The organism is Arcticibacterium sp. SM2516, from assembly GCF_057914865.1.
This window is the reverse complement of sequence record NZ_CP195290.1, coordinates 3,978,352-4,093,694: the sequence shown is the minus strand read 5'-3', so window position 1 is coordinate 4,093,694 and position 115,343 is coordinate 3,978,352. Positions and strand designations below refer to the sequence as shown.

Annotated in this window: 81 protein-coding genes, 2 tRNA genes and 3 rRNA genes (2 of these 86 only partly in view); 45 read left to right on the top strand and 41 right to left on the bottom strand. The window is 39.1% G+C overall.

Annotated elements, in window-relative coordinates:
* The 4 genes in view from ACSBFT_RS16855 to ACSBFT_RS16840 are tightly spaced (at most 59 nt apart) and all read right to left on the bottom strand, a layout consistent with a single transcriptional unit that may run on beyond the window.
* On the bottom strand, positions 1 to 1,197 hold the start of the coding sequence (locus tag ACSBFT_RS16855) for a VCBS repeat-containing protein (RefSeq protein WP_489601614.1). It extends 2,121 nt beyond the left edge of the window; only the first 1,197 of its 3,318 coding nucleotides appear in the window; it begins with the start codon at positions 1,195 to 1,197; its stop codon lies beyond the left edge, outside the window.
* A gap of 4 nt (positions 1,198 to 1,201) precedes the next feature.
* Positions 1,202 to 1,759: a hypothetical protein gene (locus ACSBFT_RS16850; RefSeq protein WP_489601612.1), complete on the bottom strand. Its 558-nt coding sequence runs from the start codon at positions 1,757 to 1,759 to the stop codon at positions 1,202 to 1,204.
* A 59-nt stretch (positions 1,760 to 1,818) separates the two neighbouring features.
* A complete protein-coding gene (locus tag ACSBFT_RS16845) occupies positions 1,819 to 3,336 on the bottom strand; it encodes a RagB/SusD family nutrient uptake outer membrane protein (RefSeq protein WP_489601611.1) in 1,518 nt (505 codons plus the stop codon).
* Positions 3,337 to 3,355: 19 nt separating this feature from the next.
* Entirely contained in the window at positions 3,356 to 6,370 is a 3,015-nt protein-coding gene (locus ACSBFT_RS16840; protein WP_489601609.1) for a SusC/RagA family TonB-linked outer membrane protein, read from the bottom strand.
* A gap of 559 nt (positions 6,371 to 6,929) precedes the next feature.
* Between ACSBFT_RS16840 and ACSBFT_RS16835 the strand changes: the two genes are divergently transcribed.
* Together ACSBFT_RS16835 and ACSBFT_RS16830 are read left to right on the top strand one after the other, a co-directional pair.
* Complete coding sequence (locus tag ACSBFT_RS16835; protein WP_489601607.1) at positions 6,930 to 9,899, top strand: FAD-binding and (Fe-S)-binding domain-containing protein; 2,970 nt, start codon at positions 6,930 to 6,932, stop codon at positions 9,897 to 9,899.
* Between the two features lie 217 nt (positions 9,900 to 10,116).
* The gene (locus ACSBFT_RS16830) at positions 10,117 to 10,644 is read left to right on the top strand and encodes an RDD family protein (RefSeq protein ID WP_489601606.1); all 528 of its coding nucleotides are present in this window, start codon (positions 10,117 to 10,119) and stop codon (positions 10,642 to 10,644) included.
* 65 nt (positions 10,645 to 10,709) lie between these two features.
* Here the strand turns inward: ACSBFT_RS16830 and ACSBFT_RS16825 are convergent, their stop codons facing one another.
* The 3 genes from ACSBFT_RS16825 to ACSBFT_RS16815 form a co-directional block, all read right to left on the bottom strand.
* Positions 10,710 to 11,018 (bottom strand): type II toxin-antitoxin system RelE/ParE family toxin, encoded by a 309-nt coding sequence (locus ACSBFT_RS16825; RefSeq protein WP_489601604.1) that lies wholly within the window; start codon positions 11,016 to 11,018, stop codon positions 10,710 to 10,712.
* A complete protein-coding gene (locus tag ACSBFT_RS16820; RefSeq protein ID WP_489601603.1) occupies positions 11,008 to 11,295 on the bottom strand; it encodes a ribbon-helix-helix domain-containing protein in 288 nt (95 codons plus the stop codon). The genes ACSBFT_RS16825 and ACSBFT_RS16820 overlap by 11 nt, the downstream gene beginning before the upstream one ends.
* A 103-nt stretch (positions 11,296 to 11,398) precedes the next feature.
* Positions 11,399 to 11,806: a hypothetical protein gene (locus tag ACSBFT_RS16815; RefSeq protein ID WP_489601601.1), complete on the bottom strand. Its 408-nt coding sequence runs from the start codon at positions 11,804 to 11,806 to the stop codon at positions 11,399 to 11,401.
* A gap of 175 nt (positions 11,807 to 11,981) precedes the next feature.
* Between ACSBFT_RS16815 and ACSBFT_RS16810 the strand changes: the two genes are divergently transcribed.
* Positions 11,982 to 13,448 (top strand): leucyl aminopeptidase family protein, encoded by a 1,467-nt coding sequence (locus tag ACSBFT_RS16810; RefSeq protein ID WP_489601600.1) that lies wholly within the window; start codon positions 11,982 to 11,984, stop codon positions 13,446 to 13,448.
* Here ACSBFT_RS16810 and ACSBFT_RS16805 read toward each other — a convergent pair.
* Entirely contained in the window at positions 13,441 to 15,651 is a 2,211-nt protein-coding gene (locus ACSBFT_RS16805; protein WP_489601598.1) for a T9SS type A sorting domain-containing protein, read from the bottom strand. The two genes, ACSBFT_RS16810 and ACSBFT_RS16805, sit on opposite strands and share 8 nt — an antisense overlap.
* A gap of 51 nt (positions 15,652 to 15,702) precedes the next feature.
* A complete protein-coding gene (locus ACSBFT_RS16800; RefSeq protein ID WP_489601597.1) occupies positions 15,703 to 16,191 on the bottom strand; it encodes a methylated-DNA--[protein]-cysteine S-methyltransferase in 489 nt (162 codons plus the stop codon).
* Between the two features lie 74 nt (positions 16,192 to 16,265).
* Between ACSBFT_RS16800 and ACSBFT_RS16795 the strand changes: the two genes are divergently transcribed.
* On the top strand, positions 16,266 to 17,555 hold the full coding sequence (locus ACSBFT_RS16795; RefSeq protein WP_489601595.1) for a UDP-N-acetylmuramoyl-tripeptide--D-alanyl-D-alanine ligase: 1,290 nt from the start codon (positions 16,266 to 16,268) through the stop codon (positions 17,553 to 17,555).
* Here ACSBFT_RS16795 and ACSBFT_RS16790 read toward each other — a convergent pair.
* Positions 17,548 to 19,776: a T9SS type B sorting domain-containing protein gene (locus tag ACSBFT_RS16790; protein WP_489601594.1), complete on the bottom strand. Its 2,229-nt coding sequence runs from the start codon at positions 19,774 to 19,776 to the stop codon at positions 17,548 to 17,550. The two genes, ACSBFT_RS16795 and ACSBFT_RS16790, sit on opposite strands and share 8 nt — an antisense overlap.
* 247 nt (positions 19,777 to 20,023) lie before the next feature.
* Here ACSBFT_RS16790 and ahcY point away from each other — a divergent pair, with 247 nt between their 5' ends.
* Positions 20,024 to 21,340 carry an adenosylhomocysteinase gene (ahcY, locus tag ACSBFT_RS16785; protein ID WP_463048013.1) on the top strand — a complete coding sequence of 439 codons (1,317 nt, stop codon included), beginning with the start codon at positions 20,024 to 20,026 and terminating at the stop codon, positions 21,338 to 21,340.
* A gap of 93 nt (positions 21,341 to 21,433) precedes the next feature.
* Here the strand turns inward: ahcY and kbl are convergent, their stop codons facing one another.
* Positions 21,434 to 22,618: a glycine C-acetyltransferase gene (kbl, locus tag ACSBFT_RS16780; RefSeq protein ID WP_489601592.1), complete on the bottom strand. Its 1,185-nt coding sequence runs from the start codon at positions 22,616 to 22,618 to the stop codon at positions 21,434 to 21,436.
* 3 nt (positions 22,619 to 22,621) lie between these two features.
* Entirely contained in the window at positions 22,622 to 23,572 is a 951-nt protein-coding gene (locus ACSBFT_RS16775) for an NAD-dependent epimerase/dehydratase family protein (protein ID WP_489601590.1), read from the bottom strand.
* A 181-nt stretch (positions 23,573 to 23,753) separates the two neighbouring features.
* Here ACSBFT_RS16775 and ACSBFT_RS16770 point away from each other — a divergent pair, with 181 nt between their 5' ends.
* Both ACSBFT_RS16770 and ACSBFT_RS16765 read left to right on the top strand, forming a co-directional pair.
* Positions 23,754 to 24,215 (top strand): Lrp/AsnC family transcriptional regulator, encoded by a 462-nt coding sequence (locus ACSBFT_RS16770; RefSeq protein ID WP_463045627.1) that lies wholly within the window; start codon positions 23,754 to 23,756, stop codon positions 24,213 to 24,215.
* Positions 24,216 to 24,445: 230 nt separating this feature from the next.
* Positions 24,446 to 25,675 carry an endo-1,4-beta-xylanase gene (locus ACSBFT_RS16765; protein WP_489601588.1) on the top strand — a complete coding sequence of 410 codons (1,230 nt, stop codon included), beginning with the start codon at positions 24,446 to 24,448 and terminating at the stop codon, positions 25,673 to 25,675.
* 340 nt (positions 25,676 to 26,015) lie between these two features.
* On the opposite strand, the gene ACSBFT_RS16760 is transcribed toward ACSBFT_RS16765, so the two are convergent.
* Entirely contained in the window at positions 26,016 to 27,596 is a 1,581-nt protein-coding gene (locus ACSBFT_RS16760) for an acyl-CoA carboxylase subunit beta (protein ID WP_489601586.1), read from the bottom strand.
* A 152-nt stretch (positions 27,597 to 27,748) separates the two neighbouring features.
* Here ACSBFT_RS16760 and ACSBFT_RS16755 point away from each other — a divergent pair, with 152 nt between their 5' ends.
* The 4 genes from ACSBFT_RS16755 to ACSBFT_RS16740 are packed head-to-tail and all read left to right on the top strand — an operon-like array spanning position 27,749 to position 31,157.
* Positions 27,749 to 28,894 (top strand): acyl-CoA dehydrogenase family protein, encoded by a 1,146-nt coding sequence (locus ACSBFT_RS16755; protein ID WP_489601585.1) that lies wholly within the window; start codon positions 27,749 to 27,751, stop codon positions 28,892 to 28,894.
* Between the two features lies 1 nt (position 28,895).
* Positions 28,896 to 29,741, top strand: coding sequence for a beta/alpha barrel domain-containing protein (locus ACSBFT_RS16750; protein ID WP_489601583.1), 846 nt, complete (start codon positions 28,896 to 28,898; stop codon positions 29,739 to 29,741).
* On the top strand, positions 29,734 to 30,492 hold the full coding sequence (locus ACSBFT_RS16745) for an enoyl-CoA hydratase/isomerase family protein (protein WP_489601581.1): 759 nt from the start codon (positions 29,734 to 29,736) through the stop codon (positions 30,490 to 30,492). Before ACSBFT_RS16750 ends, ACSBFT_RS16745 begins: the two co-directional genes overlap by 8 nt.
* A gap of 41 nt (positions 30,493 to 30,533) precedes the next feature.
* Positions 30,534 to 31,157 (top strand): GNAT family N-acetyltransferase, encoded by a 624-nt coding sequence (locus ACSBFT_RS16740; protein WP_489601579.1) that lies wholly within the window; start codon positions 30,534 to 30,536, stop codon positions 31,155 to 31,157.
* On the opposite strand, the gene bshC is transcribed toward ACSBFT_RS16740, so the two are convergent.
* Entirely contained in the window at positions 31,150 to 32,673 is a 1,524-nt protein-coding gene (bshC, locus tag ACSBFT_RS16735) for a bacillithiol biosynthesis cysteine-adding enzyme BshC (protein ID WP_489601578.1), read from the bottom strand. The two genes, ACSBFT_RS16740 and bshC, sit on opposite strands and share 8 nt — an antisense overlap.
* Before the next feature lie 133 nt (positions 32,674 to 32,806).
* Here bshC and mnmC2 point away from each other — a divergent pair, with 133 nt between their 5' ends.
* The 3 genes from mnmC2 to ACSBFT_RS16720 all read left to right on the top strand — a co-directional run bounded on the left by mnmC2 (position 32,807) and on the right by ACSBFT_RS16720 (position 34,948).
* Positions 32,807 to 33,433, top strand: coding sequence for a tRNA (5-methylaminomethyl-2-thiouridine)(34)-methyltransferase MnmC2 (gene mnmC2, locus ACSBFT_RS16730; protein WP_489601576.1), 627 nt, complete (start codon positions 32,807 to 32,809; stop codon positions 33,431 to 33,433).
* A 58-nt stretch (positions 33,434 to 33,491) separates the two neighbouring features.
* Positions 33,492 to 34,286, top strand: a complete 795-nt coding sequence (locus ACSBFT_RS16725) for a (Fe-S)-binding protein (protein WP_489601575.1) — start codon at positions 33,492 to 33,494, stop codon at positions 34,284 to 34,286.
* Between the two features lie 164 nt (positions 34,287 to 34,450).
* Entirely contained in the window at positions 34,451 to 34,948 is a 498-nt protein-coding gene (locus tag ACSBFT_RS16720; RefSeq protein WP_489601573.1) for a hypothetical protein, read from the top strand.
* Positions 34,949 to 34,999: 51 nt separating this feature from the next.
* On the opposite strand, the gene prfB is transcribed toward ACSBFT_RS16720, so the two are convergent.
* The 4 genes from prfB to ACSBFT_RS16700 form a co-directional block, all read right to left on the bottom strand.
* A protein-coding gene (gene prfB / locus ACSBFT_RS16715) for a peptide chain release factor 2 (protein WP_463045616.1) occupies positions 35,000 to 36,077 on the bottom strand; the annotation gives its coding sequence in 2 pieces (ribosomal slippage) (positions 35,000 to 36,025 and positions 36,027 to 36,077; 1,077 coding nt in all).
* Positions 36,078 to 36,199: 122 nt separating this feature from the next.
* Complete coding sequence (gene atpG, locus ACSBFT_RS16710) at positions 36,200 to 37,081, bottom strand: ATP synthase F1 subunit gamma (RefSeq protein ID WP_463045615.1); 882 nt, start codon at positions 37,079 to 37,081, stop codon at positions 36,200 to 36,202.
* Positions 37,082 to 37,134: 53 nt separating this feature from the next.
* Positions 37,135 to 38,712, bottom strand: a complete 1,578-nt coding sequence (gene atpA / locus ACSBFT_RS16705; RefSeq protein ID WP_489601571.1) for a F0F1 ATP synthase subunit alpha — start codon at positions 38,710 to 38,712, stop codon at positions 37,135 to 37,137.
* 238 nt (positions 38,713 to 38,950) lie between these two features.
* Positions 38,951 to 39,934: an NAD-dependent epimerase/dehydratase family protein gene (locus ACSBFT_RS16700; RefSeq protein ID WP_489601570.1), complete on the bottom strand. Its 984-nt coding sequence runs from the start codon at positions 39,932 to 39,934 to the stop codon at positions 38,951 to 38,953.
* Positions 39,935 to 40,456: 522 nt separating this feature from the next.
* Here ACSBFT_RS16700 and ACSBFT_RS16695 point away from each other — a divergent pair.
* From ACSBFT_RS16695 to ACSBFT_RS16665, 7 genes are all read left to right on the top strand, one after another.
* Positions 40,457 to 41,974: ribosomal RNA gene (locus tag ACSBFT_RS16695) — 16S ribosomal RNA — on the top strand.
* Between the two features lie 213 nt (positions 41,975 to 42,187).
* Positions 42,188 to 42,261 (top strand) — tRNA-Ile (locus ACSBFT_RS16690).
* 38 nt (positions 42,262 to 42,299) lie between these two features.
* Positions 42,300 to 42,373: transfer RNA gene (locus ACSBFT_RS16685), tRNA-Ala, on the top strand.
* A 162-nt stretch (positions 42,374 to 42,535) separates the two neighbouring features.
* Positions 42,536 to 45,361 (top strand): 23S ribosomal RNA (locus ACSBFT_RS16680).
* A gap of 184 nt (positions 45,362 to 45,545) precedes the next feature.
* Positions 45,546 to 45,657: ribosomal RNA gene (rrf, locus tag ACSBFT_RS16675) — 5S ribosomal RNA — on the top strand.
* The 16S, 23S and 5S rRNA genes sit together here with 2 tRNA genes alongside, the layout of an rRNA operon.
* A 196-nt stretch (positions 45,658 to 45,853) precedes the next feature.
* Positions 45,854 to 46,213: an ISAon1 family transposase N-terminal region protein gene (locus tag ACSBFT_RS16670; protein WP_489601145.1), complete on the top strand. Its 360-nt coding sequence runs from the start codon at positions 45,854 to 45,856 to the stop codon at positions 46,211 to 46,213.
* Between the two features lie 28 nt (positions 46,214 to 46,241).
* The gene (locus ACSBFT_RS16665) at positions 46,242 to 47,177 is read left to right on the top strand and encodes an ISAon1 family transposase (RefSeq protein ID WP_489601568.1); all 936 of its coding nucleotides are present in this window, start codon (positions 46,242 to 46,244) and stop codon (positions 47,175 to 47,177) included.
* 575 nt (positions 47,178 to 47,752) lie between these two features.
* On the opposite strand, the gene ACSBFT_RS16660 is transcribed toward ACSBFT_RS16665, so the two are convergent.
* Entirely contained in the window at positions 47,753 to 48,988 is a 1,236-nt protein-coding gene (locus ACSBFT_RS16660; RefSeq protein ID WP_489601567.1) for a M16 family metallopeptidase, read from the bottom strand.
* Between the two features lie 68 nt (positions 48,989 to 49,056).
* Between ACSBFT_RS16660 and ACSBFT_RS16655 the strand changes: the two genes are divergently transcribed.
* The 6 genes from ACSBFT_RS16655 to ACSBFT_RS16630 are packed head-to-tail and all read left to right on the top strand — an operon-like array spanning position 49,057 to position 52,416.
* Positions 49,057 to 49,899, top strand: coding sequence for a hypothetical protein (locus ACSBFT_RS16655; RefSeq protein ID WP_489601565.1), 843 nt, complete (start codon positions 49,057 to 49,059; stop codon positions 49,897 to 49,899).
* A 47-nt stretch (positions 49,900 to 49,946) separates the two neighbouring features.
* Entirely contained in the window at positions 49,947 to 50,189 is a 243-nt protein-coding gene (locus ACSBFT_RS16650; RefSeq protein WP_463047820.1) for a hypothetical protein, read from the top strand.
* Positions 50,176 to 50,556: a rhodanese-like domain-containing protein gene (locus ACSBFT_RS16645; RefSeq protein ID WP_463047821.1), complete on the top strand. Its 381-nt coding sequence runs from the start codon at positions 50,176 to 50,178 to the stop codon at positions 50,554 to 50,556. The genes ACSBFT_RS16650 and ACSBFT_RS16645 overlap by 14 nt, the downstream gene beginning before the upstream one ends.
* A gap of 2 nt (positions 50,557 to 50,558) precedes the next feature.
* A complete protein-coding gene (locus ACSBFT_RS16640) occupies positions 50,559 to 50,774 on the top strand; it encodes a hypothetical protein (RefSeq protein ID WP_463047822.1) in 216 nt (71 codons plus the stop codon).
* 3 nt (positions 50,775 to 50,777) lie between these two features.
* Positions 50,778 to 52,019, top strand: a complete 1,242-nt coding sequence (locus ACSBFT_RS16635; RefSeq protein WP_489601563.1) for a sulfite oxidase — start codon at positions 50,778 to 50,780, stop codon at positions 52,017 to 52,019.
* Positions 52,020 to 52,023: 4 nt separating this feature from the next.
* Positions 52,024 to 52,416, top strand: coding sequence for a hypothetical protein (locus ACSBFT_RS16630; RefSeq protein ID WP_489601562.1), 393 nt, complete (start codon positions 52,024 to 52,026; stop codon positions 52,414 to 52,416).
* 94 nt (positions 52,417 to 52,510) lie between these two features.
* On the opposite strand, the gene ACSBFT_RS16625 is transcribed toward ACSBFT_RS16630, so the two are convergent.
* The 3 genes from ACSBFT_RS16625 to ACSBFT_RS16615 are packed head-to-tail and all read right to left on the bottom strand — an operon-like array spanning position 52,511 to position 55,706.
* On the bottom strand, positions 52,511 to 53,299 hold the full coding sequence (locus tag ACSBFT_RS16625; protein WP_463047825.1) for an L-fucose dehydrogenase: 789 nt from the start codon (positions 53,297 to 53,299) through the stop codon (positions 52,511 to 52,513).
* Between the two features lie 3 nt (positions 53,300 to 53,302).
* Positions 53,303 to 54,862 carry an aldehyde dehydrogenase (NADP(+)) gene (locus tag ACSBFT_RS16620; protein WP_489601560.1) on the bottom strand — a complete coding sequence of 520 codons (1,560 nt, stop codon included), beginning with the start codon at positions 54,860 to 54,862 and terminating at the stop codon, positions 53,303 to 53,305.
* A 1-nt stretch (position 54,863) separates the two neighbouring features.
* Complete coding sequence (locus tag ACSBFT_RS16615) at positions 54,864 to 55,706, bottom strand: fumarylacetoacetate hydrolase family protein (protein WP_489601558.1); 843 nt, start codon at positions 55,704 to 55,706, stop codon at positions 54,864 to 54,866.
* A gap of 99 nt (positions 55,707 to 55,805) precedes the next feature.
* On the opposite strand from ACSBFT_RS16615, the gene idi reads away from it, so the two are divergent.
* The gene (idi, locus tag ACSBFT_RS16610) at positions 55,806 to 56,300 is read left to right on the top strand and encodes an isopentenyl-diphosphate Delta-isomerase (protein WP_489601557.1); all 495 of its coding nucleotides are present in this window, start codon (positions 55,806 to 55,808) and stop codon (positions 56,298 to 56,300) included.
* Between the two features lie 70 nt (positions 56,301 to 56,370).
* On the opposite strand, the gene ACSBFT_RS16605 is transcribed toward idi, so the two are convergent.
* From ACSBFT_RS16605 to ACSBFT_RS16595, 3 genes are read right to left on the bottom strand one after another with little or no spacing between them, the layout of a single operon-like run.
* Entirely contained in the window at positions 56,371 to 57,123 is a 753-nt protein-coding gene (locus ACSBFT_RS16605; RefSeq protein ID WP_489601555.1) for a succinate dehydrogenase/fumarate reductase iron-sulfur subunit, read from the bottom strand.
* A gap of 8 nt (positions 57,124 to 57,131) precedes the next feature.
* Positions 57,132 to 59,141 carry a fumarate reductase/succinate dehydrogenase flavoprotein subunit gene (locus ACSBFT_RS16600; RefSeq protein WP_463048904.1) on the bottom strand — a complete coding sequence of 670 codons (2,010 nt, stop codon included), beginning with the start codon at positions 59,139 to 59,141 and terminating at the stop codon, positions 57,132 to 57,134.
* Positions 59,142 to 59,160: 19 nt separating this feature from the next.
* Positions 59,161 to 59,940 carry a succinate dehydrogenase cytochrome b subunit gene (locus tag ACSBFT_RS16595; protein ID WP_463048905.1) on the bottom strand — a complete coding sequence of 260 codons (780 nt, stop codon included), beginning with the start codon at positions 59,938 to 59,940 and terminating at the stop codon, positions 59,161 to 59,163.
* A 287-nt stretch (positions 59,941 to 60,227) separates the two neighbouring features.
* Here ACSBFT_RS16595 and ACSBFT_RS16590 point away from each other — a divergent pair, with 287 nt between their 5' ends.
* Positions 60,228 to 63,089, top strand: coding sequence for a T9SS type B sorting domain-containing protein (locus ACSBFT_RS16590; RefSeq protein WP_489601553.1), 2,862 nt, complete (start codon positions 60,228 to 60,230; stop codon positions 63,087 to 63,089).
* 83 nt (positions 63,090 to 63,172) lie between these two features.
* On the opposite strand, the gene ACSBFT_RS16585 is transcribed toward ACSBFT_RS16590, so the two are convergent.
* The 3 genes from ACSBFT_RS16585 to ACSBFT_RS16575 are packed head-to-tail and all read right to left on the bottom strand — an operon-like array spanning position 63,173 to position 67,303.
* Positions 63,173 to 64,351 carry an acetyl-CoA C-acyltransferase gene (locus tag ACSBFT_RS16585; protein WP_489601552.1) on the bottom strand — a complete coding sequence of 393 codons (1,179 nt, stop codon included), beginning with the start codon at positions 64,349 to 64,351 and terminating at the stop codon, positions 63,173 to 63,175.
* A gap of 34 nt (positions 64,352 to 64,385) precedes the next feature.
* Positions 64,386 to 66,794 (bottom strand): 3-hydroxyacyl-CoA dehydrogenase/enoyl-CoA hydratase family protein, encoded by a 2,409-nt coding sequence (locus ACSBFT_RS16580; RefSeq protein ID WP_489601550.1) that lies wholly within the window; start codon positions 66,792 to 66,794, stop codon positions 64,386 to 64,388.
* A gap of 20 nt (positions 66,795 to 66,814) precedes the next feature.
* On the bottom strand, positions 66,815 to 67,303 hold the full coding sequence (locus ACSBFT_RS16575) for a DUF4442 domain-containing protein (protein WP_489601549.1): 489 nt from the start codon (positions 67,301 to 67,303) through the stop codon (positions 66,815 to 66,817).
* 184 nt (positions 67,304 to 67,487) lie between these two features.
* Between ACSBFT_RS16575 and ACSBFT_RS16570 the strand changes: the two genes are divergently transcribed.
* Positions 67,488 to 67,868, top strand: a complete 381-nt coding sequence (locus ACSBFT_RS16570; protein ID WP_463048910.1) for a MerC domain-containing protein — start codon at positions 67,488 to 67,490, stop codon at positions 67,866 to 67,868.
* Here the strand turns inward: ACSBFT_RS16570 and ACSBFT_RS16565 are convergent.
* On the bottom strand, positions 67,865 to 68,689 hold the full coding sequence (locus ACSBFT_RS16565; RefSeq protein WP_489601547.1) for a Rossmann-fold NAD(P)-binding domain-containing protein: 825 nt from the start codon (positions 68,687 to 68,689) through the stop codon (positions 67,865 to 67,867). The genes ACSBFT_RS16570 and ACSBFT_RS16565 overlap by 4 nt on opposite strands.
* A gap of 42 nt (positions 68,690 to 68,731) precedes the next feature.
* Here ACSBFT_RS16565 and ACSBFT_RS16560 point away from each other — a divergent pair, with 42 nt between their 5' ends.
* Together ACSBFT_RS16560 and udk are read left to right on the top strand one after the other, a co-directional pair.
* Positions 68,732 to 69,757: an isoaspartyl peptidase/L-asparaginase family protein gene (locus ACSBFT_RS16560; RefSeq protein ID WP_489601546.1), complete on the top strand. Its 1,026-nt coding sequence runs from the start codon at positions 68,732 to 68,734 to the stop codon at positions 69,755 to 69,757.
* Positions 69,758 to 69,884: 127 nt separating this feature from the next.
* Positions 69,885 to 70,532: a uridine kinase gene (gene udk, locus ACSBFT_RS16555; protein ID WP_489601545.1), complete on the top strand. Its 648-nt coding sequence runs from the start codon at positions 69,885 to 69,887 to the stop codon at positions 70,530 to 70,532.
* A 5-nt stretch (positions 70,533 to 70,537) separates the two neighbouring features.
* Here udk and ACSBFT_RS16550 read toward each other — a convergent pair whose 3' ends face one another.
* Both ACSBFT_RS16550 and pyk read right to left on the bottom strand, forming a co-directional pair.
* Positions 70,538 to 72,091, bottom strand: a complete 1,554-nt coding sequence (locus ACSBFT_RS16550) for a M81 family metallopeptidase (protein WP_489601543.1) — start codon at positions 72,089 to 72,091, stop codon at positions 70,538 to 70,540.
* A 166-nt stretch (positions 72,092 to 72,257) separates the two neighbouring features.
* Positions 72,258 to 73,715, bottom strand: coding sequence for a pyruvate kinase (gene pyk / locus ACSBFT_RS16545; RefSeq protein WP_489601542.1), 1,458 nt, complete (start codon positions 73,713 to 73,715; stop codon positions 72,258 to 72,260).
* Positions 73,716 to 73,926: 211 nt separating this feature from the next.
* On the opposite strand from pyk, the gene ACSBFT_RS16540 reads away from it, so the two are divergent.
* Together ACSBFT_RS16540 and ACSBFT_RS16535 are read left to right on the top strand one after the other, a co-directional pair.
* Complete coding sequence (locus ACSBFT_RS16540; protein WP_489601541.1) at positions 73,927 to 75,084, top strand: 2-isopropylmalate synthase; 1,158 nt, start codon at positions 73,927 to 73,929, stop codon at positions 75,082 to 75,084.
* Positions 75,085 to 75,695: 611 nt separating this feature from the next.
* On the top strand, positions 75,696 to 93,902 hold the full coding sequence (locus ACSBFT_RS16535) for a DUF7507 domain-containing protein (protein WP_489601540.1): 18,207 nt from the start codon (positions 75,696 to 75,698) through the stop codon (positions 93,900 to 93,902).
* A 5-nt stretch (positions 93,903 to 93,907) separates the two neighbouring features.
* On the opposite strand, the gene ACSBFT_RS16530 is transcribed toward ACSBFT_RS16535, so the two are convergent.
* Positions 93,908 to 94,741: a penicillin-binding transpeptidase domain-containing protein gene (locus tag ACSBFT_RS16530; RefSeq protein WP_489601538.1), complete on the bottom strand. Its 834-nt coding sequence runs from the start codon at positions 94,739 to 94,741 to the stop codon at positions 93,908 to 93,910.
* A 149-nt stretch (positions 94,742 to 94,890) separates the two neighbouring features.
* Between ACSBFT_RS16530 and ACSBFT_RS16525 the strand changes: the two genes are divergently transcribed.
* Positions 94,891 to 95,748, top strand: coding sequence for a ThuA domain-containing protein (locus ACSBFT_RS16525; protein ID WP_489601537.1), 858 nt, complete (start codon positions 94,891 to 94,893; stop codon positions 95,746 to 95,748).
* Here the strand turns inward: ACSBFT_RS16525 and ACSBFT_RS16520 are convergent, their stop codons facing one another.
* Both ACSBFT_RS16520 and ACSBFT_RS16515 read right to left on the bottom strand, forming a co-directional pair.
* A complete protein-coding gene (locus ACSBFT_RS16520) occupies positions 95,749 to 96,864 on the bottom strand; it encodes a DUF4440 domain-containing protein (protein WP_489601535.1) in 1,116 nt (371 codons plus the stop codon).
* 257 nt (positions 96,865 to 97,121) lie between these two features.
* On the bottom strand, positions 97,122 to 97,343 hold the full coding sequence (locus ACSBFT_RS16515; RefSeq protein WP_096193716.1) for a DUF2795 domain-containing protein: 222 nt from the start codon (positions 97,341 to 97,343) through the stop codon (positions 97,122 to 97,124).
* A 151-nt stretch (positions 97,344 to 97,494) separates the two neighbouring features.
* On the opposite strand from ACSBFT_RS16515, the gene ACSBFT_RS16510 reads away from it, so the two are divergent.
* Positions 97,495 to 98,235, top strand: a complete 741-nt coding sequence (locus ACSBFT_RS16510) for a copper homeostasis protein CutC (RefSeq protein WP_489601533.1) — start codon at positions 97,495 to 97,497, stop codon at positions 98,233 to 98,235.
* Between the two features lie 6 nt (positions 98,236 to 98,241).
* On the opposite strand, the gene porT is transcribed toward ACSBFT_RS16510, so the two are convergent.
* Genes porT through ACSBFT_RS16495 form a run of 3 tightly spaced genes read right to left on the bottom strand, consistent with a single transcriptional unit; the run spans position 98,242 to position 100,786 of the window.
* Positions 98,242 to 99,009: a type IX secretion/gliding motility protein PorT/SprT gene (gene porT, locus ACSBFT_RS16505; protein ID WP_463048918.1), complete on the bottom strand. Its 768-nt coding sequence runs from the start codon at positions 99,007 to 99,009 to the stop codon at positions 98,242 to 98,244.
* Between the two features lie 10 nt (positions 99,010 to 99,019).
* Positions 99,020 to 99,745 (bottom strand): bifunctional demethylmenaquinone methyltransferase/2-methoxy-6-polyprenyl-1,4-benzoquinol methylase UbiE, encoded by a 726-nt coding sequence (ubiE, locus tag ACSBFT_RS16500; protein WP_489601532.1) that lies wholly within the window; start codon positions 99,743 to 99,745, stop codon positions 99,020 to 99,022.
* Positions 99,746 to 100,786, bottom strand: a complete 1,041-nt coding sequence (locus tag ACSBFT_RS16495) for a quinone-dependent dihydroorotate dehydrogenase (protein WP_489601531.1) — start codon at positions 100,784 to 100,786, stop codon at positions 99,746 to 99,748.
* A 322-nt stretch (positions 100,787 to 101,108) separates the two neighbouring features.
* Between ACSBFT_RS16495 and ACSBFT_RS16490 the strand changes: the two genes are divergently transcribed.
* The 6 genes from ACSBFT_RS16490 (at position 101,109) to ACSBFT_RS16465 (ending at position 109,939) form a co-directional block, all read left to right on the top strand.
* The gene (locus tag ACSBFT_RS16490) at positions 101,109 to 101,750 is read left to right on the top strand and encodes a TetR/AcrR family transcriptional regulator (protein ID WP_489601530.1); all 642 of its coding nucleotides are present in this window, start codon (positions 101,109 to 101,111) and stop codon (positions 101,748 to 101,750) included.
* Between the two features lie 5 nt (positions 101,751 to 101,755).
* Positions 101,756 to 103,087, top strand: a complete 1,332-nt coding sequence (locus ACSBFT_RS16485) for a TolC family protein (RefSeq protein WP_489601529.1) — start codon at positions 101,756 to 101,758, stop codon at positions 103,085 to 103,087.
* Positions 103,088 to 103,108: 21 nt separating this feature from the next.
* A complete protein-coding gene (locus ACSBFT_RS16480) occupies positions 103,109 to 104,245 on the top strand; it encodes an efflux RND transporter periplasmic adaptor subunit (protein ID WP_489601527.1) in 1,137 nt (378 codons plus the stop codon).
* 100 nt (positions 104,246 to 104,345) lie between these two features.
* Positions 104,346 to 107,756, top strand: a complete 3,411-nt coding sequence (locus ACSBFT_RS16475; protein WP_489604846.1) for an efflux RND transporter permease subunit — start codon at positions 104,346 to 104,348, stop codon at positions 107,754 to 107,756.
* Positions 107,757 to 107,871: 115 nt separating this feature from the next.
* Positions 107,872 to 109,368, top strand: coding sequence for a glycerol kinase GlpK (glpK, locus tag ACSBFT_RS16470; RefSeq protein ID WP_489601526.1), 1,497 nt, complete (start codon positions 107,872 to 107,874; stop codon positions 109,366 to 109,368).
* 289 nt (positions 109,369 to 109,657) lie between these two features.
* Positions 109,658 to 109,939: a hypothetical protein gene (locus ACSBFT_RS16465; RefSeq protein ID WP_489601524.1), complete on the top strand. Its 282-nt coding sequence runs from the start codon at positions 109,658 to 109,660 to the stop codon at positions 109,937 to 109,939.
* 361 nt (positions 109,940 to 110,300) lie between these two features.
* Here the strand turns inward: ACSBFT_RS16465 and ACSBFT_RS16460 are convergent, their stop codons facing one another.
* The 4 genes from ACSBFT_RS16460 to ACSBFT_RS16445 form a co-directional block, all read right to left on the bottom strand.
* A complete protein-coding gene (locus tag ACSBFT_RS16460; RefSeq protein ID WP_489601523.1) occupies positions 110,301 to 110,666 on the bottom strand; it encodes an SMI1/KNR4 family protein in 366 nt (121 codons plus the stop codon).
* A gap of 226 nt (positions 110,667 to 110,892) precedes the next feature.
* The gene (locus tag ACSBFT_RS16455) at positions 110,893 to 111,303 is read right to left on the bottom strand and encodes a type II toxin-antitoxin system VapC family toxin (RefSeq protein WP_489601521.1); all 411 of its coding nucleotides are present in this window, start codon (positions 111,301 to 111,303) and stop codon (positions 110,893 to 110,895) included.
* A gap of 21 nt (positions 111,304 to 111,324) precedes the next feature.
* Positions 111,325 to 111,576 (bottom strand): DUF6364 family protein, encoded by a 252-nt coding sequence (locus tag ACSBFT_RS16450; RefSeq protein ID WP_489601519.1) that lies wholly within the window; start codon positions 111,574 to 111,576, stop codon positions 111,325 to 111,327.
* 413 nt (positions 111,577 to 111,989) lie between these two features.
* Complete coding sequence (locus tag ACSBFT_RS16445) at positions 111,990 to 113,048, bottom strand: PA0069 family radical SAM protein (RefSeq protein WP_489601518.1); 1,059 nt, start codon at positions 113,046 to 113,048, stop codon at positions 111,990 to 111,992.
* A gap of 102 nt (positions 113,049 to 113,150) precedes the next feature.
* Here ACSBFT_RS16445 and ACSBFT_RS16440 point away from each other — a divergent pair, with 102 nt between their 5' ends.
* The 3 genes from ACSBFT_RS16440 to nuoL all read left to right on the top strand — a co-directional run.
* Positions 113,151 to 113,975, top strand: a complete 825-nt coding sequence (locus ACSBFT_RS16440; protein WP_489604845.1) for an exonuclease domain-containing protein — start codon at positions 113,151 to 113,153, stop codon at positions 113,973 to 113,975.
* A 110-nt stretch (positions 113,976 to 114,085) separates the two neighbouring features.
* On the top strand, positions 114,086 to 114,427 hold the full coding sequence (gene nuoK / locus ACSBFT_RS16435; RefSeq protein ID WP_463047223.1) for an NADH-quinone oxidoreductase subunit NuoK: 342 nt from the start codon (positions 114,086 to 114,088) through the stop codon (positions 114,425 to 114,427).
* A gap of 22 nt (positions 114,428 to 114,449) precedes the next feature.
* Positions 114,450 to 115,343: the beginning of an NADH-quinone oxidoreductase subunit L gene (gene nuoL, locus ACSBFT_RS16430; RefSeq protein WP_489601516.1), read on the top strand. The gene runs 1,059 nt beyond the window's last position; only the first 894 of its 1,953 coding nucleotides appear in the window; the start codon lies at positions 114,450 to 114,452; its stop codon lies beyond the right edge, outside the window.

Sequence of the window (115,343 nt, the reverse complement as noted above, 5' to 3'; positions counted from 1 at the left end):
ATCTGCATCAAATATAAGAGCTCCCCAGCTCCAATCACTTGCTTCTAAATTGGTATAATTGGCTATTTCGGAAAACGCCCCCTTTCCATTATTTAGTTGCAGCGTGTTTTGCATGTACTGATGGTAGAAGCCTCTTTGTAACCTAAGGCTATAGGTATAGTGAGAATCAAAGGCTGTTGTGGTTTTTAACCTTTGCTCTTCTTTTGGCAGCATGTCTGTTACAAAAATTTCGGGATAACCATCATTGTTTATGTCTGCCATGTCGGCACCCATTGAAGCAAAAGAAGTATGTCCCATTCTGTTTTCAATGTCCTCTTTAAAGGTACCATTTTTCTGGTTTATGTAGAGGTAGTCTTTTTCGTAAAAATCATTAGAAACATAGATATCCGGGTATTGATCGTTATTTATATCGCCAACGGTTACGCCTAAGCCAAATCCAATGAGGCTACCAAAAATCCCAGCTTCTTCGCTCACATCAACAAACGAAGGTATTAAGACTTGCTCATCATTAAAATGACTGTCGTTTCGTAGCAGTTTATCTCCTCCTCCTTTTAAAAAGTCTTTCACGGGCCAGTTTTCTGCACGGAGGTCTCTGTTGTTGGCATTATTTAGCGTATTAACGGGTATGAAACTGTTGTTTAAGAGATAGACATCAAGATCGCCATCGAGGTCATAATCAAAAAATGCAGCATGGGTAGTATAACCAGAATCGGCAAGTCCAAATTCGGAAGCTTTTTCGGTAAAAGTGAGGTCACCATTATTGATGAAAAGGGCATTTTCCTGACCTACTGTTTTTTGGTAACCAGCGTTACAAACATAAATATCTAAAAGGCCATCAGCGTTTATATCTACCATGACCACGCCGGTGCTCCATTGTTTTTCTAAACTCGTCCCTGAGCTCTCTGTGATATCTTGAAATTGAAAATTACCTTGATTAATGTATAATTTATTACTGCCCTGATTTGCTGTAAAATAGATATCAGCTAGACCGTCGTTGTTAATATCACCAATGGCCACACCTCCACCATTGTAGAAGTTGCGATAGTTGAATATATTTTGGTCTTCTGTGTTTATTACATGATTAATAAATGAAATCCCTATCTCATCATTGTTCTTAAGTTCAAATAACGTGTTTTGTTTCTCACTTTTACAGGAGGATAATGCAAGCAGAATGAGGATCGTGGAAAGTGCTTTCAATTTTTTATAAGTCGCTAATGTCTAGATCATTTAGATCTATACGGGGTTGATTGAAGTATATTTTACCTTCAAAGGGTATTTCATTTTGAGGTATTCTAGCGTCTTGTGGCCGAACGAAATAGCCATCTAATTTTAAAATGGCTCTTTCTGTATTAAGCAGCAGCCATTCAAAATTTCCGCGAGACAATATATAACCTTTAAAACTACTACTGTCTCTTTTACCAATAAGCATGTTCCCATAATTGGGATACTCCGCACCGTTATTCGGACTTACATTGAATGTTTTCTTTTCACTTTTAAGCCAATTATTTTTAGCCATTTGTAATTGAATATTTCCACCAAACTGGTCAATAATATTGATATCGCTAAAACCGGTACCTAGATTGATATTCCCCTGAAACTTACTTTCGTGGGAGTAGAATAACTCATCTTTAATCTTGATTGTCACATGAGCTTCTTTAGGTTTTAGTTCTTTATATATCTGATCGGTTACTTGTGCTTCATTTGATGCACAAGAATATAGAATAACCATTGAAGAGAAGAAAATGATAAGCCTTTTCATATAAAAAAAAGGAAGGCTCGATTGCTCGAGCATTCCTTTTAAAATTAGTTAATTCTTAATTAGTATCCTTCGTTTTGCGTCAAGTTTGTATTTGAAGCAATGGCGATGGATGGAATTGGATACAGAACAGTATAAGATTCAATATTCGTCACCGCTTGATATTGTCTATTGAACTTACCAAAACGAATTTCGTCTGTTCTGGCAATTGCCTCCCAATATAGTTCACGACCTCTTTCACCAAACATTGTATCTGCAGTTAAAGAAGATAGCTTAGATGCCTTACGTATGGTTCTTAGGTCATTTATCATTTTTAATGCTGCTGCATTGTCACCGCTTCTCATTAGGGCTTCTGCTTTCATGAGATATACATCAGAATAGCGAAGCAATATATACACACCCTTGTCTGTTGGATGGTATTTAATAACACGTATACCTTTTTCGGTGGCGGCACCAGCTAAAGGAACATCTCTAGAGAATTTAAGAGGTTTAAGAGAACGAGAATCAACTATTTCAGTACCATCTTCTCTGTACTGCTGACCAATCAAAAATCCTTTGTTTAATCCACCGTATCCTTTGTTAGAACCCACGTCTTTAAATTTTCTAAGATCACCATCTTCGAATGTGTCATAGAAATCTGCTAAGGTTGTGAAACCATTCCATGGACCATCACGCTCAGCAGGAAAACCCCCTTGATCATAATGCATGGTCATCATCCAGCGATTTCTTGGAACCCCGTTTGCTTCGGTTGTAAAAATTCTTTCTGGAGACGCTTGGTCTGTGAAAGGATTAAAGAATTCTGAATCTAAGCTAAACCCAGCTGCTGTAACGGCATCTGCATGGGTAATCACCTTCGCCATATCTGCATTGTCAAAGGTGTATGGGCCTGCAGCGTTTGCAGACTTGTACACGGCCTTATTCAAATATAGTCTGGCTAATAAAGCATGAGCAGCAGGCTGCGTCATTTTAGAATTTATGGTAGCAGGAGCACTAGGTTGTAAAGCAGGAAGAGCTTCTTCTAAATTGCCAACTATGAAATCAAATGCTTCAGAGCGTGACATTACATTTGGAAGATCATCAATTCCTTGGTCTACAGTTCTTCTTGGAACTTGACCCCATAGGTCCATAATTTGAGACATGAAGAATGATCTTAATGCTTTTGCCTGAGCAGCTTGGCTTGGAGATGGGTTAGAGGCCAAAATTTGCTCACAAGTGTAAGACCGTCCGTTAAGTTCATTCCATGAGTTCAAAATTTGTGGATGCGTAGCATCCCATGTATGACTGTGTAGCGTACGCCATACACCATTATCTCCCCAGTCCACACCTCTAGTAGGAGGGATCATCTCTGCAGATGTATGTTGGTTTAGAGAGTAAGTGTTTCCTTGGTCGGTATAGGAAGATAGACCGTTGTATATACCCTCTAAAAGAGCTCCAGCATCTCCTGCTACAAAACTACCACCTGAACTCTCAACTACCAGAGAATCCTTTTCTTCTACCATTAGATCCGTACATGACGAAACTAGTGCCGAAACCACAAAACACGAGAGTGCTAAAGTGGATATTCTTTTTAAGTTTTTCATTGATTAAAGATTTTTTAAATTAAAATGAAATATTAGCACCCAAAGTCCATGTTCTAGCTCTTGGATATGCTGTATAGTCAATACCGAAACTAGGAATACCGTTAATCTGCTTGTTGGTATTAACCTCAGGATCTTGACCTGAATAATTTGTAAATAATGCTAAGTTTTGTCCAGTAAGGAAAAATCTAAGGCTACTTATAGCACTGTTTTTACCCGTATTTACGGTATAACCTAAATTAACATTGGCAAGACGTACGAAGTCTCCTTTCTCTAAGAATCGGGTAGATACGTCAGGAGCATTTAATGGCCCTTCTTCACTATTTACTACATCCTTAGTTACGTTACGACCATTGGCAAAAGATCCTTTAGTAAAGAACGCGTTTGCGGTGTTACTATAAATATAGTTTCCGAACACACCGTTGAAAAACGCACTTAGGCTAAAGTTTTTATACTTGAAGTTAGTGGTCAAACCACCCGTTACGGTCGGGTTTGGGCTAGCTCCATCTAAAAACTGTTGGAAGTCACCATTAGGGTAAAGCGAATTTCCTTCTACATCATAGCCTCCAAACTCTCTTAAGAAGTATGCAAATAATGGCTGCCCACTAGCAATACGCTGAGCAAATGCTCCTGTTAGACCTTGACCATTAATAGCACCAGTGTCATAAACACCTAATAAGTTTTCTACCACGTTTTTGTTAAATGCAGCATTTGCATTGATTTCGAATTCGAAATCGTTAGCATCAACAACGATAGCGTTTAAGGCAATTTCTAGACCTTTGTTGATTACGTCTGCATCAAGGTTACGCCACACGAATGGTGATGGAGCAGGCTGTGCAGAGAATACTTGGAATAAAAGGTCATTGGTGTTTTTGTAGTAATAATCTAGGGAACCAGAAAGTCTACCTGCCGCAAAACCGAAGTCAAGTCCAGCATTGAATTGTTTCGTTGATTCCCATTTCAAACCTGGGTTTGCGAAAGCAACAGTACTGAAGGCACCGTTATTAATAGAACTACTATTATTTATTCCTGCACTACCATAACGTCTTCTTTCCTGATAAAGGTTGTGAGGTAATTCCTGATTACCCGTGATACCATATCCTAATCTAAGACCTAAATCGGAGAATACATTTTTAGGAACAAAATCCTCTTCAATTAAACGCCATTTACCCGCAAAAGATGGGAAAACACCATACTTGTTACCAGAACCAAATTTGGTAGAACCATCAGCACGTACCGTAGCAGTTATCAAGTATTTGCTTTTGAAACCCAAGTTAACTCTACCAAAATAAGATTGAAGTTCATCAACATTGGAATTTGAACCGTTAATGATACTACCGAATCCTTTTGAATTATCAGCTGAGGAAACGTTGTTTACCATTAAATCTAAATCATCAACTCTAAAGTTGGTTGCGTTCGAGTTTTTGGAGAAATACTCAAAACGTTGATAGGAATAACCCGCTAAACCATTGAAAGTAAAGTCTCCCATTTCTTTATCATAAGTAAAGTAGTTTTCCCATAAAGAATTGTTGGTTTCAATGTCTGTAAAGTAAACTTGACCAACATTTTCAATTTGAGCCGCTTTTAATAAGGGAGAGAAAGCCGCTTTTCTAGAAGAAAGAGAACGGTCAAATCCAACAACTGTTTTGAACTTTAAACCATCCATAATTTGGACTTCAGCATTTAAGTTTCCTAATGCTCTAATAGTATTGGTTTTGTCATTACTATAAGCAATAATTGCTGCTGGATTAGGCTCTACTGTTGAAACCTGTTTAAATGTTCCATCAGGGTTTCTAACATTATTTGTCGGATTTGATTTTAACATTGCCGCCAATAAGTCACCTGAGAAACCAGAGTCGGTTGTTACTGGAACACCAGAATCTACGGTATTGGCTATGTTTAGCTGAGTACCAATGTTTAACCTGTCGTTAATGACTTTCTTGTTTCCGTTAAAAGACGCAGAGTAACGCTTTATGCCAGAATTATTGATGATACCGTCTTGGTCTAACAGCCCTGCAGAAAAACGATAAGAGTCTCCGTTAGATCCGCCGCCGAAAGAAAGATTATGCTGTGTCGTGATGGCAGTACGAAGTACTTCGTCCTGCCAGTCAGTGCTACCACCATTATCTGGTCCACCAGCTGCAACAAATTCATCTGCACTTAATAAGTCGAATTTCTTTGTGATTTTACTCGTTCCCACAGATACGGAATAATCCATAGTACCTTTTCCTTGCGTTCCTTTTTTAGTCGTGATTAACACAACACCGTTTGCTCCACGAGAACCATAAATGGCAGTTGCAGATGCATCCTTAAGGATATCAATACTTGCAATGTCGTTTGGGTTAAGAAAGTTTAACGGGTTACGAGCCGAAGAGCTACCTAATCCACCAGCACTTCCACTACCTGTAATATCACCACCACTAAGAGGAACACCATCAACTACGAATAATGGGCCGTTACCAGCTCTTACAGAAGATGTACCACGAATTCTAACGTTAATTCCACCACCTGGCTCACCACTACTTTGAGTGATGGCTACACCAGCTACGCGGCCTTGCATTAATTGCTCAGAAGATGTAATGATACCTTTGTTGAAATCCTTTTCTCCAATAGCGGCAACTGCACCTGTGGCATCTTTCTTTTTCACGGTACCGTATCCTACGACCACCACTTCATCAAGAAGCTTTTGATCATTGGCTAATGTTACGTTGATTTTTGAGCGACCTTGAATGGATATTTCTTGGCTTAGCATTCCTACGAAACTGAAAACTAAAGTGCCTTGAGAGGGTACATTGCTAATGCTGTATGTTCCACTGATATCTGTAGAGGCACCTGTAGTAGTACCTTTTACTTGTACACTTACACCCGGCATTCCTTCACCTGTTTCGTCAATTACTTTTCCAGAAACAGTGATGTTTTGAGAAAAAGCAGAGAATGAAATCATGAAAAGACTAAAAGCTGTTACCACCATTGTGGACATTAACTTTTTGCCCTTTTGGAGCTGGCTCAAGCTTGATTGGTAGAGCTGGTTCATCATAAGTTAAATTAAGTTTAAAATGTGTTATAGATTGAGACAAGTCAACATCGACTAAGGTTAATTAATGCGTTGAATTGCTTAACAAACCTACAAAAAGAACTGCTCAGGCGGTAAAATTAGCCTTGTTAAAATCATATTATTTCTGTAAAAAGTCTTTGCAAACGGTTGCAATTTTCCGCAAACGATTGCGAAAATTGAATATTTTCAAGTATTTTCTTTAGAATTTTGAGAATTGGCATTTACCAATGATGTAGAATAGTGGGCGGTTTTTAAAAAAAACGAAAAGGGATTGCCGAAATCAGGGGAGCATCTTCCTTTAGAATAGAAAGGATTACTTATTTCCAATTATGATGGAATTATTTCTTACATTCTAACTCCAAGGATTTATCTTCGGAAAAAGTGAAAGATAAAAGTGAAGTCGCTCAAGATGGACCGTGGTCTAGTTGAGTTTAAATAGGCAAAGAATTTAAAATAAATCTTTAGGTATTGCCATAGATTATTTAGTGTCTAGTTTTTTAGCAATACATTTGCTTTAGGAAATATAACGGACACTTATTACATGGACTTCAGCCCAATCACGGATAACTTCAAAGGCGAATTTTTAGACGATAACATTACCAAGACTTTATATGCTACAGACGCCTCTGCATATAGAGAAGTTCCACTGGCAGTTGCCTTCCCTAAAGACGAAGAGGATATCAAAATTTTGATAAAATTCGCCAATAAAAAGAAAGTAACACTCATTCCTAGAACGGCTGGAACGTCATTGGCGGGTCAGGTTGTGGGTAAAGGTATAGTGGTTGATGTTTCTAGAACTTTCACTAAAATCCTTGAAGTTAATAAAGAAGAATCTTGGGTGAGGCTACAGCCAGGTGTGGTTAGGGATGAATTAAACGTTCATTTAAAAGACTTTGAATTATATTTTGGCCCAGAAACCAGTACCGCAAACAGAGCCATGATTGGCGGTATGGTGGGTAATAATTCTTGCGGATCTAACTCTATTATCTATGGTAGCACTAGAGATCATCTACTTTCTGTAAAGGGCTTTTTAAGCGATGGCTCTTTTGTAGAGTTTAAAAAATTAAGCGTAGAGGAGTTTGAGGCGATAATTGAAAGTAAAAGGGTAATTCCTACGGCAAAGCAATCACTTGAAGACAAAATCTATCTTCAAGCTTTTGAAATGCTGTCTAATCAGGAGATTGCACAGGAAATAAGAGAGCAGTTTCCTAAAAGAAGTATATCTAGAAGAAATACAGGCTATGCCATTGATGAGCTTTTAGAAACGAATGTTTTCACGCCTTCTTCAAATAATGATTTCAATTTTTGTAAGCTAATATCAGGTTCAGAAGGGACATTGATTTTTATCACCGAGATAAAAATTCATGTCAATGATCTGCCACCCAAACATAAAGGAGTAGTCGCTGGACATTTTAAGACCATTGACGATTCTTTAAGAGCCAATTTAATAGCACTAAAATATAACCCATCTGCCGTGGAGCTTATGGATAATTATATTTTAGAATGTACCAAGGCCAATAAAGAGCAAATGGCCAATCGATTTTTTGTGGAGGGAGACCCTGCGGCACTATTATGTATTGAGCTTTTTGGTCAAACGATTGAAATTGTAAAGGAAAAGGCGGCACAAATGGAAGCAGAAATGAGAGCCGCTGGATATGGTTATCATTTTCCTGTTTTGTTTGGAGATGATATTTCCAAAGTGTGGACATTAAGAAAAGCAGGGCTTGGTTTATTGTCAAATTTACCTGGCGATGAAAAGGCAGTTCCGGTCATTGAAGATACGGCGGTAGATGTAAATGATTTGCCAGAATATATAGCTGAGTTTGATGCTTTGATGGCCTCTAAGGGATTCAATATGGTGCATTATGCTCATGCCGGAAGTGGTGAGCTTCATTTGCGACCTATTCTTAATTTGAAAACACAAAAGGGAAAAGAGCAATTCAGAGAAATAGCTCAGGACATTTCAGATTTAGTTAAGAAATATAAAGGCTCTCTTTCTGGCGAGCATGGTGACGGTAGACTGAGAGCAGAATTTATTCCTCAACAAATAGGGGAGAAGAACTATCAGCTGCTTCGCAAAGTCAAATATACCTGGGATCCAAAGGGCGTTTTCAATGCCAATAAAATAGTGGATTCGCCCGCTATGAACGAGATGCTTCGTTATGAGGCAGGACAAATTACACCGAAATTTGAAACCATTTTCAGGTTTAAAGACCAAGATATTTTACAGCATGCAGAGCAATGTAACGGTTCTGGGGACTGCCGGAAAACTGAAATAAGCGGAGGCACCATGTGCCCGAGTTACATGGCTACTAAAAATGAGAAAGATACCACAAGAGCTAGAGCAAATATCCTTCGGGAAGCATTGACCAGAGAAGACGGAAAAGTTTCTTTTGATGCCATTGCTGGAAACGGAGAAGACAGGTTTGATAGCAAAGAAGTAAAAGAAGTACTAGACTTATGTTTGCTGTGCAAAGGATGTAAATCTGAATGTCCAAGTAATGTGGATATGGCGAAACTCAAAATGGAGTTTATGTACCATTATCAGAAGAAAAATGGGGTGCCTGTAAGGTCAAAAATGATAGCCAATTTTGCTAAAATGAGCAAGTTGGGTGCTCTCATGCCAAGTGCCTATAACTTCTTTTTTAAGAATGAGCCTATCAGAAGGTTAGCCAATAGGGTTGTCGGTTTTCACCCAGACCGTACTATGCCGCTACTTCATGAAACAACCTTGAAAAAATGGTATGATAAAAATGCTTCGCAATTTCAAAGTGGTGACAAAGGCAAAGTTTACCTATTCTGTGATGAGTTCTCCAATTATAATGATGTGACTATTGGTCAAACAGCGATTAAGCTTTTGTCAAAATTGGGTTACGCTGTTATAATTCCTGACCATGTGGACTCTGGAAGACCATACCTTTCAAAAGGAATGCTAGACGAAGGAAAAGAAAGAGCAAACCTAAACGTGGAAATGCTGCACGAGCTTATTTCTGAAGAGACGCCTTTAATAGGGATAGAGCCATCTTGTATTTTGGCCTTTAGAGATGATTACCCTGAATTAGTGAATATAGATCTTGCTGAAAAAGCGGAGAAGTTAGCGAAGAATGCTCTTATGATAGACGAGTTTATTGCCAGAGAAATCGATAAAAAGAAATTGGATAAGTCCATATTTACAGACGAAGAAAGGCTTATAAAATTGCACGGCCATTGCCAGCAGAAGGCGGTGAGTTCTATGGTACCGACAAAGAAAATGTTGTCGTTGCCGCCAAACTATTCTGTTCAGTTGATTCCATCTGGATGCTGTGGTATGTCCGGTTCTTTCGGATACGAAAAAGAGCATTATGATATCTCTATGAAAATAGGGGAGTTGGTGTTGTTTCCAACGGTACGTCAGCAGCCAGAAGAAGTAATCATAGCCGCACCAGGAACCAGCTGCCGTCACCAAATTCATGATGGAACAGGTAGGAAGGCTTTGCATCCTGTGGAGGTACTTTGGGGGGCTTTGAGGTGAGAGGTTATATAAAGCATAATATTAATGGAACATGTGAATTTTGAGTCAAATAGTATATTACCCGAACCTGTTGCTATATGGTATAAGCAGTTGTTGTCGAGAGTTATAGATCTTATGTTATCGGTTGGGTTAATAATCCTGCTTGTACAGGTATTTGTCAGTTCGGAGGTCGAGAAGTGGTCGAGTACTCTTGCTGTGGGGCTTGCATATCAAGTATGTGGGTTCACTGATTTTTTTTACTTTTTTTGACGGAGATAAAAGCAATGATTCCAGTGTTTATAATGGTATTTTAGGGTTCTTGATATTGTCATTGTTTGTTTCGATAATAGATTTTTTTACAAATGGAAGAAGTTTAGGGAACTACATATTTGGGCTTAAGGTAACCCAGCTAAAAAAAACATCTCGTCTTAGTTTTTTTGTCTCCTTCTTTAGAAACCGTCTTAGAATTATCCCTTTATCCCTTTTCTCGTATTTAGGAGCTAGACCTCGTGGGTTTCATAATTTAATTTGCCAAACTAAAGTGGTAGACCTCACATATTATGAAGAAGGACAGAGCTCATTTTTTGGGAAAGAGATAAGCTCATTTTTTAGACATTTGATATTTTTAACCAAGAGGTTCTTTAGTCGTTCAAAAATCACAAACAGTGATTTAAAGAAACTGAATGAAATATTTGATTTAAAAGAAAAAGGGGCATTGAGTCAAGAGGAATATGAAAAGTTTAAAGATGAAATCTTGAAGAAATAGAGGCTAACTTTTTTGGTATTTGAATCTACGGGGTAAAACTAAGATCAATATATCGTCAGTTTAAATTAGAGGGTAAATTGAAATCGAAAATCCATTCTATTATGAAGCACTCTTACTAAATAAATAATGGAGTCCTCTATTCTATAAATGAAAATATGTTCGCCAATTGGCCAAGCTAAATATTCGTTTGGGATATCTGGTCTGCCATGACCAATTGTTGGATTTGAACTAATCAACATTAATGCTTCATTAAGAAGGGATTGATACTTTATCAATTGGTTTTCTCCAAAGGTTTCAACGGTATATTGTTGGATATCAGTTAAATCATCGTAGGCATCTTGGGATATATTTAAAACATAAATGTTATCTGACATCCCCTTTTACCTTTTTGCCAGAAAGTGAATTCTGTCTTGCTTTGTCAGAAATCTCTTTCATAAGGTTTTCGGAAAATTGAATTACGTTACCGCTTTTTATAGAAGCTTCGCCTTTCGCTATTGCAGCATAGATAGAGGCTATTCTTAGTTTTTCGTCCTCCATCATTTGTTTGCGTATTGCGTCTTCAGCTGCCGCAGTTATGGAACGGTACAATCCAGAATCTACCTGTTTTTTGAGGTATAATTCATAAGGTTCACTTAAATCTATTCTTGCCATTTGTTTGAATTTGTGTTCTAAATATAACGAATTACTGCAGTAACACTACAGTTGGCGGTGCTTTTTCTGTTAGAACAACTCTTTGTTATTGATTTCAAACCACTTACTCTTTCCTATACTCAAGCACCTTAAAGTTAGTTACCTCCCACTTTGAGCCTTCCTTTTTGCATTGAATTATTCCGCTCATGAAGTAGTTTATTTCTGTGTTATAGTCTTCTAAATCGAAGTCGATTTTTGCTTCCCAATAGGTTTCATCTTGCTTTTCATCTACGATTCTCATCTCAAGAAATTCAGAAAGGTCTACGAATGTCCATTTAGTCTGCTCTTCATCTCTTGGCGTGTAATACACGGTTTTGTCAAGTAAACCTTTTTTGATTTCACTTTCAGAAGGTTTATCATTTTCTATAGCGTTTTCCTGAATTGACTCTTCTTCTTTTCCCTCATTGTTTTGGCAAGCTGAAAAGCCGATTAGTATAGCTAGAGCACAAAGAGAAAGTATTTTTTTAAGCATTGGAGTTGGTTCGTTTAGATTCGAATATAATTAATAAAAAGCAGGGGATTATTATTTGTTTTTCCTGCAATCTGAAACTTTAACTTTCAGATTGCAAGATTTCAATAGGTAAAACCTGCAAATTGAAAGTCAAAACTGTCTAAATTTGGAATCCAATTCCAGAAAAAGACAAAAAATGAAAATAAAGACCATCACTCAACTCGAATCTGCCAATACGATAATCATCCCATTTATTAAAGATGATAAATTGGAGGAGCAATTAATCAAGAGAGCGAAACTCATTGGTTATGAAATGGAGGAGCTTGGAAATAGCTTTTCGGCAGGTACTAAAGAAACCTTGATAGTGTCTACGCCACGCAAAAAATACAGTAAAGTTATTTTCTTCGGTCTTGGGAAAAACCCAACAAGTAAAGAGGTTATCAATGCATTCAGGTCGTTGTTTAAAAACAATAAGAAGAAACTTAGTGGCGAAATTGTCGTTGACTTAAAAGGAAATGCGGAACTAGCCGAGTTGATTGCTAATGGAATTAGCCTTGCTTCTTATGAAATAGGCATGTTGAAAACACGTGAAAAGGAAGAGACCAATGTTTTCAATAACGGAACAAAGTTCAGCTTTTGGGTAACAGCAAACCAAGAAGAGAAAATCAGTAAGCGTATCGCTCGAGGTTTGGCGACGGCCGAAACCCAGATGAATATCATGGGACTGGTGGATGCCCCATCAAACTATAAAACACCGCAAATGATGGCGGACTATATAGAGAAGTCGGGTAAGAAAAACGGCTTCAAAGTGACCGTTTACGACGAAAAAGCCTGTGAAAAAATGGGATTCCATGCCTTATTAGCCGTAGGAAGAGGAAGTGCAGACAGGCCAGCCAAAATGGTGGTGATGGAGTATAAGTCTTCTAAAGATGCAAAGAAAGTAGGTTTGGTTGGAAAAGGTGTCACTTTTGATACCGGTGGCGTTTCTTTAAAACCAGGAAACGGCATGGAGGACATGAAAATGGACATGGGTGGTTCTGCTGCGGTTATTGGTGCGGTGGAGTTAGCTGCTAAATTAAAACTGGATGTTAACCTCGTAGGTATAGTAGCCATCACAGAAAACTGTGTGGATGCTTTAGCTATCAAACCGGGTGATGTCATTAATTCTTATGCAGGAAAAACCATAGAAATAATCAATACAGATGCTGAAGGAAGGTTAATATTAGCAGATGCTGTTCATTATATGGCTACGGAATTTGAGCCAGAAGTAATGATAGATTTGGCTACGCTTACCGGAAGCTGTATCAGAACTTTAGGTCATGTGGCATCTGGTTTAATGACTAATAACGATAAACTGGCGGCACAATTAGAAAAAGCGGCTGAGGCTACAGGGGAAAAAGTATGGCGACTACCGCTTTGGGATGATTTCAAGTCCGAATTAGATTCTGATGTAGCGGATATCAAAAACTTGGGTGGTCCATATGCAGGAGCCACAACGGCAGGTAAGTTTATTGAATATTTTACCAATCAACATCCAAATTGGGCACATTTAGACATTGCTGGTACAGCATTTCATAAAGGAGAATTCTCAAAAGGTGGCTCGGCAACAGCTTATGGTGTGCGATTATTAACCGAGTTTATGGAGAAGTATCCAGCTAGTTAATCACGAATTTTCTAGTAGCTACATGGTCGGAGAACTTAAAGCGAACATGATAGATTCCAGAGGAATAGCCTTCTAGTTTGATTCTTGTTCTTGGACTAACTGATTGCATTAGTACTCCGTTTGAGTTTATAATATCCAAACCATTTAACTGTAAATTCTGAGGTGTTTTTATATCCAGATAATTATGGGCAGGGTTTGGATATATTCTTATGGAGAATTTTTCGTTTTCTGTGGCTAAGACATTATTGGGATCGTAGACTATTACGTTGGCAGATACCGTGTCGGAGAGGCAATAGCCAAAAGATCCGAAATAGTGATGGTCACCGTATGATTCCCAAAAAACAGCATCTATTCGAGCGAAATCTTTTGCACATTTAATGGAATAAGTTGTGTCATTTGTGGGCGTTTCGAATTTGAAATTGTTTGGATATGGAAATGGTCCAGGATAACCTCCAGAAAAATACGAATTTTCGCAGCTTCCAGAAATTTTCACAGTGTCGCCAATAAAGATCACTTCTGGGTTGGTAGTGATACTTGGCTGCATTATTTCATTATTATCAGCATAGCTAAAGAATACCTCATCGCTCATTAAGGCACAGTTACCTTGTTTAACCTCTACCTTATAAGTTGAGTTTGGCACCAAATCTATAAAATAGCTTGTGGTGTCTTTTCCATAACTGCTGGTTATTTTAAATTGGCTAGAATCAACAATGCCATCTTTATACCAAATAAAATCTATATCTAAACCATGATATGATTGTATAAGTGAGCTAGAGCCAAGAGTACTATACCATGAGATTGCTGGAAGATTACCTTCCATCTTGGCAACGGCTTGGTGATAACCCGTCGACTCCTCCGCCGAGCAAAGTGTTTCAGGGACAGAATTGATGGCTTGATATCTACATCGTGCATCATCATTTTCAAACTGGGCGAGCACATCATATAAGTCATGATCCAAAAGCATAGAAAAAGAGTCATCAGCATTTATGAAAATAGACGCTTTGTTTCTGTCCACAAATTTCTTATCCCAAATCACATCACCTTGAGCGTTGAGTTTTATTAAACCAGATGGGCTATTCAATAATAGGTCTCCTGAATTGAATTTTGAAAGACTTGGAGTAAATGGATTATTTGAATACAAAATGGCGTCTTCAGAATAGATTTGCTCTCCTTGGGAGTTTAGAAGCTTAAATTTTTTATCATTATTTAAAGGCGTGGAAGAAGAATAAGATAAAAGAAAAATATCATGATGGAGTTCAATGGAAGGTTTGTTAAAACCAGACTCTTGAGGAATGAGGAAGTTATATTCCTCCGAATTGTTTTCATCGTATTTGCCTATGGAGCTTTCAGAGACCAGGAAGTAACCATTGCTGCTCCAAAAAGCTTGAGTTGGGGCACCTCCTAAATCTATTAGCTCAAGAGAATTGGTATTAAGTAGCCATGAGTTCGCCTCAGGGTTTAATCCCAAAATCATTTCTTCTTTTTGAATCCAAGAACTTGCTTGCAATGAAACCTCCTTTAATTCAAGTTCGTTTGAAATAATCCTTATTGAGTTGTTTTTTACAGCAATTAAATTGCTTTCAGTTGCAAATACTTGACTGGTTCGTCCGGATAAATCGAAGCTTTGTAAAAATTCAAAGTTAGTAGTGTATACGCTAACCACAGTTTTATCAATTTCGCGGTCATTTGTGACCGTGAAAATCTTATCACCGACTATTTTGGCATCAAGAAGACCAATGGTATTAAGCTTTACTTTACTTTTTAGTTGAAGGTTTTCATCTAAAACTAGGCAGCTATCAGTTTCACTTATGGCATCAAAAAGAAATAGGAAATCGTTTTTCGTTTTCAGAAAAACAGATTTGGTATAATTTCCAAGCCGAGGCCTTCTGAATAAATATCCTTGCTTGTGCGTTTTGTCATTAACCGAAATGAAGCTTGAATACATAAAAACGTCCCGAGAACCAGAATTAGGGTCAGTTTCAATTCGGAAATCATTTTTTAATAGCACCTTATCTGTCTCATCATTTTTTAGAACAGTGTAAGTGGCTCTAAGGGTATAATTTAACTGTCTAGACCAGCGGCCTAAATAGTCTAATTTGGTAATAGTTGGCGGTTCCATTTGAGGAACTGAGTCATTTTGTGCTACAGAATCCAACACAAGACAAGTAATAAAAAAGGAAAGTAAAAGGAATTTAAATTTCATAATTGTGGAGCTTTTTAAGCGGTAGCAAAAATAGGTGTGGAATTCAGAATTTCAAAACAATTCCAAAACGCCATTTGCCAATCTGTTCTCATGGTCAAGAAGCCATTTCTTTCTATGTAGACCACCGGCGTAGCCAGTCAGGCTTCCATTTTTTCCAATTACTCGATGGCAGGGTATAATGATGGAGATTGGGTTTTTACCATTTGCTGATGCTGCAGCCCTAATGACTTTTGGGTCGCCAAGCTTATTGGCCATATCTAAATAGGAAGCATTTTTGCCAAAAGAAATATTTGTCAATTCTTTCCAGACGCGTTTTTGGAAGTCGGTGCCTTGTGGGTCTAGTTTTAAATTAAATTCTAAAAGAGAACCTTCAAAATAGGTTCTTAACTGTTTGGCTAATTCTTTCGCTATTTCTGGTAAGTCGGTATCGGTGTTTTCAGGATGCTCCACAAACGTTACTGCCAATACAGCATCTTCACTGGTTTTTAGTTCCAAGGATCCGATAGGGCTTTCAAAATACGAAGTGAAGGTTTTGGACATTTATTAAAAGTATTGAATCTTCAAATTAGAAAAATTAAGCGAACTTTGGGGCAAAGATTAGCAGCAATCATTTTATGAGCATAGAAGAAATATATCAGCGATTTAAAAACTCCAACAAGGTTTGTACAGACACTCGGAAAATTGAGCAGTACGACCTCTTTTTTGCTCTAAAAGGAGATAATTTTAATGGTAACGAATATGCTGAAAGGGCCATTGCCGCTGGTGCCAATTATGCTATAATTGATGAAGAGGCCTATAACACTTCCGACCAATGTATTTTGGTGGATGATGTATTGGCGACTTTGCAATTGTTAGCAAATCATCATAGAAAAACGTTTGACATTCCTGTAATAGGTTTGACGGGTTCTAATGGCAAAACCACCAATAAGGAATTGCTAAAAGCAGCTCTCTCTTCTAAATATAAGGTTCATGCCACTTTGGGTAACTTGAACAATCATATTGGTGTGCCACTAACCTTACTTTCTCTGCCCGCGGATACCGAGATTGCCATTATAGAAATGGGGGCAAATCACCAGAAGGAAATTGGAGCACTATCTAAGATAGCGGAACCGAGCCATGGTTTAATTACCAATATTGGTTTGGCACATTTAGAAGGTTTTGGCGGAATAGCAGGTGTGAGGAAAGGTAAAGGGGAGCTTCTTGACTACTTGAAAGAATCAAACGGTTATGCTTTTATAAACGAAAACGACCCTACACTGTGTAGTATGGTGAAAGAAAGAGCCATGACGCAGGTTATCTATCATGGCAAAACGAATCATTTGCTAGAAATGAAGTCGGAAAGCCCTGTGGTTTCTTGGTCTTGTGCTGAAACAGAAAAAACATACGAGGCTAAAATCTCTGGAAAATACAATTTTCATAACATTCAAGCAGCTTATGCTATTGCAAGGTTTTTCAACGTCGAAGCTGATGTTGCTTGCCAAGCATTAGCAGATTACGCACCAGACAATAACCGCTCTCAGATGATGGAAAAGGGCAGTAATGTTGTTTATTTAGATGCCTATAATGCTAATCCATCTAGTATGGAAGCCTCTTTAAGGAACTTTATGAACTTAGAAACAGCTAATGGGAAGGTGGTTTTCTTAGGTGATATGTTTGAATTAGGAGAGTACTCGCAGGAAGAACATGAGGCATTAGGAAAATTAGTGGCCGAAGGAAATTTTGAAACGGTTGTGCTTTTTGGAGAGCATATGAAGTTTGCTTTAAAGCATTTACCTATGGCATTTTATTTCACAGATAAGTTTTCTATACATAATTGGGTGAACGATAAGAAATTTGAAAATAAAGCCATCTTGATTAAAGGTAGTAGGGGAGTGAAGCTGGAAACGCTCCTTGACTTTATCTAATTAGGCTAATTCTACCATTTTTGTTTTTGAGTATAGTTCCGCCCTCACTATCAAATCTGGCGTTTATGAAATATTGGTAAACCCCAATGGGTGCAGGAGCTTTTTGATATTGGCCATCCCATAAAATTAACTTTGTGCCTTGGAAGGTTTGATTTTTTTCGGTCACCATCACTCGGCCTCTTCTGTCTATTATTTGATAATCAAAACTAAATAGACCGTTGGCAAAGAGTTCTAAGTTTTCATTTATGCCATCGCCATTGGGTGTGAATGCCGTTGGTATAAAAACCCTAAAACAGCCATCTAGTACCTGAATGGTGTCTGAGGAAGAGCAGGCTCCCTCACCAATTTGAGCAATGTACGTTCCGTAAGACTTTGCCTCCAGCGTTGTTGTGTTTGCTATCAGTGTATTATTGAAAAACCAATTTATACTTGATTTTGGTTGCTCTTTAAGTGGAAGGCCTACAATATATCCATCTTCTAAACAAGGGCTTAGACTTTCGTTGACAAAGGAAATGGTCTCTTTTTCCGTAATGTTTAAGTCAATTTTTGCGGCAACTCCTTCACAGCCAGAAGTTGTTTCCGTGACATAAAAGGATTTGACTCCTGTCACATTAGCATTTATGCTCGGACTAAATAGCGGTTCTGTACTGATAACATTTGAAAGTGACAATTCATCATACCATTTAAGATTTTTCCCCTTTGCTTCTAAAGGGCTAATTTCTGCACCTTGGCAGTACGTAAATACAGCGTCGTTAGCGGGTGGAGGTACTTCTATTTCAATTTTTATAGCTTTACTGTCGCTCCAAACTACTTGACAGTCAGCCGTAATTTGTACCTCATAATTTCCTGTTTGTGTAATTTTTATTGATTCGGAGTTTGCTCCATCAATGCCTGTACCGTCTTTCGTCCACTGATAAATAAAAATAGTATTGGCAGCGTTACTTACTTCAACTTTCAAGGTTGGGTTACAAGCTAGACTGTCGGACTGAAAAATCAATTTACCATTTGGTACCTTAAAACTTGGAGATACGGTATATGGCAGCTGGGCCTTTCCGGTTTTTCCGTTCAAACTAAAGTTTCTATAAGTAAAATTGGAGCCCGTCCCTTCATTGTTTGGGTTGTTAATAACGGATAAGAATTTGTCGTCTATATGTGCCAAATAAATCTTACCATTGGGACCAAGCTTAAGGTTCCCAAAAGACCCAGGGCCCACTAAAAACTCTCCCAAACCTTGTTGACTTTGACCTGTAAAAGATTTTTCGGCAAGGACCTTTTTATAGGCAGGAGCATAGGATGTTCTGAACTGGAGTAATTCATAATCGTTTACGAACCCATTAACAGCACTTCTCTGATTGACATAGAGGGAAGCATAAATGAAAGCTCCATTAGGAGAGAAAGCCGCTCCTTTTATTTTTTTCAAAGAATTATAGGTGGTTATACTTCTTATAACTTTTCCGGTCAAATTATCAAAACTGAAAATTTCTATAAAACCATCTTCTGGATTAGCGGGTTTTGTTATGGCTATTTTTTTGCCATCTTCAGAAGCTATTATTTCTTGCTGAAGTCCCAATGAGGAGCCAGCAAAGGGAATTCCTAGTTTACTTTCTATAGGTTCATCTGTTTGAATACCATCCTTTGAAATCAAATAGGTGAAAAAAGTGTTGCCTTCTCCACTGTGTAGTATCAGCCAATAGTCAATATTATTGCAATGTTTCACAGTGGTTAAACCATATGAAGATTGATCTAGAAGTAATTTGGTTTCGCCAATCTTTTGGCCTTCTCCTGCATTTGCCTTTAAGTCAATGAGCGAATAGAAAATGGGAAAGACTACGGTGCCGGGATTATTATTACCGGTGAAGTCATCGACCGAGAAAACATAAAATTCTTCCTCCCTTTCTGGAATGGGTACGATTAGGCCTGGGTAAGAGGGGTCAAAAGCCCGTACCAAGTTTTCAGCTCCAGGTATCACGTTGCCGTTGGCATTCCATACACGACTTCCGTTTGAATACAAGCGTAGATTTCCTTCTGCATCCGCATAGGTCATACTTGCCTTTTCGGTGTTCATGTTATTTAAAGTAGAGTTGCCCGGGTTTTCTGTCATAGGAAAATTCATACTGACGGAGCTTCCAAAAAGCCAATGGTTCGCATGCATGTCTTCCCGCTGAGCATGGGCAAAACCACAGCAAAATATGCAAACTAAAATGGAAGCAATTACTTTCAATTGGAGCTTTGTAAGGTTTGTTTACTGTAAATCTAAGCTTTCAAAACAGATGCACCTGTATACCTGAAGGGCTTTATGCATCCTATATATACGACAAAGCAGGCATTTTAGCTGGAAAGTACCCTTGTGCAAAATAGAGAATTATAACATAAAAGTTTGATTTTATAGGTAATAAAACGTAAATTTGCCATCGTTTTAGAGAATTTGTTTAGTGATTACTAATTTTTGTAGATAAAATAACTTTTATATGTCTGTAGCATCAAAAACTTATGTTCCTTACAAGGTCAAAGACATTTCTTTGGCAGATTGGGGTAGAAAAGAAATCACATTAGCCGAAGCAGAAATGCCAGGTCTAATGGAAATTAGAAAAGAATATGGTCCTTCTAAGCCTTTAGCGGGTTCTAGAATAGCTGGATGTCTTCACATGACTATCCAAACTGCCGTTTTGATTGAGACGCTTGTAGAATTAGGAGCAGATGTTACTTGGTCTTCTTGTAATATATTCTCTACGCAAGATCACGCTGCTGCTGCAATAGCCGCTGCGGGTATTCCTGTGTATGCTTGGAAAGGCATGAATGAGGAAGAGTTTAACTGGTGTATTGAGCAAACCATTTTCTTTGGTGAAGAACAAAAACCATTGAATTTGATTCTTGATGATGGTGGAGATTTGACTAACATGGTATTGGACGAATTCCCAGAATTAGCGGCAGGTATCAAAGGTTTATCTGAAGAAACCACTACAGGAGTTCACAGATTGATTGAAAGAGAAAGAAAAGGTACTTTGGTAATGCCAGCTATCAATGTTAACGATTCTGTTACGAAGTCTAAATTTGACAACAAATATGGCTGTAGAGAATCTTTAGTAGATGCTATCAGAAGAGCAACGGACCTAATGTTAGCAGGTAAAGTGGCTGTAGTAGCAGGTTTTGGTGATGTAGGAAAAGGTTCTGCTGAGTCTTTAAGAAATGCTGGATGTAGAGTATTGGTTACAGAAGTTGACCCAATATGTGCACTTCAAGCTGCTATGGAAGGCTTTGAAGTAGTTACTATGGAAGAGGCCGTTACGCGTGCTTCTATCTTTGTGACGGCTACTGGTAACTATAATATTATCCAGCCTAAGCATTTTGAAGCAATGAAAGACAAGTCCATTGTTTGTAACATTGGTCATTTCGACAATGAGATTGACATGGCCTGGTTGAATAAAACACACGGAAATACTAAAGTGGAAATTAAACCACAAGTAGACCTTTATAATGTTAACGGAAACGATATCATTATTTTGGCAGAAGGACGTTTAGTGAATCTTGGATGTGCCACAGGACACCCATCATTTGTAATGTCTTGTTCTTTTTCTAACCAAGTGTTGGCTCAATTAGAGCTTTGGAATAATACAGATGCTTATGAAAACAAAGTATATGTATTGCCTAAGCATTTAGATGAGAAAGTTGCGGCGTTCCATTTAGCTCACGTAGGTGCAAATCTTACGAAGTTATCTGCAGAGCAAGCTGAATATATCGGAGTAACAGTAGATGGCCCATTTAAGCCTGATGCTTATAGGTATTAATATTCGTCAATTTTTGACATTTAAAAACGCTAGCCTAAAATTTAGGCTAGCGTTTTTTTTATGCTATTAAAGCTTGCTTATTCTCAAACGGTCTCAAATAATACCAAATTCCTTCCCCACTTTTGTAAAAGCAGCTATGGCCCGTTCCAAATGCTCTATTTCATGAGCCGCAGAAATTTGTACTCTTATCCTCGCTTTGCCTTTAGGCACTACAGGGAAAAAGAAACCAATAACGTAAATACCTTCTTCTAATAATTTTGCAGCAAAAGTTTGAGCTAGTTTTGCGTCATAAAGCATTATCGGGATAATAGGATGCTCGCCAGGAAGCAAATCGAATCCTGCTTTTGTCATTTCATTTCTAAAAAACAGTGCATTAGATTCTAAATTATCTCTAAGTGCAGTAGAAGATTGTAACATATCTAATACTTTAATGCTTGCTCCTACAATACTCGGAGCCAGCGTATTAGAAAAAAGGTAAGGCCTTGATTTTTGCCTTAGAAGTTCTACGATTTCTTTTCGTGCTGCCGTAAAGCCACCCGAAGCTCCGCCTAGAGCCTTTCCATAAGTGCCTGTGATAATATCAACTCGACCCATCACATTTTTTAATTCGATAGTTCCGCGTCCTGTTTTTCCTACAAAGCCGGTGGCATGACATTCATCCACCATGACCATGGCTCCATATTGATCCGCTAGATCACAGATTTTATCAAGCTGTGCAATGGAACCAGCCATTGAGAAGACACCGTCGGTAACAATTAACACTTTCTTACAATGACTAGAAGCTTTTAGTTGTGCCTCTAGGTCTTCCATGTTATTATTTTTATACCGATATCTTTCGGCCTTGCATAATCTTACGCCATCAATGATAGAGGCATGATTTAGTTCATCTGAAATAATGGCATCTTCTGATCCTAGTAAAGGCTCAAAAACACCACCATTTGCATCAAATGCAGCGGCATAAAGTATACAGTCTTCTGTTCCCAGAAAATCTGCGGTCTTTTGTTCAAGTTCTTTATGAATATCTTGAGTTCCACAAATAAAACGTACGGATGACATACCAAATCCATGTGTATTGGTGGCTTCTATGGCTGCATTAATGACTTCAGGATTAGATGAAAGACCTAAATAATTGTTCGCACAGAAATTAAGTACGTTCTGATTCCCCGTGGTAATGTTGGCCGACTGGGGAGTACTAATTATTCGTTCGGTTTTGTATAAACCATCTTCTTTTATTTGCTCAATTTCTTCGGCGTAGAATTTTTTGTATTTATTAAACATCTATCAAATGGGTTTTAATTTTTGACTTAATTTGGATATCATTGTTTCGGTCAATGATTGTAAAGTGTAAGAGGGCTTCCAGCCCCAATCCTTCCTTGCTTCTTTATCATTTATCTCTCTAGGCCAAGATTCGGCAATTTTTTGCCTAAAATCAGGTTCAAAAACAATCTTAAAATCGGGAATGTGCTTCATTATTTCTTTAGACAGGTCCTTTGGACTGAAACTAAGCCCCGCCAGATTATATGAAGTTCGGATATTTATTTGAGATTTTGGAACACTCATGAGTTGCAAAGTTGCCTTAATGGCGTCTTCCATAAAGATCATAGGAAGCCGAGTGTCTGACTCTAAAAAGCAATGATAAGTTCCTGTGCTTACTGCTTTGTGAAAGATATCTATGGCATAATCTGTAGTGCCACCTCCTGGCATAGACTGGTAACCTACCACGCCAGGATATCGCAAAGACCTTACATCTAGTCCATAACGTTTAAAATAATACTGACACCAATTTTCGCCAGCGGCTTTGCTCATACCATAAACTGTGGTAGGATTTAGATAGCTATCCTGAGAAGTGAATTCCTTATTAACTGCAGGACCAAAAACAGCAATAGAACTTGGATAAAACACTCGGTCCAAATGGTGTACTCTGGCTACTTCAAGTACGTTTAGCAGTGCTTTCATATTAACATCCCATGTATGAAGAGGGTTATTCTCTCCATTGGCAGATAATATAGCTGCTAAATGATAAATCTGAGTAATTCTATGATTAACGATAACCTGCTGAAGCTGTTCATAGTTGGTCGCATCCAAAATCTCAAACGTTCCTTGATGTTGAGCTTTGTTTACGAGATCTGAGCTGATGATATTTGCCACGCCAAATTTTTGTTGTAAGGCTTCAGTCATCACTGTTCCTAATTGGCCATTGGCACCGACTAACAAAATTTTGGTTTTCTTCATACTGTGTTTGCCAATAGGGTTATTGACTCCGTTCTAATTACTTACAAAAGTACTATATGAAGGTATATCATGACAAATATGTTAATATATCCATTTAATTAGCTGCTATATTTGTAATAGACAGTAGTAATTACTTTTGTACAGTGGAAAATAATTAATTAGCAATAAAATTTGTGCTTAAATGGATCAGCTAGACGAAACGGATAAGATAATTCTTCGAACTTTACAGACGGATGCAAAAAAGACAGCAAAGGAAATAGCAGCTTCTTTAAAGCTTACTACCTCTCCTGTATATGACAGGATAAGAAGATTGGAAAGGCTCGGTTTTATTAAAAAATATGTCGCTATTCTTGATAAAACACTCATTAATAGATCTGTTACGTCTATTTGTCAGGTTTCTATGAGATACCATAATGAAACCTTTATAGAGCATTTTGAGCAAGAGATAAAAAAGTTGCCGGAGGTACAGCGATGTTATCACTTGGCAGGTCAGGTTGACTTTGTCTTAGAAATTCATGTGAAAAGTCTAGAGGAATACCATGATTTTGTGAAATATAAGTTGTCAAAAATCGAGAACATTGGGTCTCTTAATAGCACTTTCGTTCTGAAAGAAATAAAACAGAGTTCAGCGTTTTATATCTAGCATTGATAATTTGAGCATATTCTTCAACTACTCTTTTTAGTGGTATGTGTTAGAGGTACTTTTTGAGATATTCTTTCATTAGGTTTTGGAATAATACAGATGCTTTTAAAAATCGATTTTAAAACCTCTCTTTACAGATATTAAATAAGGAGGAAGAGGTTTTTTAGTAAGTAAGTGTAGGTTAAATTTGTAGTTGAGTTCTCTTAATATAAAGTTCAACCCATCATAAAATGAAATTCAAACTAATTGTTTTATCACTTTTCGCCTTTACAAGTCAATCCTTCGGTCAATATTCAGGAATTGAAAAAGACATAAATGCAAACCGTAAAGGCCAATTAATCATCAAAGCAAAACCAGGGGCAAAGGTTACAGTTGAGCAACTAAGCCATGAATTTTGGTTTGGAGGAGCTATTAGCAACGGTCTTGCTGGAAATAATTGGTCTTCTGAAGACAAAAAGGAATATAAAGAAAAATTTCTAATGAATTTCAATTCTGCTGTTACAGAAAATGCTGTGAAATGGGGGAGTATGGAGCGTGAGAAAGGCAAGGTAAACTATGAGACAGTAGATGGTATCTTAGAATGGGCGGATGAAAATGAGATTAGAATTCGCGGTCATAATATTTTTTGGGGCATAGAAAAGTTTGTGCAGCCTTGGCTCAAAGAAATGGATGATAAGGAGCTTGAAGCTACTTTGAAAAATAGAGCTTATGATGTAGCGGAAAGATATAAGGGTCGTTTTGTGGAATATGACCTAAACAATGAAATGGTGCATGGAAACTTCTATGAAGACAGATTAGGAGATGGCATCACCAAGAAAATGGCAGATTGGTTTCATGAAAAAGACCCTGATGCGAAGTTATGGTTAAACGATTATGATATTTTGACTGGAAAACGATTAGATGATTACATGGCACAAATCAGAAAGTTTTTGAGTCAAGGAGTACCAATAGCTGGAATAGGTGTTCAAGGGCATTTACATGCAGAAACTTTTGACAGAGCTGAATTGAAAAGGTCATTAGATTCATTGGCAATTTTTGGTTTGCCAATTAAGATTACGGAGTTTAATGTGCCAGGGCAACGCTCTAAATGGGTGGATAACAAAACGGATAAAATGACTCCAGAGCAAGAATTAGTAAAAGCACAAGAGCTGGTAGATTATTATAAAATCTGTTTTGCTCAGCCATTGGTTACAGGAATCTTACAATGGGGTTTCTGGGAAGGTTCAAACTGGATCCCAGCATCTTCTATATACCGAAAAGATTGGTCGCCAACACCTGCAGCGGATGCTTATCAAAACTTAATTTTTAAACAATGGTGGACTAAAACCTCTGGAGTGATGGCTAGCGATGGTCAATCTAAGATTCCTGCGTTTTATGGGAAATATAAGATTATGGTAGATGGGGTAGAAAAGGAAGTGACTTTGCGTAAAGGACAGGGTAGTATAGAATTGAAATTTTAGCATAAGAATCATTGAAATAAAACCGCTAGGGGCAGTCTGTCGCTTGGATAAAAGTTTTGTAAGATAGAATCTGACTTAACTTATTCAATCGAAGCATATTCAGAGTTAAATGAATAATTTATTTTAGTAAGCATTTGTAAGAATCAAGATATGTAATAAGCTGCAACTGTAGCGATAGATGAGTTTAGAGGGGTTTGACCCCTCTAAACAAGTAACTTAAATGGGCTTTTGTATGTTTTGACTCAGTTAGGAAACCATCATGAGCTTGATTTACTTGAACATAAGTGACTTAAGGATTTCTTTAAATCTAATTCACAATAAATTTAGTTGACGCTTTTTTTTAAGTCTGTATTAGTCCCAACTTATAATCTTCTTTTATAGGAGCATGATTGGCGGCATCAATTCCTATTGAAATAATTTTTCTAGTTTCTAGTGGATCTATAACGCCATCTGTCCAAAGGCGGGCGGCGGCATAGTATGGGCTTAATTGTTCTTCGTAATTTCTTTTGATGCTTTCCATATCGCGTCCCTCCTTATTTTTGTTAGCCTGTTCTATTTGAAACAAAGTTTCTGTGGCAGCAGCACCACTCATAACAGCCATTTGAGAACCAGGCCAAGAATATATTAGTCGAGGATCATAGGCTTTTCCACACATGGCATAATTTCCTGCACCATAGCTGTTTCCCACTATAAATGTGAATTTAGGCACCACCGAATTTGACATAGCCGTGACTAGTTTAGCTCCATCTTTAATAATGCCACCATGCTCGCTACGACTCCCAACCATAAAACCCGTAACATCTTGTAAAAATACAAGTGGGATACGTTGCTGGTTGCAGTTCATAATAAAACGAGCTGCTTTATCCGCCGAATCGCTATAGATCACGCCACCTATTTGCATTTCTTTTGCATTTCCAGGTTTATTGGCTTTGACAATCATTCGCTGATTTGCCACTATTCCTACAGACCAACCGTCAATTCTAGCCCAACCACAAAGAATAGATTTGCCGTATTCTTCTTTATATTGTTCAAAATCAGAATTGTCCACTAACCGCTCAATAACCTCAAGCATGTCGTATGGTTTAGTTTTGGTTGTGGGTAAAATGGTATAGATCTCCTTTTCGTCTTTTTGGGGTTTCACTGGTTCTTTTCTATTGAAACCAGCCTTTTCATAATGACCCATTTTATCCATAACTCTTTTAATGGCATCCAGACAGGCACTGTCATCATCGTACATATTATCTGTTACGCCAGAAATGGCGGATTGCGTAAAAGCTCCTCCTAAAGTTTCAGAATCTACTTCTTCGCCAATGGATGATTTCACCAAATAGGGCCCTGCTAAAAAAACAGATCCTGTTCCTTTGACTATTAGGGTGTAATCAGACATAATAGGGAGATAGGCTCCTCCAGCCACACAACTACCCATAATGGCAGAAATTTGAGGAACACCCATCGCCGATAGCTTGGCGTTATTTCTAAAAACTCTTCCAAAATGCTCTTTATCAGCAAAAATATCTGATTGCAATGGAAGGTAAATGCCTGCCGAGTCTACAAGGTAAATAATGGGTAATCGGTTTTCCATTGCAATTTCCTGTGCCCTGATGCACTTTTTGCCAGTAATAGGAAACCAAGCCCCAGCTTTTACGGTGGCATCATTACTTAAAATTACACATAGCCTACCTGAAACATAGCCCATCACACAAACGACGCCTCCATTAGGACAGCCGCCTTCTTCTTGATACATCCCGTCGCCTGCAAAAATTCCGATTTCTATATAGTCCTTATCCTTGTCTAATAGATGCTCTATTCTTTCAAAAGCGGTCATTTTACCTTTGGCTTTATGCTTCGCAATTTTTTTCAAGCCACCACCCAGTCTTATACTCGCATTTTTCTCTTTTAATTCATCCAGTAAAGAGGCCATTGTTATCATAGTTATTTCAATTTAGGCTGTTTAGTAAGTATTTACGTTTATTAGAATGAAGGCGATCCCTCATCTGGAATAAAATGAAGGTATTGATAATGAGGGAATAAATGTCTACATTTTAAACATCAACAAACACTACAATTTAAGCTATGAATATTTTAGAGACAAGTATGTCAGACTTTAACATGATAAAGGAAAGTGCTGTGGATTTTGCAAGACGTGAAATAGACCCTCACAAAATGAGATGGGACGAAGCTCAGGAGTTTCCAATAGAAGTTTTTAAGAAAATGGGTGCTTTGGGCTTTATGGGGATTTTAGTACCTGAAAGTTACGGCGGATCTGGTTTAGGTTATCAGGAATATATCACCATCATAGATGAGATATCTCAGGTCTGTGGAGGTATTGGTCTTTCTTTGGCAGCTCATAATTCTTTATGTACGAATCATATTTTGAGTTTCGCTAACGAAGAACAAAAATTACGTTACCTGCCAAAGTTAGCTTCTGGCGAATGGATAGGGGCTTGGGGTCTAACAGAAACTGGCTCGGGCTCGGATGCTGGCGGGATGGAAACCACCGCGGTAAAACAAGGAGATTATTATATCATAAATGGTTCGAAAAACTTTATCACACATGCTATTTCTGGCGATGTAACGGTGCTAATGTTAAAAACGGGTAATGCAGGAAGTAGCCATGACATGAGTGCATTTATCATAGAAAAAGGAACACCTGGTTTTACTTCTGGCAAAAAAGAGGATAAACTCGGTATGCGTGCTTCTGAAACCGCTGGTTTATTTTTGGAAAATTGTAAGGTACATAAATCACAAATGATAGGAGAGGAAGGAGAAGGCTTTATTCAAGCTCTTAAGCTTTTGGAGGGAGGCCGCATATCTATTGGAGCACTATCTTTAGGCATTGCGAAAGGGGCATTCAAAAGTGCTTTGGCTTATACTCAAGAGCGAAAACAGTTTAATAAACGCATTTCCGATTTTCAAGCGGTAAGGTTTGATTTGGCTGAAATGGCTACTGAAATTGAAGCATCGGAGCTGTTGATTAGAAATGCGGCAAAGCTTAAAATGGAGGGGAAAAACACTTCAAAAAAATCTGCTATGGCTAAACTTTATGCCTCAGAAACTGCGGTAAAGGTTTGCACCAAAGCCTTGCAGCTTTTTGGAGGTTATGGTTATTCCAAAGAATATCCGGTCGAAAAGTACTATAGAGATGCCATGCTATGTACCATAGGTGAGGGGACGTCTAATATTCAAAAAATAGTCATTGCTAAAGAGTTGTTAGGTTAAAATGAAAAGCGAAATACAAATAACAGATTGTCCGAGAGATGCTATTCAGGGTATTAAACGCATGATTCCCGCCGAAGTCAAAGCGGAATATATCCAAGAAGCCCTAGATTCTGGGCTTTTTCATTCGGTAGACTTTGGGAGTTTTGTTTCGCATAAAGCGGTGCCACAAATGGCAGATACCGAGGAAGTGCTTAAAAGGCTTCAAAAGCCTAATGGTAAAACGCAATTGCTAGCGATTATTGCAAACGAACGCGGTGCTGAACAGGCATCTCAATTTGAAAAGATAGATATATTAGGTTTTCCTTTTTCGGTATCGGAAGAATTTCAGCTTCGCAACACAGGTGCAAGCAGAGAGGAGGCTGTGCAAAGAATCTCTGCCATTCAGGAGATTGCCAAAAAAGGGGGACAGAAAGTAAGAGTGTATATGTCAATGGCTTTTGGTAATCCTTATAAAGAAATTTGGAATGTGGAAGAGGTTGTTTTTTGGGCAAACCAATTGACAAAGCTGGGCATTGATTCCATGGCACTATCGGATACTGTAGGTGTGGCAGAAGTAGAGTCTATAAGCGAATTATACCTACAACTAAATTCTAAATTCCCTAAAACGGAATGGTCGGCTCATTTTCATGCAGCCCCTGGTAAGTGGAAAGAGAAGGTTTTCGCAGCACATAAAGCAGGATGCGAGCATTTTGATGGAGCCTTTTTAGGGTATGGGGGCTGTCCGATGGCCAAAGACGAATTGGTGGGCAATATCCCTACAGAAGAATTACTTCTATGGAAGGGGGAAGAGTATGATAAGATTGCTAAATTGAAAACAGCTTTTCAAAAAATGATCGCTCATGCCTGATTACTTTCAAAACACAGATGATTATAAAATTGTAGGCTACACTCACCTTCTGGTTAAAAAGAAAGGTACAAGGCTCTTTGTTACGCTAAATAGACCCGAAAAAAGGAATGCTTTTACGCCCTTGCTGATTAATGAATTGGCTTATGTCATGCAAGGAGTTAACCATGATGAAAATATAAATTCGGTTATTATTAAAGCAAATGGTCCTGTTTTCTGTGCGGGAATGGATTTGAAAATCTTCCATGGCGATAGCCAAGAATTAATACCAGAAAAATTTCAAGCCAATGGACTCACTTTGGCCATGGCTCTTAGACAACTTAACAAACCTTTGCTTGGGGTGGTAGAAGGGCCGGTAATTGCGGGTGGTTTTTTAATCATCAATGAATGTACAATGGTTATAGCAGCGGAAAATGTTTGGTTTCGTCTGCCGGAAATAGAAATTGGTCTTTTCCCATTTCAAGTAATGGAAAGACTTTCTGAAATTGTGGGAGAAAGAACAGCGTTGGAATGGGCTTTGACTGGGCAAAAGATTTCTGCTCAAGAGGCTCTAAGGACGGGATTGGTCAACAGAATTTTTAAGGAGAGAGATGCACAAACTACAATGGATGGGTTGCTTGGGTTAATAGATAAAGCCAATATAAACTTATTATATTCGGCAGTAAGCACGCTGAAAAAAATAAAATCTACCAAAGAAGAAGATAAATCAAAGTTATTGAAATCTGTTTTGGAGCAATTTTCAAAAAAGAAATGAGGGAATTTATACCTAATAGTTAAATCAGGGTGAACAAAAGAATGCATCAGGTAATCATAACAAAAGCTAAATCTGACGAAGAATTAAATGGAATACTGGCACTTCAATCGGCCAACTTACGTAAAAATCTGAGCCATGAGGAAATGCAAACACAGGGTTTTGTGACCTTGGAGTATGATTTCGACTTCTTAAAAATCATGCCAGCAGGTCACCATCACATCATAGCTAAAGATGGACATAAGGTTGTCGGTTATGTTTTATTGATGGATAGGTCTACCAATCATTTAATGAAAGAGGGAGCTGGCATTTTTCCGATTTTTCATGAAATTATGCATAAAGGATATCGATTAGGTGACGCCAATTACGTTTCCGTTGGTCAAGTTTGTGTTGATAAAGACTATGCAGGGCAGGGTTTAATGCGTAGGCTTTATAATTATTATAGAGATGCCTACCGTGGTGTCTACGATTTAGCCATGACAGATGTTTCTAGCCGGAACGCTCGATCTTTAAATGCTCACTTAAAAACAGGCTTTGAGATAGTCAAAACCTTCGACGAACCGGATGCGGGCGAGCCATGGGAGATAATAATTTGGGACTGGCGGGACGAAAAACTAAAAAATAGCTCCCTCTCTTCCGGAGATGGCGTGGGGGGTGAGGTCAGATAGCAATCACATTAAACTGATAATCCAGCGGGTCAAAACTCGCTATTAATTTTCCTATGAGGTCGTTTCCTTCTTCGTAGAAGTTCAGCATGTTGTCCTTCCTTTCCTGTAAGCCACCCGCTGGGCAGAGATGCTCTCTTAATTTCTCAATTTTAGAAAGTGCTTCGCTATAATTTCTTTTCTCGGCTCTAAGTAACTTTTTCTCAAGTCTTTCTAGTAAGTCGACACTCTTGGTCTCAAAAGCTTCAGTGGTCCTGGCAAGGGTAATATCAATTTTGTTTGCCTTTTGTAGTATTTCCGAATATAGGTTTTGCAGACTTTCTAACTCATTTTTCAGGTCTAGTTCCTTTTCGGAGACACTTTTTACGTACTGAGCTTTAAGCGTATCGGTAGCTTTGAAGATATCTTCTAAGGCAAAATTAAGTTTTACTAGGGTATCATTACTTTTTTGATCCAGTAGTAGTCCAAAGTTTCTTGGAATTAAAGCAGGGAATGCTTCTTTGTAAAATTCAAAGACAGGCATTAATTGTAACCAATATGGAACTTCAGAAGGACCTCCGATATAAGCAAGGTTCGGCAGAATCCATTCTTCATATAACGGGCGGAGCACTACATTAGGGCTCAATTTTTCAGGCTCATTCGCTATTAGAAATAGCATCTGTTCTTCCGTAAAATTGATTTCAGTATTCAATACCTCATAACCAGCATCTGTTTTGACTATTCTTTCTCTTAAACCATCTTCTAAATAAAAGAAATTAATTTCTCTTGGGCTTATTTGAGTTTTATAACCAAGTGCTTCAATGTCAGCAGTTCTCTCATTCACTAGTTCAAAGGCAGAGTGATAAAGAATGTCATCCTTCATGACAGAAGCAAACTCAGATTTTAACACGCGTGAGTCTGCGTCCAAAGTGATTAAATCATATTCCCCGAATAGATGATGCATGTATTGACGTACCGCATCGCCTAAATTTGGACTGTTTTGATAAGCTTCTTTGAAGAATGCTGCACCTTTTCCTAATTGACCGGCAAGTTCAGGAAGACCATCGGTGGTCATTCTACCCACCGCACCCGTTTGTGAGGTTGTCCATTTTCTTTTTTCTCCAAAGGCTCTGCAAACCTGAATTTCTTCTAAATCATGGTCTTCTGTAGCCATCCAATAAAGGGGAACAAAATTGCAATCAGGGTATGCCTCTTTCAGTTTTTTAGCCAAGTTAATGACCGTAACTATCTTAAATATAATGTATAATGGTCCTGTAAATATGTTGAGCTGATGGCCTGTGGTGACGGTATAGGTGTTTGGTTCTAATAGGACATCAATATTCGGCTTGCTTTGAATATTAGTGTATTGTTTATGGAGCTCAGAAACTAAATTCTGTCTTTTTTGGCTATCAAAACTTTTGTTTGCAATTAATTCCTTGAAATTGTCAATCTCGGGATATTGATTGTAAAAAGGTTTTAAAGCTTCTTTTTTATTGATATAGTCTAGAAATAGTTGCGAAAATGCTCCTATTTTCTCCAAAGGTAATTTTTGACAGCCTGGTTCCACGTAATAGCTTTTGATTGGATTGTAAACGATTCAATTTAGCTAAGGGTTCGCAGAAATCCTTGCTTGTTGCATAAGGTTTGTAATTTTGCACATTAAATACCAATAAATGATTAAGCTAACGGCAGACGGAACTACCACAATATACAGTGAATGTTTCAATCAATATTATCATTCGCTTTTTGGGGCGAGGCTAGAGTCTGAAAAAGTGTTTATTGAATTGGGTTTAGAGTATGCTCTAGAGAAGTTCGAGGAGATCAACATCCTTGAGATGGGATTTGGAACAGGTTTCAATGCTTTATTAACTGCTGAGAAAGCAGAAGAGTTTGAGAGAATTGTCAGTTATACGGCCTTGGAGGCTTATCCTGTTAAAGAAGAACTGCTCAAAGACTTGAATTTTGACGTACAAAATCTTCATAGGATGGCTTGGGAGATACCCTCAAAGGTCAATGTATTTTTTAATTTTATAAAGCATAAGATTGAATTGGAGAATTTTGTAACAAACTCAAAGTTTAATTTAGTTTATTATGATGCTTTTGCTCCATCTTCACAACCAGAACTTTGGACTCAAGAAATATTTCATGGGGTAGCAGATATGATGGTCAAGGATGGTGTTTTGGTTACCTATTGTTCTAAAAGTTATGTTCAACGAAACCTTCGAGCCGCGGGCTTTATGGTAGAAAAGCACCAAGGGCCACCAAGAAAACGTGAGGTGCTTCGTGCGATTCTAAAATAAGACTTGCATTTGTTATGCAAGCATACTAATTTTGAGTACAAGCTAATCTATTAAAATAATGACAGAAGAACTGACTTTTAATGTGCCGACTATGGCGGAACTATCAGCGGCTGGTAAAGAACCTGAGATATTGTTTTGGGTCGGCTGTGCTGGTTCTTTTGATGATAGATATAAGAAGGTGACCGTGGCTTTTGCAAAAATTTTGAATAAGATTGGCGTTGATTTTGCCGTTTTAGGAACGGAGGAGGCTTGTACAGGCGATCCGGCTAGAAGGGCAGGGAATGAATTTAGTTTTCAGATGCTTGCCATGCAGAATATTGAAGTTCTAAACGGCTATGGTATTAAGAAGATTGTTACCGCTTGTCCCCACTGTTTTAATACACTTAAAAATGAATACCCAGAGTTGGGTGGAAACTATGATGTTATTCATCATACACAATTTCTGCAGCAACTATTAGACGATGGTAGATTGGTAGTGAAGGGGGGAGCCTTTAAAGGGGAAAAAATAACTTTTCATGACAGTTGTTATCTAGGTAGAGCAAATGATGTTTATGTGGCTCCAAGAGAATTGATTAAGGCATTAGATGCTGAGTTGGTAGAAATGAAACGTTGCCGCTCAAAGGGTTTATGCTGTGGAGCTGGTGGAGGTCAAATGTTTAAAGAACCAGAAGCCGGAAAGAAGGATGTCAATATAGAGCGAATTGAAGAAGCTCTGGAAACGGGTGCAAAAACCATTGCGGTTGGTTGTCCTTTTTGTATGACCATGATGTCTGACGGCGTAAAGAATAAAGAAAGGGAGCATGAGGTTAAAGTTTTTGATTTGGCAGAACTGCTATTGACGCAGATGTCGTAATGGTGATGTGAAATCGGTGGTTTCCCATATAATTAATTTGAGATTGGGATGGATAAACTTGATCTTATCCACATACTCCAACTAATTACTAAAATATAGCTTCCTTAAAGAATGAAAATGCAAATTGTTGCGTTTATCTGTCACTAAGCTAAACTGTAGAATTTATGTATCAAGATTTTGATAAGATGCCTGCACAATCCAGAATATGGATTTATCAGGCAGACAGGAAATTAAGTGCGAAAGAGGAAAATATTTCAGCCTATTTTGTGAAAAATGCGATTGAGGAGTGGGCAGCACACGGTGCATCTTTGCTAGCTTCTGTCGCGGTTTTACATGCAAGATTTGTTGTAATAGCTTTGGACGAAACGCAAAATGCGGCGAGTGGTTGTTCTATAGACACAACAACCAGATGGCTAAAACAATTGGGAGAAGAACTAAGTATAGATTTTTTCGATAGGTCTATTGCTTTTGAAGATGGAAAGGAAATAAAAGCCTTCCCTGTCTTTAAAGCGAAGTCTACCATAGAAGCCGGGGTAATATCTTCAGATACTATCGTCTTTAATAATAGTATTCTTAGCCTTCAGGAATTAAAATCCAATTGGAAAATTGAGGCTATTAAATATCCTTTTTTAAATAAATTCTTTAAGGAAGTAGTCGCGTAAATATTCATTAAACTCCCTTTAGTGAAATGTTTTGCTAAAGGGAGTTTTCTTTTAGTCCATCATTAAGTAGGACTTTATAAAGCCGTCTAATCCACCATCCATTACACTCTGTATATCTGATGTTTCGTGACCAGTTCTAGCGTCTTTAACTAGCTTATAGGGGTGAAATACATAATTCCTGATTTGAGAACCCCATTCTATGTTTTTCTTAGAAGCTTCAATATCGGCTCGGGCGGCATTTCGCTTTTCCAATTCAAGCTGATACAATCTTGACCTAAGCATATTCATGGCATGTTCTTTATTGGCCAATTGACTTCGCTCAATTTGGCAAACTATAACAATACCAGAAGGTTTATGCGTCAGTTGCACTTTGGTTTCTACCTTATTTACATTTTGTCCACCTGCTCCGCCAGATCTGGAAGTTTGAATTTCTATATCGGCAGGTTTTATTTCCACTTGTATGGTATCATCCACCAATGGATAGGCGTATACAGAAGCAAAAGAAGTATGTCTTCTGGCGTTACTATCAAAAGGGGAAATCCTTACTAATCGGTGAACGCCATTTTCAGATTTAAGATATCCATATGCCTGTGGACCATCAATCTGCATAGAAGCAGATTTAATACCAGCCCCGTCTCCATCAGTCCAGTCTATCTGTGTTACCTTGTAGCCGTTCTTTTGAGCCCACATGAGATACATTCTGTATAGCATACTGGCCCAATCTTGGCTTTCGGTTCCACCAGCACCAGAGTTTATCTCTATAATGGCAGAAAACTGATCTTCTTCACTGGAAAGCATTTTCTTGAGTTCTAATTCCTCAATGATGTCTGCCGTTTTTAGGGCTTCCGAATCAATCTCGTCTTCTTCAATTTCGCCCATTTCATGAAATTCATAAAGTGTCTCTAAATCGCTGATGCTGGTCTCCATTTTTTCGTAGGATTCCGTCCAGTTCTTTAACGTTTGAATTTCTTTCATAACAGCTTGAGCATGCTCAGAATCATTCCAGAATTCTGGTTGTGCTTGCTGATTTTCTAAATCTCCTAGTTTAACTACCCTATTATCGTAGTCAAAGATACCCCCTCAAAGCCGTCACCCTGGCTCTCAAACCTTTCAACGCGTCTGTTGTCATGATTTCCTTTTGGTTAATAAATAATTTAAAGTTTACAAAGGTACTTCTAGTGACCCTTGTCTAAAAACTAAAAACCATGGCTAAGCCACGGTTTTAGTTTAAATATTAATATAGTAGTTTGCTTAACTATCCTTTAGAGCTTCTGCTCCACCTACGATCTCTAAAATTTCTTTCGTAATGGCAGCTTGTCTCGTTCTGTTATAAACTACTTTCAAGTCTTTTAGAAGGTCACCACCATTTTCAGTGGCCTTATCCATAGAAGACATTCTAGCACCATGCTCAGAAGCATTTGAATCTAATACAGCCTTATAAAGTTGCATCTTGATGGCTTTTGGCATTAACTCCAGAATGATTTCTTCTTCAGAAGGCTCAAAAATGTAATCAACATTACTTGCAGCACTTTGTTCTACTTCGTTTACCAACGGTAGCATTTGTTCTGTTCTGATAATCTGAGTGGCTACGTTCTTAAATTCGTTAAAGATCAATATAACTTCATCATAAACACCAGCTTCAAAACCTTCCATCGCCTCTTCTGCCGCTGCCCTTGCTTCTGTAAAGCTAAGTTTAGTAAAGATATCGGAGTGATTTGAGTTTACATTAAAACCTAGCCTTTTAAAAGAATCTAGAGCTTTCTTTCCCAGAGCCTTAATGGTAACGTTTCCTGCAGCATGTTGAGCAGAATACTTATCCTTTATCAGAGCATTTGTGGCTTTGATAATATTGGTATTAAAAGCACCACAAAGTCCTCTGTCTGAAGTTACAGGAATTAGCAAAACCTTTTCTACCTGTCTTACTTTGGTATATGGGCTCTGGTTACCTGCTTCAGTATTGGAAGATACCGTTGCTATGAGCTGATTAAGCTTATTAGCATAAGGACGCATTTGTATAATAGCATCCTGAGCTCTACGAAGCTTTGCTGCCGCCACCATTTTCATGGCTTTGGTGATCTGCATAGTAGAGTTTACCGACGTAATCCTATTTCTTACTTCTTTTAATGAAGCCATTTTTTAATAATTCAAAATTGTTCCCTCCTTAGCAAAAGGAGGGATAAACTAAATTAAGCAAATTTCTGAGCTAAGCCTTTCCCCTCAGTAATAATCCACTCTGCAATTTCATTTTCTAATTTACCGGCAGCAAGTGTTGCTAAATACTCCGGCTTGCTAGCTCTCATTAAGGAAAGAAATTGTCCTTCAAATTCCTTAACTCTTTCTACAGGAACTTTATCCATCATTCCATTAATGGAACCATAGATCATCGCAATCTGCTCACCTACTGGAGATGGTTGAAACTGTCCTTGCTTAAGGATTTCTTGGTTTCTTCTACCTCTGTCAATAACCAATTTGGTTGCAGCATCTAAGTCAGATCCAAATTTAGCAAATGCTTCAAGTTCACGGAACTGAGCTTGGTCGAGCTTAAGTGTACCAGAAACTTTCTTCATTGATTTAACCTGAGCATTACCACCTACACGAGATACTGAGATACCTACGTTAATGGCTGGTCTAATTCCCGCGTTAAATAAGTTAGACTCCAAGAATATCTGACCATCGGTAATAGAAATTACGTTGGTTGGGATATACGCAGAAACGTCACCAGCTTGAGTTTCAATAATAGGAAGAGCAGTTAATGAACCACCGCCTTTTACTTTTCCTTGCAATGAAGGAGGAAGGTCATTCATTTGTTGAGCTATCTCATCCGAAGAGTTGATTTTTGCAGCTCTTTCCAATAATCTTGAGTGAAGATAGAATACATCACCAGGATATGCTTCACGTCCTGGAGGACGACGAAGTAAAAGAGAAACCTCACGATAAGCAACTGCTTGCTTAGAAAGGTCATCATATACTACCAATGCAGGTCTTCCTGTATCTCTAAAATATTCTCCTATGGCTGCACCTGTAAATGGAGCAAAATATTGCATTGCAGAAGGGTCAGAAGCACTTGCTGCTACAATTACAGTGTAATCCATAGCACCGTATCTTCTCAAAGTTTGCTCTACAGCTTTAACAGTAGATGCTTTTTGACCACAGGCTACATATATACAGAATACAGGCTCACCCTTATCGTAAAATTCTTTTTGATTGATAATTGTATCAATACAAACGGCAGTTTTACCCGTTTGTCTATCACCAATAACAAGCTCTCTTTGACCACGACCAATCGGAATCATTGCGTCAATAGCTTTAATGCCAGTTTGAAGAGGCTCAGTTACAGGCTCTCTATAAATAACACCAGGAGCTTTACGCTCTAATGGCATCTCAAAAGTTTCGCCTTGAATAGGGCCATTGCCGTCTATAGGCTCGGCTAGTGTATTAACTACACGACCAATGATGCCTTCTCCTACTTTAATAGAGGCAATTTCACCAGTACGTTTAACAGTAGCACCTTCTTTAATACCAGCGGCATCACCAAGTAGTACTGTTCCTACATTGTCTTCCTCTAGGTTAAGAGCTAAAGCTTTTAAGCCGTTTTCAAATGCAAGTAATTCACCTGCTTGAACGTTTGATAAACCGTAAATACGAGCTACACCGTCACCGATTTGTAATACCGTACCTACTTCTTCCAATTCTGCTTCGGTTTTTGCCCCTGCAAGTTGCTCACGCAAAATGGCCGAAACTTCGTCTGGTCTAACTGATGCCATGTTTATTTAAAATATGTTTTTTGCCTTTGATAAAACCTGAAAAGTACGCTGAGGACTCCGTATATTGATAGATTATCGGCGTTTTTCAGGCTGCGAAATAACTAAGAAAATTTCATAATTCCCATATAAATGCAAAAAAAGGATACCATTTCTTGCATTATTCGGAGAAAATGGGCTGAAATTGCCAAGGAATATCTTTCATTTTCAATAATAGTTTTAGCTTCATATATAGGAGGTATTATTCCTTTTGAGATAAATAATCGGTCACACGCCTTATGGAGTCATCCAAGGGTTGAAATTCCATATTTAGTGCTTTCTTGATCTTTAAATTGCTATAATATAGATTGCTTCTTGCTGAAAGGGCGGTTTCTTGAGTGATAAGTGGTTTTGAACCGAATAGAAAAGATCGTATTCGCTCTGCTCTCCATAGTACAGCGATCATGCCTTTCTCTAATTTGATATTTGGGACGGGTTTTTTCATTTGAATAGCTATTTTTTCAAAAAAGGTCTTGTAGCTTACCTTACCTCCATTAAGTATGTATCGTTGCCCAGACAGTTCGCTCTTCATTAATGCAATTAAGGCGTACGCGACATCTTGTACATCTACATAATTAATAAAGCCATTAGAATAGAATTTGTTTTTCTTACGCACATAGTTGAAAAGTTGCGTGCTACTCTGTGACCATTCGCCTTCACCAAGTATAACAGAGGGATTAATAATGACGGTATGTAGGCCTTCTGCTTGAGCACGCCAAACCTCGAGTTCTCCTAGGTATTTACTTTGTGCATATATAGAGTTGAGAGGGGAGTCTTGCCATTTATGAGATTCATCAATACTTACCTCTTCAATAGCATCAATGACTTTCTCTGGTTTTCCTAAGGAGGCCACTGAGCTGACATGTATTAATTTGCTTACGGAAGAATCAAGACAACTATTAACAATGTTAGCAGTTCCTTCAATATTGGTTTGAAATAGTTTCCCCTTGTCTTTTTTATGAAAGGACACCAAGGCGGCTGAATGAATGACAATGTCAATATTTGCAAGAGCCCTATTAATGGAGGGTACATCTAGTATGTCCCCTTCTATTTGTTCTATACGATCTGGGAGTTCACTGCTTATTTTTCTAACGAGACATCTTATGGTATATTCCTTTTGAAAAGAAAGCTGTCTGCAAATCTCTTTACCTAACAATCCTGTTCCACCTGTTATTAAAATATTCATTATACTTATTATATATAGCGAGCATGTTTATGGTAACAAAACTACTACCAAATTTGATATGTATGTAATTTGGTAGTAGTTAAAGGATATGCTGGTATGACTATATAAAGAACAATTATACCTATTTTATTGGCCTGTTTTGTAATAGGTTGATAAAGAGGTTTTTCTTTTTTAGGCTTATATTTAGTTGAAAGTTTTTCTTGCGAGTCCGGAAAATATAGTTGTATCTTTGCAATCCCAAAACGGAGAATCGTTACGGGTTTAGTTCTAAGCGAAGATGGTGATTGAGGGAGGGAAAAAGAAAAGTAAAAAAAATATCAAATTTATTTTGGTGTTTAAAATTTAATCCTTCATCTTTGCACCCCGTTACGAAAGGAACGGAAAAAAATAAAGAAAAGGAAGGGCGTTAAGAAGCTCATCTAGCTTACAAAAACGGAGACGTTAAGTAGGATAAAGTTCATTAACTTATTGATATATATATAGACGGACCTTGAGTCAAGGAACTTTTTAAAATAGTAATTTACTATGGAGAGTTTGATCCTGGCTCAGGATGAACGCTAGCGGCAGGCTTAATACATGCAAGTCGAGGGGTAGGGAAGTACTTGTATTTCCTGAGACCGGCGAACGGGTGCGTAACGCGTATGCAACCTACCTTTATCAGGGGAATAGCCCAGAGAAATTTGGATTAATACCGCATAATAATTGAGATGGCATCATTTTAATTTGAAAGATTTATTGGATAGAGATGGGCATGCGTAAGATTAGCTAGTAGGCGAGGTAACGGCTCACCTAGGCTACGATCTTTAGGGGCTCTGAGAGGAGTAACCCCCACACTGGTACTGAGATACGGACCAGACTCCTACGGGAGGCAGCAGTAGGGAATATTGGTCAATGGACGAGAGTCTGAACCAGCCATGCCGCGTGCAGGAAGACTGCCCTCTGGGTTGTAAACTGCTTTTATATGGGAAGAAAAGGGCCTTGCGAGGCACATTGACGGTACCATAGGAATAAGCCACGGCTAACTACGTGCCAGCAGCCGCGGTAATACGTAGGTGGCGAGCGTTATCCGGATTTATTGGGTTTAAAGGGTGCGTAGGCGGCTTTTTAAGTTGGTGGTTAAAGGTAGCAGCTCAACTGTTTTACATGCCATCAAAACTGAAGAGCTTGAGTTATCAGGAGGCAGGCGGAATTTCTGGTGTAGCGGTGAAATGCATAGATACCAGAAGGAACACCTATTGCGAAGGCAGCTTGCTGTAGATACACTGACGCTGATGCACGAAAGCGTGGGGAGCGAACAGGATTAGATACCCTGGTAGTCCACGCCGTAAACGATGATTACTAGTTGTTGGAGATATACATTCAGTGACCAAGGGAAACCGATAAGTAATCCACCTGGGGAGTACGCCGGCAACGGTGAAACTCAAAGGAATTGACGGGGGTCCGCACAAGCGGTGGAGCATGTGGTTTAATTCGATGATACGCGAGGAACCTTACCTAGGCTAGAATGTGAGCGAATGTTCTAGAGATAGATCAGTCAGCAATGACGCGAAACAAGGTGCTGCATGGCCGTCGTCAGTTCGTGCCGTGAGGTGTTGGGTTAAGTCCCGCAACGAACGCAACCCCTATTAACTGTTGCCAGCATTTCGGATGGGGACTCAGTTAAGACTGCCTACGCAAGTAGAGAGGAAGGAGGGGACGACGTCAGGTCATCATGGCCCTTACGCCTAGGGCGACACACGTGCTACAATGGTTGGTACAGAGTGCAGCGAGCTAGCAATAGTCAGCCAATCACAAAAAGCCAATCACAGTTCGGATTGGGGTCTGCAACTCGACCCTATGAAGCTGGAATCGCTAGTAATCGCATATCAGCCATGATGCGGTGAATACGTTCCCGGACCTTGTACACACCGCCCGTCAAGCCATGGAAGTTGGGTATACCTGAAGCGGAAGGTTAAAGACTTCGTTAGGGTAGAATCAGTAACTAGGGCTAAGTCGTAACAAGGTAGCCGTACCGGAAGGTGTGGCTGGAACACCTCCTTTTTAGAGATATTCTGTTTTAATTTATTAGAACGGAAGAAATAAACAAGAGAAAGTTCAACGACAAAGTATTGTTAGCAATAACAATGCGACTACTTGTAGAAATACGAGTAACTATCGCGAGATAGAAAGAGGTTTCGTCTATATATATATTCAATAGGTTGACATTAAAGAGAGAATTGAGTGAGCGACCTTTAGGTAGCGACTCAAAGCAACGGGCCTGTAGCTCAGGTGGTTAGAGCGTTACACTGATAATGTAAAGGTCCGTGGTTCGAGTCCACGCAGGCCCACTTTAGTAAGCGAGGATATGATTATCTAAGCGAAAAGAGGGGGATTAGCTCAGCTGGCTAGAGCACCTGCTTTGCAAGCAGGGGGTCATCGGTTCGACTCCGATATTCTCCACGAGGCATAATTGCCTATAAAAAATTAAGGTATAGCGTTAAGTAGCTATACTTCAGATTTAACGAAGTATTACAATCACTTCCAATAAGGGTTGTAATCGATAAGTAGTTAGATAAGAGTTCATTGACATGATGAGAAAGACTGAGAAGAAAGAATTATTTAAGAGAACTATGTAAGAGCGTATGGAGGATGTCTAGGGTCTCAGAGGCGAAGAAGGACGTGATAAGCTGCGATAAGCTACGGGGAACAGCACATTTGTATTGATCCGTAGATTTCCGAATGGGGCAACCCTCTCTAATGAAGTTAGAGAATTCTATCTAATAGAAAGCGAACGTGGGGAACTGAAACATCTAAGTACCCATAGGAGAAGAAAACAAGAGTGATTCCGCAAGTAGTGGCGAGCGAACGCGGAGAAGCCCAAACCGAGATTGTTACGGCAATGTCGGGGTTATAGGACTGCATTTAGGAAGATTTTTCAATTTGAATCACTTGGGAAAGTGAGCCGTAGAGCGTGAGAGCCGCGTAAAAGTAAATGAAATCGGACGAGCAGTATCCTGAGTAGGTGGGGGCCGGTGAAACCCCCTCTGAATTCAGCTGCACCATCAGCTAAGGCTAAATACTCCTGAGACACCGATAGTGAACTAGTACTGTGAAGGAAAGATGAAAAGCACGGGGAATACCCGGGTGAAATAGAACCTGAAACCGTACGCTTACAAGCGGTCGGAGCTCTTTTATAGAGTGACGGCGTGCCTTTTGCATAATGATCCTACGAGTTACGGTATGTGGCAAGGTTAAGGTATGAAGTACCGAAGCCGAAGCGAAAGCGAGTATTAACAGTGCGTTTAGTCGCATGCTGTAGACGCGAAACCTAGTGATCTACCCATGGTCAGGTTGAAGTTCCGGTAACACGGAATGGAGGACCGAACCAGTATACGTTGAAAAGTGTTTGGATGAACTGTGGGTAGGGGTGAAAGGCTAATCAAACTAGGAAATAGCTCGTACTCCCCGAAATGTTTTTAGGAACAGCGTCGGTGTTGAGTCTTGTCGAGGTAGAGCTACCAATTGGATGCGGGGGAGTCACATCCTACCAAATTCAGATGAACTCCGAATGCGACAAGATATAACCGGCAGTGAGGGCTTGGGTGCTAAGGTCCAAGTCCAAGAGGGAAAGAACCCAGATCTACAGCTAAGGTCTCTAAATCTATACTAAGTTGAACTAAGGAAGTCTGACTGCAGAGACAGCCAGGATGTTTGCTTGGAAGCAGCAATCATTTAAAGAGTGCGTAACAGCTCACTGGTCGAGCGGGGCGGGCATCGATAATAAACGGGCATAAAGTATAGTACCGAAGCTTAGAATTTGTAATTTATTACAAGTGGTAGGGGAGCATTCTGTATGCAGTGAATGTGTCTGGTAATGGATGCTGGAGCGTACAGAAAAGCAAATGTAGGAATAAGTAGCGATAATGCATGTGAGAAACATGCACACCGAAAGACTAAGGTTTCCTCCGCTATGCTAATCAACGGAGGGTTAGTCGGATCCTAAGGATAATGCGAGAGCAGAAGCCGATGGGAATCAGTTTAATATTACTGAACCTGTTATAAATGCGACACGGGGACGGATTTTGAAGCTTTGTACGTACTGACGGAATAGTGCGTTGAGGGGAGGTTTAGGCCAAACCGAACAGGGGGACAAGGTTCCAAGAAAAGCCGTTAAGCTCTAGTTTATAACAGACCGTACCGCAAACCGACACAGGTAGTCGAGGCGAGAAGCCTAAGGTGCTCGAGTGATTCACGGCTAAGGAATTAGGCAAATTAACCCTGTAACTTCGGGATAAGGGGAGCCTCCATAATAAAATGGAGGCCGCAGAGAAATGGCCCAGGCGACTGTTTAGCAAAAACACATGGCTATGCGAAGATTAATGTCGACGTATATGGCCTGACACCTGCCCGGTGCTGGAAGGTTAAAAGGGGGGCTTAGCAGCAATGCGAAGGTCTGAATTGAAGCCCCAGTAAACGGCGGCCGTAACTATAACGGTCCTAAGGTAGCGAAATTCCTTGTCGGGTAAGTTCCGACCTGCACGAATGGTGTAACGATCTGGGCACTGTCTCAGCCGTGAGCTCGGCGAAATTGTAGTGACGGTGAAGATGCCGTCTACCCGCCACGGGACGGAAAGACCCCGTGAACCTTTACTATAGCTTAGCATTGGGACTGGGTAAATAATGTGTAGGATAGGTGGGAGGCTGTGATCCGGCGTCGCTAGGCGTCGGTTAGCCGTTGTTGAAATACCACCCTTTATTTATCTGTTTCCTAACTCCCAGCGGGAGGACATTGCTTGGTGGGTAGTTTGACTGGGGTGGTCGCCTCCAAAAGAGTAACGGAGGCTTTCAAAGGTTCCCTCAGTACGGTTGGTAACCGTGCGTTGAGTGCAATAGCAAAAGGGAGCTTGACAGAGAGACCAACAAGTCGATCTGGGTCGAAAGACGGATATAGTGATCCGGTGGTTCTGTATGGAAGGGCCATCGCTCAAAGGATAAAAGGTACTCCGGGGATAACAGGCTGATCTCCCCCAAGAGCTCATATCGACGGGGAGGTTTGGCACCTCGATGTCGGCTCGTCACATCCTGGGGCTGGAGAAGGTCCCAAGGGTTGGGCTGTTCGCCCATTAAAGTGGCACGCGAGCTGGGTTCAGAACGTCGTGAGACAGTTCGGTCCCTATCTGTGGTGGGCGTAGGAAGTTTGAGAGGCTCTGATTTTAGTACGAGAGGACCGAATTGGACATACCGCTGGTGTATCTGTTGTCTTGCCAAGGGCACGGCAGAGTAGCTACGTATGGACGGGATAAACACTGAAAGCATCTAAGTGTGAAACCCACCTCAAGATGAGACTTCCATAGAGGAACGTTGGAGATTACGACGTAGATAGGCTATAGGTGTAAGTGCAGCAATGTATGTAGCCGAGTAGTACTAATGAACCGATAAGCTCTCTTTTTTATAATAATTTATTCTACTCAGTCTTTCATCATCACAATGGAATTTAGTTTTTGAGGCTTAAGGTATCAAAGATGAAATTCATTAATGTCAAATTGTTGATTTAGATATAAACTAAATTCATCAAAAGAAATTAAGGCTAATTGCCCAAAGCAGATTGCTGAAGGCTAGTCTTTGAAGATTTGATGGTGTTTATAGGACGGGTGTCCACCTCTTCCCATTTCGAACAGAGAAGTTAAGCCCCGAACCGCCGATGGTACTTGGATCAAACCTGGGAGAGTAGGTAGACGCCGCATTTTTATTAAAAAGTCGTTAGAGCAATCTAGCGACTTTTTTGCGTTTAAGGAATGCTCGAATAGATAGGGGAACTATGGGGTAATGCACATTATTTTAATCCTCAATACTTCTCATAGGCCTGAATCTGGACCAAGAACAAAAGTTGGGGGATAGCTGTTAAATTCTGAATTTTGGAGAAATTTAACATCTATAAAATTGGAAGAACTAGTAAAGCTATTGTTGCCCGAATTGTTAGTCGATAATTTCAATCTGATAAAGGTCGATAAGGATAAAAAGACTGAAATTCTGCGAATTTACTTAGAAGAGAAGTTGGATATTCCACAGGAATTATCAGAACTAAAACTTCATTCAAAAGGCTTCTATGATGAAATAACCATCCAAGACTTTCCGATTCGTAATTACAAAGTGTTCCTTCATGTCAAACGTCGTAAATGGAAGGATTTGGAAACAGGAAAGAACGTAACAAGGAATTGGGAAATAGTAGCTCAGGGAACTCGAATGACAACAGAGTTTGCTGCTTTTTTAAAAGAATTCAATAGATACACAGGCCATTGATGTCGAAACGGTTGGCAAGTTCTTCGGATTGAATGGGAAGAAACTACAGCGGCAGTATAAGAATCATTTAAGCGACTTCAAGAACTGGAAGCAGAAGCCAAGAGCCAAAGAATGGCTAGTTTATCCGCAAAATATGGGAGAATATCTGTCAATAGATGAAACTAGCCTTTCGGATGGAGAACTCTATACTATTCTGACCAATAAAGAAGCGAAAGGAAAAAAAGGGAGCATTGTTGCCATCATAGCAGGCACTAAGGCGGCTGATATTATAAAAGCCCTACGTAAAATACCAGAGCCTAAACGTAAGAAAGTCAAAGAAGTAACCCTTGACATGGCTCCTAATATGGAGTTGGCAATCAAGAAATCATTTCCTTGTGCAAAACGAGTTACCGATAGGTTTCACGTACAAAAATTAGCCTGGGATGCGGTGCAAGAAATGCGAATCAAGCATCGTTGGGAGGCTATAGACCAAGAAAGTGATGCCATCGAACTTGCAAAAGTAAAGGGAACTCCTTATAAACCTGAGATACTAAATAATGGCGATACACTCAAGCAGCTTTTAGCTAGAGGTAGATATGTACTTTATAAACGACCAGCAAACTGGTCTAAGTCGCAAGCCGAAAGAGCTGCTCTATTATTTGAACGCTATCCAGATATTGAAAAAGCCTTCGGACTGGGTATTAAACTAGCCGAGATTTATGACAAAACCACTGACCAAACTTATGGTTTAGCTCGACTAGCCAAATGGCATGAAGAAGTAAGACAAGCAGGCTTTAAATCCTTTAATTCAATTGCCCGAACATTTGAGCATCATTACAGAACTATTCTTAATTATTTTGATAACAGAAGTACCAATGCTTCAGCAGAATCTTTCAATGCGAAAATCAAAGCTTTTAGATCTAGGTTTAGAGGTGTCAGGAGTATTGAATTCTTCCTTTTTAGACTATGTCAAATTTATGCTTAAAGAACTCATCCCCCAGATTTTGCTCTTGACCCCTGAATCTATTTCTAAAAAATTTGATTTCGGCAGGGTTTGACAACTTGCTTGAAGCATTCTGCTCAGGCATTTATCTTATAGAAATGGGGAATAAATGCTGTAACGATTATTAATGAAAACATGGAATCATGTATTTCTTTTGAAGTCATTAACGGAATGCTTAAAAGTTTTTCTAATGGACTGAAAAAACGCTTCTTATCCAATTAGAATCAAGTGTGAGAAGTGTTTGATTAGTTGAACCCGTTTATGCATTGGAGAATCGTAATGAGTTTTAAAGTGGAATAAAACAGACATTTAAACGAGATTAGCATAGCGGTTTACCCTGAGCTTTTTGTCGAAGGGTTCTGGTGATTAAGTTAAATGTGTTTACGAACTAATTGAAGTAATTTAGCTACGTTCCCGATAGCTATCGGGAGATTTTTTAATGAATAAAGCGGCTTAAAGCTACAAGTAAAAAAACCATTAAGAATAGAGCCTTGATCAGAATAAAATATTTTTGATTAATCGTAGATTTAGAATTTAGTATAGTCGGTTAATATTTATCATTCTATTGGTTTAAAAGTGAGATAGCTAAATTGATCCGTATTAAGCGTTTCTTCAGACAGCTGTTGTAAGTCTGTAGAAGAAATGGCATTTATGGTTGAGAATATCTCTTCTAGGGTATTTACTCTGTCCAAATCCAAAATACTTTTGGCCATCATTAACATGAAACTTTGGTTACTTTCATCTGCCATAGCCAATTGACCCATGAGTTGTTCTTTTAAACTCTTAAGTTGAATGCCTCCTAAAGGTTTTTTCTTTAGGGCGGCTATTTCTTTTAGAATAAGAGCGTTTGCTCTTTTTAGATTTTTATAATCTGTGGCATAGTAAATGGCAGTGTATCCACTATCTGTAAATGCTGTGTAGCTGGCGTCAATTCCATAAACCAAGCCATTTTTCTCTCTTAAGCTATTATTTAACCTAGAATTCATTCCGGGTCCTCCAAGAAGGTTAATTAAAGTAAAATAAGAAAACCTGTTTTTGTCATGTAATGAAAAGGAGGGTAAGCCTATAGCTACATGGGCTTGACTTATGGCTTTGTCTGTGGTCACTATTTGAGGTATATATCCTTTTGGTTGGGCCCTATCCAACTTGGGTAAAAAGGCAGGAATGTCTGAAAGATATTTCTCCGTGAGATTTATAGCTTTTTTAAGGGATATATTTCCTACAATAGATACGACGATTCTTTCCGTATTTAAATTTTCAGAGATAAACGCTGTAAGGTCCTCTCGTTTAAATCTTTGTACGGTTTCTTTTGTACCTAAAATATTGTCTCCTAAGGGATGATCTGAGAATATGATGTTATCAAAATCATCTTGAAGAGCGTCTTCGGGAGAATCTTGATACATGGACATTTCTTCCAATATAACACCACGTTCTTTTTCAACCTGTTTGTCAGGGAAAACAGAATGAAACGTAATGTCGCTTAATATATCCATCGCCTTATCAAAGTGTAGGTCTAGCACTGAAGCATAAAAACAGATTTTTTCTTTCGTAGTATAAGCGTTTAACTCGCCGCCTACAGATTCCAATCGATTAATGATGTGGTAGGAGTTTCTTTTTTTCGTACCCTTAAAAGCCATGTGTTCCCAAAAATGAGCTAAACCAGTTTGATGTGGTTTTTCATCTCTGCTTCCAATGTCTAGCATGATTCCACAATGGACTATTTTGGTATGAGAAACCTGTCTATGGGCTAATCTTATCCCGTTTGAAAGCCTATGTTCGTTGTATTCGTTCATTTATAATACTTGATCCAAATATAATCGACAAAAATACGGATAATTGTACTGGAATCAGGTTGTAGAAAATGAAGCTTATAGCAGATAGTGGGTCTAGCAAAACTAATTGGGTTTTGTGTAACGAAATTTCAAGAAGTTTTTTAAAAACGGAAGGGATAAATCCTCATTTTATGAATGAGATGGGATTAGCAGGTGTTCATCAGAAGGTAAAGGATGAATTCAAGGCGGAAATAACGGAAATACATTTCTATGGCTCTGGGGTATCGTCTGAAAAAAAATCAAAGATGATTGAGGATGCCTTAAGGAAAAGTTTCGGAGGAGATGTGGAGATTAATATTTATTCCGATTTTTTAGGGGCTTGTAGGGCTCTTTTTGGGAATAATGAAGGATATGGGTGCATACTTGGTACAGGTGCTTGCACAGGAATTTATGATGGGGCACGCATCATAAATGGAGTGCCTTCAATGGGTTTTTGGTTGGGTGATGAAGGCAGTGGTGCAGATTTGGGAAAAAGAGTGGTTAAGGCGTATTTAAGAAAAGAAATGCCTCAGGACCTCATTGTCTTATTTGAAAATGAATTCGGTTCTTTTGAAAGAGAAGTGATTTTTAAACGTATCGGGGAAGAAAGACCAAATGCTTTTTTTGCATCTTTTACTCCTTTTTTAAGTAGTAATGTAAAACATGCTTGGGTTTCAACGTTATTAAAAGACGCTTTCGAGGATTTTTTGATACATCATCTTTTACCCTATGATATTGTTGATGGTCGTAAAATTGGTTTTGTAGGTTCGGTGGGTTATTATTTTCAAGAGCAAATTAGGGAGGTGATTTGTCAATATTTTGACAACGAATTAGTGTTTTTAAAAGATCCCATTGAGAACCTCATTGATTTTCATGTGACAAATGTTCAATAGAAAGTGCTTAAAACTTCATAGCATTGTAACATTAAAAAATTAAATAAATGGTATTATTAGAGATGTTAAAAATGCCTTGGAGTTTGTTCCGAATATTGAGGCTTCTTTTTGGAAGTTATATATTTGGAGTTAGTCTAGTTGATGGTAATTACATTTTTTCAGTGGTAGGAATTTTCTTTATTTACCAATCCATTTTTAATGTGGGTTGCGGAGCTTGTCAGACAAAGGATATAGAAAGTAAAAAGTTGGAAAAGAACAATAAAATAAAGGTTGAATATGAAGAATTATAGTCGTTTTTTTTACCTGTTGGTGTTGGTAGCTTTTATGTCGTGCACAGATATGTCGGCACAAGTTAAGAGTTTACCCTTAAAAGAATTTGTGGCATCTTATAAGAGCAATTCAGAAGCACAATTATTAGATGTCAGAACCCCTCAAGAATGGGCGGATGGTCAACTGGGCTCATCTATACTGATCAATTATAATGACTCGGAGTTTGAAAAAAACTTAGTTAAATTAGATAAGGATAAACCAGTTTATGTTTTCTGTGCAGCTGGCGGTAGGAGTGCTAAGGCTTCCGAGGTTTTGTCTAAAAAAGGGTATAAAGTTTTTAATTTGTCACAGGCGGGTTATGGGGACTTGAAGAAAAGTGGTTTGTAATTATGAAATTACCTAAATGGGTTTTTCCATTGATTGTTTCTTTGAGTCTGGGTTTAGCTCCGTTTTTTCCTGAACCTCACATTTTTGGTAAACTTAAATGGCTTTTTGGAGGAGGAGAAGGAATGCTAGCCAAAGATTTTTTTGATTTGGTATTACACGGCTTCCCTTGGATATGGTTGATTTATGTTATTATTGGGGAAATAAGAAAAAAGAAATAGAATATGTCGGTAGTGTTTTGGAATAGGAGAGGTTTTCTTAAAAAGTCTGCTCTTACCGCTTTAACCACCATGGTGGGTACAGAAATAGTTTTTGGAAAGAATCTTAAAAGAGAAAATTTTCAGTTGACATCTAGGGCTAAGGGGGCCGAGGAAATACTGCCAGGAAAACATCCTGATTTGGTTGTTCTTAATGATAAACCTTGGAATTTGGAAACGCCTCCGCATCTTCTGGATGATAAGGTAACTCCTGCGGATAAAGCTTTTGTGAGAAATAATGGCTTACCACCAGAGGATGTTGATATAGAAAATTGGACTTTAACAATTGACGGTGAATCTGCAGCTACTTCGAAAACGTATAGCATTAAGGATCTAAAAGAGAAATTTAAGCATTACTCTTATCAACTCACATTGGAATGTGGCGGAAATGGAAGAGTAGGTTTTAATCCTCCAGCTTCGGGAAATCAATGGGCAGAAGGAGCGGTATATTGTTCCAAATGGACGGGTGTGAGATTGAAAGATATCTTAAATGATGTTGGTGTAAAAAATGATGCGGTATACATCGGTTATTATGGAAAGGATACCCACTTAAGTGGAAGTCTTGATGAGAAGCCGATTTCTAGAGGGGTACCTATAGCCAAGGCGATGGAAGACGAGGCTTTAGTGGCATGGGCTTTTAACGACGAAGAAATTCCTTTTATGAATGGTTTTCCTTTAAGGTTGGTTATTGGTGGTTGGCCTGCTTCCACTTCAGGGAAGTGGTTGGAGAGAATAAGTATTAGAAATATAGTTCATGATGGTCCTAAAATGACTGGCACAAGTTATAAGGTTCCAAAATACCCTGTTGCTCCGGGGCAAGAAGTGCCAGAAGAAGACTATAAGATTATTGAAAGTATGCCCGTAAAATCTCTGGTGACTTATCCCAAAACTGGAGCTATCATAAAAATGGGAAGTAAGTTGAAGTTGAGAGGACATGCTTGGGCAGGTGACTTGAAGGTGGATAAAATGGAGGTCTCCATTGACTTTGGTGCTACTTGGCATGCAGCTACGCTAACGTCTCCCGTGAACCGATTGGCATGGCAACATTGGTCTTCGGTCGTCGAATTTCCACAAGTTGGATATTATGAAATCTGGGCTAAAGCTACAGATTCGGATGGTATCTCTCAGCCAATGGTTATTCCTGGATGGAACCCTAAGGGTTATTTGAACAACGCTTGTCATAGAATTGCGGTAAAAATAGAAAGTTGATTTTATGAAGAAGTTATTATTATTTCTATTGTTTGGTTTTTCACTTGTTTTCATAAAATGCAGGAACAGTCAGCTTAATGTAAATAACGAACCTGTCGAGGTTTCATATGAGGGAATAGATGCAGAAAGCGGTTTGCATTTAGATAAGAACATGATGCTTGTTAAAGGGCAATGCACGGCATGTCATTCCGCTAAATTGATTACCATGAATAGATTTACAAGGGCAGGTTGGCAGGATAGAATTAGATGGATGCAAAAGACACAAAATCTATGGGATTTAGGGGAGTCGGAACCGGCTGTCTTAGACTATTTGGAGAAATATTATGCACCTGAAGGAAAAGTAACAAGAAGAAGTAACCTTGAAAATATTGAGTGGTACAAGCTAGAAGGGAAATAAGAAAGATAGTAATACCGCTATTTAAAAAATAACGAAGTTTTCAATGACGCCATATAGGGTTATTGAAAACTTCTTTTGTTTTAAGGGGGATACCTTATTTCTTAATTAATGATCTATCCAAGTGTACGTAACCACCATCAACATGCATAATTTGACCTGTGGTATGGCTAGAACGTTTAGATAAAAGAAAAACAACCATATTGGCAATTTCCTCTACTGTGGTCATCCTATTTCCTAACGGAATTCTATTATTGATTTCTTTTAATTGCTCTTCTCCATCTGGCAATGAACTTATCCATCTTTCGTACATTGGCGTATAACTCTCAGCCACAACAACAGCATTTACTCTAATGCCATATTTTAGAAGTTCTACCGCCCATTCACGCGTAAGTGCATTCCTGCCACCGTTTGCTGCCGCGTAGCCAGATGTGCCACCTTGTCCTGTTTCTGCTACTTTGGAAGTTATGTTCACGATACTACCTTTCGACTCTTTTAAAGCAGGAAGTGCATGATGAGCTAACAAGTAGTAATGCACTAAATTATTATGAATGGATTGCATAAAGCCTTCATAGTTTCCACTTTCAAGACTTATACCGTCGTTTAAACCAGCGTTATTAACAAGACCATGAATTTTTCCAAAACGATTTATGATGTCTTTAATGGCTTTTTCGCACTCTTCTGGTTTTGAAAGTTCGGCTTTAACGGTATATCCAAAACCACCTGCAGCGTTAATTTTGTCTAGGCAGGCTTGATTGTCTTCTTCGTTTCTTCCGATTATGACAGGGAACGCTCCTTCTAGGGCAAGTTGTGAGCAGATGGCTTCACCAATTCCCTTGGCACCGCCAGAAACAATTACTACTTTTTCGTTTAGATGAAGGTTCATATTTTATTTCGTCATTTCTCCGTTTACCAATCTCCAAATACCTAGTGGATTGCTACTTTTGAGCTCATCTGGAAGTAGGGCATCTGGCATGTCTTGAAAGCAAACGGGGCGTGTATAACGGGTAATTGCTCCTGTGCCTACTGAAGTGCTTCTACTATTTGTAGTGCTCGGAAATGGCCCACCATGTACCATGGCATGAGACACTTCTACACCCGTTGGGAATCCGTTTATAATTAACCTGCCAACTTTTTGTTCAAGTATTTCTAGTAACTCAGCGTATGCTATCAATTCTTCTTCAGAACCATGAACAGTAGCGGTTAAATGTCCGCCTAAATTTCTGGCAATTTCAAGATACTCTTCTTTTGAGTTTCCTTCTACCACTAAACTGGTTGGTCCAAAGATTTCCTCATCAAGTTGCGGATTGTCTTTAAAGGTTTGATAATCGGCATGTAAGATGGTAGGCTCCACTCCTGTAAGACCTTGACTTTTTTTACCTATGGCAATTACTTTAGTGTATTTTTTAGCGTTTTCTACTCCACCAATGTATGCATCCTTAATACCAGGTGTTAGCATATTTCCTCCGGTAGCTTCCTTTGCTTTCTGCTCTAGGATGTCTATGAAAGATTGATTTTTTTGAATAAGTAATATTCCTGGATTGGTGCAAAATTGTCCCACGCCCATATTGACAGAATTTACATAATTTTCGGCGAGTGCTTCCTTTTTATCTTCCAAGAAATTTGGAAGTATAAAAACAGGATTAGTACTACCCATTTCAGAATAAACAGGAATAGGCTCTGTTCTAGCGTTTGCTATATCAAATAGCAGCTTACCGACCTTATAAGAACCCGTAAAACCGACCGCTTTAATGCTAGGATGTTTTACTAAGCTTTGGCTTAGTTCAGGGTCTCCATGAAGCATTGAGAACACACCGTTCGGCATTCCAGATGCTTGTGCGGCTTTTTGTATCGCTTTTCCGACCAACTCGGACGTACCTAAATGAGCAGGATGTGCTTTAAAAATTACTGGACAGCCAGCGGCTAATGCAGAAGCGGTATCTCCACCAGCTACTGAAAATGCTAAAGGGAAATTGCTGGCACCAAATACGGCCACTGGACCTAAGGGCCTTTCCATAGATCTTAAATCTACTCTAGGTAATGGTTGTCTGTCTGGTATGGCTAGGTCAATTTTGGCATTCAACCAAGAGCCCTCTTCCAATAATGATGCAAACAAACGTAGTTGTCCACAGGTTCTTCCTCGCTCTCCTTGTGCTCTTCCAGTGGGAAGTGCCGTTTCGGCAGTATATCTATCTGTTAATTCATCTCCTAAGGCCTCTATTTCGTTTGCTATTTTTTTTAGGAATGCTGCTTTTTCTTTTCCACTTTTCTTTCTATAAACCGCAAAAGCTTCTTGAGCTAAATCTGCAGCGGTGTCTAGTTCTTCAAAAGTGGCATTATAAAAAAGAGGGCCTAAATTCTCTCCAGAAGCTGGATTAACAGCCTGAAGGGCTACTGTCCCATCAGAAGAAGTGCCGAAGCCAATAATGTTCTGTCCTTGAATACTCATGTTATTTAGTTTCTACGGTGTTGGATAATGTACCTATGTTTTCAATGCTTATCTCCACTTTATCGTTCACTCGAAGAGAAAATTCATCCTCTGGGATTATTCCAGTACCGGTCATTAAGAAGCACCCATTCATGAAAGTGCATTCAGTGTAAAGGTATTTTACCAAATCAGAATGAGTTCTTTTCATTTGATTTATTTCAATACTTTGGCTAAAAACAATTTTCCCGTCTCTAAAAATCTCTAGTTTGATTTCTGTACTAGGATCAATAGGGCTTGATGGGACGTAAATACATGGTCCAATGGCAGCACTTTTGTCATAAGATTTTGCTTGAGGCAAATAGAGTGGGTTTTCTCCTTCAATATCCCTGCTACTAACATCATTCCCAACGGTGTATCCAGAAATTTGACCAACGGAGTTAATAAAAAGCGTTAGCTCTGGTTCTGGAACATTCCATTTGGAATCTCTTCTTATTCTAATGTTTTCGCCATTGCCTACTACTCTACCAGCAGTGGCTTTAAAAAACAATTCTGGTCGGTCTGCGTCATAAACTCTATCATAGAAGTCGCCACCTCCAGAATCTTTTGATTCATCCATTCTGGCTTTTTTACTTCTCATGTAGGTAACACCGGAAGCCCAAATTTCTTGATTTTGGATAGGGGCTAAATTGTCGTTCTGAGCGGTTATTTTTAGTTCTGAAGATGGTTTTAGGGATTTTATATCTTCATTTAAAACATCAAAAAGATTTTCTCTATTTATAAAGGCGTCCCAATCTTTATGATTTGATAAATAATATTGACCTTCGTTTTCTATAATAAAACCGGTTTTGGTTTTGTAAAGCTTCATGTGATAGGGTTGAGTTTATTTTGAAGTTGAAATTTAAGAAATTTGAGATTAAATATCGTATATGGTACAAAGAGCTTTTAGTAGCAGTTGAAAAATAATATGATTAATATAACCTTAGTTAACGATAACGACGAGATTATTGGGTATGATGAGAAGATGAAAGTGCATAGAGAAGGTAAGCTTCACAGAGCTTTTTCTATTCTTGTTTTTAATTCGGAAGGTAAAATGCTTATTCATCAAAGGGCTTTTGGTAAATATCATTCTCCAGGTTTATGGACAAATGCCTGCTGCGGTCACCCCAATAAAGGAGAGGAAACAGAAAATGCAGCCAGTAGAAGATTAAATGAGGAGATGGGTTTTACCTGCCCATTGGATTATAAATTTACTTTTAGATATCACGCCGCTTTTGACAATGGATTGATAGAACATGAGATTGACCATGTTTTTTATGGCGAATTCAATGGAACCTTTGTGGCAAATCCCGAGGAAGTGGCTAATTATAAGTGGTTAACCATAGATGAGATTAAGGCAGATTTACTTGAAAATGAAAGGAACTATACGGTTTGGTTCAAGGAAATAATAGGTCGTATTTGAGATCAAAAAAGGTTGAGTTTAAAATTTACACTCAACCTTTTTCATTTTATCTAAGAGAAGAATGATAAGATTATTCGGCAGTCGTTAAACTGGCAGATAAATACTCTCTATTCATTCTTGCTATGTTTTCTAAAGAAATTCCTTTAGGACATTCTACTTCGCATGCTCCAGTGTTGGTACAGTTACCAAATCCTTCTAGGTCCATTTGGCTTACCATGTTTTTGGCTCTTTCTGCTGCTTCCACTTTACCTTGAGGTAAAAGAGCAAACTGAGAAATTTTAGCAGAAACAAATAGCATGGCAGAAGCATTTTTACAAGAGGCAACACAAGCCCCACAGCCAATACAAGTGGCAGCGTCGAAGGCTTTGTCGGCATCTGCTTTTGGAATAGGAATAGCGTTGGCGTCTTGCGTATTACCAGAAGTATTTACAGAGATGTAAGCACCTGCGTGTTGAATTCTATCAAAAGCAGATCTATCTACCATTAAATCCTTAATGACAGGAAATGCTTTAGCTCTAAAAGGTTCAATATAAATCTCATCGCCGTCTTTGAATCTTCTCATGTGAAGCTGACAAGTGGTGGTGCCAGTATCTGGTCCATGAGGTTCGCCATTGATATGCAATGAACATGAGCCACAAATACCTTCTCTACAGTCGTGGTCAAATGCCACTGGTTCCTCATCCTGGCTAACAAGCTTTTCGTTAAGGACATCCATCATTTCCAAGAAAGACATGTGCCCAGAGATATCGGTTACATTGTAATCTACAATACCACCTTTATCTTCGGCATTTTTTTGTCTCCAAATTTTCAGTGTTAAATCCATGCTGAGTATTATTTGTACGAGCGTGTTTTTAGCTCGATGTCTTTAAATTCTAATTCTTCTTTGTGTAATACGGCCTCAGAAGGCTCTCCTTTGTATTCCCATGCTGCTACATAAGCATAGTTTACATCATCTCTCAATGCTTCACCATCCTCTGTTTGATAGTCTTCACGGAAGTGACCACCACAGGATTCATTTCTTTCTAATGCATCTTTTGCGAACAATTCTCCAAGCTCTAAGAAATCGGCTACTCTGTTGGCCTTTTCTAGTTCAGGGTTCATGTCGTTTGCCATACCAGGTACACTAACATTTTTCCAGAAGTCTTCTCTAATGGCTTTTATTTCTGATATAGCTTCCAATAAACCTTCTCTATTTCTGGCCATACCTACTTTATCCCACATTACTTTTCCAAGTTTTTTATGGAAGTGGTCTACAGAGTGAGTTCCTTTATTGTTTACGAAAAAGTCAAGCTTCTCTTTGACAGCGTTTTCTGCTTCTTCAAACTCAGGTGAGTCCGTAGAGATAGGACCTGTTCTAATATCATTAGATAGGTAATGGCCTATGGTATACGGCAGAACGAAGTATCCGTCTGCCAAACCTTGCATTAATGCGGAGGCTCCAAGTCTGTTAGCTCCGTGGTCAGAGAAGTTAGCTTCGCCAATACAGTAACATCCAGGGATAGTCGTCATCAGATTATAATCTACCCAAACGCCTCCCATAGTATAATGGGTCGCAGGATAAATCATCATTGGTGTTACATATGGATTTTCATCTACAATCTTCTCATACATTTGGAAAAGATTACCATATTTAGATCTGATTACCTCCGTACCTAAATCTATGATTTTTTCTGCGGAAGCATCTTTAAGACCATGAATCATGGCTTGTTCTTTACCATATCTTTCTATGGCAGATTTGAAGTCTAAGTAAACGGCTTCTCCCGTTTCGTTTACACCGTATCCAGCGTCACATCTTTCTTTCGCAGCTCTAGAAGCTACATCTCTTGGAACTAAGTTTCCGAATGCAGGATATCTTCTTTCTAAGTAGTAATCTCTGTTTTCTTCTGCAATTTCGGTTGGTTTCAAACGTCCTTCTCTAATAGCAAGCACATCATCCATGTTTTTAGGAACCCAGATTCTACCATCGTTTCTTAAGGACTCAGACATCAGTGTCAGTTTAGACTGATAGTCTCCAGACCTAGGAATACAAGTAGGGTGAATTTGAGTATAACAAGGGTTTGCGAAGAATGCTCCTTTCTTATGTATTTTCCAACCGGCCGTTACGTTAGACCCCATGGCGTTTGTAGAAAGGAAATAAACGTTTCCGTATCCACCACTGGCAATAACAACCGCATGAGCTGAATGTCTTTCTATTTCTCCAGTAACAAGGTTTCTGGCTATAATTCCTCTTGCTTTACCATCTACGATTACTAAATCTAGCATTTCGTGACGGTTATACATTTGAATTTTACCACGAGCTATCTGGCGGTTCATGGCAGAATAAGCACCTAAAAGAAGCTGCTGACCTGTTTGACCTTTGGCGTAAAATGTTCTTGAAACCAAAACACCACCGAAAGAACGATTATCTAAAAGTCCACCGTAATCTCTAGCAAAAGGAACACCTTGAGCCACACATTGGTCAATAATGTTACCAGAGACCTCAGCCAAACGATAAACGTTAGCTTCTCTTGAACGGTAATCTCCTCCTTTTACGGTATCGTAAAATAATCTATAGTTTGAGTCACCGTCACCTTGATAATTTTTGGCTGCGTTAATTCCACCTTGAGCGGCAATAGAGTGAGCTCTTCTAGGAGAATCTTGGTAACAAAATGCTTTTACGTTATATCCAAGTTCTGCTAATGTAGCAGCAGCAGAACCACCTGCTAATCCAGTCCCCACCACAATAACGTCAATAGAACGCTTGTTGGCTGGGTTTACAAGATTGATTTTATCTTTATAAGATGTCCATTTGTCGGCCACTGGGCCTTCAGGAATTTTGGCATCTAATTTAAAATTTGCCATGATTTCTATCTTTTTTAAATTATTTGATTAGAAAATAAACTGGTATGGCCGCAAATGCCAATGGAATGAGAATGGCAAAAATCCATGTTCCCAATTTTTTCACTAATGGGGTATATTTAGGATGGTTAAGTCCTAAGGTTTGGAAGCCACTTTGAAAACCGTGTAATAAATGAAAGCCTAAGGCAGCCATAGATAACACATAGAAAAGCACAAGAAGCGGGTTTGAAAAGGACTCTTCAGCCTCGGCGTATAAATCTTTTACTACCGTAGTTTTTGTACCCTCAGCCTCGTTAAAAGTTTCTAACATTTTTACATGTTGTGTGTAATCCGAAGAAAGCGACTCAATTGAAGTCATTTCTCCAGAAGCTAGGTTTTCAGTGTAACCCACATAAGGAAGGTGACCAAATTTGTATTCATACCAAAAATCTCCCATATGAACAGCTAAATAAACTAGAACGATTGTTCCTAGTATGGCCATTTTTTTACTAGCGAAAGACCCTTGGTTTTTTGACATGGCATAACCCGTTGGTCTTGCTTTTCTATTTTGAAATTCCAGATATAGACCCCAGAACGCATGAAATAAAATAGATGTATATAACAGGTAAGAAACGGTTTTGATTAGCGGATTGCTAGTCATAAAAACGGTGTAAGTGTTGAAGGCGTATCCGCCGTCATCTTTAAATAGTTGGAGGTTACCTACCAAATGAATGATAAGGAAAGTACAAAGAAAAAGCCCAGTCAGAGCCATAAGTACTTTTTTTCCGATTGAGCTATTTAATGTTTTGGTAAGCCAAGACATAAAGTGATTATTTATTTTGGTCAATTATAGAAACCTCTCATACTTAGAATAGTACAAGAATCGAGCTCAAAAGTAAGTACCAAACAGTTTAGAACCAATAAAAAGTGTAATATCAAAAGGCAAATTTTTGATTTTTTTTCTTTCAATATGCAATCGGTTCCATAAGGCTGTAAAATGTATTTGTTTTGATATATTTGAAAAAAACTGTCCATATATTCTTTTGTATGTGAATATTGAAGCGGTAGATGCGTTATTTACAGTATATATATATGATTCTTACAAACTGCATGAATAGATATTTATCCTTTTTCCTCCTCCTGGTTCTGATTATTTGCACTAATCAAGCTCAAGCTACACACTTAAGGGCAGGAGAAATAACCGCCGAAAGAATTTCAAATACATCTTTAACGTATAGAATTACACTCACCACCTATACCGATGAAGTAGGTGGAAAAAGTGCCAATGAGGCTCAAGAGGACGTAGACTTCTATCCAGGTTTTTTAAATAATGGTGTAGTTAGTTATAAAGTACCAAGAAGAGAGAAGGTGCTAATAAGCCCTACAACGGTAAGAAATACGTACGTCACTACCGTGACATTTCCTGGCCCTGGTATATATAAGGTCAGTTGTGGTATACCAAATAGAAATGAGAACACAATAAACCTACCTCAGCCTTCAGACGATATTACGTTTTTTGTGCAGACTACCTTATTTATAAACTCTGCGTTTGGACTTAATAGCACGCCTGTGCTTTTGAATATACCGATTGACTCTGCAGCCGTGGGTGTTAAATTTATTCATAACCCAGGAGCTTTCGACATAGATGGTGATAGTCTTGCTTATAAATTATCTATTCCGATGGAGGACAGACAAGAAGGTAATGGTATTGGCGGAGCTATTAAGGGTTATTTAGATCCAAGCACAGTGGGCACTGCTCCAATAAGAAATGAGGCTGGAACAGGGCCCGCAACTTTTAAGATAGACGCTAGAACGGGAGACTTGACCTGGGATGCTCCTCAGAAAATAGGTCAATATAATGTGGCCTTTATTATTGAAGAATGGCGAAAAGCTCCAGATGGTACTTATGCTAGGATAGGGGTAATAGTACGTGATATGCAGATTATTGTCGTAGAAACTAACAATAAACGACCGGAACTAGAAGTACCAAGTGATTTTTGTGTAGAAGCGGGTGATTTAATAGAATTTGAGGTTATAGCCACGGATAAAAATGCAGATCAAGGTTTAAGGTTAACGACAAACGGCGGTGTTTATAACCTAGATAATAATGGGACTTTTAAGAGATTTATAGCAGACGAGGCCGCTAGTTTTTCTAGCCCTTCTGGTAGCAATAATGTTTCGCCTATTTCAGGCAAGTTTACTTGGCAAACAAACTGTGCACACGTAAGAGAACAGTCTTATGATGTGCTATTCAAAGTAGAAGATTTGCCTGGAAGATTTGTAACACAGCTGGTGGATATTAAAACCATAAAAATAAATATTAACCCTCAAAGGCCAAGAGGATTGACTGGTAAGGAAATAGAGGAGGGCGTGTCTTTAAGTTGGCAGTTATACCCCAAGTGTACCAGAGGAGGGAAAATTCTGGTTTATAGAAAATCTGGCTGTAGTGGTTTAAATCCGGGGGTTTGTGCTCAAGGAATGCCAGACTCTTGGAATTATGTTAAGATTGGTGAAGTAGATCTTGGTGATACCACTTTTGTAGATAAAAATGCTGAAAATGGCCAAATTTATAGTTATAGATTGGTTTCTGAAATAGGTGTTTCGGAGTTCAATACCATGAAGAGCTCACCTTCCACGGAGTTTTGTATCGGTAGTGAGTTGCCCAAAAGAGTTCCTGTAATTACGCATGTGGATGTTCATGAAACAGCTCTCCAGCAAGGAGAAATACTGGTGAAGTGGTCAAGACCAATTGGCTTGGATACGGTAGACTTTAAAGGCCCTTATTCTTACAAGCTTCTTAGAACCCAAGGTTTAGGGGGAGATAAATTCGTTGAGATTGCCTCGATTAATACAACTTTGGGAACCCAGCCGGATACCATTTTTAATGATACGGGTTTAAATACGCAAGAGTTGGTTTATAAATATAAGTTAGCCTTTTATTATGAAGGAGGTAAACTTATGGGTGAGGCACCAGCGGCAACTTCTGTCAGATTAAAAGGGACACCAGACGACAAACAAATTCAACTTTCATGGGAGGCAAATACCCCTTGGTCAAATGATAATCAAACGCATTTGGTTTATAGAGAAGATAAAAATAATCCGGGTGTATTTAATGCGATAGGGGCTGTAGATGTTAAGGGGCCAAATACTTATTCTTATACAGATAAAGGAGAGGATAAATATTTAGCAGATGGCGACCAGTCTATAGTATTGGAAAACAATATTGAATACTGCTATAAAGTAATGACTGTGGGCATATATGGAAATGAGGCGGCCTCTTTTGGGCTTCTAGAGAACAATTCTCAAGAGTTTTGTATGTCTGCTGCTGATAGAACGCCACCATGTCCTTTAGTGATAAATATGGATCAAGTGGATTGCGAAAATCTTTCTCAAGAAGCTTTCTGCGGATCCAACGCTTTTACAAATAAAATTAATTGGAGTACTCCTGAAAATGTAGGTGGAGTAAATTGTAGAAAGGATTTAATAAGATATAATGTTTATTATTCACGTTTTGCAGACGGTAATTTTGAGCAAATTGGCATTACAGAAGGAACGGCCAGACGTTATGAACATATCAAAAATGCTGTAGATGGCTTTGCGGGTTGTTATTATGTCACAGCTGTAAGTATTCTGGGTGTAGAGAGTGAGCCAAGTAATATGGTTTGTGCAGATAACTGCAATAAGATATCATTTCCAAACGTCTTTTCGCCAAATGGTGATGGTAGAAATGATACTTTTCAGCCCATGAATTGTCCTGCTTTTATTAAGTCTATCAGTTATGAAATTTATAATAGACAAGGACTTTTAGTAGCGGAAGGAACGGGACAAAGTTTAAGCTGGGACGGCGTAGGAAGTAATGGTAATGAGCTATCAGTAGGCACTTATTACTACCTTATAAAGGTTCAGTTTAACAGGTTAGAAGAGAACCAAGAAGTCTTTAGCTACAAAGGATACTTAGAGTTGGTAAGATAGAAAGCCAGTTTATTCGTTAGAAATACCATAAAAAAGCCTGAGACATTGTCTCAGGCTAGTGGATTTGTAGGAATCAATCAATCTTACTTTAATAGTTCATAAATACCAGCTACTCCTTGTCCACCTCCTACACAAGCTGTTACAAGACCATATTTTTGATTTCTTCTTCTCATTTCATTCAATATTTGAACGGTAAGTCTACCTCCTGTAGAACCTAAGGCATGTCCAAGTGCAATGGCACCCCCATTTGGATTTAGTATAGCTGGGTCAATGCCCAATTCTTGAACTACTGCTAGAGCTTGAGAAGCAAAAGCTTCGTTCAGTTCTACTTGGTCAATATCTTTTAAGCTTAAGTTAGCTTGCTTGAGTGCTTTGGGTACAGCGTAAACCGGTCCTATTCCCATTATTCTTGGGTCACAACCTGCTACGGCATAAGCGAGCATTTGAGCTACAGGCTCTAGGTTTAATTCCTTTACCATTCTTTCAGACATTACGATGACAAAAGCCGCACCGTCGGAAGTTTGCGAAGAGTTTCCTGCGGTTACACTACCATTGGCAGCAAATACCGGTCTTAGATTCGCTAGTGCTTCCACACTTGTTCCCGGTCTTGGTCCTTCATCTTTTTTAATGATACTTTCTTTGGTTTTCTTTTTACCTGAATTGGCGTCAAAGTAAGTTTCAGTAACGGTGATAGGAACTATCTCTTCATCAAATTTACCCTCAGCTTGAGCCTTTAAAGCTTTCATATGCGATTGATAAGCAAACTCATCTTGGGCTTCGCGAGAAATTTTATAATCCTGAGCTACCTGCTCGGCAGTCAAACCCATGCCTAGATAATAGTCTGGGTTGTCTTTTGCGATTTCATAATTAAGAGCTGTTTTCCATCCCATGGTGGGAACCATAGACATAGATTCTGTTCCTCCTGCTATGATACAGTCAGCCATACCTGCGTTAATCTTACCGGCAGCCATGGCAATGGCTTCAATTCCTGAACCACAATACCTATTAATAGTAACACCGGGAACAGCTACTCCCATTGACAATAGAGAAATATATCTAGCCATCTGCATTCCTTGTTCGGCTTCTGGTACGGCATTTCCAACTATTAAATCATCTACTCTTGAGGGATCTAATTCAGGAACTTGGGCTAATAAGTATTTAATATTTTCTGCCGCTAAGTCATCTGGTCTGGTAAATCTAAATCCACCTCGACCAGCCTTTCCTACGGCTGTTCTATATCCTTTAACAATATATGCTTTCATTTTTTCTTTGTTTAAGTCTAGATTCTGTTAGTGTTTAATTACGCGGTGGCTTACCTGTGGTTAATAAACCTTGCATTCTTTCCATGGTTTTTCTTTCACCTACTAAGCTTAAGAATGCCTCACGTTCTAGATCCAATAAGTAATCTTCAGTTACATTCTGTGCGTAACTTAAATCACCACCAGAGATTACATAAGCGAGCTTGTCCGCGATTAAAGCATCATGGTCTGATATGTAATTGGATAATCTCATGGATCTAATTCCGGCCTTAAATAAAGCTATACCCGCTTTCCCTTGAACTTTGATATCCGTTCTTTTTGAAGGCATCGTGTATCCGTTTTCTGCCAGTTCCACTGCTGCCTGTTTGGCTTCCGCTATTAACCTAGATCTGTTAAGTACGATTTGATCGCGACCTTCTTTGATATAATTCATGGCCATGGCTTCATGAGCAGAGCCAGAAACTTTAGCTTGAGCTATATTCATAAAAGCGGCTTGCAATACATTTAATTCAGAGTCTCCAGGCTTATACATATCTGAGCATCTAAGGGCCATTTCTTTGGTTCCTCCACCACCTGGAATGACACCTACACCTACTTCTACTAATCCCATATAGGTTTCGGCAGCTGCCACTACTTTATCTGCGTGAAGGTTGAGTTCACATCCACCGCCAAGTACCAATGAATGAGCGGCAGTAACTACTGGAATGCTAGAATATCTAGCTCTCATCATGGTTTGTTGGAACTGAGCAATCATCATATTGATTTCATCAAACTCTTGCTCAACGGCATACATAAATAACATGGCTAAGTTTGCCCCAGCAGAAAATGCTTCGTGGCTATCGTTACCTACTACAAGACCTTGGTAGTCTTTTTCTGCCATGTCATAGGCTTTGGTAAGTCCTTCTATAACCTCTGCTCCAAAGGTGTTCATTTTAGAGTGGAATTCTACGCCTAAAATTCCATCACCAAGATCAAAGATAGAAGAGCCTGCATTTTTCCATACAACATTTGTTTTTCTGATGTTGTCTAGGATAATGAAAGATTCTGTTCCAGGAATTACTTTATAAGATTTTGAAGGGATATCAAAATAGAGTCTCTTACCGTCTTCAATCTTATAGAAAGAATCATTTCCGGCTGCTAGCATATCATATACCCAAGCTGCTGGTTTGTTGCCTTCTGTTTCGGCTATTTCTACAAATTTCTTAACCCCTACGGCATCTGCTGTTTCAAAAAGACCCATTTGCCATCCGAATCCAGCTTTGACAGCGTCATCTACTCTAAATAACTCGTCTGCAATTTCTGGGATTCTTAAAGTGGCATATTTGAAACTATCTGTAAGCGTTTTTCTATAGAATGATCCAGCGATATCTTTTCCTGCTAAGAGTACACTAAATCTATCTCCAAGTCTGTCGATACTTTTGGTAGCGTCTAAAGTGGCAAACTTAACTTTTTCGGTAGGTCTATAATCTAATGTGTTGAAGTCTAGAGCTAAAATTTCAGTTCTGCCTTTTTCATCTTTCGTTTTCTTGTAAAAGCCCTGACCGGTTTTATCTCCAAGCCATTTTTTTTCCATGAGGCTGGCCATAATAGGAGGAAGCTCAAACGCGGAAGACGACTCGTCATTGGTAAGTGTTGCTTTTAAGTTATTACAAACATTTACGGTGGTGTCTAATCCAACTACATCCGATAATCTGAATGAACCAGATTTAGGACGACCCACCACTGGGCCTGTTAATTTATCTACTTGTTCTACCGTAAGACCCATCTCTTCGGCAGTTCTTATGGTCTGAACCATGGCATAGATACCCAGACGGTTGGCTATGAAAGCAGGGGTGTCTTTACATAATACCGTTTGCTTTCCTAAGTATAGGTCTCCATAGTGCATTAGGAAATCTATGATTGCTTGGTCTGTTTTTGGGCCAGGAATTATTTCCAATAGCCTTAAATACCTAGGTGGATTGAAAAAGTGGGTGCCACAGAAATGTTTCTGAAAGTCTTCGCTTCTGCCTTCAGACATCAGGTGAATTGGAATCCCTGAAGTATTAGAACTCACCAGCGTTCCAGGTTTTCTATGAGCTTCTACTTTTTCGTATATGATTTTTTTGATGTCCAATCTTTCTACAACAACTTCTATGATCCAGTCAACATCTTTTATTTTAACCATGTCGTCATCAAAGTTTCCTAGAGAAACTCTTTTAAAAACATCATTATCGTAAGTAGAATTTGGTTTTCCTTTTACCGCAGCAGTAAAAAGGTCTGTTACAATTCTGTTTCTAACATATGGGGAATTGGTGTCTAGTCCTTTAGCTTTCTCGGCATCATTAGGTTCTCTTGGAACCATATCAAGCAATAAAACCTGACAGCCAATATTGGCAAAATGAAGAGCTATTCTGCTTCCCATTATACCTGCACCCAATACGGCTACTTTGTTTATTTTTCTATTCATTGTGATATTTAATTATCTATTTATTTCTTAGGAATCCAAGCCCAGTTCATGGTGGCTTGAATCACTTCTAGTCCTGTTTCATCTGTAACTCTTAAAGGAACGCTGAGATTTCCTTTTTCGTCATTTCGTATTTGTTCAATTTGCTCATGAGTTAACTCAGCCACTGCTTTTTGAGCTCCTTGACTTCTCTTTATAAAGTTAACACTTAAGTCCTTTATTAAAGGAAGCTTGTCGTCTGGGATATTCATACCAACCACCATACCCGTAGCAGTTTCTGCTAAAAGTGTGGTGGCGGCAGCGTGTATTTGTCCAACATGATTCTGGACTTTTTTATTGTTATGAAGTATAACTACGACCTTTTGACATGTCATCTCTTCAAAATGTATTCCAGCAGTGCCGACAAACTTGACCACATTGCCAATGGCTCTATCCAACATCCATGGTATGAAAACCTTTGGAAGTTTGCTTACTTTAGAAATATTGCGATTGAGTCGATTGTTATATTCCATTTTGAAAAGGTATGCTAGCATACTGTTGTAAAATTATCAACTTTCAAATTGTTATGCAAGCATACTATTGAATAAAAAGATTTTTCTTTGTAGCACTTGGATTATTAAAAGAATGCGTTTCTTTTTGCAATATTGTTGCATTTAGTATTACTTTTGCATCGCTGTTGCATTTATGAATTAGGAAATGAAAAAATTTATTCAGAAACATTCGCACATATTGCATAAAGTAGGCTTGAGCCTTTCCTTTGTATGTGCAATTCATTGTTTGGCTATGCCCTTTCTTTTGATCGCTATTCCTCTTTTGGGGACTAGCTTTTTTAATGAAAAGGTGGAGATGGTTTTGATAGGCCTAAGTTTGGTTATAGGCTTTTTTGTGCTTTTAAAAGATTATAAGCACCACGATAATGTATGGCCGCTTGCTTTTCTTGGATTCTCCTTTTTGATAACTGTTTTATTTAGTCTTTTTATTCACAATCACCTTTTACTTTCTTTAAGCTCCGTAAGTATGGCTGCGGCCTATTTTTATAATTGGAGATTGCACAGGAATATGTGTTCACATCCTTAATATGGAAATCCTAAAGGGTTTGGGTATAGGAAATTATAATTAAGAAGCGTTTCAAGTTTTTCTCCGTTAATAATTTTGTAAGCTTCTTCTTTTTCTGATTCAATAAATTCAGGCTCTTCCAATTCTTGAGTTTGGCAGCAGGCAGCCATAACTTCTTTTCGGGAAGGGTGCTTTGGAGCAGTGACGTTCAATGTTTGGTTCCAGATGTTTTTCGCAATGATTTCTTCAATAATACCAATGACATCATCCCTAAAAATATAATTAACTGGCGTACTGCCATTTGTTAAACCTTTTTTACCTGCGTAATATTTACATGGTATTCTTCCATATCCCATTAATCCACTGAGTCTAAGAATGGTCAATCTATCGGAGAATTGACTTCTTAATATTTCTTCGGCTTTATATAAGGGGTTTTTTACGTTGACATCCTTTTCTTTCATTGCTCTATTTTCTGAATTATAGACAGAAGAACTGCTGGTGAATAGGATTTTGGTTTCTTTATTCCTTTTTAAAATTTGAGCCAGGGTTTCTAGCTGAGCCCAATATTGTTCTTCACCCTGGGATCTTAATCTTGGAGGGAAGCAAACGACTAGGATATTAGAATCAAAGAATCTGGGGTCTAACTCTTTGGTATCCAAATTAATAAGGAAAGGAGAACTACCATTTTCTGAAATCTCAATTAGTCGCTCTGGAGAGGTTGTGCTCCCACAAACCGTATATCCTTTGGATGATAATTGTTTGCCTAAAGGCAAACCCAACCAGCCAGATCCTAAAATTGAGATTGAAATTTCTTTTAGATTGTTTTCTTGAATATTTTGCATAGAATAAAACCGACCGCTCTTTATTTAAATAACAAATTAAGTATGAAAAAATTAGTGATCGTGTTTTATTTCTTCATAAGTCAGCTTTCGGCTCAAGAAAACTTTGCACTTGTGATTCATGGTGGAGCAGGAACTATCACCAGAGAAAACCTAAGTCCAGAAATGGAAAAGGCTTATCAAGTGACACTAGATGAAGCTTTGACAGCAGGTTATAAAGAGCTTGAAAATGGGAAATCGGCCTTGGATGCGGTTGTAAAAGCTATTCAAGTGATGGAAAGTTCTCCCTTATTTAATGCCGCCAAAGGGGCGGTATTTACGCACGAAGGGAAAAATGAACTAGACGCTTCCATTATGGATGGAAAAGATCTTAGTGCTGGGGCGGTAGCTGGAGTTGGAAACATTAAGAGTCCAATTTTAGCAGCTAGAGCTGTTATGGAAAGATCTGAACATGTGCTGTTGGCAGGAAGGGGTGCAGAAGAGTTTGCCAAAGAGCAAGGTTTAGAAATAGTCGATAGCTCTTACTTCTTTACCGAAAGACGATGGAATTCCCTTCAAAATGCGATAAAGAAAGATGCCATCGAATTAGACCACTCTGAGGAGAAACCTAAGAAGTCTTCTTTTAACTATAGTGTACCTGAAGATTACAAATTTGGAACGGTAGGCTGTGTGGCATTGGATAAACAGGGCAACTTGGCCGCAGGAACATCTACGGGAGGAATGACAAATAAAAGATGGAATAGAGTAGGGGATAGTCCGATTATAGGTGCAGGAACTTATGCGAATAACCAAACCTGTGCGGTGTCTGCTACAGGACATGGAGAGTACTTTATCAGATCTGTGGTGGCCTATGACATTTCTGCTTTAATGGAGTATAAAAATTTAAGTCTTGAACAAGCAGCGGATGAAGTAGTTATGAATAAGCTGGTGAAGCGTGGAGGGACAGGTGGTATTATTGCTATTGATAAAAACGGGAACATTGCCATGCCTTTTAATACGAAAGGTATGTATAGAGGATTTATGAAATCAACAGGAGAAAAGAACATTTCTATCTATAAAGAAGGTCTTTAAAAGGCATTAACCATTGGGATTTATTAGTTTTGCGGCTGGATTAGAGATAATTACGAAATGAGCACTGTGATATCATTTCACAGTGTATCTTCATTAACATAAAAACTTCTGGGAAATTAGATTTAAAATGGCTGAAATTCAATCTAGTGTTCAACGCAAAAAACCTTTTGTAATTGGTATAACTGGGGGTAGTGCCTCTGGAAAAACTTTTTTTCTTAAAAGTTTATTGAAAGATTTTACAGAAGATGAGGTGTGTCTTATTTCTCAAGATAATTATTATCGCATTAATAAGGAGATTCCTCGTGACACCAATGACATTGAAAATTACGACTTACCCGAATGTATAAACTTTGAACTTTATGCGGAGCATATTAAAAGTTTAATAAAAGGAGAAACCGTAGAGCATGTAGAATATACATTTAATAACCCTACTGTTGTTCCAGAAACGCTCGTGCACAAAACAGCTCCTATTATTGTGGTGGAAGGTTTGTTTGTTTTTTACGAGCCAACGTTATCGGAACTTTTAGACCTTAAGGTTTTTATTGATGCCAGAGAAAAAGTGAAAATCAAGCGTAGGATTAAACGCGATAATGAGGTTAGAGGTTACGATATGGAAGATGTGCTTTATAGATGGGAAAACCATGTAAGGCCAACATACAACAAGTTTATCAAACCTACCAAAAAGACCGCTGATGTGGTCATTAATAATAATGACCACTTCGAGAACGGACTTTGGATGCTAACCACCTTTGTAAGATCCTTGCTTAATAGCTAATACTTTTACATATCCGAAGACGGGATAAACTGCGTAGATAAATTTGGCGTTTCCATGTTCTTATCTAATGGGAACATAGGTCTTTTTATCCTTTTGTAATCTAGTTTTTCCAAATCTTGGTTAACACCACCAGGAGTTAAAGCCATAATCCAATCGGCTCTCACATCATAAAGCTCGGGTACTAGGTATCCTATTTTTACGATTACGATGTCTGCTTCTTTTGGGTTCAAACCTAGGTTTGTGAAGTCTTTCACGTAGTGGTAAGGCTTTCTTTTCTTGGTTACAATAACTCTGACAGAACCTACTTTCACGACCACCGCTACTTCCGCTGTTTTGTCTTGGTCGTCAATGGCTTCAACGGTTCCAACAAGCCTTACAGGTGGGGCAAATCTGTGGTCTACTTGTGCACCAACTAGTGCATCTACTTTTCCACCTACGCCCGCTTTTATAGCGGCTTCGATTAATTCAGGACCAGGAATGGATGCATAAATCAAGATGGGTCCATTCTCCGTTTTGAATTCGGGTCTATCCAATATTTCTTTTAAAGTCCATGTGACATCACCCGCACCACCTGCAGTAGGGTTGTCGCCTGAGTCGCTGATTAAAAAAGGTTGGTTGGTGCTTTTAACTGCTAGATCGAGGCTTTCTTTTAAAGAGCCTACTGGAGAAACAAAGTCAAATTCGTTTCTAGCATCCCAAAAGCTTTTTGCCAATGATTCGGCAGATTCACTTACCGCTTGCTCATCATCTCCGGTTACCATCACGACAGCATGATTTCTAGGCTCGTCGGCCCAAGCATAACCTACCCATATAGCGGCGTCAATAATTCCTTCTTTTTTGGTTATAGGATCTATAGCGGCATAAATTGATTTAGCGGGCTCTACTCTAGTACTTGTTTTTTCTCCTGGAAGAAGAATCGGCACAGGTATCCACGCTTTAAACTTTGGTTTACCTTTCCCGCTTTTTAATCTGTCAACAAGGTTGGCTACGGCTCTTCTTTTCGTGTCCATGGCATCTTCGTGTGGTGCCATACGGTAGCATGTTATAAGGTCTGTGTTTTGTGCCAATCGTTCTGATACATTACCATGCAAATCCATAGAAGTAGAAATGATTGGTTCTTTGCCAATAACTTCTCTAATTCGGACGATGAAATCTCCTTCAGGATCGTCGAGTCCTACGACACTCATGGCACCATGAATGTCAAAAAAAACGGCATCGTAAGGCAAACCTTTTTTTAGTAACTCTAATGTTTGCGTGACCAAAGATTCATAGGCCTCGTTTGTTACGGCTCCTCCGGGTATGGCTCTTCCTATAAGAGTAGGTATCCACTCTGCCTCATTTCTTAAAATGGAATCCTTGGCAAAAAATGGATAAATGTCGAAGATTTCGCTATCGTATTTAGCTCTAAAAGAAGCTTCATCAGAAAGAGCAGGAGAAAATGTGCTGGATTCTATGGCCAACCCTGCAATGGCTATTCTAGGGAGTTTGTCTGATTTGCTTTCCTCAGAGCCACAAGAGAACAGCAGAATGGGTAGGAGGGCTAAGAAATATCGTTTCATTTTATGGGTTTGTTAGAACGGTTGAATATTCAATTTAAGAATTTGTTCTATAAAAAATGTGAATTGAAGTAAACTCCTTAGACTTGCAATACTTTTACTTAGAAAATGAAAAAGCCTTGACTCCGGAGAATCAAGGCTTTCATGTAATTCTTAAATAAGAAAAGAATTACCTCACAACGCTAAGTCTAACCGTATTTGTACGGTTGTCGGCCAATAAAGGCACGCTAAGCGTATTAATAAACTTATCTCCTTTCTCTAGTTTGCCTTCTTCTATAAGGAAGTTCATAGCCGCATCTACCAGATTGTTCTCGTGGTTGTTGGGCATTCTTTCAGAGGAGAAAACTTCTACACCGGAGTAAAGGCTTAGTTGCGTAAGCAATTTAGGATTAGATGTGAAAATATAAATGTTTGCTTTTGGTCTATGATGAGATAACCTTACAGCAGTGTATCCAGAGGTAGTATAACCAATAATGGCTTTAACATCTAAATCTCTGGCAAGTCTACAACCCATCATAATCACGTTATCGTTATCCTTGTCTTCAGACTGGTAATCAGCACGGGTAACGCGGGTATGGTGTTTAAAGTATAGATCTTCTTTTTGAGCATTCAGCTCAACTTGCTCGATGGTTTTAGCCATGGTCTCTACAGCCAATAAAGGGTATTTACCCGCAGCAGATTCACCACTAAGCATAACGGCATCTGCACCGTCCCAAACGGCGTTAGCTACATCACCAATCTCCGCTCTTGTGGCACGAGGATTGTCAATCATACTTTCTAGCATTTGCGTAGCTACAATAACAGGCTTGGCGGCTAGGTTACATTTTCTTACCAATTCCTTTTGGATGATTGGCACCTCTTCACCAGGCATTTCAACACCCAAATCTCCACGAGCTACCATGATGGCATCAACAGCCTCAATGATAGAGTCCATATTCTCTATAGCCTCTGGTTTCTCTATTTTGGCGATTACCTTAGCAGAGCTTCCTTTGCTTTTGATATATTCTTTTATATCAATAATTTCTTTAGCAGTTCTAACGAAAGAAAGAGCTATCCAATCTACATCGTGCTTAAGACCGAATTCTAAATCTTCCCAGTCTTTTTCTGTTACAGAAGGCTGAGAAATATTAGTGTTCGGTAGGTTAACTCCTTTCTTTTGCTTTAAAAGACCTCCGTATACTACTTCCGTAATTACTTCTTGCTTTTCTTTATCAATGGCAACAACCTTTACTTCTAACTTACCGTCGTCCATAAGAATACGCTCACCTATCTTCACATCTTGGTACATGCCTTTGTAAGGTGTACTCACTCTATCAGCGTTTCCTACTACCGTGTCATTGGTGAAGATAAACTGATTGCCCTCTATAAGTTCTACTCCAGCGTTTCCGCCTTCCATTTCACCAACTCTAATTTTTGGACCTTGTAAATCTTGAAGAATGGCACACTTTAGATTATGCTCTTTATTGATCTTTCTAATTCTTTCTAATCTAGTTAAATGCTCTTGGTGATCACCATGAGAGAAGTTTAATCTAAATACATTTACTCCGGCATTTGCCAGTTTAAGCAACATCTCTTCACTTTCTGAGGCGGGGCCTACGGTTGCTACAATTTTGGTTTTTTTGTACATAAACTGTTATGTTATTGTCTTTGGCGTAAATTTCGACGTAAAAGTAGGAATATTAAGGGATATGGCTAGAATAATATTTCAGTATCTGAAGTCAGATTTAGCATATTATTCCTATTTGTCCTTGAATGAGGCGTAAAATTATAAATGACCTTTGGTATCTCCTATTTTTGTATAGTCCTTTAAATGAAATTAGTTCAGAAAGTTTATTATAATGAGCAAGCAGATATACATTTTTGATACCACATTGCGTGATGGAGAGCAGGTTCCTGGCTGTCAATTGAATATTGATGAGAAGGTAATGATTGCCAAAAGGCTAGATGATTTAGGTGTGGATATCATTGAAGCCGGGTTTCCTGTTTCCAGTCCAGGAGACTTTAAATCTGTCGTAGCGGTTTCGAAGGTGGTGGAGAATGCCACGGTTTGTGGACTCACAAGAGCGGTAAAAAATGATATAGAGGTGGCTGCCGAGGCACTTAAACATGCCAGAAGGCCAAGAATCCATACGGGTATAGGTTCTTCAGACATTCATATTAGACACAAGTTTAGTAGCAATCGGGATGAAATTCTAGAAAGAGGAGTAGAAGCAGTAAAATATGCTAAAACCTTTGTGGAAGATGTGGAGTTTTATGCTGAAGATGCTGGACGAGCAGATTTAGAATTTTTAGCGAGACTTACAGAGGCGGTTATTAAGGCAGGTGCCACCGTAGTTAACTTACCAGATACTACAGGATATTTATTGCCATCGGTTATGTATGATAGAGTTCATTATTTAATGAATAATGTGCCAAATATAGATAAGGCTATATTGTCAATGCATTGTCATAATGACTTAGGTATGGCTACCGCTAATACTATAGCTGGAGTTCAAGCTGGAGTCAGGCAAGTAGAGGTTACGATAAATGGAATAGGAGAAAGGGCTGGAAATACTTCTTTGGAAGAAGTGGCCATGATACTTAAAGTGCATAAGGAACTAGACTGTTATACTAATATCAAAAGCGAAATGCTATACCCGCTTAGTAAATTGGTGGAAGATACTATGCGTATGCCTGTTCAGTCGAATAAAGCTATTGTAGGAAGAAATGCTTTTGCTCACTCTTCTGGGATACACCAAGATGGTTTCTTAAAGCATGCCGAAAATTATGAGATAATGACACCTCAGTCTGTTGGGGTTGATAAATCAGATATTGTTTTAACAGCAAGAAGTGGAAGGCATGCTCTAAGACATAGATTGGCGATATTAGGTTTTGATATTGCTAAATCAGAGGCAGACGAGATTTATAAGGAGTTTTTAGATCTTGCAGATAGAATCAAAGTGGTGAATGACAAAGATCTTGTTTCTTTAATGAAAGGACTTTCTCTACCCGCTTAGCAATAGGCTTAATAAATATTTAGGCTTTCCCATAGGCAGGGAAGGCCTTTTTTTTGCCCAAATCGTCTTGTTAACAGCTAATTTATTGACGGTTGTTTGCGTAAAAATAGCGATGCGAGTTGTCAGTTCATCTAGCTAAGTACCAATTGACTATTAGTAAAAACGACACCATAAATTAATAAACTTAAGTATAACCTTTACCGCAGGGGGCTCTACAATTTGCCGGTTTAGTCTATTGAAAATACCCTTTTGATATTTGTTTTTCCCAAGCCAGAGCCTTCCTTATAGGTGATTTTTTCTTGGGAACTCGTTTAGTGATTTTTCTTTCTTTAAGCTTCTGATAGTTAGTGTTTAATGTCAATTATTTTTTGATTTACCTCCAAGAGTAGATGCTGATAATTTTGGAATTTTCTACAGTGAACGTGCCTTCGGTCTCATTTGCTACCTAACTATATGGTATAGTTTTTGTCAACTATCATATTGACTATAAAAACTAACTGTTTTTATGTATGAAAGCTGCTTTATTCCAATTAGTTACCATTGTTTTTTTTGAAGGAAACAAAAAAGAAAACTAACAAATCAGAGATGAAGCTTTTCGTAAAACACTTAGAATGGCATATTTAATCAACTGGATGGAAAATATTTACGCAAAGGGATTAGTAAAGAAGTTGTCGATAAAACAAAGGTTTATTGGCTTCCTGATTTTGCTTTCAACATTTTTTAATGTTCTCGGGCTTTCCGCTCAGATTATTGGAGGTCCTGTGAAATCAGACTCCTTAAAAAACACGTCTGCTGTTTCTATTTCTTATGCCAATGCAGGCGGAACCGACCAACTAATGCTGGTAGGAGTTTCAGGAGCTTCCATAACGGAATCAATTAGTACAATCACTTACAATGGGGCTTCTTTCACAAAGCTGGGTTTATATGCACATAGCACTAGCGGGAGAGTGGAATTATGGTATTTGACAAACCCTAACGTTGGCTCTTTTAATGTTGAGGTGACTTCAACAGGTAACGATTATGCTGCAATAGGCGTTTCAACTTTTATCGGTGTTAACCTTTCTTCTCCATTTAGTAATTTAAGCTTTGTTGATGGAAATTCAAATACGGCTGGTACCACCATAAATTCTACTACCAATGACTTGGTATTAAGTCTAGTTTCTTTTGCTAATAGCGATAATAACCTAACACTGGGCTCAGGACAATCTGGGCTTTGGAATTTTGGTGTTAATGGTGTAGTGGTGGGAGCATTAAGTTCAAAGTTAGGGAACACTTCCGTTGGCGTATCAAGTACTAGCACCCAAGTAAGTGATTGGGCGATGATGGCGGTTTCATTAAATCAAAATTGTACAGGTACAGTACTAGCCCCAGTTTTTTCATTAGGCGGAAGTTCTTCTCGATGTCAAGGAGCAGGTGATGTGACGTATACAGCCACTGCCACTAATTCCTCTTCTATAAAGTATTATTTAGATGCCACGAGTATTTCGGGTAGCAATAGCATTGATTCACTTACTGGAACAGTAACATATGATGCCAACTGGACGGGCACATCCACTATTACAGCAAAAGCAACAGGTTGCGGTGGACCATTGAGTTCTACACATACTGTCACTACTAATGCACCCGTATCTACACCCGTTTTTTCTTCTGGAGCCACTTCGTCTAGATGTCAAGCTGCAGAAAATATAACCTATACTGCTACTGCGAATAACTCCACAGGAATTACGTACACTTTGGATGCATCTAGTTCATTAGCAGGAAATTCAATCAATTCTGTCTCAGGAGAAGTTACTTTTATTGCAGGTTTTTCAGGAACTTCGGTTGTCACTGTCGCTGCATCGGGCTGCCCGAGTTCTACAAGTGCAACCCACACCATTACCACTAATGCACCTGTAACCACACCCGTATTTGTTTCAGGAGCTACTTCCACTAGATGTCAAGGAGCTGGAAATGTTACCTATACAGCTACGGCAAATAATGCTTCTGGAATTTCTTATGCATTGGATGCAAGTAGTTCAATAGCAGGGAATTCAATTAATCCTGCTAATGGCGTAGTAACTTTCTTAGCGGGTTATTCTGGAAATTCTGTAATCACAGTTACAGTTACTGGTTGTGATGGGCCCAAAAGTGCAACACATACGGTTACCACCACAGCATCGGTGACAACACCTGTATTTGCATCTGGGGCTACATCCACTAGATGTCAGGGAGTTGGAAGTGTCAGCTTTTCAGCCACTGCTAATAACGCCACAGGAATTACATATTCTTTAGATGGAACAAGTACATCAGCAGGAAATTCAATTAATACATCCAATGGTGTGGTTTCTTTCTTTTCAGGCTGGAGTGGTACTTCTACCATAACGGCTACTGCCACAGGATGTAATGGTCCTTTATCGGCCACACATACAGTCACTGTAACACCTTCCGTTGCTACACCTATATTTGCATCGGGCTTAAGCTCTACTAGATGTCAAGGTGCCGGAAGTATAACTTACACTGCTACAGCAGCTAATTCTACTGGCATTAGTTATGGCTTAGATGCAGCTAGTATAACCGCAGGTAATACCATCAATACCACCTCTGGAGCAGTTACTTTTATTGCTGGATATACCGGTTTATCTACTATTACTGCCACAGCCACGGGCTGTAATGGCCCTCAAAGTGCAACTCATAGTGTATCTACCACAGCATCTGTAACAACACCTGTATTTGCATCTGGGGCTACATCCACTAGATGCCAGGGAGCTGGAAGTGTCACCTATTCAGCCACTGCTAGTAACGCCACGGGAATTACATATGCTTTAGATGGAACAAGTACATCAGCAGGAAATTCAATCAATACATCCAATGGTGCGGTTTCTTTCATTTCAGGCTGGAGTGGAACTTCTACTATAACAGCTACTGCCACAGGATGTAATGGTCCTTTATCGGCCACACATACAGTCACTATAACACCTTCCGTTGCGACACCTATATTTGCATCGGGCTTAAGCTCTACTAGATGTCAAGGTGCCGGAAGTATAACTTACACTGCTACAGCAGCTAATTCAACTGGCATTAGTTATGGCTTAGATGCAGCTAGTATAACTGCAGGTAATACCATCAATACCTCCTTTGGAGCAGTTACTTTCACAGCTGGATTTACTGGAAGTTCTGTCATAACCGCAACGGCCACAGGATGTAATGGGCCTGTCACTGCTACACATACAGTTACATCTAATGGAACTGTGGAGGCTCCAATATTTGCATTAGGTATAAGTTCTACCAGATGTCAAGGAAGTGGGAGCGTTTCTTACTCAGCCACGGCAGTTAATTCTACGGGAATTAGCTATTCTTTAGATGCTACCAGTTTATCTTCAGGTAACTCAATTAATACTTCAACAGGTTCTGTTTCGTACGCTGCAGGATGGACGGGAATTTCTACAATAACCGCCACTGCATCAGGATGTAATGGGCCAGTAAGCTCGCAACATGAAGTCACCATTTCGGCATCTGTGACTACCCCTGTCTTCGGTTCAGGAAGTTCTTCATCTAGGTGTCAAGGCTCACAATTAATAACTTATTCGGCAACAGCTTCAAATGCCACAAGTATACAATATTTCTTAGATGCCAGTAGTACTAGTGCAGGTAATTCAATTAATATTTCTACAGGTGAAGTTACGTTCGCTGCGGGTTATTCTGGGAGTTCTGTGATTACAGCTACTGCTTCAGGATGTAATGGGCCTAAAAGTTCAACACATACCGTAACTACCATTGCTTCTGTTCAAGCTCCCGTTTTTTCTTCTGGAGTAAGTTCTGTTAGATGTCAAGGTAATGGGAATGTGAACTATACAGCAAGTGCTGCAAATTCCACTAGTTTGACTTATTCATTAGATAATATAAGCCTGTTAGCTGGAAATACGATAAATTCTGGAACTGGTAGAGTTAATTATACCTCAACATGGAGTGGCGATGCTATAATTACGGCAACTGCAGAGGGTTGCAATGGGCCAGTTACTACTACACATACAGCCACTTCTTCTCCTCCAGTTACTACACCTGTTTTTTTATCGGGTACTTCATCTACTAGATGTCAAGGAGCAGCTACTATTTCATATCCAGCAACATCCGCAAATGCTACTGGCATGTCATATTCACTTAATTTCACAAGCATTTTAGCGGGTAATACAATCAACTCAAGTACCGGGGATGTTACGTTTACAAATGGGTGGTCTGGTACTACCATCATTACAGCAAGTGCTTCTGGCTGTGATGGACCCAAAACATCAACACATACGGTAACAGTTGGTCCAACGGTAGGAACACCCGTTTTTAGCTCTGGATCAAGTTCAAGCCGATGTCAAAGTGCTGGAACAGTTTCTTATTCTGCCACAGCCAGTAATTCTACATCATTAACTTTCGAATTAGATGCAGTTAGTTTGGGTGCTGGAAATACCATTAATGCAACTAACGGAAGTGTAACATTCATTTCGGGATGGAATGGCGTTTCAACTATTACTGCCACAGCCACGGGATGTAATGGGCCTAAAGAATCCACTCATACAGTTACTACTAATAAACTGGTGGAAACCCCAATTTATGCAGCTGGTGGAAGTTCTACCAGATGTCAGGGAAGTGGAAACGTTTCCTATTCAGCTACTGCAGAAAATGCTACGAGCATATCTTATAGTATAGATGCTGCGAGCTCCTCGGCAGGAAATTCAATAAATTCAAGTTCAGGTAATTTAAGTTATGCTGCTGGCTGGAGTGGCACTACAATAATTACTGCTACAGCACAAGGTTGCTCAGGCCCTTTAACTGCAACACATACCGTTACTGTACAGCCTACTGTTACCTCACCAGTTTTTACATTGGGAGCAAGTAGCTCTAGATGTGAAGCGGCTGGTTCTGTTACATACACTGCTACTGCTTCAAATCACACTAGTTTTATCTATAGTTTAGATGCCACAAGTTTAGGTGCCGGGAATTCAATTAATTCATCCACAGGTGAGGTGACGTACCTTGCGTCATGGAGCGGGTCGTCCGTTATTACGGCAACAGTTACAGGATGTAGCGGCCCTAAAAGCACAAACCATACAGCCACCACGGCTAAAACATTAGAAACACCAATATTTGCTTTAGGAGGAAGTTCAACAAGATGTCAAGGAGCGAATTCGGTCAATTATAGTGCAACAGCAAACTATTCTACATCAATTGTTTATGGCATTGATGGAACTAGCTTTGCAGCAGGTAATACTATCAATTCTTCAACAGGTAACCTTACATATGTGGCTAACTGGGTAGGTAATACAACAGTGACCGCAACTGCATATGGTTGCTATGGTCCAAAAACGGCCAGCCATACTATATCTAGTACGGCATCAGTTACAAAACCAGTCTTTGCTCTAGGCAGTGCTTCTACTAGGTGTCAAGGTGCAGGAAGTGTAAGTTATGGAGCTACGTCTAATAACGCGACATCTTTAACTTATTCATTGGATGGTCTTAGTTTAGTAGCAGGAAATACAATTAACTCAGCTACTGGTTTAGTTTCTTATGTGACAGGATGGAGCGGCACTTCTACGATTGTTGTGGTAGCTCAAGGCTGTAATGGCCCTCAATCTTCTTCACATACTGTAACTGTTACGCCTACTGTAGGATTACCTATATTTGCTTTAGGAAATTCGTCAGTTAGATGTCAGTCCTCTGGGAGCTTCATTTATACAGCCACTTCCACTAATTCAACGGGGATGACCTATGACTTGGATGCGGTAAGTAAAGCATTTGGAAATACCATCAATACCGCTACAGGAGAAATTACATTTTTAGCCAATTGGATAGGCCAGTCTACTATTACTGCCACTGCTACAGGTTGTAACGGGCCAAGATCAAATGGACATACAATAAATACTATCTTTATTCAAGCCAATGATGATACAGGGTCGGGAACACAAGGCTCTCCAATAATTATTGCTGTGTTAGCCAATGATTTAGGAGATGTAGATCCACTTAAAGTAAGTATAGTAGTTCAGCCGAGTAATGGTTTTTTACAAGTGGGTACAAATGGAGAAATAACATACCTTCCTAATGGTAGTTTTCATGGTACAGATGCTTTCACTTATAGCGTTTGCTCTTCGGGTTCTACATTATGTTGTTCACAAGCAACTGTAACAGTTACTATTGCTGAAGGAGTAAATGACCCATGTGCTGAAGCTACGGACAGTAAATTGTTCTATTTACCTTTCCCAGAGAGTAAAAATGAATTAAGAGAAGCCTTATGGAGTGCAGGTAATGTGAGTAATTTAAGTAATAGGGTAAGGACAGTGCTTAGTATAAAAGTACCGTATCCTGGGAATATAATTACTTATGACCATTGGGAAGATGGTTATGAGACAGATATAACAATTCCAAGCCAAAGCACTACAGAAGTATGGGGCGATGGAAACGTAAATAATGGATGGGCACCGGGCTATCCTACAGATGTTATTCCAGCGGGTGGATATATTCTTATTGACAATCAATTTGACTATAACCCTAGAATCGCAAGTGAAATATTCTATGATGGTAAGGATAAAATATTAAGTTCTAGTGATGTAGCCATCTCTAAAATATCAGGTGATGCTGGAGTTGCCTCTGGCAGCAATAATTTTGACGTTCAAAGTGTTAAAACCAATGTAGTAGATGTTACCAGGTTTGGTAAGTTCTTTGTTATTCCATTTGGGGAGGATAATACTTTAGGAAGTACAGTGGCCTTTAAATATACTGGTGTTTTTGCTCGAGCTTCCGAGGACGGTACAATAATTAGTTTAGACTACGATGGCGACGGAAATGTAGATGTTACATCTTCTGTTTTGAATGAAGGACAAGTTTGGTTTTATGACGGAACAGCTTCTACTCCAGGTGTAAATGGAGATGTGAACAACGCAAATGATATAAAGTCAGGTGCCATTTTGACCTCAACTAAGGACTTTGGTGTCGACGTTATTTTTGGAGATATATCATCTTATGGTACCCGAAACCTTGCCTTATTTCCAGGTAATTTTTATGGGGATGTATATTATTCTCCCGCACATACTACGTTAAGTACGGCTCCTGTATATGCCTTTTTTACGAACAACTTGTCAGCCGCTATTACTATTGATTGGAATGCAGGGACAGGTACATCAGGTAATTTCGTAATTCCTGGCAAAGGGGAAGCTTATCTAAGTTTGAGCCAAGCTGCTGGGTATAAATTTAAAAGTAGAAATGGAGAAGCCTTTACGGCTGTAGCTGTTTTTGACGCCGACAATGACGGTTCATCTTATGACTGGTCTTTTAACATGATACCGGATGCAAGATTGTCTTCATTTGCAAGTATTGCATGGGCACCTGGAAGTAGTGATTTGTCTGGAAACTATAATCCGGTTTGGGTTACTGCTCCTACGGCTACCACGCTATATGTGAAGTACGACGGAAATTTAACATCCAAAACAGCCTCTATAAGCCCTTGCGGGATGCCTTTTGATATAGCAGTTCCTATTGCTGCACTACAATCATATAAGATTTTAGACCCAGACAATGATCAATCAGGATTGGCGGTGTTTACCTGTGACGGAACTAAAATAGCTGCTATCTGGGGACAAAATCCTAATGGAGCACCTACTGCTACACCAGGTATGGACGTTGGTTATGTAATGGAACCTAGATGTCTTCAGCAATTAATTGTGGCCAATGATGATCAAAAAGATACAGAGCCTGATACGCCAGTAATTATTGACATTCAAAAGAATGATTACGGCTTTCTTTGTACACCAAATCCTAATTCTATAGTTACTTTAGGATTATTACCTCCATCACATGGTTCTATAGTGATAAACCCAGATGGTAGTATTACGTATACGCCAAACACAGGATATCAGGGTCAAGATGAATTTGAATATAGAATTTGTTCTATTGAATATCCAGGAATATGCGATGTTGCTTTGGTTAAAATTAGAATCTCAGATTGTTTAGCATTGCCAACAGAAAATCTTATAACGGGTAAAGTTTTCATGGAAACCTTACCTGATGACATGGCCTATAGTAACGAAGCTGGAGTATCTGCCATTAAGGTTGATCTTTATATAGACAATAATTGTAATGGCGTGATAGATAGTGGAGAAGGGATAACAGAAAGTGTTTATTCCGACTTAAATGGTAAATATACTTTTAGTACCAAAAACGGAAACAATGCCAAAGACGACTTTGATCCAACTGCGAGCTTCACAGGCAACGATGGCGGTATTGCATGGAGTAGCTCTTGGACAGAGGTAGGTGACGATGGAGTTATTAATGCGGGAGACGTAAGAATAATGAAAGATGTTTCTTATGGAGGATTAGGAAATGCAATTCGCTTATCTGGTGCCAGTAATGGAATTAACAGATCCCTAGCTTTTTCAGATGCTTTGGGTGCTCAGTTGAAATTTTCATATAGAAGACAAGCTCTTAACAGACAAAGTGAGACGGTAGTTATAACACTGAATGGTACCACTATTTTCACCTTAAATGATGGAGGTAGTGTAGGAACAGACTTAAATTATCATAACATTACACTTCCTTTATATGCTTATAATGCCAATGGAATTAACACTTTACAGTTCATTACCAATGGTTCTACAGCCACAGATGATTTTTTCTGGATTGATAATTTAGAATTAACCTACTGGAAAAATCCACCAATTTGTTACGTAACAAAAATAGATGCCTCTACTTTTAATGGAGCTTATTCTCTTTCATCTCTTACTACACAAACAGCTAGTTTTAATGTTTTAGGAATTTGCGAAAAAGACAATAATTTAGGGGTTTTAGCTCATTTAATAGCAAGCGATGATAGTAAAAACACAAGTGTTGATACTCCCGTTATCATTAGTGTTCTAAATAATGATATCGTTGGAAAACCAAAAGCAAATACGGTAACAACGGCAGGGCCTTTACTACAGCCAACCAATGGGACTACTTTAGCAAATGCTAATGGAACGGTTACCTATACCCCAAATCCAGGGTTTATAGGTACAAATACTTTTGAATACAAAGTATGCAGTGCAGAAGACCCTCTAGTATGCGATATTGGCTTGGTAACAGTAAACATTACTTGTGCTTCTACACCATATAAAAATGTAGTTAACGGTACTGTGTTCTTAGACAAAAACAGCAATGGAGTCTTTAATAATGGAGAAACAGGTTTTCCAAATGTAAGTGTTAACCTTTACCAAGATAATAATAAAAACGGTACAATTGATGTTGGAGAACCTTTGATCGAAACTAAAAATACAGCATCAAACGGTTTGTATCAATTTGTAATTAGCCCACCAACGACTACATGGAGCTATCTTGATCAGTTTAATTCGAATACGACTGCGAATCAAAGTAATGGCTCTTCAAATTGGACTACGTCTTGGACAAAAATTGGCGACGTTGGAGATTTTAGTCAAAACAATGTGACTATCACTAATACAAACGGTTTAAAAATAAGTTCAAATGCTAATTTAGTAAGTGGTGCTTATCGTTCAGCCAATTTAATCAATGCAGTATCTGCAAGTCTTTCAATTAAATATACTGAGCAAGGACTAGATCTTGATGTGAATGATTATGTAGATATTCAGATAGCCAATACTTCCGCTCCTTCTAGCTGGACTTTATTGAAGAGGTTAACAGGAGCAGACGGAAACCAAACAGGTACAGAAACGTTTGACATTTCGGCACATATGTCTTCGGTTACTACAGTTAGATTGGTTTCATCGGGTTCATCAGGTATGGACAATGCCGATATTGTCTATTTTGATAATGTTAGTATTACATACAAAAACCCTGTTGCAACAAATTATCTTGTGAGATTGGCACAGCCAATCCCATCTGGATATAGTTTAACTACGCCTTTGCCTTCTCCTACAGGAACACGATCAGCAGCCTTTACAGGCTCTGGTGGAGGAAGTTGTGCCAATAATTTTGGTTTAGCTGTTGCCGATCTAGCAGTAATTAAAACGGTTAATAATACTACCCCTTATGTAGGTGATACAGTTACTTTTACCATTAAAGCGATAAATAATGGACCAGGTAGTGCTACAGGCGTGGAGGTTTCAGATAACATACCAGCAGGCTATAGCTTGATTTCAGTGTCCTTAAGTTCTGGTACTTGGATTGCCCCTACATGGTCTATTGGTAACATGGCAAATGCTCAAACGGAAACCATGAATTTTGTGGCTAGGGTAAATACAACTGGTTCATACGTCAATACAGCAATTATTGCCGGTAGCCAACCAGATCCAAATCCTGACGATAACGACTCAACGGCTATTACTTATCCTATTCCAGTGGCAGATTTGGCCATTGTTAAAACCGTGAATAAACCTACACCACATGTAGGAGATACTATTACGTTTAAATTGGTAGCTAAAAATTTAGGGCCTAGTCCTGGGACAGGCGTGGCAGTGGTAGATTCTATTCCATCAGGATATACTTTTGTTAGTTCATCTAGTTCAAAAGGCTCATACACGTATCCAAACTGGACTATTGGAAACTTAGCCATTGGCGATAGTGCAACTTTAAATCTTATACTAAAAGTAAAGGAGACAGGTGTGTATCTCAATAAAGGAAAAATTTCCGGAAATCAATTAGACCGAAACTTATCCAATAATACTTCGAGTAGCACTCCTATAATTTTGCGTCCTTCTCTTACAATTGATAAAACTCAGATAAGCGGTCAAAATCCGATAACAAGTCCTGGGGTATTGAATTATAGAATTGTAGTAGAAAATACAGGGAATGAAGCATTGTCTAGTGTTAGCCTTGTGGATACTTTATCAAACGGATCTTCTGGTACATTAACTTCATTTGTAGAAAGTATTTCCACGAATAGCATTTTGGAAATAGGTGAAACATTCACTTACTTATTTAACTATAATGTTACCCAAGCCGATATTGATTCTGGAAAAACAATAATTAATTATGGTATAGTAACCACGACGGAATTGCCGGAGCCAGAAATTGATAGCGTGTTTACGCCTATTAGTAAATTGCCAGGTTTGACTATTCGAAAGTCACAAATTAGTGGGCAATCTCCATTGACTTCACCAAGCCAAATAGGTTATGAAATTGTCATTACAAATACTGGAAATCAAAGACTTACCAATGTAGTGGTTAGCGATACACTTCCAAATAGAAATATTGGAGTACTTAGTGCTGTGACAGAGAGTTTAAGTCCGAGTAATTCAATACTAGATATCGGTGAAACATTTACATATACCATTAGTTACAATGTATCTCAAGCAGAGATTGATTCTGGTTATGCCATAATAAATAAAGGAGTAGTGACTACGAAGGAATTGCCTATTCCTAAGTCAGATACGGCTAAAACGAATATAAGTCAACTACCGAGTTTATCAATTGTAAAGACACAAATTGGTGGACAAAACCCAATAGTTACACCTAGTCAAATTGATTATTCAATCGTCATTTCTAATACCGGAAATATCCGTTTGACAAATGTAACTGTAAGAGATACACTACCAACAGGGGCTTCAGGGGTTTTGCCAGTACCAACGGAGAGCGTAATAACTAATGGAATATTAGATGTCGGGGAAACCTTCACATATTTAATAAGTCATAATGTCCTTGCGGCGGATATGTTAAGTGGGAATGATTTAATCAATACGGCCTATGTTAAGACCAGTGAAACGCCACCTTATAAATCAGATACGGCTTCTACCAAAGTTAGTACTGCCGATTTAAGTTTGACAAAAACAGTAAGCAATAACACACCAAATGTAGGCGACATTGTAACGTTTACTATAACAGTGAACAATGCAGGTCCAAGTATAGCCACCAATGTGAAACTAGCCGATTATCTACCGATAGGCTATAGCACCATAGGCAATATCACAGGCGGCGGAGTTTATCTGAATGATACCATCAAATGGAACATCGCGACGTTAGCGGTAGGAAAGGATTCAAGCTTGACCTTCACAGCAAAAGTCAACGCCCCAACAGGAACAGCGAATGAGTATAAGAATACAACACAAGTCACAAAAGTTGACCAATATGATGGTGACAGTACACCAGACAATGACGATGGCGACCAAAGCGAAGACGATGAAGCAAGTGCAAATATCAATCAGCAAGTAGCCGATTTAAGCCTAACAAAAACGGTCAATAATAATACACCAAATGTGGGCGAGCAGGTAACGTTCACGATACAAGTGAGCAATGCAGGACCAGACGCAGCGACCAATGTAGAATTAGAAGATTACCTACCGATAGGTTATAGCGGCATAGCCAACATCACCGGAGGCGGAACCTACCAAAACGACAGCATCACGTGGAGCATCGATACCTTAAAAGCAGGAGCCGACAGCACGCTGACATTCACCGCAATAGTGAAGAGTCCAACGGGAACAGCGAATGAGTATAAGAATACAACACAAGTCACAAAAGTTGACCAATATGATGGTGACAGTACACCAGACAATGACGATGGCGACCAAAGCGAAGACGATGAAGCAAGTGCAAATATCAATCAGCAAGTAGCCGATTTAAGCCTAACAAAAACGGTCAATAATAATACACCAAATGTGGGCGAGCAGGTAACGTTCACGATACAAGTGAGCAATGCAGGACCAGACGCAGCGACCAATGTAGAATTAGAAGATTACCTACCGATAGGTTATAGCGGCATAGCCAACATCACCGGAGGCGGAACCTACCAAAACGACAGCATCACGTGGAGCATCGATACCTTAAAAGCAGGAGCCGACAGCACGCTGACATTCACCGCAATAGTGAAGAGTCCAACGGGAACAGCAAATGAGTATAAGAATACAACACAAGTCACAAAAGTTGACCAATATGATGGTGACAGTACACCAGACAATGACGATGGCGACCAAAGCGAAGACGATGAAGCAAGTGCAAATATCAATCAGCAAGTAGCCGATTTAAGCCTAACAAAAACGGTCAATAATAATACACCAAATGTGGGCGAGCAGGTAACGTTCACGATACAAGTGAGCAATGCAGGACCAGACGCAGCGACCAATGTAGAATTAGAAGATTACCTACCGATAGGTTATAGCGGCATAGCCAACATCACCGGAGGCGGAACCTACCAAAACGACAGCATCACGTGGAGCATCGATACCTTAAAAGCAGGAGCCGACAGCACGCTGACATTCACCGCAATAGTGAAGAGTCCAACGGGAACAGCAAATGAGTATAAGAATACAACACAAGTCACAAAAGTTGACCAATATGATGGTGACAGTACACCAGACAATGACGATGGCGACCAAAGCGAAGACGATGAAGCAAGTGCAAATATCAATCAGCAAGTAGCCGATTTAAGCCTAACAAAAACGGTCAATAATAATACACCAAATGTGGGCGAGCAGGTAACGTTCACGATACAAGTGAGCAATGCAGGACCAGACGCAGCGACCAATGTAGAATTAGAAGATTACCTACCGATAGGTTATAGCGGCATAGCCAACATCACCGGAGGCGGAACCTACCAAAACGACAGCATCACGTGGAGCATCGATACCTTAAAAGCAGGAGCCGACAGCACGCTGACATTCACCGCAATAGTGAAGAGTCCAACGGGAACAGCAAATGAGTATAAGAATACAACACAAGTCACAAAAGTTGACCAATATGATGGTGACAGTACACCAGACAATGACGATGGCGACCAAAGCGAAGACGATGAAGCAAGTGCAAATATCAATCAGCAAGTAGCCGATTTAAGCCTAACAAAAACGGTCAATAATAATACACCAAATGTGGGCGAGCAGGTAACGTTCACGATACAAGTGAGCAATGCAGGACCAGACGCAGCGACCAATGTAGAATTAGAAGATTACCTACCGATAGGTTATAGCGGCATAGCCAACATCACCGGAGGCGGAACCTACCAAAACGACAGCATCACGTGGAGCATCGATACCTTAAAAGCAGGAGCCGACAGCACGCTGACATTCACCGCAATAGTGAAGAGTCCAACGGGAACAGCAAATGAGTATAAGAATACAACACAAGTCACAAAAGTTGACCAATATGATGGTGACAGTACACCAGACAATGACGATGGCGACCAAAGCGAAGACGATGAAGCAAGTGCAAATATCAATCAGCAAGTAGCCGATTTAAGCCTAACAAAAACGGTCAATAATAATACACCAAATGTGGGCGAGCAGGTAACGTTCACGATACAAGTGAGCAATGCAGGACCAGACGCAGCGACCAATGTAGAATTAGAAGATTACCTACCGATAGGTTATAGCGGCATAGCCAACATCACCGGAGGCGGAACCTACCAAAACGACAGCATCACGTGGAGCATCGATACCTTAAAAGCAGGAGCCGACAGCACGCTGACATTCACCGCAATAGTGAAGAGTCCAACAGGAACAGCAAATGAGTATAAGAATACAACGCAGGTAACGAAAGTAGACCAGTTTGATTCAGATAGTACACCAGACAATGACGATGGCGACCAAAGCGAAGACGATGAAGCAAGTGCAAATATCAATCAGCAAGTAGCCGATTTAAGCCTAACAAAAACGGTCAATAATAATACACCAAATGTGGGCGAGCAGGTAACGTTCACGATACAAGTGAGCAATGCAGGACCAGACGCAGCGACCAATGTAGAATTAGAAGATTACCTACCGATAGGTTATAGCGGCATAGCCAACATCACCGGAGGCGGAACCTACCAAAACGACAGCATCACGTGGAGCATCGATACCTTAAAAGCAGGAGCCGACAGCACGCTGACATTCACCGCAATAGTGAAGAGTCCAACGGGAACAGCGAATGAGTATAAGAATACAACACAAGTCACAAAAGTTGACCAATATGATGGTGACAGTACACCAGACAATGACGATGGCGACCAAAGCGAAGACGATGAAGCAAGTGCAAATATCAATCAGCAAGTAGCCGATTTAAGCCTAACAAAAACGGTCAATAATAATACACCAAATGTGGGCGACCAGGTAACGTTCACGATACAAGTGAGCAATGCAGGACCAGACGCAGCGACCAATGTAGAATTAGAAGATTACCTACCGATAGGTTATAGCGGCATAGCCAACATCACCGGAGGCGGAACCTACCAAAACGACAGCATCACGTGGAGCATCGATACCTTAAAAGCAGGAGCCGACAGCACGCTGACATTCACCGCAATAGTGAAGAGTCCAACGGGAACAGCGAATGAGTATAAGAATACAACACAAGTCACAAAAGTTGACCAATATGATGGTGACAGTACACCAGACAATGACGATGGCGACCAAAGCGAAGACGATGAAGCAAGTGCAAATATCAATCAGCAAGTAGCCGATTTAAGCCTAACAAAAACGGTCAATAATAATACACCAAATGTGGGCGAGCAGGTAACGTTCACGATACAAGTGAGCAATGCAGGACCAGACGCAGCGACCAATGTAGAATTAGAAGATTACCTACCGATAGGTTATAGCGGCATAGCCAACATCACCGGAGGCGGAACCTACCAAAACGACAGCATCACGTGGAGCATCGATACCTTAAAAGCAGGAGCCGACAGCACGCTGACATTCACCGCAATAGTGAAGAGTCCAACGGGAACAGCAAATGAGTATAAGAATACAACACAAGTCACAAAAGTTGACCAATATGATGGTGACAGTACACCAGACAATGACGATGGCGACCAAAGCGAAGACGATGAAGCAAGTGCAAATATCAATCAGCAAGTAGCCGATTTAAGCCTAACAAAAACGGTCAATAATAATACACCAAATGTGGGCGACCAGGTAACGTTCACGATACAAGTGAGCAATGCAGGACCAGACGCAGCGACCAATGTAGAATTAGAAGATTACCTACCGATAGGTTATAGCGGCATAGCCAACATCACCGGAGGCGGAACCTACCAAAACGACAGCATCACGTGGAGCATCGATACCTTAAAAGCAGGAGCCGACAGCACGCTGACATTCACCGCAATAGTGAAGAGTCCAACGGGAACAGCAAATGAGTATAAGAATACAACACAAGTCACAAAAGTTGACCAATATGATGGTGACAGTACACCAGACAATGACGATGGCGACCAAAGCGAAGACGATGAAGCAAGTGCAAATATCAATCAGCAAGTAGCCGATTTAAGCCTAACAAAAACGGTCAATAATAATACACCAAATGTGGGCGAGCAGGTAACGTTCACGATACAAGTGAGCAATGCAGGACCAGACGCAGCGACCAATGTAGAATTAGAAGATTACCTACCGATAGGTTATAGCGGCATAGCCAACATCACCGGAGGCGGAACCTACCAAAACGACAGCATCACGTGGAGCATCGATACCTTAAAAGCAGGAGCCGACAGCACGCTGACATTCACCGCAATAGTGAAGAGTCCAACAGGAACAGCAAATGAGTATAAGAATACAACGCAGGTAACGAAAGTAGACCAGTTTGATTCAGATAGTACACCAGACAATGACGATGGCGACCAAAGCGAAGACGATGAAGCAAGTGCAAATATCAATCAGCAAGTAGCCGATTTAAGCCTAACAAAAACGGTCAATAATAATACACCAAATGTGGGCGAGCAGGTAACGTTCACGATACAAGTGAGCAATGCAGGACCAGACGCAGCGACCAATGTAGAATTAGAAGATTACCTACCGATAGGTTATAGCGGCATAGCCAACATCACCGGAGGCGGAACCTACCAAAACGACAGCATCACGTGGAGCATCGATACCTTAAAAGCAGGAGCCGACAGCACGCTGACATTCACCGCAATAGTGAAGAGTCCAACAGGAACAGCAAATGAGTATAAGAATACAACGCAGGTAACGAAAGTAGACCAGTTTGATTCAGATAGTACACCAGACAATGACGATGGCGACCAAAGCGAAGACGATGAAGCAAGTGCAAATATCAATCAGCAAGTAGCCGATTTAAGCCTAACAAAAACGGTCAATAATAATACACCAAATGTGGGCGACCAGGTAACGTTCACGATACAAGTGAGCAATGCAGGACCAGACGCAGCGACCAATGTAGAATTAGAAGATTACCTACCGATAGGTTATAGCGGCATAGCCAACATCACCGGAGGCGGAACCTACCAAAACGACAGCATCACGTGGAGCATCGATACCTTAAAAGCAGGAGCCGACAGCACGCTGACATTCACCGCAATAGTGAAGAGTCCAACGGGAACAGCGAATGAGTATAAGAATACAACACAAGTCACAAAAGTTGACCAATATGATGGTGACAGTACACCAGACAATGACGATGGCGACCAAAGCGAAGACGATGAAGCAAGTGCAAATATCAATCAGCAAGTAGCCGATTTAAGCCTAACAAAAACGGTCAATAATAATACACCAAATGTGGGCGACCAGGTAACGTTCACGATACAAGTGAGCAATGCAGGACCAGACGCAGCGACCAATGTAGAATTAGAAGATTACCTACCGATAGGTTATAGCGGCATAGCCAACATCACCGGAGGCGGAACCTACCAAAACGACAGCATCACGTGGAGCATCGATACCTTAAAAGCAGGAGCCGACAGCACGCTGACATTCACCGCAATAGTGAAGAGTCCAACGGGAACAGCGAATGAGTATAAGAATACAACACAAGTCACAAAAGTTGACCAATATGATGGTGACAGTACACCAGACAATGACGATGGCGACCAAAGCGAAGACGATGAAGCAAGTGCAAATATCAATCAGCAAGTAGCCGATTTAAGCCTAACAAAAACGGTCAATAATAATACACCAAATGTGGGCGACCAGGTAACGTTCACGATACAAGTGAGCAATGCAGGACCAGACGCAGCGACCAATGTAGAATTAGAAGATTACCTACCGATAGGTTATAGCGGCATAGCCAACATCACCGGAGGCGGAACCTACCAAAACGACAGCATCACGTGGAGCATCGATACCTTAAAAGCAGGAGCCGACAGCACGCTGACATTCACCGCAATAGTGAAGAGTCCAACGGGAACAGCAAATGAGTATAAGAATACAACACAAGTCACAAAAGTTGACCAATATGATGGTGACAGTACACCAGACAATGACGATGGCGACCAAAGCGAAGACGATGAAGCAAGTGCAAATATCAATCAGCAAGTAGCCGATTTAAGCCTAACAAAAACGGTCAATAATAATACACCAAATGTGGGCGACCAGGTAACGTTCACGATACAAGTGAGCAATGCAGGACCAGACGCAGCGACCAATGTAGAATTAGAAGATTACCTACCGATAGGTTATAGCGGCATAGCCAACATCACCGGAGGCGGAACCTACCAAAACGACAGCATCACGTGGAGCATCGATACCTTAAAAGCAGGAGCCGACAGCACATTCACATTCACAGCCATCGTTAGAATTCCGACCGGTGCGGCAAAAGAGTTTATTAACGTAGCTGAGATAACGACTAGTGACCAGTTTGACCCAGATTCAGAACCAGGCAATGGTGTAGTAACAGAAGATGATTATGATTCAGCTTGTTTGAGTCCAGTTTTGAAACTTTGCAGTGAAAAAACAGTGAACTACGTCTTGAATGTACCAACTGGATATGCCACTTACCAATGGCAAAGGAATGGCGAAAACATTATAGGAGCTGAGTCTAGTACATATAATGCTCTAGAAGCAGGGGTCTATACGGTGTTGATTAATGGAGAAGCCTGTCTGGATGGAAACTGTTGTCCGTTTATCATTGCAGAAGACTGCGACTGCCAAAGTGTTAGCAATGTTTGTGTACCTGTGATATTTAAGAAAACTAAATCAAGAACTACACCCTAGCAAATTCATTTTTTAAAAGCATTAGAAATTAAACCTTCTAATGCTTTTAAAGATACTTCCATTCTGATACGTCCAAAATCATCCATGTTGAAAGCTTCGGTTGGAGCTACATTAGTTGCTAAGAAATAGGTATTGTCTTTTGTTTGGGCAAATCCCACAAACCAACCAATATTGTTTTCGTTTTGCACAGCCCAACCCGTTTTTCCATAAAGTTTATAGGCCCCAGTTTCTTTTAGTAACATGATTTTGTCCATAATCGTATAACTATGCTCGGAAATTGGTAGTTCTTTATTGGCAAGCCTCCTTAGAAAGTCAATGTATTCAAATTGTGATATTTTGGACTCTCCTTCTAGCCAGAAATTGTCAACATTTGTACTATCAAAAACCATCCCTGAGTAACCGATTTTATCCAAGGTAGTATGCATTTTTTCGGCACCAGTTTTTCTGGCAATTTCTTGGTAACAAGGTACACAAGACCGTTGATAAGCATGATAGAAATTCATGTCTTGCTCCCAAGATTTTAAAAACTTAGGTTCGCCATCCCAATAAAACATAGAGCTTTCATTTTTGACAATTCCATTTTCCAAGGCATTGATAGAATTAGCTATTTTAAAAGTAGAGGCAGGAATGAAACCAGTCTTAGCCCATTTAAAATCGTTTGAGTGGTAAGTGCTTTTAATAGCGTCATATATTAAGACGGAGCCATTAATAAGCGAGGAATCAATGATTGACTGAAAGTCTGCATTAACTACTTCTTTTTCTTCAGTTGATTCTTTTGTAGATGTACTGCAAGCAGTAATAAGGCCAGCGATAGCCAGTAGTATAGCGATGTTTTTCATTGTAAGAGTTTTATTAGGAATTATAAGTTATTAAATGATTCTTTTTCTATTCTTAAGAGCCTTGAGATTAGACTTAAAATGTCTCGTATTGTACTATTGTTTTCCTTAAAAAGTTCTAATTTGAAACTTTATAATCTAATCCCGTTGAAATGAAAAAGTGGCTGAAAAGAATCGGAATTGTTGTTGGTGGTTTGCTACTCTTGGGAGTTCTATTTATTGGTTATTTTATGTTCCGAGTTACCAAAGGAATGCCGTTTTTCGAAACAGAGATACCAAATTTAGAATTTGCTGAAGGCAAAAGGTCAATTTTGCTTTTTTCCAAAACCAATGGTTTCGTTCATGGTGATGCCATTGAGGCGGGTAAGAAGGTTTTTCATAAAATGGCGAAAGATAATGATTGGTTTATCTACGAAACTGATGAAGCGGGAGTATTCAATAAAGAGCACTTGGCTCACTTTGATGCTGTAATTTGGAATAATGTTTCGGGTCAAGTTTTGACAGAAGAGCAGCGAGCAGATTTTTCTAATTATTTAGAAACTGGGGGTGGACTCCTAGGAATTCATGCGGCAGGTGATTTTTCTCACCATTGGCAGTGGTATTATGATAATGTTTTAGGTACCACTTTTTCACATCATCCACTTAAACCCCAGCTTCAAGATGCTACTATTCATTTAGAAGCCACCGCAGATAGTTTGACTAAAGCATCTTTGCCAGCTAATATTGGCTTAAAAGAGGAATGGTATATCTTTAATAAAGACCCAAGAGAAATGGGAGCGAACGTGCTTTACGCCATGGATGGCGACAAGATTATACCGAATGGAAACCTGCTTTGGATAAAAGACAAAGACTGGGGTATGGGAGCGTTTCACCCAAATGTTTGGTCAAAGGATATAGTGAAAGGTAAAGCATTCTATGTAGGCCCTGGTCATACAGCGGCTACATTTGAAAATGCTGATTATATTAAAGTTTTGAAATATGGTCTAGACCTAGTTTCAAAAACTAACTAATTATTTCACCGCCTGCCTAGCTAGTAGCTTCCAGTAGCCTTGCTCTTTGGTCCATATGTAAAGTATTTTAAGGGCAATGCTATTGGCCTTGCCGCCATCCTTAACGTCGGCTTTCATAAGACTTCTTACCCAAGCCACATCACCTTTTACGGTAATGTCAGGGGTTCTAAAATCTATGGTGACAAAATCAGACTCACCGCTCACCAAACTATTAATAAAAGATTTTCGCCCTTCTATTTTACCGCTAGAGTGTCCATAAGTAAGCTCCTCGCAAGTTAGGTAAGCCAAATTAGCAGAGTCTGCACTCATCATGGCTTTATGAAGTTTTATCACAGACTGGTCAATAGCTTTCACTGCAAGGTCTTGTGTTCTTAAAAAGGCAAGGTGCATAGGCAGCTGCACGTCTGCTCTTGAAGACTCATCTTCTATAAAGTGGTACTTTACACCAATTTCTTTAGCCGCTTTCATCACTTCCGCTATGTTAACATCGCCAGAGCCCAGCACTACATTTTTTTGTTTGTCTTGACGACCGTTTAAATTATCCACAGAGCCTACCATTCTGTCTTTAAGATGGGTTACTGGAATTCTGTTAGGGTATTTTCTCATAAGAGCAGCTGGATCTTGACCAGGGTTACGCATCCAGAAAACGTCCATTTCTACGTTAACATACCTCGGGTCAGTATTGGCCATCATATAATCATACATGGTGCCCTCTCCATCATAAGGCCTAAATTCGTAGCCATGAGCGTGATATAGGAAAGAGAGACCGGCCTCGGCAAATTGTTTACCAGCTTTGTTAAAAACCGCAACCCCTTTCTTCATGTCTTCAAAAGTGAAGTCGTCACCATTATGAGGAATCCAATAGCAAACCGCATTTTCGGCACCAAAAAACTTTAAGTTGGCTATGATGTCTTTAATCTTCCCAGGGTCTTGCAGTTGCTCAAAAGAAGTTCCTCCGGCTATAACCTGAAAGCCATGTTTGTCTAAGAGTTTTTTGTATTCATCATTAGGCATGCTGCGATTTCCAGCACCTTCTAAGTATTTAATGCCTATGTTTTTTAACCTGATAAGGCCATCTTCCACTTCTTCTTTGACTAGGTCACGGGCGGTTCCCATGACAATTCCTACTTCTTGAGCATGGATTTAGAAACTAAGGGCAAATAGAAAGGCTAGAGCGATGATTTTTTTCATTTTTAAATTTGATAGGGTATTATGAAATTTAAACAAAAAAGTTTCGCATCAAGTGAGATGTAGACTATTTGGCTTCAAGAAACTGACCAAAAGGAGATGTTCGTATTCTGTAAGCGTTTCTCTAAACAGGAAAAGCCACTGCTCGCTGAACAATGGCTTTTAAAAAGAAAACTAACGTTTATCTAATATTCATCTTCATTAAAGAAGAAGTCATCTTTCGTTGGGTAGTCAGGCCATATTTCTTCGATATTTTCGAAAGGCTGACCATCATCTTCTAATTCAGATAGGTTTTCCATCACCTCATTAGGTGCTCCAGAGCGAATTGAAAAGTCAATCAACTCATCTTTTGAAGCTGGCCAAGGGGCGTCTTCTAAATAAGAAACTAATTCTAAAGTCCAGTACATGTTTTCACTATGTTTAAATGTGTATTTCCTGAATTTGGCTGCAAAAGTATCAAAAACTTTTATTGAAAAACGTATTTTTGTAAAAAAAGTGCCTTTAGTATTAAATATTTTAGCATTACACTGAAAATCAGAAACTTAAACGGGTTATAAAATGACAACAGAAACGGAAATTTGCTGCTTCTCTCTAGAATCTGCCTTGGTGGCTCATCAGCTCTCTGTTACAAGAGTGGAGCTCTGTGGCGGTTTTCTAGAAGGTGGCACTACACCATCTCAGGGCTTGATAGAACTGGTCTTGGAAAATATTACTCCTAAAACGTTTGTCATGATCAGGCCGCGGGGTGGCGATTTTTGCTATTCCGATTCTGAAGTGCTTACCATAATTAATGAAATAAAAGCAATAAAAAAACTAAAACCTTCAGGATTTGTTTTTGGAGCATTAACTGCGGACGGAAAGGTTGATTTAGATCTCTGTTCTAATGTTATTTCCTGGGCTGCACCATTCCCAGTTACTTTTCATAGGGCGTTTGACCAGTGCCAAGATCCAATCATTGCTCTTCAGCAAATTATAGATTTGGGTTTTGAAAGAATATTAACCTCAGGACAAGAAAATGCGGCTATTGATGGTTTGCCATTATTGAAAAAGTTAAAGGAAATAGGGAAGGGTAAAATTCAAATAATGGCTGGGGCAGGCGTGAGTGCTAATAATGTATTGGCTTTTACCGAAGCGGGTATAGAAGCTGTACACTTCACAGGAAAAGATTGGGTAAAAAGTCCCATGAAGGCAACCGATGTCTCTATGCAGTCTGGTGTGCTTCCAGATGATCTTGGACGATATGAGACTTCCTTGGAAAAAGCCAAAGAGCTCATGAGTTTAATTAAAGGTAAAGGGTAGTTTCCGCTATTCGAAGAAAATATAGAAAGTGACTGCATGACTGTTTAACCTATCCAGTGCGGCTAAAGGAGAAACGTTGTTGCTGCCTATAGCGGGGTCTACAAGGTTTTTTATGCCATGTGAGAAGTGAATTTCAGGGGAGAGTTTAAAGAACTGTCTGAAGAGCTCAAGTCCAGCTCCATATTCCACACTTAAATCAGAAGTTTTTATGCCCGCTGTCTTTCCTATTTTGGTCTTGCGAGCTAAGTTTACAGCATTGGTTTCAAAACCTAATCGCATTCCGGCAAATACGTTCATACGCATGTTGTCACGGCGTAAAGACTTGTACCGCACCAGAAATGGCAGTTCAAACCAAGCTTGCTCTCTAGAAGGAAGTGCTTCTGGATCTTGGTTTACAAGTAATTTTTTAGCGTAAATGGCCACGGTAGGCATAATTCTAAAATCAAAGTTGTCGCTGGTGTTAAAATTCATCAAGCCTCCCATTTTAATGCCATAATCTACAGGCGATGTCAATGAAATTATTTCATTGTTGGCATTTGATAAAAAGAGCTGATTATACTTTACACGGTAATTACTCATGGTGACCCCAAGAAAGTATCCAAACCTAATAGGCTTGGCATCATAATCTGCCTGATGAATAATCTTCGAGTTCTGAGAGAAGGAGGGTAGAGAGATTAAAAAAGTGAAGGCTGCAATCATCCAAAATCTTACGATAAGGGCTAATGAGCCTTTTTTTGATATTAGGACAGAACGTAGGGCGAGCCTATTATGCATTTTGAATAATCTATTTTTTACCAACATAGACAGAACAGATACCGAAAGTAAGCGTTTTGCAAAAAGCATGCTTAAATCCGGCTTTTTCGAAAATTTCTAAGAAATCATTTCCGTCGGGAAATGCCTTTACAGATTCTGGCAGGTAAGTGTAAGCGGCGTTATCTTTTGAAACTAATTTTCCTATAATCGGAAGGATTTTGGTAGAATAAAAACCATAGAGCTGTTTCATTGGAAAGCTCTTCGGAGTGGAAAGTTCTATAACAACGCATGTTCCGCCAGGTTTGGTGACACGGCACATGTCTTCTAATCCTTTAGCTAAATTCTCAAAATTCCTTACGCCAAATGAAACGATAACTGCGTCAAATGTATTGTCGTCAAAGAGTAGTTTCTCAGAATCACCCATTCTGAGCTCTATTTTATCTGAAAGGCCAAGCTTCTCCATTTTTGACCTGCCATATTTCAGCATACCTTCAGATATATCAACGCCAATAATCTTTTCTGGCTTTAATTGCTTGTTGGCTTCTATGGCTAAATCGCCTGTGCCAGTAGCGATATCCAGGATAAGTTTTGGCTGCTCTTTTTTAAGAAGAGACATGGCTTTTCTTCGCCAATAAATATCTATTCCGCCACTTAAGACGCGGTTGAGAAGATCGTAATTGCCAGAAATATTGTCAAACATTTCTGATACCTGCTCTTTTTTACTGCTTGCTTTATCTTTATATGGTAGTACTGCCATTTATTTATTTTTTATGATGCCTTCGCAAATGTCTTTTATTAACTGTGGTCCTTCATAAATAAATCCAGAATAGATCTGAATTAATGAGGCCCCAGCATTTAGTTTTTCTAAAGCGTCTTCCGCAGAGTATATTCCTCCCACTCCAATAATTGGGAAAGCACCTTTTGATTTTTTGTGTAAATAGGCAATTACAGCGGTGGACTTATTTTTAACAGGTTTTCCACTCAAACCTCCAGCACCTATTTCATTAATTAAAGCATCCGAACTTTTAAGACCGCTTCGGTCAATGGTGGTATTGGTGGCAATAAGGCCATCAATGCCGGTGCTGAGCGTAATATCCACAATATCGTCTAGTTGACTTTCTGTTAAATCGGGAGCTATTTTTAAAAGAATAGGTCTTTTGATTTCTTTCTTGGAATTTAAGTCCATGAGAGAATTCAAAATTCTACTTAAAGGTTCTTTGTCTTGTAGCTCTCTTAATCCGGGCGTATTTGGAGAACTCACGTTGACCACAAAATAGTCTACATAAAGGTGTAAATCTTCAAATGCCAAAAGGTAATCTGACAGAGCATCTTCGTTTGGTGTGACTTTGTTTTTGCCAATATTTCCTCCAATGATGAGTTCCGATTTTCTTAATTTTAATAATTGAGCGGCATTGAAAGAGCCTTCGTTATTAAAGCCCATTCTGTTAATAATGGCTTCGTCTTCTACTAATCTGAATAATCTGGGTTTCGGGTTTCCACTTTGAGCTTTTGGCGTGACGGTGCCAATCTCGATAAAACCAAAGCCTAAGCAAGACAATTCATCCACCCAAAGTGCATTTTTATCAAAACCTGCCGCTAGTCCTACTGGGTTTTTGAAGGTAAGTCCAAAAACTTTTCGCTCTAAAGTTTTATCCGATACCTCGTATAACGCTTTGAGCATGCTTTGTCCGAAGGGCAGTCTGTAAACTAATTTTAATAAATCCGTTACAGTATGATGTATGTTTTCTGGGTCAAATTTCTTTAAAAGAGGGAAAACTAAATTTTTATAGAGGTTCATTTCGGTAATTTAAGAAGAGCCCATGGTTAAGTCTTGGGAATCCGCAAATCTAGGCTTTAGTGGCCTTATTTCAAACGTATTGAATACATTCTTCTTTTTCTTTTGAAGTTTATAAATTCATTTGATGTTGAAATAATCCAAAAATAACTTTGTGGTGTTTTAAAATGTGATTTTAGGGATTTTATTCCTTTATCTGGATTATGTTTTAGTTAATTCACTGTTTATAAGATGTATTTTGAATCGAAAGCCCATTGCCGTTGGTGTCGTTGTTTTAACCTTTGGTATTGAATAATAGCCATCCGCAAATATTAATATTAAAATAATGCAAGGAAACTTTGAACCTTTAGAAAGTTTCCTGAGTTTTGTGCCCGTGGAGATAAAAGAACGCATTATACAAAAGGGAGAAGAATTGTTTTTTAGGCATGGTGTGAAATCTGTGACCATGGATGACATAGCGAAGTCTTTGGGTGTGTCCAAAAAGACAATCTATCAGAATTTTAAAGACAAAAAGATGTTTGTCAATGCCGTAACGCAATGTGCCATGTCTAGAGAACTTTGCAAGGACATGGAGCACCAAAAGTTGGCAAATAATCCCGTTGAAGAAATCATTCTGGCTACAAGACAAATGAGACGCCTTTTTGAAAATATTAATTCGGCTGTTTTACATGATCTTGAGAGGTATTATCCTACGGCATATAAGAATTATGTAGAGCACAAGGATGGCTTTAAGGCAACTATTATCAGAAATATGGAAGAGGGCATAAAGGGCGGGTATTATAGAGAAGATATTGACGTTCAAGCCTTGGCCATTTTAAGAATAGAATCTGTCGATATGGCTTTTAATAATGCTCTTTTCCCACCAAGAGACTTCCGACTACTAGATGTTCAGATGACTTTCATTGACCATTTTTTACGAGGAATAGTGACAGAAAAAGGCTTAAAGGTCTATGAAGCAATAAAATAAATTAAATGAAAAAACTATTATTTGGAATTTTAGGGTTTAGTACACTTTTCCAAGCTTACGGGCAGCAGTCCTTCTCGTTGAAGGAGGCTGTAGATTATGCGGTGATTCATCATGCGGATGTAAAAAATGCCTTAGTTAAAAGGCAAGATTCGGAGATGGAAATCAAAGAGATTAAAGTGGCTGGTTTACCGCAAATAAACGGCCAGTTTCAGTACACCTATAATGCTATTGTACCGACACAGCTTTTAGATGCTAAGAACTTTGACCCTACAGCAGCAGAAGGTGAAGTGGTGAAATTTAAGTTTGGGGTGCCTTGGAGCGGACAAGCAGGTTTAAGTATAAACCAATTAATTTTTGATGCCACTTGGTTAGTTGGCCTTAGGGCTGCTGAAACCTATAGAAAACTGGCAGACCAAGGTATTGTTCAGTCTAAAGTAACAGTAGCTGAGAATGTAACAAAGGCATATTATTCTGCCCTAGTGGCCGAAGAAAGGGCCAAATTACTCACGCTAAACATTAGACAGATTGACACTTTAAAGTATAATACGAACGAGATGTTTAAACAGGGCTTTGTAGAAAAGCTTGATGTTGACAGGCTTTCTGTTCAAAAGAACAATCTTCAAGCCGAGCTCACTAAAGTAAACAATCTTATAAACCTTACGTATCAACTGTTAAAATTCCAGATGGGTTATGATGTTAATGAGCCCATCATGTTGAAAGACAAACTAGAAGATCAAGAATTGAGAGCCCTTAGTTCGGTGGCCTATACCGATGTGAATCCAGAAGATAGGATAGAATACAGAACAATCAAAACCAATAGAGAACTTTTAGATTTGAATGTAGAAAGGTATCAGAAGGGGGCACTTCCTAACGTCTTTTTCTCAGGAAGCTTAGGTGCTGGGCATAGTAACACTGTTTTTAATCCTTTTCAGAAATGGTTTGGTTCTTCTGCTCTTAGTTTGGGTGTGAACATTCCAATTTATGACAGTGGTTTAAGAAAAATTAAAGTCGAACGTCAGCGTCTTAATATTATTCAGTTAGATAATACTGCTGAGATGCTTCGCAATTCATTTAAGCTTGAGAATGATCAAGCAAGAGTAAACCTTACAAACGGTCTAGAAACCTTAGAAGTGCAAAGAAGAAATATGGAATTGGCGGAAGAGATTCTAAGAGTGACCAAAATCAAATATCAACAAGGTGTAGGCTCAAATTTAGAAGTAGTGAATGCGGAAAGCGATAATCGTCAAGCCCAAACAAATTATTTCGCTTCACTTTATGACGTACTAGTTGCAAAAGTGGATTTGGACAAAGCACACGGAAAATTAATTAAAGAATAATCATTTTTTTAAAATATATAAATGAAAAAGTACGCGTATTTACTCATCACTATTACCACACTTAGCTTTATCTCTATCTCTTGTGGTCAAAAAGAAGATAGTAGCATTGACGGTAAAAAGGCTCAATTGGTGGCTTTACAGTCTGACGCTGCAGAAATTAATGCTAAGATTGAAGCCATAAAGGCGGAGATTGGCATTTTGGAACCAGAGGCGGAAGTAAAAGTTTCCCAGGTTAAGGCCATGCCTCTTAGTGCTCAAGATTTTTCTCACTATGTGGAAGCAAACGGTAGATTAGACGCTGTTAACAATGTTTTTGTAAGTCCTAAAATGGGTGGAGCATTAACACATGTTTATGTTAAAGAAGGTGATTATGTTCAAAAGGGACAAAAAATCGCTTCCATAGATAACAGCATTTTAAGAAACAGCATCAACGAGATTCTGATTCAGTTGGAGACTGCCAAAACCCTTTTTGGACGTCAGGAGGCTCTTTGGAATCAGAAAATTGGAACTGAGGTTCAGTATATTCAAGCGAAGGCTCAGGTAGAGACTTTGGAGAAAAGATTACTTACCATGAAGTCTCAGGATGCTCAAAACACGGTAGTATCTCCTATTGCTGGGTATGTGGATGAGGTAAAAATGAAAGCCGGAGAAATGGCGTCGCCAGGTCTTGGAATCGTCAGAATAGTCAACCTAAACGATCTTAAAGTGGTCGCTAATATTCCTGACACCTATGCAGGAACTATTAAAAAAGGAGATCTAGTGAAAGTGAAATTTCCTGACTTAGGAAAAGAGATTACCGCAAAACTTAGTTTTGTAAGCCAAACGGTCAATCAAGTTTCAAGAACTTTTACGGCAGAAGCAAAGGTGCCTTTTGACAAACAACTAAAGCCCAACTTAAATGCGGTAGTTGAGATTCGTGATCAATCTAGAAGTTCAGCTCTGGTTATCCCAAGAAACTTAATTCAAAGAACAGAATTAGGAGATATTGTTTATGTGGCAGAAAGCGAAGGAGACAAACAAATTGCTAGAGGGCGTGTGGTCACTACCGGTCTGAGTTATAATGGAGAAATAGAAATATTGACAGGTCTTAACGCGGGAGATATTTTGATTATAGACGGGTATCAGGAAATTGTAGATGGTGAGGTGGTTGCTTTTTAAGAATAACCCTTGAACCATTTAAAAATTACAAAAAATGACAGATTCAAAAGAAAATATAGAGCCAGAAGCACAACCTAAAGGGAAAGGACTCATCTATAATATGATAGGTGCCTTGGCAAATAATAAGACGACGGTTTACCTGGTTACTTTTTTGCTGACCATAGCTGGTTACGCCATTTATGATAACCTACCTAAGGAGCAATTTCCAGAAATAGTTGTTCCTCAGATTTATGTCAATACCGTGTATGCTGGAACGGCACCTGCGGATATTGAAAACTTAATTAATAAGCCGCTGGAAAAGCAAATTAAAGCGGAGGTGGGTATTAAGAAAATTAAGTCTAATGCATTGCAAGACGTTTCTGTGATTATGGTAGAGTTTAACACAGATGTAGACGTAGAAACGGCAAAGGATCGTGTGAAAAGTGCTATTGACAAGGCTAGGAGAGATTTGCCAACAGATTTGACGCAAGATCCTATAGCTTTGGAGATGAACTTTTCTGAATTTCCTATCATGAATATTAACCTTTCAGGTGATTTTCCTTTAGAGAAAATCAAAGCCTATGGGGAGCAGATTCAAGATGAAATAGAGTCTTTGCAGCAAATTTCTAGAGTAGATATTGTTGGTGCTCTTGAAAGAGAAATTCAAATAAACCTAGACTTGCAAAAACTGCAATCGTACGGTTTAGCATTTAGCGACATACAGATGGCTGTTCAGAACGAAAACGTGAACATCTCTGGTGGTGAGTTAAACGTAGGAGATATAAGAAGAACACTTCGTGTAAAAGGTGAATTTAATTCTGTAGAGGAGTTAGGAGATGTAATTATCAGATCTGGTTCTGGAGCTACAGCGAGACTTTCTGAAATAGCAGAAGTGGTAGATTCTCATGAAGAAAGACAAGACTTTGCAAGGTTAAATAATGCTCCTGTAATTACACTGAACGTTATTAAACGTGGAGGTGAAAACCTGATTGTTGCAGCAGATGCCATTGAAGAAATTCTAGCTGAATTTAAACAAACGGCACCTCCAGGCTTAAATATTACCATTACGGCCGACCAGTCGGAAAGAACAGAAGCAGATTTGAATGACCTTATCAATACCGTGGTCATGGGTTTCATTTTCGTGGTATTGGTTTTGATGTTCTTTATGGGAGTTAGAGATGCTATTTTCGTTGGACTTTCAGTTCCACTTTCAGCACTTCTAGCACTTTATCCTTTAATGTTGATGGGTTTTACATTGAATACCATCGTGCTGTTTGCCTTCCTGCTGGGTTTAGGTTTGGTGGTGGATGATGCCATTGTGGTGATTGAAAACTCCCATAGGATTTTCAATAAACATAAAGACTTGAGTATTAAGGAAGCCGTTAAACTGGCAGCATCAGAGGTATTTATTCCTGTTTTTGCAGGGACATTGACCACGATAGCCCCATTCTTTCCTTTGATATTTTGGCCAGGAATTGTTGGTGAGTTTATGAAATACCTGCCCTTCACTTTGATATTCACACTGTTTGCTTCTTTGGTGGTTTCTTACGTGATGAACCCTGTCTTTGCCATTACTTTCATGAAAAGAGAAGATGATGATAAGGGTAAAGATTTAGGCTTTAAGTCTCTTATTAAACCATTGGCTATATTAGTTGGCTTGGCAGTGCTGTTTTATATCATTTATGCTATTTCTTCAAACAATGCATTCTTTGGAACAGGTAACGTATTAATGTTGATTGCTATTCTTTATGTATTCAATCATTATATCTTAACTCCAAAAATGATCATTCCTTTCCAGGAAAGGCTGTTGCCGAAATTGAAAGGTGGTTATGGAAAAATGATCAGCTGGGTTATCACTGGTTGGAGACCAGTATGGGCTATTCTTGCTTCTTTTGTATTACTGATAGGGACTTTAGTCCTTATGGGAATAGTTAAGCCTTCGGTGATATTTTTCCCTTCTGGCGAGCCAGATTATATCTATGTTTATAACGTAATGCCTGTAGGCACAGACGCTAGAAAAACCGATGAGATTACAAAGCAAATAGAAGGAACGGTCTTCCGTATTTTGGAAGAAAACGATGCATTGTCCGTAGTGAATTCGGTGATCTCTAACGTGGGTAAAAATGCGGGTGACCCAATGAACCCTGACCGTGCTGATACACCGCATAAGTCAAAAGTGACGATAGCTTTTGTAGGTAAAGAAAAGCGAGGAAATATTTCTTCTCAGTTTCTGCTTTCAGAAGTAAGAGAAGCCCTTCAAGGTATCCCAGGAACAGAGATTTCTGTAGAAAGAGAAAGTAATGGGCCGCCTACAGGTAAAGCCATTACCATTGAGATAACAGGGGAAGATTTCACTGTTTTAGGAGAAATTCAGAAACAAGCGATAAGTAAAATTGAAGCATCGGGTATTCAAGGTATTGATGAGTTGAAGACAGATTTAGTAACCAACAAACCTGAAATTGTTATAGATGTAGATAGAGAAAAGGCTTCCAGAGAGGGCATAAGTACGGCACAAGTGGCCATGGCACTTAGAACCGCTTTGTTTGGTCTTGAGGTTTCTAAATTTAGAGATAACGACGACGAGTATCCTATACAGCTTCGTCTGAAACAAGACGATAGAGATCAGATTGAAAAGCTTTTGAGTATGAATCTCACCTTTAGAGATATGAATATGGGAGGCGTGCTAAGAAGTGTGCCGTTGGCTACGGTGGCAGACCTGTCGTACTCGACTACATTTAGTCAGATTAACAGGACAGATGCCGAACGTACCATTACCTTAAGTTCTGATGTGACGCCAGCATTTAAGGATGAGGCCACGGTTATTAACCAGGAGATTTTTGCGGAACTAGCAGACCTAGAGCTGCCTTCCGGTTATTCTATTAGCCAAGGTGGAGAGCAGAAAGAACAAGCAGAGGCTATGGCGTTTTTAAGTAGTGCATTTTTGATTGCCATCGCCATGATTTATTTGATTCTAGCGGCTCAGTTTAATTCAATCGTTAAGCCTTTAATTATCTTTTTTACCATCATTTTGAGTTTAATAGGGGTGCTGTTAGGTTTTATGGCTTTTGGTAAAACATTCTCTGTTATTATGTCTGGTGTGGGAATTATAGCTTTAGCAGGTATTGTGGTGAAAAACGGTATTCTCTTGATAGAGTTTATTGACGAGCTAAGAAAAAGAGGGATGGGTCTTAGAGAAGCCATTATTGAGGGAGGTTCCACGCGTCTAACACCGGTATTGCTAACGGCATCTTCTACAGTATTGGGAATGATTCCATTGGCCATAGGCTTGGCTTTCGATTTTGGTGCCTTATTTGTAGATCTGGAATGGGCGGTTAACATTGGTGGTGATAGTGCCGTTTTCTGGAATATTTTGGCTTGGACCATTATTTTCGGACTTATTTTCTCTACCATTCTTACGCTAGTCATAGTACCATGTATGTACTATCTTTCAGAGAGGCTTAAGATTAAATTTTTAGGAGAAGAGGCTGTTAATAGGGAATATAGAAAAGAAGAAGAGCTAAGCTTGGTTTAGTCTTCTGTAGTCTTATAGTAAGTAAACCTCACGAATTATTTCGTGAGGTTTTTTTTTGCGTCATTTCTTTGACAAAACTATTTGCCTAATTTCAATCTTTCAAAACAACCCATCAATGAAATACATAGCATCAATAGACCAAGGAACCACCAGCACCCGATGTATCATTTTTAATAAAAAAGGAGAGATTGTCTCTGTAGGACAGAAAGAACACGAACAAATCTTTCCTCAAGCGGGCTGGGTAGAGCACAATCCAGAAGAAATAAGACAGAATACCCTAGAGGTAATAGCAAATGCTCGTATAAAACAAAATATTGGAATTCCTGATATTTTAGCCTGCGGAATCACCAATCAGCGAGAGACTGCCATGGTCTGGAATCGTAAAACAGGCAAGCCCTATTACAATGCGATAGTATGGCAAGATACACGAGTAGGTAAAAAGGTCGACGAGTTAGAAAAAAGCATAGGCTCAGCTTGGTTTAAAGAAAAAACGGGTCTTCCGTTAGCCACTTATTTTAGTGGATTGAAAATTCAATGGATTTTAGAAAATGTAGACGGTGTTAGAGAAGCAGCGGAAAAAGGCGAAGCTATTTTTGGCAACATGGATACCTATACCGTTTGGCATTTAACAGGCGGTATTGACGGTGGTTTGCACCTGACAGATGTTACAAACGCGTCAAGAACGCAGCTGATGAACATCAATACCATGGAGTGGGAAGATGAGATTTTAGAGAAACTAAATATCCCAAAAGCCATGCTACCGAGGATAGAACCAAGTAGTAAGGTTTATGGTAAAATCAAGTCTGAGCCATTAAGAGGTATTCCTTTAGCAGGAATTTTGGGAGACCAGCAAGCGGCTTTGGTAGGACAAACATGTTTTGCTCCCGGCGAAGCAAAGAATACCTACGGAACAGGTTGTTTTATGTTAATGAATACAGGTACAGAGGCCATTCCGTCTAAGTTTGGTTTACTGACTACCGTGGCTTATCAGTTTGATGGACAGCCCGTACATTATGCTCTAGAAGGTTCAGTGGCCATAGCAGGTGCTTTGGTGCAGTGGCTAAGAGATAATCTTGGTATCATTAAGAACAGTGAAGATGTTCAAAAGCTTGCAGAATCTGTAGACGATAATGGCGGAGCGTATTTTGTGCCAGCATTTTCGGGTTTATATGCTCCACACTGGAATAATAACGCCAGAGGAATTATTGCAGGTTTAACAAGGTATGTGAACAAAGGCCATATAGCTAGAGCGGTTTTAGAAGCCACAGCCTATCAAACAAGAGATGTGCTAGAAGCCATGGAAAAAGATAGCGGAATTGAAATCAAATCTTTACGTGTAGATGGTGGAATGACGGTCAATGAATTGCTAATGCAATTTCAGTCAGACATTATGGATGTGGAGGTTATTCGTCCTAAAATGATAGAAACTACAGCTTTGGGTGCTGCTTATGCCGCAGGAATGGCGGTAGGTTTTTGGAAGAACTTTGATGATTTGACACAAAACTGGGGCATTGATAAAACCTGGGAGTCAAAAATGCCTTCAGAGAAAAGAGATAAGTTCTTCAAGGGCTGGCAAAAAGCCATTGAGCGTAGCTTAGATTGGGAAGATTAAGCCCACACGGAATTACGATTGACAATATTTTGTTCTCTAAATACACAAGGTTTTAACATATAGAATTTGGAACTCCATTAGTAGCGAGTAGTAGCGAAACATCGGTAGAAAAAGGTTTTTAAACAGGAGCGATATAAAAGCTCCAGCGGAGCGAAATGTTAATAGCTCGGAAAGAAGAAGGAATAATTTGTTTGTCATGTTTTTGGCCTTAAAAAGCCAAAATCATGACAAACGTTTCATTAAAGCTTTTACCAGAGTAGCGTGTTTTATCAACCAAAAAAAAAAAGAGATGGAAATATTGTCAATCAATCATCCGAATATAGAATTAAAACTGTCAAATGGTGAAGTCATGACGCTTGACTTTGCAGACTTTCTTAACAAAACAGTACCTGAGGCAAGTAATCCATACCGTGCTATTTTAGAGACGGAGAAGTTCAAAAATGCCTATGTCAAAGACGATAAACTAGTTTGGGATGGCGTTTTGGAGCTTCAAATGTGCGGCGGTGATACCATGTGGATGCCAGCAGAGTTTACGGAGAGGGAGCTATTAAAAGATGTAAGAGTTTTCTAAGAAAAGGAATAAACAGAATGAAATCTGCTTTGTTAAAATACTGTTTAAAGCAAAGTCAAAATATTCTGGCTTACTTTTAATACTTGGACTCGCCTAAAATATTTTGATTTTGTGAGTTTATTTTGACACATGGTTTTTCCTTAGTTTTTGCCTAAACAAAAGTAAGACCCGCCCGGTAGGGCAATGAGCGAATAGGCGTTTATTAATTCGGGGTTTGCTAAATGATAGTAATCTACATTTTTAACAACTCTTCTTTAGAATGTAACGCTGGGAATTCAACAACCTTTTCGGTTTTTTTGGTTTCAAATTCTGTAGTACTCCCCACTTGGAAACAATTTCAAATTAACCACAAGAACTGTTTCTAACTTTGTTCGTCCTCGGACTGTAATCCATCAATAAAATCGTTAAATGACAATGCCACAAATTCAAAGGCATGAGCTTTTTCATTTACACTTAATTCCATTTGATAAAGTAATACCTCTCCAATATTACCCTCATCAAATGAAATACAAAATGGCCAGCCGCCAGGGTCTACGGCGAAAGCGAGCTTTTTCCCAAAGTCATTATCCATTATTTCCTTAAAGAAATCATGTATCATTCTATTAGAACAGAAACTTGCAAGCTGGAATTTTTTACCTTGTTTACTAATAAAAATATCTTCTATTACAGATGTCTCCGCATATTTTTGTAGGAATTCCTTAACATCATCAGGAATTAACACGCCCATTTTTTTTCCAAAAAGCTAATCTGAAAATCATTAAGTTTCTTCTTGATTGTTAAATCTTTCATATACGATATTTATCGGCTTCTAAAGTTGGGAAACCTCGTTTTTATAATGCTTCTCTACCCTATCCAAGTTCTTTTCGACCCATTTACGAATTAATAGGTCTTCGGTCTTGATTAGGAAATTTTTTCCGCTATGGCACTCCTAGCGTCCAAGTGCTATTTTTAATTCAAAAAAAACCTTTCAAAAACTCATCAGGCGTCATAACCGGAATCTGAGATTCCTTGAAATCTTTGCCATTTCTTGTAATTATCATTTCACAATTTGCCCGCAATGCACTGAAGTATTGTAAGGCATCTTCAAAGTCTGAAAAGTCAGAACTGAGGCCTTTTTCAATAATTGTTTCATCGAGTGGGCAGATTTCGGATATAACCTTAAACCTTGTAAGCTGGGTTTTAGCTCTTTTGCCCCCTACATCTTTAGAAAGGAAGTAGTTTACGGTGGAAAATGATAAGGCGGAGACATATAAAGTTACTTTTTGTGCGTCTGCAAGGCTGGCTATTTGGGCAGCGGCTTCTGAGAAAGGAGCTCTTTTCGCCAATAAGTCTAGCATTACATTGGTATCAATAAATATTTTCATCTTGCTGTGTTTGCTTCTGAATTATTTATATTTCTCCACTAAGTACTCTTGATATTCTTTCTTGTAATCTAAATCTGAAGGAATTTTGCTGTCAGAAATCATACTCTTCACAAAAGGCGAAGTTTCTATGCCAGAGGCCGTTTGTTCGGTGCGGCTTACAGCTTTGAGATAGTCTTCTATGATTCTAGAAAGGCTTCTTTTCTGTGTTTTGGCATATTCTTTAGCTTGGGCTATTACTTCTTCGTCTAGTTTTAATGTTAGCTTGGCATCCATGCGATTTCTTTTTATACGTACAAATATAATAAATTTGCACGTAAATTGAAGTGGCCAAAACTAACTCATCATTTTGCTCTCAAAATCACAGATTAAGAATGGAGTAAAGTGGCCTGTGCCCAAGCTATTTATAATTTAAAAGATTTAGCGGTTATGGAAATATCTGGAAGAAAAGGAATAATGAGTATAAAATCCGTTGAACCAAAATACTGTCTGAAGCACACACAAAATTTTAGGGTTTATTTTTCTTAGGGGGTAAGGTTGTGAAATTTTGAGTGTGCAAGTTTATTTTGGTAGTGGTTTTGGACGGTTCGCCGCTGCGATTAGTTTTTGCCTAAACAAAAAGTAAGGGCCGCCTAGCAAGGCAGCGAAGAAAAGGCATTTATAAATTTAGGGTTTTATTAAAGTTTAATTTAAAACAATCCCAACTGCCCATTCCGCATAAAGGCATCATAATCATAGTCAGGAAAACTCCTTCCTGCTAAATACTTCATACGGCTTATTTTGTGGAGTTGTTTGATATGCTCTGCATATTTTCCTTCCCCTCGCATTCTTCTGCCGTACTGGCTGTCGTTCAAATTTCCGCCATGACATTCCTTTATTTGGTTAAGCACTTTTTCTGCTTTGTTTGGGAAGGCTTTGTAAATCCAGTCGGTGAAAATTTCGGCTATCGAGCCATTAAGTCGCACCATGGTATAACCCGCCCAGCAAGCTCCATTCTCCGAAGCTTGTTTGATAAGTTCTGGTATTTCATGGTCGTTAAGTCCTGGGATTATGGGAGCGGTATTAACGCCCACAGGAATGCCAGCATCAGACAGTCTCTTAATGACGGTAAGCCTCTTTTCTCCAGATATGGTTCGTGGTTCTAAACTTCTTCTAAGTTCCTCATTTAATGAGGTGAAAGAGATTATGACATGAAGTAGGTTTAGGTTGGTCAGTTTTTTCAGAATTTCAATATCTCTTAAAATCAATCCATTTTTAGTTATTATGGCTACGGGCGTTCTGTATTTAAGACATATTTCTAGCATTTTTTTTGTAAGCTCAAACTTCTTTTCAGCCGGCTGGTAGCAGTCGGTATTTCCAGAAAAGAGTATTGGAACAGGTTTCCAAGACTTTTTATTCAGTTCCTTTTCTAATAAATCTGGAGCATTCTTTTTGACCAAAATCTTTTGTTCAAAATCCAGACCCGCAGAATACCCATAATATTCGTGGGTGTTTCTGGCGTAGCAATAAATGCAGCCATGCTCACAGCCTTGGTATGGATTAACAGATTTTCCGTTGGGTACATCTGGGCTGTCCATAGTGTTGACTACTTTCTTAGGGTTTTCTGTGATATACTTGGTTTTTTGACTTCTAAAATTGTCTTCTTCTCCGTATGAAAATTCATCGTCGTAGACTATAGTGTTTGCTAAAAAGCGGTTTTCACTGTTGAGTTGAGCCCCGCGACCCTTTATTTTTGGAATTTCTGTCATTTATTTCAATTGAAAACACATTTGAGGGTATAAAACTAAAGTCATTTAAGCATCCCCAAACGAAAACCTTTACCTTTGCTACAACTATTGGCAGACCAAAATATGACCCATTCATTAAAGCTTAAAAAACCCCTTGCGGTTTTTGATTTAGAAACTACTGGCACTAACATTTCTCAAGACAGAATAGTGGAGATTTCCATAGCCAGGGCCATGCCCGACGGCTCTGTTGATATAAAAACAAAACGGATAAATCCTGAAATGCCAATACCGATAGAATCGAGTTTGATTCATGGTATTTATGACGAAGATGTAAAGGATGAGCCTACTTTTAGACAGTTGGCTAAATCTATGGCTCAGTTTCTTCAAGGATGCGATTTGGCGGGCTTTAACAGCAATAGGTTTGATATTCCGATGTTGGTAGAGGAGTTTTTAAGGGTGGATTCTGACATATTTGATGTAAAGAATAGAAAGTTTGTGGATGCTCAACGTATTTTTCATCAAATGGAGCCAAGGACTTTGGGTGCAGGGTATAAGTTTTACTGTGGCAAAGATTTAGAAAACGCTCACAGTGCAGAGGCAGATACTTTGGCCACCTTAGAAGTTTTGTGTGCTCAGATAGAAAAATATGAGGGCGTTAAAATTTTGGATAGAAAGGGGGAGGAGATTGAGCCCGTGAAAAATGATGTTCAGGCCCTTCATGATTTTACCTCTGGAAAAATTGTAGATTTTGCAGGAAGAATGGCTTATGACGACAACGATAACATTGTTTTTAACTTTGGAAAACATAAAGGAAGGAAGGTAACTGATGTTTTTACGAAAGAAAAAGGATATTATGATTGGATGATGAATAATGATTTCCCTTTGGATACGAAGAGAAAACTAACTGAAGTAAAGCTCAGTATGGCCGGTTCGCTTTTTGGATCATAAGGAGAAAAAACATTAAAAGATTAATGTGACGTAATTCTTACTCATTTAGCCTTTAGACAAAAGAATTAATTGGCTAGTTTTGCCGAGATTTTGTTTGAAAAAAATATTTAATGGAAACCCAATTACCATCTATACCGGACGTAATAGCCCAAGTACCACTGACAAACTATGTGTTGTTGGCTAGTATTTTATTTGTAATAGGTATTGTAGGCGTGCTGATAAGAAGAAACGCTTTGATAATATTTATGTCTATTGAGCTTATGCTTAATGCGGTAAACTTATTGTTAGTGTCATTTTCTTCGTATAACTCTGACCCTAACGGTCAGATTTTTGTCTTTTTTATTATTGCAGTAGCTGCGGCCGAGGTGGCTGTAGGTCTTGCTATCATTGTCATGATTTATCGAAACATACGATCCATTGATATCGGTCTGTTAGATAAATTGAGAGGTTAATTTAAATTTCTGAACAGTAAATATGTCGCTGATTGCTTTAATCCCTCTTTTCCCTTTAATCGGATTCCTTATAAACGGTTTAGGTTTTAAGAAAATACCAAACAGTCTAGTTGGTCCGATAGGAACAGGTGCTTCACTATTGTCATTCATTACTACTGTTTTAGTTTACCTACAGTTTAGTGAAACCAATGAGCCCATTATTGAAACGTTTTTTGATTGGATAACAGTTGGGAATCTCAACGTCGCTTTCTCCTTTCAAATAGACCAGTTGAGCATTTTAATGCTTTTCATTATTACAGGTGTAGGTACATTGATTCATTTGTACTCTGCCGGTTATATGAAGCACGATGCTGGTATAGGGAAGTTTTTCGCCTATTTAAATCTTTTCCTTTTCTCAATGCTGATACTGGTAATGGGTGCAAACTACCTCATTATGTTTATTGGTTGGGAGGGCGTAGGTCTATGTTCTTATCTATTAATTGGCTTTTGGAACAAACGCTCAGATTTTGGAGACGCTGCCAGAAAGGCATTCATAATGAACCGTGTAGGGGATTTAGGGTTTCTGATTGGTGTATTTTTAATTTTTCACTATTTCGGAACATTAGAATACTTAGAGGTATTCGAAAAAGCAAAAGGTATGCCTTCGGGCTCGTTGCCATTGATGTTCATTAGCTTCTGTTTGTTTATCGGAGCTATGGGTAAATCGGCTCAGGTGCCACTTTTTACTTGGTTACCAGATGCCATGGCGGGTCCTACACCCGTTTCTGCATTGATCCATGCAGCTACCATGGTTACCGCAGGTATCTACATGATCGTTAGAAGCAATGTTCTTTACACACTTTCGCCAGATACTTTGGAGTTTGTGGCTTGGATAGGAACGCTGACCGCTTTAATTGCGGCATCTATCGCTCTTTTT

Coding starts and splice junctions, on each gene's coding strand:
- ACSBFT_RS16850 (WP_489601612.1), bottom strand. CDS start 1,759: ATGAAAAGGCTTATCATTTTCTTCTCTTCAATGGTTATTCTATATTCT.
- ACSBFT_RS16845 (WP_489601611.1), bottom strand. CDS start 3,336: ATGAAAAACTTAAAAAGAATATCCACTTTAGCACTCTCGTGTTTTGTG.
- ACSBFT_RS16840 (WP_489601609.1), bottom strand. CDS start 6,370: ATGATGAACCAGCTCTACCAATCAAGCTTGAGCCAGCTCCAAAAGGGC.
- ACSBFT_RS16835 (WP_489601607.1), top strand. CDS start 6,930: ATGGACTTCAGCCCAATCACGGATAACTTCAAAGGCGAATTTTTAGAC.
- ACSBFT_RS16825 (WP_489601604.1), bottom strand. CDS start 11,018: ATGTCAGATAACATTTATGTTTTAAATATATCCCAAGATGCCTACGAT.
- ACSBFT_RS16820 (WP_489601603.1), bottom strand. CDS start 11,295: ATGGCAAGAATAGATTTAAGTGAACCTTATGAATTATACCTCAAAAAA.
- ACSBFT_RS16815 (WP_489601601.1), bottom strand. CDS start 11,806: ATGCTTAAAAAAATACTTTCTCTTTGTGCTCTAGCTATACTAATCGGC.
- ACSBFT_RS16810 (WP_489601600.1), top strand. CDS start 11,982: ATGAAAATAAAGACCATCACTCAACTCGAATCTGCCAATACGATAATC.
- ACSBFT_RS16805 (WP_489601598.1), bottom strand. CDS start 15,651: ATGAAATTTAAATTCCTTTTACTTTCCTTTTTTATTACTTGTCTTGTG.
- ACSBFT_RS16800 (WP_489601597.1), bottom strand. CDS start 16,191: ATGTCCAAAACCTTCACTTCGTATTTTGAAAGCCCTATCGGATCCTTG.
- ACSBFT_RS16795 (WP_489601595.1), top strand. CDS start 16,266: ATGAGCATAGAAGAAATATATCAGCGATTTAAAAACTCCAACAAGGTT.
- ahcY (WP_463048013.1), top strand. CDS start 20,024: ATGTCTGTAGCATCAAAAACTTATGTTCCTTACAAGGTCAAAGACATT.
- kbl (WP_489601592.1), bottom strand. CDS start 22,618: ATGTTTAATAAATACAAAAAATTCTACGCCGAAGAAATTGAGCAAATA.
- ACSBFT_RS16775 (WP_489601590.1), bottom strand. CDS start 23,572: ATGAAGAAAACCAAAATTTTGTTAGTCGGTGCCAATGGCCAATTAGGA.
- ACSBFT_RS16770 (WP_463045627.1), top strand. CDS start 23,754: ATGGATCAGCTAGACGAAACGGATAAGATAATTCTTCGAACTTTACAG.
- ACSBFT_RS16765 (WP_489601588.1), top strand. CDS start 24,446: ATGAAATTCAAACTAATTGTTTTATCACTTTTCGCCTTTACAAGTCAA.
- ACSBFT_RS16760 (WP_489601586.1), bottom strand. CDS start 27,596: ATGGCCTCTTTACTGGATGAATTAAAAGAGAAAAATGCGAGTATAAGA.
- ACSBFT_RS16755 (WP_489601585.1), top strand. CDS start 27,749: ATGAATATTTTAGAGACAAGTATGTCAGACTTTAACATGATAAAGGAA.
- ACSBFT_RS16750 (WP_489601583.1), top strand. CDS start 28,896: ATGAAAAGCGAAATACAAATAACAGATTGTCCGAGAGATGCTATTCAG.
- ACSBFT_RS16745 (WP_489601581.1), top strand. CDS start 29,734: ATGCCTGATTACTTTCAAAACACAGATGATTATAAAATTGTAGGCTAC.
- ACSBFT_RS16740 (WP_489601579.1), top strand. CDS start 30,534: ATGCATCAGGTAATCATAACAAAAGCTAAATCTGACGAAGAATTAAAT.
- mnmC2 (WP_489601576.1), top strand. CDS start 32,807: ATGATTAAGCTAACGGCAGACGGAACTACCACAATATACAGTGAATGT.
- ACSBFT_RS16725 (WP_489601575.1), top strand. CDS start 33,492: ATGACAGAAGAACTGACTTTTAATGTGCCGACTATGGCGGAACTATCA.
- ACSBFT_RS16720 (WP_489601573.1), top strand. CDS start 34,451: ATGTATCAAGATTTTGATAAGATGCCTGCACAATCCAGAATATGGATT.
- atpG (WP_463045615.1), bottom strand. CDS start 37,081: ATGGCTTCATTAAAAGAAGTAAGAAATAGGATTACGTCGGTAAACTCT.
- atpA (WP_489601571.1), bottom strand. CDS start 38,712: ATGGCATCAGTTAGACCAGACGAAGTTTCGGCCATTTTGCGTGAGCAA.
- ACSBFT_RS16700 (WP_489601570.1), bottom strand. CDS start 39,934: ATGAATATTTTAATAACAGGTGGAACAGGATTGTTAGGTAAAGAGATT.
- ACSBFT_RS16660 (WP_489601567.1), bottom strand. CDS start 48,988: ATGAACGAATACAACGAACATAGGCTTTCAAACGGGATAAGATTAGCC.
- ACSBFT_RS16655 (WP_489601565.1), top strand. CDS start 49,057: ATGAAGCTTATAGCAGATAGTGGGTCTAGCAAAACTAATTGGGTTTTG.
- ACSBFT_RS16650 (WP_463047820.1), top strand. CDS start 49,947: ATGGTATTATTAGAGATGTTAAAAATGCCTTGGAGTTTGTTCCGAATA.
- ACSBFT_RS16645 (WP_463047821.1), top strand. CDS start 50,176: ATGAAGAATTATAGTCGTTTTTTTTACCTGTTGGTGTTGGTAGCTTTT.
- ACSBFT_RS16640 (WP_463047822.1), top strand. CDS start 50,559: ATGAAATTACCTAAATGGGTTTTTCCATTGATTGTTTCTTTGAGTCTG.
- ACSBFT_RS16635 (WP_489601563.1), top strand. CDS start 50,778: ATGTCGGTAGTGTTTTGGAATAGGAGAGGTTTTCTTAAAAAGTCTGCT.
- ACSBFT_RS16630 (WP_489601562.1), top strand. CDS start 52,024: ATGAAGAAGTTATTATTATTTCTATTGTTTGGTTTTTCACTTGTTTTC.
- ACSBFT_RS16625 (WP_463047825.1), bottom strand. CDS start 53,299: ATGAACCTTCATCTAAACGAAAAAGTAGTAATTGTTTCTGGCGGTGCC.
- ACSBFT_RS16620 (WP_489601560.1), bottom strand. CDS start 54,862: ATGAGTATTCAAGGACAGAACATTATTGGCTTCGGCACTTCTTCTGAT.
- ACSBFT_RS16615 (WP_489601558.1), bottom strand. CDS start 55,706: ATGAAGCTTTACAAAACCAAAACCGGTTTTATTATAGAAAACGAAGGT.
- idi (WP_489601557.1), top strand. CDS start 55,806: ATGATTAATATAACCTTAGTTAACGATAACGACGAGATTATTGGGTAT.
- ACSBFT_RS16605 (WP_489601555.1), bottom strand. CDS start 57,123: ATGGATTTAACACTGAAAATTTGGAGACAAAAAAATGCCGAAGATAAA.
- ACSBFT_RS16600 (WP_463048904.1), bottom strand. CDS start 59,141: ATGGCAAATTTTAAATTAGATGCCAAAATTCCTGAAGGCCCAGTGGCC.
- ACSBFT_RS16595 (WP_463048905.1), bottom strand. CDS start 59,940: ATGTCTTGGCTTACCAAAACATTAAATAGCTCAATCGGAAAAAAAGTA.
- ACSBFT_RS16590 (WP_489601553.1), top strand. CDS start 60,228: ATGAATAGATATTTATCCTTTTTCCTCCTCCTGGTTCTGATTATTTGC.
- ACSBFT_RS16585 (WP_489601552.1), bottom strand. CDS start 64,351: ATGAAAGCATATATTGTTAAAGGATATAGAACAGCCGTAGGAAAGGCT.
- ACSBFT_RS16580 (WP_489601550.1), bottom strand. CDS start 66,794: ATGAATAGAAAAATAAACAAAGTAGCCGTATTGGGTGCAGGTATAATG.
- ACSBFT_RS16575 (WP_489601549.1), bottom strand. CDS start 67,303: ATGGAATATAACAATCGACTCAATCGCAATATTTCTAAAGTAAGCAAA.
- ACSBFT_RS16570 (WP_463048910.1), top strand. CDS start 67,488: ATGAAAAAATTTATTCAGAAACATTCGCACATATTGCATAAAGTAGGC.
- ACSBFT_RS16565 (WP_489601547.1), bottom strand. CDS start 68,689: ATGCAAAATATTCAAGAAAACAATCTAAAAGAAATTTCAATCTCAATT.
- ACSBFT_RS16560 (WP_489601546.1), top strand. CDS start 68,732: ATGAAAAAATTAGTGATCGTGTTTTATTTCTTCATAAGTCAGCTTTCG.
- udk (WP_489601545.1), top strand. CDS start 69,885: ATGGCTGAAATTCAATCTAGTGTTCAACGCAAAAAACCTTTTGTAATT.
- ACSBFT_RS16550 (WP_489601543.1), bottom strand. CDS start 72,091: ATGAAACGATATTTCTTAGCCCTCCTACCCATTCTGCTGTTCTCTTGT.
- pyk (WP_489601542.1), bottom strand. CDS start 73,715: ATGTACAAAAAAACCAAAATTGTAGCAACCGTAGGCCCCGCCTCAGAA.
- ACSBFT_RS16540 (WP_489601541.1), top strand. CDS start 73,927: ATGAGCAAGCAGATATACATTTTTGATACCACATTGCGTGATGGAGAG.
- ACSBFT_RS16535 (WP_489601540.1), top strand. CDS start 75,696: ATGGCATATTTAATCAACTGGATGGAAAATATTTACGCAAAGGGATTA.
- ACSBFT_RS16530 (WP_489601538.1), bottom strand. CDS start 94,741: ATGAAAAACATCGCTATACTACTGGCTATCGCTGGCCTTATTACTGCT.
- ACSBFT_RS16525 (WP_489601537.1), top strand. CDS start 94,891: ATGAAAAAGTGGCTGAAAAGAATCGGAATTGTTGTTGGTGGTTTGCTA.
- ACSBFT_RS16520 (WP_489601535.1), bottom strand. CDS start 96,864: ATGGGAACCGCCCGTGACCTAGTCAAAGAAGAAGTGGAAGATGGCCTT.
- ACSBFT_RS16515 (WP_096193716.1), bottom strand. CDS start 97,343: ATGTACTGGACTTTAGAATTAGTTTCTTATTTAGAAGACGCCCCTTGG.
- ACSBFT_RS16510 (WP_489601533.1), top strand. CDS start 97,495: ATGACAACAGAAACGGAAATTTGCTGCTTCTCTCTAGAATCTGCCTTG.
- porT (WP_463048918.1), bottom strand. CDS start 99,009: ATGCATAATAGGCTCGCCCTACGTTCTGTCCTAATATCAAAAAAAGGC.
- ubiE (WP_489601532.1), bottom strand. CDS start 99,745: ATGGCAGTACTACCATATAAAGATAAAGCAAGCAGTAAAAAAGAGCAG.
- ACSBFT_RS16495 (WP_489601531.1), bottom strand. CDS start 100,786: ATGAACCTCTATAAAAATTTAGTTTTCCCTCTTTTAAAGAAATTTGAC.
- ACSBFT_RS16490 (WP_489601530.1), top strand. CDS start 101,109: ATGCAAGGAAACTTTGAACCTTTAGAAAGTTTCCTGAGTTTTGTGCCC.
- ACSBFT_RS16485 (WP_489601529.1), top strand. CDS start 101,756: ATGAAAAAACTATTATTTGGAATTTTAGGGTTTAGTACACTTTTCCAA.
- ACSBFT_RS16480 (WP_489601527.1), top strand. CDS start 103,109: ATGAAAAAGTACGCGTATTTACTCATCACTATTACCACACTTAGCTTT.
- ACSBFT_RS16475 (WP_489604846.1), top strand. CDS start 104,346: ATGATAGGTGCCTTGGCAAATAATAAGACGACGGTTTACCTGGTTACT.
- glpK (WP_489601526.1), top strand. CDS start 107,872: ATGAAATACATAGCATCAATAGACCAAGGAACCACCAGCACCCGATGT.
- ACSBFT_RS16465 (WP_489601524.1), top strand. CDS start 109,658: ATGGAAATATTGTCAATCAATCATCCGAATATAGAATTAAAACTGTCA.
- ACSBFT_RS16460 (WP_489601523.1), bottom strand. CDS start 110,666: ATGGGCGTGTTAATTCCTGATGATGTTAAGGAATTCCTACAAAAATAT.
- ACSBFT_RS16455 (WP_489601521.1), bottom strand. CDS start 111,303: ATGAAAATATTTATTGATACCAATGTAATGCTAGACTTATTGGCGAAA.
- ACSBFT_RS16450 (WP_489601519.1), bottom strand. CDS start 111,576: ATGGATGCCAAGCTAACATTAAAACTAGACGAAGAAGTAATAGCCCAA.
- ACSBFT_RS16445 (WP_489601518.1), bottom strand. CDS start 113,048: ATGACAGAAATTCCAAAAATAAAGGGTCGCGGGGCTCAACTCAACAGT.
- ACSBFT_RS16440 (WP_489604845.1), top strand. CDS start 113,151: ATGACCCATTCATTAAAGCTTAAAAAACCCCTTGCGGTTTTTGATTTA.
- nuoK (WP_463047223.1), top strand. CDS start 114,086: ATGGAAACCCAATTACCATCTATACCGGACGTAATAGCCCAAGTACCA.